92 protein-coding genes, 1 pseudogene and 1 riboswitch (1 of these 94 running past the window's edge) are annotated in these 115,343 nt (G+C 67.0%); of the genes and pseudogenes, 56 read left to right on the top strand and 37 right to left on the bottom strand.

Going from position 1 to position 115,343, the window contains the following annotated elements:
- On the top strand, positions 1-84 hold the 3' portion of the coding sequence (locus tag J2X52_RS08410; RefSeq protein WP_310151497.1) for a prolyl oligopeptidase family serine peptidase. It extends 2,412 nt beyond the left edge of the window; 84 of the gene's 2,496 nt are visible here — the last part of the coding sequence; the start codon falls outside the window, past its left edge; the stop codon is at positions 82-84.
- Between the two features lie 298 nt (positions 85-382).
- On the opposite strand, the gene J2X52_RS08405 is transcribed toward J2X52_RS08410, so the two are convergent.
- From J2X52_RS08405 to metK, 4 genes are all read right to left on the bottom strand, one after another.
- A complete protein-coding gene (locus J2X52_RS08405; protein ID WP_310151494.1) occupies positions 383-1,114 on the bottom strand; it encodes a peptidase in 732 nt (243 codons plus the stop codon).
- A 58-nt stretch (positions 1,115-1,172) separates the two neighbouring features.
- Positions 1,173-2,180, bottom strand: a complete 1,008-nt coding sequence (locus J2X52_RS08400) for an alpha-E domain-containing protein (protein ID WP_310151491.1) — start codon at positions 2,178-2,180, stop codon at positions 1,173-1,175.
- A gap of 107 nt (positions 2,181-2,287) precedes the next feature.
- On the bottom strand, positions 2,288-3,700 hold the full coding sequence (locus tag J2X52_RS08395; RefSeq protein WP_310151488.1) for a circularly permuted type 2 ATP-grasp protein: 1,413 nt from the start codon (positions 3,698-3,700) through the stop codon (positions 2,288-2,290).
- 178 nt (positions 3,701-3,878) lie between these two features.
- A complete protein-coding gene (gene metK / locus J2X52_RS08390; RefSeq protein ID WP_310151485.1) occupies positions 3,879-5,090 on the bottom strand; it encodes a methionine adenosyltransferase in 1,212 nt (403 codons plus the stop codon).
- A gap of 208 nt (positions 5,091-5,298) precedes the next feature.
- Here metK and J2X52_RS08385 point away from each other — a divergent pair, with 208 nt between their 5' ends.
- The 3 genes from J2X52_RS08385 to J2X52_RS08375 are packed head-to-tail and all read left to right on the top strand — an operon-like array spanning position 5,299 to position 8,908.
- A complete protein-coding gene (locus J2X52_RS08385; RefSeq protein WP_310151481.1) occupies positions 5,299-6,993 on the top strand; it encodes a GNAT family N-acyltransferase in 1,695 nt (564 codons plus the stop codon).
- Complete coding sequence (locus tag J2X52_RS08380; RefSeq protein ID WP_310151477.1) at positions 6,990-7,820, top strand: UDP-2,3-diacylglucosamine diphosphatase; 831 nt, start codon at positions 6,990-6,992, stop codon at positions 7,818-7,820. Before J2X52_RS08385 ends, J2X52_RS08380 begins: the two co-directional genes overlap by 4 nt.
- Before the next feature lie 38 nt (positions 7,821-7,858).
- The gene (locus J2X52_RS08375) at positions 7,859-8,908 is read left to right on the top strand and encodes a metal-dependent hydrolase (protein ID WP_310151474.1); all 1,050 of its coding nucleotides are present in this window, start codon (positions 7,859-7,861) and stop codon (positions 8,906-8,908) included.
- A gap of 140 nt (positions 8,909-9,048) precedes the next feature.
- On the opposite strand, the gene J2X52_RS08370 is transcribed toward J2X52_RS08375, so the two are convergent.
- The 5 genes from J2X52_RS08370 to J2X52_RS08350 form a co-directional block, all read right to left on the bottom strand.
- Positions 9,049-10,461, bottom strand: a complete 1,413-nt coding sequence (locus J2X52_RS08370) for a TonB-dependent receptor (protein ID WP_310151471.1) — start codon at positions 10,459-10,461, stop codon at positions 9,049-9,051.
- 362 nt (positions 10,462-10,823) lie between these two features.
- Entirely contained in the window at positions 10,824-11,819 is a 996-nt protein-coding gene (gene dusB / locus J2X52_RS08365) for a tRNA dihydrouridine synthase DusB (protein WP_310151469.1), read from the bottom strand.
- A 53-nt stretch (positions 11,820-11,872) separates the two neighbouring features.
- Positions 11,873-12,829 carry a ribokinase gene (locus tag J2X52_RS08360; protein WP_310151466.1) on the bottom strand — a complete coding sequence of 319 codons (957 nt, stop codon included), beginning with the start codon at positions 12,827-12,829 and terminating at the stop codon, positions 11,873-11,875.
- Positions 12,830-12,877: 48 nt separating this feature from the next.
- The gene (locus J2X52_RS08355) at positions 12,878-14,173 is read right to left on the bottom strand and encodes a nucleoside transporter C-terminal domain-containing protein (RefSeq protein ID WP_310151463.1); all 1,296 of its coding nucleotides are present in this window, start codon (positions 14,171-14,173) and stop codon (positions 12,878-12,880) included.
- A gap of 92 nt (positions 14,174-14,265) precedes the next feature.
- Positions 14,266-15,399, bottom strand: a complete 1,134-nt coding sequence (locus tag J2X52_RS08350) for a GGDEF domain-containing protein (RefSeq protein WP_310151460.1) — start codon at positions 15,397-15,399, stop codon at positions 14,266-14,268.
- A 98-nt stretch (positions 15,400-15,497) separates the two neighbouring features.
- Between J2X52_RS08350 and J2X52_RS08345 the strand changes: the two genes are divergently transcribed.
- The 10 genes from J2X52_RS08345 to J2X52_RS08300 all read left to right on the top strand — a co-directional run bounded on the left by J2X52_RS08345 (position 15,498) and on the right by J2X52_RS08300 (position 25,658).
- A complete protein-coding gene (locus J2X52_RS08345) occupies positions 15,498-16,469 on the top strand; it encodes an aldo/keto reductase (RefSeq protein ID WP_310151457.1) in 972 nt (323 codons plus the stop codon).
- Positions 16,470-16,822: 353 nt separating this feature from the next.
- Positions 16,823-17,029, top strand: coding sequence for a hemin uptake protein HemP (locus J2X52_RS08340; protein ID WP_310151455.1), 207 nt, complete (start codon positions 16,823-16,825; stop codon positions 17,027-17,029).
- A gap of 140 nt (positions 17,030-17,169) precedes the next feature.
- Positions 17,170-19,419: a TonB-dependent hemoglobin/transferrin/lactoferrin family receptor gene (locus J2X52_RS08335; protein ID WP_310151452.1), complete on the top strand. Its 2,250-nt coding sequence runs from the start codon at positions 17,170-17,172 to the stop codon at positions 19,417-19,419.
- Between the two features lie 2 nt (positions 19,420-19,421).
- Positions 19,422-20,021, top strand: coding sequence for a Hemin transport protein (locus J2X52_RS08330; RefSeq protein WP_310151449.1), 600 nt, complete (start codon positions 19,422-19,424; stop codon positions 20,019-20,021).
- 28 nt (positions 20,022-20,049) lie between these two features.
- On the top strand, positions 20,050-21,000 hold the full coding sequence (locus J2X52_RS08325) for a DUF6607 family protein (protein WP_310151446.1): 951 nt from the start codon (positions 20,050-20,052) through the stop codon (positions 20,998-21,000).
- A gap of 127 nt (positions 21,001-21,127) precedes the next feature.
- Complete coding sequence (locus tag J2X52_RS08320) at positions 21,128-22,099, top strand: SPFH domain-containing protein (protein WP_310151444.1); 972 nt, start codon at positions 21,128-21,130, stop codon at positions 22,097-22,099.
- Positions 22,100-22,109: 10 nt separating this feature from the next.
- Positions 22,110-22,541, top strand: coding sequence for an NfeD family protein (locus J2X52_RS08315; RefSeq protein WP_310151859.1), 432 nt, complete (start codon positions 22,110-22,112; stop codon positions 22,539-22,541).
- Between the two features lie 178 nt (positions 22,542-22,719).
- Positions 22,720-23,817, top strand: coding sequence for a glycine cleavage system aminomethyltransferase GcvT (gene gcvT / locus J2X52_RS08310; RefSeq protein ID WP_310151441.1), 1,098 nt, complete (start codon positions 22,720-22,722; stop codon positions 23,815-23,817).
- Positions 23,818-23,887: 70 nt separating this feature from the next.
- Entirely contained in the window at positions 23,888-24,283 is a 396-nt protein-coding gene (gene gcvH / locus J2X52_RS08305; RefSeq protein ID WP_310151439.1) for a glycine cleavage system protein GcvH, read from the top strand.
- A gap of 847 nt (positions 24,284-25,130) precedes the next feature.
- Entirely contained in the window at positions 25,131-25,658 is a 528-nt protein-coding gene (locus tag J2X52_RS08300; protein WP_310151436.1) for a hypothetical protein, read from the top strand.
- 343 nt (positions 25,659-26,001) lie between these two features.
- On the opposite strand, the gene J2X52_RS08295 is transcribed toward J2X52_RS08300, so the two are convergent.
- Positions 26,002-27,426 carry a serine hydrolase domain-containing protein gene (locus J2X52_RS08295; RefSeq protein WP_310151434.1) on the bottom strand — a complete coding sequence of 475 codons (1,425 nt, stop codon included), beginning with the start codon at positions 27,424-27,426 and terminating at the stop codon, positions 26,002-26,004.
- An 82-nt stretch (positions 27,427-27,508) separates the two neighbouring features.
- On the opposite strand from J2X52_RS08295, the gene J2X52_RS08290 reads away from it, so the two are divergent.
- From J2X52_RS08290 to J2X52_RS08280, 3 genes are all read left to right on the top strand, one after another.
- Positions 27,509-28,114, top strand: coding sequence for a LemA family protein (locus tag J2X52_RS08290; protein ID WP_310151431.1), 606 nt, complete (start codon positions 27,509-27,511; stop codon positions 28,112-28,114).
- A gap of 174 nt (positions 28,115-28,288) precedes the next feature.
- The gene (locus J2X52_RS08285; protein ID WP_310151428.1) at positions 28,289-30,181 is read left to right on the top strand and encodes a M48 family metallopeptidase; all 1,893 of its coding nucleotides are present in this window, start codon (positions 28,289-28,291) and stop codon (positions 30,179-30,181) included.
- Between the two features lie 76 nt (positions 30,182-30,257).
- A complete protein-coding gene (locus tag J2X52_RS08280) occupies positions 30,258-31,145 on the top strand; it encodes a DMT family transporter (protein WP_310151425.1) in 888 nt (295 codons plus the stop codon).
- On the opposite strand, the gene J2X52_RS08275 is transcribed toward J2X52_RS08280, so the two are convergent.
- Positions 31,142-32,746, bottom strand: coding sequence for a choline dehydrogenase (locus tag J2X52_RS08275; RefSeq protein ID WP_310151421.1), 1,605 nt, complete (start codon positions 32,744-32,746; stop codon positions 31,142-31,144). The genes J2X52_RS08280 and J2X52_RS08275 overlap by 4 nt on opposite strands.
- A gap of 117 nt (positions 32,747-32,863) precedes the next feature.
- Between J2X52_RS08275 and J2X52_RS08270 the strand changes: the two genes are divergently transcribed.
- Positions 32,864-34,219 carry an MFS transporter gene (locus J2X52_RS08270; RefSeq protein ID WP_310151418.1) on the top strand — a complete coding sequence of 452 codons (1,356 nt, stop codon included), beginning with the start codon at positions 32,864-32,866 and terminating at the stop codon, positions 34,217-34,219.
- A 317-nt stretch (positions 34,220-34,536) separates the two neighbouring features.
- Here J2X52_RS08270 and J2X52_RS08265 read toward each other — a convergent pair whose 3' ends face one another.
- Complete coding sequence (locus tag J2X52_RS08265) at positions 34,537-37,014, bottom strand: acyl-CoA dehydrogenase (protein WP_310151414.1); 2,478 nt, start codon at positions 37,012-37,014, stop codon at positions 34,537-34,539.
- 187 nt (positions 37,015-37,201) lie between these two features.
- On the opposite strand from J2X52_RS08265, the gene J2X52_RS08260 reads away from it, so the two are divergent.
- The 6 genes and pseudogenes from J2X52_RS08260 (at position 37,202) to J2X52_RS08235 (ending at position 43,517) form a co-directional block, all read left to right on the top strand.
- Positions 37,202-37,822 (top strand): TetR/AcrR family transcriptional regulator, encoded by a 621-nt coding sequence (locus J2X52_RS08260; RefSeq protein ID WP_310151413.1) that lies wholly within the window; start codon positions 37,202-37,204, stop codon positions 37,820-37,822.
- A 240-nt stretch (positions 37,823-38,062) separates the two neighbouring features.
- Positions 38,063-39,346 carry an aspartyl/asparaginyl beta-hydroxylase domain-containing protein gene (locus tag J2X52_RS08255; RefSeq protein ID WP_310151410.1) on the top strand — a complete coding sequence of 428 codons (1,284 nt, stop codon included), beginning with the start codon at positions 38,063-38,065 and terminating at the stop codon, positions 39,344-39,346.
- 29 nt (positions 39,347-39,375) lie between these two features.
- Complete coding sequence (locus J2X52_RS08250) at positions 39,376-39,840, top strand: hypothetical protein (protein WP_310151408.1); 465 nt, start codon at positions 39,376-39,378, stop codon at positions 39,838-39,840.
- A 12-nt stretch (positions 39,841-39,852) separates the two neighbouring features.
- Positions 39,853-41,538 (top strand): putative 2OG-Fe(II) oxygenase, encoded by a 1,686-nt coding sequence (locus tag J2X52_RS08245; RefSeq protein WP_310151405.1) that lies wholly within the window; start codon positions 39,853-39,855, stop codon positions 41,536-41,538.
- Between the two features lie 271 nt (positions 41,539-41,809).
- Positions 41,810-42,968: pseudogene (locus J2X52_RS08240) on the top strand (IS3 family transposase); the annotation flags it as partial.
- A 96-nt stretch (positions 42,969-43,064) separates the two neighbouring features.
- The gene (locus J2X52_RS08235) at positions 43,065-43,517 is read left to right on the top strand and encodes a hypothetical protein (RefSeq protein WP_310151884.1); all 453 of its coding nucleotides are present in this window, start codon (positions 43,065-43,067) and stop codon (positions 43,515-43,517) included.
- Between the two features lie 153 nt (positions 43,518-43,670).
- On the opposite strand, the gene J2X52_RS08230 is transcribed toward J2X52_RS08235, so the two are convergent.
- The 3 genes from J2X52_RS08230 to J2X52_RS08220 all read right to left on the bottom strand — a co-directional run bounded on the left by J2X52_RS08230 (position 43,671) and on the right by J2X52_RS08220 (position 48,707).
- Positions 43,671-46,592: a TonB-dependent receptor gene (locus J2X52_RS08230; RefSeq protein WP_310151402.1), complete on the bottom strand. Its 2,922-nt coding sequence runs from the start codon at positions 46,590-46,592 to the stop codon at positions 43,671-43,673.
- A gap of 256 nt (positions 46,593-46,848) precedes the next feature.
- Positions 46,849-47,700 carry a hypothetical protein gene (locus tag J2X52_RS08225; protein ID WP_310151399.1) on the bottom strand — a complete coding sequence of 284 codons (852 nt, stop codon included), beginning with the start codon at positions 47,698-47,700 and terminating at the stop codon, positions 46,849-46,851.
- A gap of 104 nt (positions 47,701-47,804) precedes the next feature.
- Positions 47,805-48,707, bottom strand: coding sequence for an Hsp33 family molecular chaperone HslO (locus J2X52_RS08220; RefSeq protein WP_310151396.1), 903 nt, complete (start codon positions 48,705-48,707; stop codon positions 47,805-47,807).
- 59 nt (positions 48,708-48,766) lie between these two features.
- Here J2X52_RS08220 and mtgA point away from each other — a divergent pair, with 59 nt between their 5' ends.
- Positions 48,767-49,525 (top strand): monofunctional biosynthetic peptidoglycan transglycosylase, encoded by a 759-nt coding sequence (gene mtgA / locus J2X52_RS08215; RefSeq protein WP_310151394.1) that lies wholly within the window; start codon positions 48,767-48,769, stop codon positions 49,523-49,525.
- A complete protein-coding gene (locus tag J2X52_RS08210) occupies positions 49,522-50,502 on the top strand; it encodes a glycosyltransferase family 2 protein (protein ID WP_310151391.1) in 981 nt (326 codons plus the stop codon). The genes mtgA and J2X52_RS08210 overlap by 4 nt, the downstream gene beginning before the upstream one ends.
- 4 nt (positions 50,503-50,506) lie before the next feature.
- Here the strand turns inward: J2X52_RS08210 and J2X52_RS08205 are convergent, their stop codons facing one another.
- The 6 genes from J2X52_RS08205 to J2X52_RS08180 form a co-directional block, all read right to left on the bottom strand.
- Positions 50,507-52,477: an AsmA family protein gene (locus J2X52_RS08205; protein ID WP_310151388.1), complete on the bottom strand. Its 1,971-nt coding sequence runs from the start codon at positions 52,475-52,477 to the stop codon at positions 50,507-50,509.
- A gap of 71 nt (positions 52,478-52,548) precedes the next feature.
- A complete protein-coding gene (locus J2X52_RS08200; protein ID WP_310151385.1) occupies positions 52,549-52,941 on the bottom strand; it encodes a hypothetical protein in 393 nt (130 codons plus the stop codon).
- Between the two features lie 56 nt (positions 52,942-52,997).
- Positions 52,998-53,654, bottom strand: a complete 657-nt coding sequence (locus J2X52_RS08195) for a hemolysin III family protein (RefSeq protein ID WP_310151382.1) — start codon at positions 53,652-53,654, stop codon at positions 52,998-53,000.
- Between the two features lie 70 nt (positions 53,655-53,724).
- Positions 53,725-55,329: a peptide chain release factor 3 gene (locus J2X52_RS08190; RefSeq protein ID WP_310151380.1), complete on the bottom strand. Its 1,605-nt coding sequence runs from the start codon at positions 55,327-55,329 to the stop codon at positions 53,725-53,727.
- A gap of 71 nt (positions 55,330-55,400) precedes the next feature.
- A complete protein-coding gene (locus tag J2X52_RS08185) occupies positions 55,401-56,321 on the bottom strand; it encodes a M23 family metallopeptidase (RefSeq protein ID WP_310151377.1) in 921 nt (306 codons plus the stop codon).
- 8 nt (positions 56,322-56,329) lie between these two features.
- Entirely contained in the window at positions 56,330-57,427 is a 1,098-nt protein-coding gene (locus tag J2X52_RS08180) for a phytase (protein ID WP_310151374.1), read from the bottom strand.
- Positions 57,428-57,542: 115 nt separating this feature from the next.
- Positions 57,543-57,671, top strand: a riboswitch (SAM riboswitch).
- Between the two features lie 100 nt (positions 57,672-57,771).
- Between J2X52_RS08180 and J2X52_RS08175 the strand changes: the two genes are divergently transcribed.
- The 4 genes from J2X52_RS08175 to J2X52_RS08160 all read left to right on the top strand — a co-directional run bounded on the left by J2X52_RS08175 (position 57,772) and on the right by J2X52_RS08160 (position 62,031).
- Entirely contained in the window at positions 57,772-58,827 is a 1,056-nt protein-coding gene (locus J2X52_RS08175) for a homoserine O-succinyltransferase (protein WP_310151369.1), read from the top strand.
- Complete coding sequence (locus J2X52_RS08170) at positions 58,824-60,065, top strand: O-succinylhomoserine (thiol)-lyase (protein ID WP_310151366.1); 1,242 nt, start codon at positions 58,824-58,826, stop codon at positions 60,063-60,065. The genes J2X52_RS08175 and J2X52_RS08170 overlap by 4 nt, the downstream gene beginning before the upstream one ends.
- Positions 60,062-61,150: a homoserine dehydrogenase gene (locus tag J2X52_RS08165; protein WP_310151364.1), complete on the top strand. Its 1,089-nt coding sequence runs from the start codon at positions 60,062-60,064 to the stop codon at positions 61,148-61,150. Before J2X52_RS08170 ends, J2X52_RS08165 begins: the two co-directional genes overlap by 4 nt.
- 125 nt (positions 61,151-61,275) lie before the next feature.
- Positions 61,276-62,031: a DUF1521 domain-containing protein gene (locus J2X52_RS08160; RefSeq protein WP_310151362.1), complete on the top strand. Its 756-nt coding sequence runs from the start codon at positions 61,276-61,278 to the stop codon at positions 62,029-62,031.
- A gap of 149 nt (positions 62,032-62,180) precedes the next feature.
- Here the strand turns inward: J2X52_RS08160 and J2X52_RS08155 are convergent, their stop codons facing one another.
- Entirely contained in the window at positions 62,181-62,864 is a 684-nt protein-coding gene (locus J2X52_RS08155) for an alpha/beta fold hydrolase (protein ID WP_310151359.1), read from the bottom strand.
- 4 nt (positions 62,865-62,868) lie between these two features.
- Positions 62,869-64,251: an L-serine ammonia-lyase gene (locus J2X52_RS08150; RefSeq protein WP_310151356.1), complete on the bottom strand. Its 1,383-nt coding sequence runs from the start codon at positions 64,249-64,251 to the stop codon at positions 62,869-62,871.
- A gap of 49 nt (positions 64,252-64,300) precedes the next feature.
- On the opposite strand from J2X52_RS08150, the gene J2X52_RS08145 reads away from it, so the two are divergent.
- Positions 64,301-64,537: a glutaredoxin family protein gene (locus J2X52_RS08145; RefSeq protein ID WP_310151353.1), complete on the top strand. Its 237-nt coding sequence runs from the start codon at positions 64,301-64,303 to the stop codon at positions 64,535-64,537.
- A 15-nt stretch (positions 64,538-64,552) separates the two neighbouring features.
- Here J2X52_RS08145 and J2X52_RS08140 read toward each other — a convergent pair whose 3' ends face one another.
- From J2X52_RS08140 to J2X52_RS08130, 3 genes are read right to left on the bottom strand one after another with little or no spacing between them, the layout of a single operon-like run.
- Entirely contained in the window at positions 64,553-65,110 is a 558-nt protein-coding gene (locus J2X52_RS08140) for a YceI family protein (RefSeq protein ID WP_310151349.1), read from the bottom strand.
- A gap of 4 nt (positions 65,111-65,114) precedes the next feature.
- A complete protein-coding gene (locus J2X52_RS08135; RefSeq protein WP_310151346.1) occupies positions 65,115-65,696 on the bottom strand; it encodes a cytochrome b in 582 nt (193 codons plus the stop codon).
- A complete protein-coding gene (locus J2X52_RS08130) occupies positions 65,693-66,400 on the bottom strand; it encodes a YceI family protein (RefSeq protein ID WP_310151343.1) in 708 nt (235 codons plus the stop codon). Before J2X52_RS08130 ends, J2X52_RS08135 begins: the two co-directional genes overlap by 4 nt.
- Before the next feature lie 149 nt (positions 66,401-66,549).
- On the opposite strand from J2X52_RS08130, the gene J2X52_RS08125 reads away from it, so the two are divergent.
- From J2X52_RS08125 to J2X52_RS08070, 12 genes are all read left to right on the top strand, one after another.
- Positions 66,550-70,125, top strand: a complete 3,576-nt coding sequence (locus tag J2X52_RS08125; protein WP_310151340.1) for a two-component regulator propeller domain-containing protein — start codon at positions 66,550-66,552, stop codon at positions 70,123-70,125.
- Between the two features lie 123 nt (positions 70,126-70,248).
- A complete protein-coding gene (locus J2X52_RS08120; RefSeq protein WP_310151337.1) occupies positions 70,249-71,250 on the top strand; it encodes a ligase-associated DNA damage response exonuclease in 1,002 nt (333 codons plus the stop codon).
- Between the two features lie 868 nt (positions 71,251-72,118).
- A complete protein-coding gene (locus J2X52_RS08115) occupies positions 72,119-73,825 on the top strand; it encodes a cisplatin damage response ATP-dependent DNA ligase (protein WP_310151334.1) in 1,707 nt (568 codons plus the stop codon).
- A gap of 118 nt (positions 73,826-73,943) precedes the next feature.
- Positions 73,944-76,397 carry a ligase-associated DNA damage response DEXH box helicase gene (locus J2X52_RS08110; RefSeq protein WP_310151332.1) on the top strand — a complete coding sequence of 818 codons (2,454 nt, stop codon included), beginning with the start codon at positions 73,944-73,946 and terminating at the stop codon, positions 76,395-76,397.
- The gene (gene pdeM, locus J2X52_RS08105) at positions 76,390-77,070 is read left to right on the top strand and encodes a ligase-associated DNA damage response endonuclease PdeM (protein ID WP_310151329.1); all 681 of its coding nucleotides are present in this window, start codon (positions 76,390-76,392) and stop codon (positions 77,068-77,070) included. Before J2X52_RS08110 ends, pdeM begins: the two co-directional genes overlap by 8 nt.
- A gap of 49 nt (positions 77,071-77,119) precedes the next feature.
- On the top strand, positions 77,120-78,943 hold the full coding sequence (locus tag J2X52_RS08100; protein ID WP_310151326.1) for a DUF294 nucleotidyltransferase-like domain-containing protein: 1,824 nt from the start codon (positions 77,120-77,122) through the stop codon (positions 78,941-78,943).
- 6 nt (positions 78,944-78,949) lie between these two features.
- Entirely contained in the window at positions 78,950-79,555 is a 606-nt protein-coding gene (locus J2X52_RS08095; RefSeq protein WP_310151323.1) for an exonuclease domain-containing protein, read from the top strand.
- A 129-nt stretch (positions 79,556-79,684) separates the two neighbouring features.
- A complete protein-coding gene (locus tag J2X52_RS08090; RefSeq protein WP_310151321.1) occupies positions 79,685-80,311 on the top strand; it encodes an OB-fold-containig protein in 627 nt (208 codons plus the stop codon).
- A 43-nt stretch (positions 80,312-80,354) separates the two neighbouring features.
- Entirely contained in the window at positions 80,355-82,358 is a 2,004-nt protein-coding gene (locus J2X52_RS08085; RefSeq protein WP_310151318.1) for a hypothetical protein, read from the top strand.
- An 81-nt stretch (positions 82,359-82,439) separates the two neighbouring features.
- The gene (locus J2X52_RS08080) at positions 82,440-87,773 is read left to right on the top strand and encodes a DNA repair ATPase (RefSeq protein ID WP_310151316.1); all 5,334 of its coding nucleotides are present in this window, start codon (positions 82,440-82,442) and stop codon (positions 87,771-87,773) included.
- The gene (locus J2X52_RS08075) at positions 87,773-88,519 is read left to right on the top strand and encodes a hypothetical protein (protein ID WP_310151313.1); all 747 of its coding nucleotides are present in this window, start codon (positions 87,773-87,775) and stop codon (positions 88,517-88,519) included. The genes J2X52_RS08080 and J2X52_RS08075 overlap by 1 nt, the downstream gene beginning before the upstream one ends.
- A complete protein-coding gene (locus J2X52_RS08070) occupies positions 88,516-89,619 on the top strand; it encodes a toxic anion resistance protein (RefSeq protein ID WP_310151309.1) in 1,104 nt (367 codons plus the stop codon). The genes J2X52_RS08075 and J2X52_RS08070 overlap by 4 nt, the downstream gene beginning before the upstream one ends.
- A 480-nt stretch (positions 89,620-90,099) precedes the next feature.
- Here J2X52_RS08070 and hemE read toward each other — a convergent pair whose 3' ends face one another.
- Entirely contained in the window at positions 90,100-91,173 is a 1,074-nt protein-coding gene (gene hemE / locus J2X52_RS08065; RefSeq protein WP_310151307.1) for a uroporphyrinogen decarboxylase, read from the bottom strand.
- Between the two features lie 37 nt (positions 91,174-91,210).
- Positions 91,211-91,465 carry a WGR domain-containing protein gene (locus tag J2X52_RS08060; RefSeq protein ID WP_310151304.1) on the bottom strand — a complete coding sequence of 85 codons (255 nt, stop codon included), beginning with the start codon at positions 91,463-91,465 and terminating at the stop codon, positions 91,211-91,213.
- Positions 91,466-91,543: 78 nt separating this feature from the next.
- On the opposite strand from J2X52_RS08060, the gene J2X52_RS08055 reads away from it, so the two are divergent.
- Entirely contained in the window at positions 91,544-92,242 is a 699-nt protein-coding gene (locus J2X52_RS08055) for a hypothetical protein (RefSeq protein ID WP_310151855.1), read from the top strand.
- Between the two features lie 3 nt (positions 92,243-92,245).
- Here J2X52_RS08055 and aroB read toward each other — a convergent pair whose 3' ends face one another.
- Complete coding sequence (gene aroB, locus J2X52_RS08050; protein WP_310151302.1) at positions 92,246-93,337, bottom strand: 3-dehydroquinate synthase; 1,092 nt, start codon at positions 93,335-93,337, stop codon at positions 92,246-92,248.
- A gap of 52 nt (positions 93,338-93,389) precedes the next feature.
- Positions 93,390-93,983 (bottom strand): shikimate kinase, encoded by a 594-nt coding sequence (locus J2X52_RS08045; protein WP_310151299.1) that lies wholly within the window; start codon positions 93,981-93,983, stop codon positions 93,390-93,392.
- A 374-nt stretch (positions 93,984-94,357) separates the two neighbouring features.
- Between J2X52_RS08045 and J2X52_RS08040 the strand changes: the two genes are divergently transcribed.
- Complete coding sequence (locus tag J2X52_RS08040; protein ID WP_310151296.1) at positions 94,358-94,858, top strand: transcriptional repressor; 501 nt, start codon at positions 94,358-94,360, stop codon at positions 94,856-94,858.
- Positions 94,859-95,202: 344 nt separating this feature from the next.
- Here J2X52_RS08040 and J2X52_RS08035 read toward each other — a convergent pair whose 3' ends face one another.
- Positions 95,203-97,410: a TonB-dependent receptor gene (locus J2X52_RS08035; RefSeq protein WP_310151293.1), complete on the bottom strand. Its 2,208-nt coding sequence runs from the start codon at positions 97,408-97,410 to the stop codon at positions 95,203-95,205.
- Between the two features lie 74 nt (positions 97,411-97,484).
- Here J2X52_RS08035 and J2X52_RS08030 point away from each other — a divergent pair, with 74 nt between their 5' ends.
- Positions 97,485-97,880 (top strand): MerC domain-containing protein, encoded by a 396-nt coding sequence (locus J2X52_RS08030; RefSeq protein ID WP_310151291.1) that lies wholly within the window; start codon positions 97,485-97,487, stop codon positions 97,878-97,880.
- Positions 97,881-97,929: 49 nt separating this feature from the next.
- On the top strand, positions 97,930-98,169 hold the full coding sequence (locus J2X52_RS08025) for a 30S ribosomal protein THX (RefSeq protein WP_310151852.1): 240 nt from the start codon (positions 97,930-97,932) through the stop codon (positions 98,167-98,169).
- Positions 98,170-98,240: 71 nt separating this feature from the next.
- Here the strand turns inward: J2X52_RS08025 and hutI are convergent, their stop codons facing one another.
- Together hutI and J2X52_RS08015 are read right to left on the bottom strand one after the other, a co-directional pair.
- On the bottom strand, positions 98,241-99,461 hold the full coding sequence (gene hutI, locus J2X52_RS08020; RefSeq protein ID WP_310151288.1) for an imidazolonepropionase: 1,221 nt from the start codon (positions 99,459-99,461) through the stop codon (positions 98,241-98,243).
- Positions 99,451-99,666: a hypothetical protein gene (locus tag J2X52_RS08015; protein WP_310151286.1), complete on the bottom strand. Its 216-nt coding sequence runs from the start codon at positions 99,664-99,666 to the stop codon at positions 99,451-99,453. The genes hutI and J2X52_RS08015 overlap by 11 nt, the downstream gene beginning before the upstream one ends.
- Before the next feature lie 61 nt (positions 99,667-99,727).
- On the opposite strand from J2X52_RS08015, the gene J2X52_RS08010 reads away from it, so the two are divergent.
- From J2X52_RS08010 to ubiM, 5 genes are all read left to right on the top strand, one after another.
- Complete coding sequence (locus J2X52_RS08010) at positions 99,728-100,960, top strand: formimidoylglutamate deiminase (protein WP_310151283.1); 1,233 nt, start codon at positions 99,728-99,730, stop codon at positions 100,958-100,960.
- Between the two features lie 318 nt (positions 100,961-101,278).
- Complete coding sequence (locus J2X52_RS08005; protein ID WP_310151281.1) at positions 101,279-102,922, top strand: serine hydrolase; 1,644 nt, start codon at positions 101,279-101,281, stop codon at positions 102,920-102,922.
- Positions 102,915-104,162, top strand: coding sequence for a histidine kinase (locus tag J2X52_RS08000; protein WP_310151278.1), 1,248 nt, complete (start codon positions 102,915-102,917; stop codon positions 104,160-104,162). Before J2X52_RS08005 ends, J2X52_RS08000 begins: the two co-directional genes overlap by 8 nt.
- Positions 104,159-104,926, top strand: a complete 768-nt coding sequence (locus tag J2X52_RS07995; protein WP_310151275.1) for a LytTR family DNA-binding domain-containing protein — start codon at positions 104,159-104,161, stop codon at positions 104,924-104,926. Before J2X52_RS08000 ends, J2X52_RS07995 begins: the two co-directional genes overlap by 4 nt.
- 508 nt (positions 104,927-105,434) lie before the next feature.
- Positions 105,435-106,613 (top strand): 5-demethoxyubiquinol-8 5-hydroxylase UbiM, encoded by a 1,179-nt coding sequence (gene ubiM, locus J2X52_RS07990; RefSeq protein WP_310151272.1) that lies wholly within the window; start codon positions 105,435-105,437, stop codon positions 106,611-106,613.
- A gap of 51 nt (positions 106,614-106,664) precedes the next feature.
- On the opposite strand, the gene J2X52_RS07985 is transcribed toward ubiM, so the two are convergent.
- From J2X52_RS07985 to J2X52_RS07975, 3 genes are all read right to left on the bottom strand, one after another.
- Positions 106,665-107,180, bottom strand: a complete 516-nt coding sequence (locus J2X52_RS07985) for a methylated-DNA--[protein]-cysteine S-methyltransferase (RefSeq protein WP_310151269.1) — start codon at positions 107,178-107,180, stop codon at positions 106,665-106,667.
- A complete protein-coding gene (locus J2X52_RS07980) occupies positions 107,177-108,712 on the bottom strand; it encodes an AlkA N-terminal domain-containing protein (protein ID WP_310151266.1) in 1,536 nt (511 codons plus the stop codon). Before J2X52_RS07980 ends, J2X52_RS07985 begins: the two co-directional genes overlap by 4 nt.
- A 316-nt stretch (positions 108,713-109,028) precedes the next feature.
- On the bottom strand, positions 109,029-110,306 hold the full coding sequence (locus J2X52_RS07975) for an ectonucleotide pyrophosphatase/phosphodiesterase (RefSeq protein ID WP_310151264.1): 1,278 nt from the start codon (positions 110,304-110,306) through the stop codon (positions 109,029-109,031).
- Positions 110,307-110,466: 160 nt separating this feature from the next.
- Between J2X52_RS07975 and J2X52_RS07970 the strand changes: the two genes are divergently transcribed.
- Positions 110,467-110,787, top strand: coding sequence for a hypothetical protein (locus J2X52_RS07970; protein WP_310151261.1), 321 nt, complete (start codon positions 110,467-110,469; stop codon positions 110,785-110,787).
- A gap of 62 nt (positions 110,788-110,849) precedes the next feature.
- Here the strand turns inward: J2X52_RS07970 and J2X52_RS07965 are convergent, their stop codons facing one another.
- Entirely contained in the window at positions 110,850-111,620 is a 771-nt protein-coding gene (locus J2X52_RS07965) for a ThuA domain-containing protein (RefSeq protein WP_310151258.1), read from the bottom strand.
- Between the two features lie 109 nt (positions 111,621-111,729).
- Between J2X52_RS07965 and hutU the strand changes: the two genes are divergently transcribed.
- The 3 genes from hutU (at position 111,730) to J2X52_RS07950 (ending at position 114,980) form a co-directional block, all read left to right on the top strand.
- Complete coding sequence (hutU, locus tag J2X52_RS07960; RefSeq protein WP_310151255.1) at positions 111,730-113,409, top strand: urocanate hydratase; 1,680 nt, start codon at positions 111,730-111,732, stop codon at positions 113,407-113,409.
- 17 nt (positions 113,410-113,426) lie between these two features.
- Positions 113,427-114,089, top strand: coding sequence for a DsbA family oxidoreductase (locus tag J2X52_RS07955; RefSeq protein ID WP_310151252.1), 663 nt, complete (start codon positions 113,427-113,429; stop codon positions 114,087-114,089).
- A 261-nt stretch (positions 114,090-114,350) separates the two neighbouring features.
- Entirely contained in the window at positions 114,351-114,980 is a 630-nt protein-coding gene (locus J2X52_RS07950; RefSeq protein ID WP_310151249.1) for a hypothetical protein, read from the top strand.
- Positions 114,981-115,343 lie beyond the last annotated feature (363 nt).

Genomic DNA, 115,343 nt, shown 5'->3' with positions numbered 1-115,343 from the left:
TCGATCCTGCACATGCTCTATGAGACCAATGCCTGGCTCGACCAGTACGTGAAGAATCGGCCGGCGGAAGACGCGGCGCGCTGAGAGTCGAAACCTCTAACGTGCGCGCGGCGCCTGCGGGCGTCTCGCGCGCGTCATCTCAGCTTCGAGGCAATCCGCACCTCTCCCGCCGGGAGAGGTCGACGCGCAAAAGCGCGTCGGGTGAGGGCCGGAGCTTTACACGGAGGTTGCTGAAAGCACCACCCGCATCCGCCCCACGGGCACCTTCCACCCCATCGGGCATGACGCCCCGAAGGAGGCGGGAGAAACACCTGTCCCTTCACATCGACTTCGACTCAAATAAGCGCACGACGCACATCGGCGCGCGGCATCGGAGCTCGAATCAAGCCCACTCCGGCAACGGCAGGTCCGCCACCGCGCGACGCATCGCGTCGTTCCAGTGGTTGCGGATCGACTGCAGGTAGGCGTCGCCCTCTTCGAAGCGCTGCTGGATCTCGACCTTGAGGCTGTCGCGCTTGTAGACCAGCAGATCGATCGGCGGGCCGACGGACAGGTTGGAGCGGATTGTCGAATCGAACGACACCAGCGCGCATTTGGTCGCGGTGACCAGATCCGTGTGCTTGTTGATCACCCGGTCGAGGATCGGCTTGCCGAACTTGATTTCGCCGGTCTGGAAGAACGGCGTCTCGCCGGCGCTTTCGATGAAGTTGCCTTCCGAATACACCAGGAACAGGCGGGGCGCTTCGCCGCGGATCTGGCCGCCGACGATGAAGGAACCACTCGGATCAATGCCGCCGTCGCGCAGATAGGCTTCATCACGGCCGCGGATCTCGCGCATCGCATCGCCGACCACCTGCGCCACCTGGAACATCGACTGCGCATTGAGGATGCCGACGCGCTCGGGCTCATGGCGCGCGCGATGCTCGAGCAGGTTGAGCACGTTCTGCGTCAGCGACAGATTGCCCGACGACAGCGTCACCACGACACGTTCGCCGTCCTGGGTGAAGATCCGCATCTTGCCGGCCCGGCGGATGTGGTCCACGCCGGCGTTGGTACGCGAGTCGGAGGCCAGTACCAGGCCCTCTTCGAGGTTCAGTCCGATGCAGTAGGTCATGTCGTATCGCGGTACAGCGCAATCGCCATTGTGCCCCGCGGCGACGGGTAGTGACAGCTCAGGACGTGCGCTGCCATTGCGACTGCCGCAGGACCGGCGGGGGGACAGGCGCCGCGCCGGTGGTCATGAACTGCCGGTGGATCTCGCTGCCGAGCTTGGACAGTCGTGCCATGGTGTCCTGCAACCACGACTCCAGGCCCCCGGCGATGATCTCGTCGATGTGCGCGTAGCGCGCCTGCGCGGCCAGTGCACCGGCCTGGCGAGCCACTTCCAGCGATTCGCCGCCCGACAGCTGCTGCAGAATCTGGTGGATCGCGCCGACGCAGGTCTGCAGCGAGCGCGGGTTGTCGTCGTTGAGCAGCATCAGCGCCGCGACACCGGCCGGGCTGACCGATTCGCGGTACAGGCGGCGGTAGGTTTCGAACGCCGACAGCGCCTGCAGCAGCGCGCTCCACTGGAAATATTGGGTGGCGTCACGCGCTTCGCCGGTTTCCGGCAGCGTTTCGTCGCTGCTGATCATGTCGAGCAACCGGATCGACCAGTCCGCGCGTTCGATGAAGGCACCCATCTGTAGGAACTGGTAGCCCTCACCGCGGCCGAGCGTGCCGATAGTGATGCCGCGGAACGCGGCCGAGCGGGTCTTCACCCATTCCAGCGCGCTGCTCAGCCCGTCCTGGCGCAGGCGTGCGCTGTCGAAGCGGCGGATTTCCAGCCACGAACTGTTGAGGTCTTCGTACATCTCCGCGGTGATCGCGACGCGCTGCGCGCGGGCGTTCTCGCGCGCAGCGCGCAGGCAGCTGTAGATCGATCCAGGATTGGTCGGCGAGAGCAGCAGATGCTGGACCACACTTTCCGCATCGATCCGACCGTGCGCCTGCTCGAATTCCTGCGCCGAACCCAGCGAGTCGAGCGCGCGACGCCAGGGCGCGGCTTGGGCCTTGCCGCGGTCGAGCCGCTCGGGCAGCAACGCGATGCGCTGCGCCATGTCGAGCAGACGCGCGGTGTTCTCGGCGCGCTCCATGTTGCGGGCCACCCAGTAGAGATCGTTCGCGGTGCGGCAAAGCATGGCTCAGCGCCTGTTCGGATTGCCGGCGCGCGGTGCGCCGATGGACAAGGGAACGCGATCCCGGGCGTTCGGCGCGCGACGGCTACAGGAGACCGGCATCACGCGCCTCATGCCTCCATCACCCAGGTGTCCTTGGTGCCGCCGCCCTGCGACGAGTTCACGACCAGCGAGCCCTCGCGCAATGCGACGCGCGTCAGGCCACCCGGAATCACGTGGATGCGGCGCCCGGTGAGGATGTAGGGACGTAGATCAATGTGCCGCGGCGCGAGGCCACTCTCGACATAGGTCGGGCAGGTCGACAGCGACAACGTGGGTTGCGCGATGTAGTTGCTCGGATTGGCGAGGATGCGCGCGCGGAACTCCTCGATCTCGGCCTTCGTCGACGCGGGGCCCACGAGCATGCCGTAGCCGCCGGCGCCGTGGACTTCCTTGACCACGAGTTCGGGCAGGTGCTCGAGCGTGTACTTCAGATCGTCCGGATTGCGCAGCTGCCAGGTCGGCACGTTGTGCAGGATCGGCTCCTCGCTGAGGTAGTAGCGGATCATGTCGGGCACGTAGGGATAGACCGACTTGTCGTCGCCGACGCCGGTGCCCGGCGCGTTCGCCAGCGTGACGTTGCCGGCGCGATAGGCGCCGAACAGGCCCGGCACGCCGAGATGCGACTCGGGGCGGAACACCGTCGGGTCGAGAAAGTCGTCGTTGATACGGCGATAGATCACGTGCACGCGCTGCGCGCCGCGCGTGGTCTGGGCGTAGACCATGTCGTTCTGCACGAACAGATCCGCGCCCTCGACCAGCTCCACGCCCATCTGCTGGGCCAGGAACGCGTGTTCGAAGTACGCCGAGTTCGCGGCGCCCGGGGTCAGCACCGCGACCACCGGATTGTCGACGTTGGCCGGTGCGCACTCGCGCAGGATGTCGAACAGGGCATCGGGGTAGCGTTCGACCGGCGCGATCTGCTGGCGCGCGAACACCTCGGGCAGCAGGCGCGCCATCATCCGCCGGTTTTCCAGCATGTAGGACACGCCGGACGCCACGCGCAGATTGTCCTCGAGCACGTAGTACTCGCCGTCGCCGGCGCGCACCAAGTCGATGCCCGAGACGTGGGAATAGGTGTTGCAGGCGACCTTGAGGCCCTGCATCTCCTTGCGGTACTCGCTGTTGTCGAGCACCAGTTCGGTCGGAATGCGGCCGTCGCGGAGGATGCGCTGGTCGCCGTAGATGTCGCCGAGAAACAGGTTCAGTGCATGCACGCGCTGGCGCAGGCCGGCTTCGAGCATCTTCCATTCCTGCGCCGGCAGGATGCGCGGCACGATGTCGAAGGGGATCAGGCGTTCGTTGCCGGATTCCTCACCGTAGACCGAAAACGTGATGCCCACTCGGTGGAAGGAGATCTCCGCCTCGCGCCGCTTGTGCGCGACCTGCTCGTCGGAGGTGGCCTTGAGCCAGTCGTCGAAGCCGCGATAGTGCGGGCGGACATGCCCGTCGGCATCGTGCATCTCGTCATAGCTGGGCGGCATCGGGTGACAGGCTCCGTGGGCAGTACGCGGGCGGATCTGTGCTGCACTGCACAGATAGCATGCGAACTCCGCGATGCACAACGGGTGATGGGGCCGGCGCGCCCAACGAAAAACGGGCCGCATGTGCGGCCCGTTCCCCGAAGTGATGCAGTCGCGGCAGAGGCCGCGCCCGGATTCCTTACTTCAGCTTGGCGTCCGCGCGCAGCGCGTCGGCGCGATCGGTTTTCTCCCACGAGAACGACGTCGCACTCTGCGACTTGCCGGTAGCGTCGGTGTAGCTGAAGTCCTTCGGCTTGCGGCCGAAGTGGCCGTAGGCCGCTGTCTGCTGGTACATCGGGTGGATCAGATCCAGCATCTGGATGATGCCGTACGGGCGCAGGTCGAAATGCTTGCGGATCAGCTTTTCGATCTTCTCGTCCGGGATCTTGCCGGTGCCGAAGGTGGTGACCGAGATCGAGGTCGGCTCGGCGACGCCGATGGCATACGAGACCTGCACTTCGCAGCGATCGGCCAGGCCGGCGGCGACGACGTTCTTGGCGACATAACGCGCGGCATACGCGGCCGAGCGGTCGACCTTCGACGGATCCTTGCCCGAGAACGCACCGCCACCGTGGCGTGCCCAGCCGCCGTAGGTATCGACGATGATCTTGCGGCCGGTCAGGCCGCAGTCGCCCACGGGGCCGCCGATAATGAACTTGCCGGTCGGGTTGATGTGGAACTTGGTGCCCTTGTGCAGCCACTTGGCCGGCAGCACCGGCTTGATGATCTCCTCGCGGACGGCCTCGATCAGATCCTTCTGCTTGATGCCCGGATCGTGCTGGGTCGACAGCACCACGGCGTCGATCGCGGTGGCGACACCGTTCTCGTAGCGCAGCGTGACCTGGGACTTCGCATCGGGACGCAGCCACGACAGGTTTGAATTCTTCTTCTTGCGCACCTGCGCCTGGCGCTCGACCAGACGGTGCGACAGGTGGATCGCGGCCGGCATGAAGCTGTCGGTTTCATTGGTCGCATAGCCGAACATCAGGCCCTGGTCGCCGGCGCCCTGCTGCTCGGGATTCTTGCGGTCCACGCCCTGGTTGATGTCGGGCGACTGCTTGCCGATCAGGTTGAGCACGCCGCAGGTCTCGCCGTCGAAACCGACGTCGGAACTGTTGTAGCCGATGTCCAGGATCACCTTGCGGGTCAGCGCTTCGAGATCGATCCAGGCGCTGGTGGTCACCTCACCGGCGACGATCGCCACACCGGTTTTGACCATGGTTTCGCAGGCCACGCGCGCACGCTTGTCCTGCGCGAGGATCGCATCGAGCACGGCATCGGAAATCTGGTCGGCGATCTTGTCCGGGTGGCCTTCGGAGACCGACTCGGAGGTGAAGAGATAGCTGGACATCGGGGCTATATCCCTATATTCGGATGAAAAGATGGGCCGAAATGATACAGCGCCGGCCATGGAAATGCATTGTGCCCTGCGGCGGATTGCGCTGGGGTTAAGCACTGCCGCCCCGGGCGGCCGGCTGTCACGGCGCTGAAAGCGGGCTGCAACCGGGGCGACGCGGGGCGCGCGCAGCCTGCACCCAACCCGCCCGACCAGGCACCGCATGCTCCGGATCGAGGATCGTCTTCGGCAACGCTGGCCCGACTGGTTCCGCGGTCGCCGCGCCCGCATCGTCCGCCCGCTGCTGCGTGGCATCGCACAGTGGTCACGCTTCGAGGAACTCGACGCGTTTCTGGGACGCAGCGCGCACCTGTCCGGATTCGACTTCGTCGCCGCGTGCGGCGAACACCTCGGCCTGCGCTTCGACGTGTCCGATGCCGACGTCGCCCGCATTCCCGCACGCGGCCGGCTGCTGGTGGTCGCCAATCATCCCTCCGGCGCGCTCGATGCCCTGGCACTGCTGGCCTGCATCGGCCGGGTGCGTCGCGACGTGCGCATCGTTGCCAACGACCTGCTTTCGACGGTGCAACCGCTGGCGCCGCTGATGCTGGGCGTGCGGATCCTCGGTGGCCGGCCGACCGAAGCCAGCATCGCGGCGGTGGAAGCGGCGCTGCGCGAGGAGGCCTGCGTGGTGATTTTTCCGGCAGGCGAGGTTTCGCGGCTTGGCCCGGGCGGCGTGCGCGACTCGCGCTGGCGCCGCGGGATGCTGCGCTTCGTTCGCAACACGGGCGCACCTGTGTTGCCGGTGCGCATCGATGCGCGGAACTCGTCGCTGTTCTACGGGGTTTCGGCACTGTACCGGCCCGCCGGCACGGCGCTGCTGGCGCGCGAGATGTACGCGCGTCGCACGCGGCCGCTGCGCCTGCGCATCGGCCTGCCACTGGCGGTGCCGTGCGACGGCGATGACGACGCATTGCTGGCCTCGCTGCGTCGGCAGTTGTATGCGATCGGCACCCGACGCGAAGCCTGCGCCGACGGGCAGGCGCCGCTGGCCCGCGCGGCATCACTGGCTGCGCTGCGCGCCGCCGTCGCTTCCACCGACTGCCTGTGCGAACTCGGCAGTGGGCGGCAGGTGCGGCTGCTGCACGGCAATCTGCGCCATCCGCTGCTGCGCGAGATCGGCCGGCTGCGTGAACTGACCTTTCGCCGGGTGGGCGAGGGCACGGGACGGTCCCGCGATCTCGATGTCTTCGACGCGCACTACGATCACATCGTGCTGTGGGACGACGCGGCGGCGCGCGTGGTCGGCGCCTATCGCGTCGCCTGCGGCGCGGAGGTCCTCGCCACGCACGGCATCGATGGCTTCTACGCCGCGTCGCTGTTCCGCTATGCCGACGCGGCGCTGCCGCGCCTGCGGGCGGGCATGGAACTGGGCCGCAGCTTCGTGGTGCCCGAGTGCTGGGGCGGGCGTGGACTCGACGCCCTGTGGCAGGGCATCGGCGCGTATCTGCAGCGGCACCCGCAGGTGCGCTGGCTGTACGGACCGGCGTCGATCAGCGCGGCCCTGCCGCGCGATGCGCGCGAACAGCTGGTCGCCTACTTCCAGCGCTATCACGCCGGCGAGGGGCTCGCGGTCGCGCGCCGGCCGTTCGCTTTCGCAGGCGACGCGCCGTCGTTCAGTGATCTCGATGCCGCATCCGCGCTGACCCAACTCAAGGCCGGACTCGCTACCTTCGGTGCCGGCGTGCCCACCCTCTACCGCCAGTACGTCGAACTGTGCGAACCGGGCGGCGCCCGCTTTCTCGCCTTCGGCGTCGATCCCGACTTCAGCAATTCCGTCGACGGCCTGGTCGAACTGGACCTGCACCGCCTGCGTCCGCACAAGCGGCGCCGCTACCTGGGAGAGACCGACGCATGAGCCCGCCGATCCGATTGCCGCCGCCGCGCCCGCACCACCGTGCGGTCTTCGTCTCCGACGTGCATCTCGGCGCGAAACACTGCCATGCCGCGGAACTCGCCAGCTTCCTCGACGGCCTGCGCTGCGACCGGTTGTATCTGGTCGGCGACATCGTGGATCTGTGGTGGATGGCCCAGCGCCGCGCGCGCTGGGGCACGCCGCAGATCCGCGTGGTGGAAGCCTTGCATGCGCTGCGACGCGCCGGCACCACGATCGTCTACGTGCCCGGCAATCATGACCGCGCGCTTCGCCGCGTCTGCGGCCTCGCGCTGCCGGCGATGCAGGTACGCCGCCGCACCGTGCACGAGACCGCCGACGGCCGCCGTCTGCTGGTCACGCATGGCGACGACTATGACGCGATCACGCACTTCGGCGGCCTGCAGGAGCGCTTCGGTGACTGGCTCTACTACCGCATCCTCACCGGCAACCAGTGGCTCAATTTCGCCCGTCGCAAGTTCGGCATGCGCTACTGGTCGCTGTCGGAATTTCTCAAGCAGCGCAGCGGCGCGGCCGAGCGCTACATCGAACGTTTCGTGCAGGCAGGACTTGCCGATGCGCGACGGCGCGGTCTCGATGGCATCGTCTGCGGCCATATCCATCGCGCGTCCCTGGTCGAGCGCGACGGCCTGGTGTATGCCAACGATGGTGACTGGGTCGAAAGCCTGACCGCGCTGGCCGAAGCGCAGGACGGCAGCCTGCGCCTGTTGTCGCATCAGGGAGAAGTGCTCGCGATGTTGCCCGCGCGTGCTGCGACAGTGCCCGCAGCGCCGGTGTCACGCGCGGCCTGATACCTCGACGCCGTGGCGCCGGCTGCTAGCATCGGCGGATGGATTCCCTGACCCAGATCGTCCTCGGCGCATCGGTCGCTGCCGCCATCGTGCCCGCCGCCCATCGCCGTGCCGCGCTCGCGGCCGGTGCCGTGCTCGGCACCCTGCCGGACTTGGACGGCATTCCGATCGCGCTGATGACCGACGACCCGGTGCTGCGCATGACCCTGCACCGGGGGCTGACGCATTCCCTGCTGGTATTGCCGCTGATCGCCGCTGCCATCTGGTGGCTGTTCAAGCGCTTCGGCAAGGGCCGCGTCGCCGAAGCGCCGATGCGCTGGTTCTGGGCGATCGCGCTGGCGCTGATCACGCACCCGCTGCTCGATGCGTTCACCGTCTACGGGACACAGCTGTGGTGGCCGCTGACGCCGCCGCCGGCGATGTGGTCGAGCGTCTTCATCATCGATCCGCTCTATACCGTGTGGCTGCTGATCGGTGTGCTGGTCGCCGCGTTCGCCGGTCCGCGCCTGATCGCCGGTCGCCTGATCGCGGCAGGGCTCGTGCTGAGCACGGCGTATCTGGGTTGGTCACTGGTGGCCAAGACCCTGGTCGATCGCGAAGCCGATCGCGCGCTGGTCGCGATGGGCCTTGGCGATGCACCGCGGTTCTCGGTGCCGATGCCGGCCAACACCGTGTTGTGGCGCGTCGTCGCGATGTCCGACGACGGCTACGTCGAAGGGTTCCGCTCGCTGGCGGTTGATCGCGGCCCGATGCGCTTCGCCGCGTACCCGTCCGATGTCGACGCCTTGCGCGAGAACGCGGGTTTGCCTGCGGTGCAACGGCTTGCGTGGTTCAACCACGGCTTCATGGGCGCGGCGGTCGTCGACGACACCCTGCAGATCAGCGATCTGCGTATGGGCAATGAACCGGACTATTTCTTCCGTTTCGACGTGGCCCAGCGTGCAGGCGATGGCTGGCGATCGATACCGCCGGTGCAGGCAGAGATGACGCGCGACATCGCGGAGACCTGGAACGCGACTTGGGCGCGTATCTGGGAGCAGCCGGCGTCGGGTGGAGCGGACAAAGGAGCCGGGAACGCGCGCCACTGATCCATTTGATTGAAAGGCGGCGCAGGTAAGCGAGAGACTCTTGGTGTCGTGCGATGCCCGCGCCGATGCGACTCAAGTGCAGCCTTAAAAAAAACGGGCCGCCCGGATGGGCGGCCCGTCATGGCTCGATCTATATTGACTCAGAGATCCCAGCGAATGCTGAAGCGCGCATAGCGGGGCAGCGTGTAGCTGACGACCCGACCTGCCTGGTTGTACGGCACGCCGGGGCCGCCGTTCTCGCCGTACTCGATTCGGTTCTGCTCGGTCTGTGAATTGAAGACGTTGAAGATATCCACGCCGAACTCCAACCGGGATCCAGCAAACTCAGGACGATACGCGACGCCGACGTCCAGATTCTTGCTCCAGGGCAGGCGGCCGGCGCTACCGCGCGGAGTGGGCTGATTGTTGCAGTAGAAGTAGTAGGGTCCGCCGTACGCGTAGAGCGCGTTGAACTCTTCGTTCTCGGGCGTGTCGGGGTAGTAGCCCATGCAGTTCTTCGGGCGACCCGACGCAAGGCTTGCGGTAGCGGAGACGCGCCATTCGTCGGTGATCTGGTACGCGCCGAACGCCTTGATGTAATGCCGGCGGTCGTTCGGCAAGTAGCCGTTGGCATTCTCCATCAATTCGGGATGGTCCCAGTCCTGTGTCTGCGACACATCGGTCTGTCCGATGTCGGATTTGACCTGTCCCTCCGCGTTACCGTAGTTCTTGGACAGCGTGTAATCGATCCGACCGAACCAGGTGCCATCGAACGGCCGCTCGATGAACATGTCCAGACCCTGGTAGTTGCGCTTCAACTCCGGGAATCCGAGCTGTTCCTTGCTGAGTGCCACTTCGACGAGCGTGCCGGTGCCGTCATCCAACTGGAAGGTATTCGCTTCGCCGGGATTGAACAGCCGGCAATTGGCGAGCGCGTTGCCCAGATTGTCCGCGACCTCTTCCGAGTAGCCATTGTCGATGGCCCAATTGTAGGCGGGGCGGTAATCGCACATGTCATCGATCGCGCTCTGCAGGCGTCGATACACATAGCGTGCGCCGTAGGTGAACGTGTCGCCGATGGTGTTCTCGAATCCGACTACGATCTCATCCTGGTAATGTGACTCCAGCCCCTTTGCTGCAACGGAGGCGGGGTCAGGCGCCTGTCCATACTCGCGGTTCGTGGAGTACGGGCCGTCGCCCAGCGGTGTGATCCCAGTAGGCTCGCCACTGACCGGGTCGATTCCCGTGAACGCGAAGTACTCGTTCGTATAAAGCGATCCAGCGGCGCCACGCAATGCAACGTTGTTGGGCATCGCCAGGTGATATCGACCGGCGTTCGCGAACAGTTTGAATGAAGAATCACCCAGAACATCCCAACTCAGACCGAGGCGCGGTGCCCACTGGTCCTTCTGCTCGACGTAGAGCACGTTGTCGGCGTTGTAGTTCTCGAAGTTTTCGTTGCGCAGACCGAGCGACAACAGCACGTTGTCCGTGACCTGCCAGCGGTCTTCGAGGTAGTAGCCCCATTGTTTGACGCTGAAAGTGCCGCCGTTGGCGTACTTCAACTGGGACACGTAGTCGCCGCTGCCGCCCGGACAGACCGCTCCGCCGCCGCCGGGGATGGCTGTGCCGCCGCTACCGGTTCCGCAGGAATCGTAGACCCAGCGATAGCCGGGGCCGGATATTCATACAACTACCATCGGATTCATCAGTCCGCAATATTTTCATAGCGATTTATTTACATCACGCTGCAATTTCTCATGTTTAGACTTTTGACTTTGCCGTTTTTGGCATTTTGTTCGTAACGCGCACTTGTCACGTGGATGGCAACAGTCGAGTCACGACGACCGCGGGATACCGGGGACCGGGTGCATCGTTTGGGCGTGGAAGACAGGCACGGCGTGTCGCCTGATCAGGTGGGGGCAGAACGCCGGACTCAGGCCGCCATCATCGGCTTTGAATTCCCGGCGACCAGCGCGTCGAAATAATCGCGGGTCAACGCGAGTTGCGCGTCAGCGGTCTCGGCGCGATTGACCACGCTGCGGAAGGCGGCGTTCTCGGGGCGCTCCTTGGCGTACCAGCCCAGATGCTTGCGCGCGATGCGCACGCCGGATGTCTCACCGTAGAACGCGTGCAGGGCTTCGAGATGCCCGAGCAGAATGTCGCGGATTTCGGCCAGCGTTGGCGACGGCAGATGCGTGCCTGTGGCGAGGAAGTGCGCGATCTCGCGGAATATCCACGGTCGGCCCTGCGCGGCGCGGCCGACCATCACCGCGTCGACGCCGGTATGTCGCAGCACCGCCAGCGCCTTCTGTGGCGAATCGATGTCGCCGTTGGCGAGCACCGGGATCGTCAGCGCCGCCTTGATCGCGGCGATCGTGTCGTACTCGGCGGTGCCGGTGTAGTGCTGGTCGCGGGTACGGCCGTGCACTGCGAGTGCGGCGATGCCGGCGTCTTCTGCAATGCGCGCGATGGTCGGCGCGTTGCGGTGCTCGGCGCACCAGCCGGTGCGGATCTTCAGCGTCACCGGCACGTCGACCGCGCGCACCACGGCGTCGAGAATGCGCGCGACCAGCGCTTCGTCCTGCATCAGCGCCGAACCGGCCCAGGCATTGCAGACCTTCTTCGCCGGGCAGCCCATGTTGATGTCGATGATCTGCGCGCCGTGGTCGACGTTGTAGCGCGCGGCGTCGGCCAGCATCGCCGGCTCGGTGCCAGCGATCTGCACGCCGACCGGCGCGGGTTCGCCGTCGTGGTCCATGCGCCGCAGCGACTTCTCGGTCTGCCAGAAGCGCGGATCGCTGATCGTCATTTCCGACATCGCCAGACCCGCGCCCAGCCGTTTGCATAGTTGCCGGAACGGCTTGTCGGTGACCCCGGCCATCGGCGCGAGGACCACGTTCGGTTCGATGCGGTAGGGGCCGATCTGCATGGCGCCATTGTCGCCGATCGGCGGGACGCGGCCGTGGGGCCGTATCGGCGTGTTCAGCCGGCGGCGGTGAGCCGCGGCATCGCCAGGGCCGCGCCGACATGTTCGGTCGACAGGCCTGCGTAGCGGTTGGCGAAACGCACATGCTCGGCGAACGGGTGTGCGTGCACGTGGGCAGCTGCGTAGGCCGCGGCGAGGGCGCCGTTGAACGCATCGCCGGCGCCGGTCGTGTCCACCGGCGCCACCTTGTCTGCGGCGACGCGATAGAACGGCGCGTCGTCACCGCGCAGCTGGTCCTCGCGATGGGAGACGAACGCGCCGGCGGCGCCGAGGGTGATCACCACGGTGCCGCGCGGCAGCAGGGTGCGGCACAGGCGGTGCAACTGCGCATCGGACGTGGTGGCGATCGTCTCGCTTTCGATGCGATGGCTGGTGTGGCGTTCCAGCAAGGCAGCGAACTCGGTTTCATTCGGGGTGAGGATGTCGGCCGCTGCCAGCAGTTCGCGCAGGCACTGCGCGTTCGCCGGCGCCGGGTTGAGCATCGTGGTGGTGCCGGACGCGCGCGCCAGGCGCATCGCTTCGAGCACGCTGTCGAGCGGCGACTCGAGCTGCGACAACAGTATCCGCGCCCCGGTGAGCGCTTCCGCCTGTCGGCCCAGCCACGCGACGCTGAGGTCGGCGTTGGCGCCGGCGCCGATGACGATGGTGTTGTGACCGGCCTCGTCGACGTAGATGCCAGCGGTGCCGGTGGGCTGGCTGCTGTCATGCACGCGCAGATCGATGCCGTCGGCTTCCGCGAGCGCGCGCGCCTGGCGACCGCCGTCGTCGTCGCCCAGCGCGCAAAGAAAGCCGGTCTCGGCACCGGCGCGCGCGGCCGCGACCGCCTGGTTGAAACCCTTGCCGCCCGGACCGGTGTGGTAACGCCCGCTCAGCGTTTCGCCCAGGCGCGGCAGGGTGGCGCAGTTCCAGACATGGTCGACATTGAACGACCCCACGACAACGACATGGCTCACTTCACATCCCCTGGTGCATCGGTTCGAGGCGCTGGCACCGCGGCTGGATCACCATGCCGCCGACAGCACGCCGGCGATCGTCGCCGTCATCATCGTCGCGATGGATCCGCCCAGCACGGCGCGCAGGCCCAGGCGCGCGAGGTCGGCGCGGCGCTCGGGCGCGATACCGCCGATGCCGCCGATCTGGATCGCGATGGAACTGAAGTTGGCGAAGCCGCACAGCGCATAGGTCGCGATCAGCGCGCCCTGCGGCCCGAGCGTCACGCCCGCCACGTTGCCCTGCAGGATTTCACCGAGCTGCATGTAGGCGACGAATTCGTTGAGCACGACCTTGGTCCCGATCAGGCCGCCGACCGTGGCGGCATCTTCCCAGGGCACGCCGATCAGCCAGGCCAGCGGCGACAGCGTCCAGCCCAGCAGCGCCGAGAGATCGGTCGGGCGGCCGAGCAGCGTCTGCAGACCGGTCACCTCGCCCATCCACACCAGCGGTGCATTGAGCAGGGCGATCAGGGCGATGAAGGCCAGCAGCATCGCGCCGACGTTCAGGGCGAGCTTCAGGCCATCGGCCGCGCCTGCGGCGGCCGCGTCGATGACGTTGGCCGTGGTCTTCTCGACATGCACCCGCACTGCGCCGAGGGTCTGCGGCACGGCTGTTTCGGGCACCAGAATCTTGGCGATCACCAGCGTCGCCGGCGCGGCCATGACGCTGGCGGTGATCAAGTGCTTGGCGTAGACCGCCTGCTGCACCGGGTCGTTACCGCCCAACAGCAACACGTAGGCGCCGAGCACGCCGCCCGCGATCGTCGCCATGCCGCCGACCATCAGCGTCAATAGTTCAGACGTCGTCATGCCGGCGATGTAGGGACGCACCACCAGCGGTGCCTCGGTCTGGCCGATGAAGGCGTTCGCGCACACCGACAGCGTTTCCGCGCCGGAGACGCGCATGGCCTTGGTGATCACCCAGGCCATGCTCTGGACAATCTTCTGCATCACGCCCAGGTGATAGAGCACGCTCATGAAGCTGGCGAAGAAGATGATCGTCGGCAGCACCTGGAACGCGAACACGAAGCCAAACTTCCCGGCATCGCTGAAGTCGCCGAAGATGAAACGCGCGCCTTCGGTGGTGAAGCCGAGCAGTCGGACGAAGCCGCCTGACATCGTGTCAAACACACTCGCGCCCCAAGGCGTCAGCAGGACCACACACGCGATCACGACCTGCAGCAGCAGGCCCATGCCGACAAGGCGCCAGTCAACCAGGCGACGGTTGTTGGAGAACAGCCACGTGATGCCGAGCAGCACGGCAAGACCAAACAGGCCGAATCCGGCCCGCAGCAGGAAATCCATGGTCGCGTGGCCCCCGGGCCCTTCGTCGAGTCGCGCAGCCTAGTGCAGCGGGCCGGCCCCGGCAACCACAGCGCCGGTGAACACGCCGTCGTTCAGGCATCCCGCGCTTCCACGCGGTTGCGTCCGGCGCGCTTTGCCTGCTGCAGGCGCCGGTCGGCCACACCGAGCAGCGCCGACACGTCGCTGCCGTCGGCAGGGGACGCGGCGAGGCCGGCGCTGAAGCGCAGGGGCAGCGGACGGCCGTCGCGGTCGACCACCAGTGATTCGTTGGCCATGTCGCGTCGCAGCCGGTCCAGCCGTTCCCAGGCGCTGCCCACTGGGCAGCGCAGCAGCAACACGAACTCCTGGCCGCCGATCCGCGACAGCGATTCGTCGTCCTCGAGCATCGTCTGCAGACGCAGCGCGACGGCACGGATCGCGCGATCGCCGGCGCGCGGGCCGGCATCGGCATTGATCCGGCGGAAGCCGTCGAGGTCGAGCAGGCCCAGCGTCAGCGAACGTCCTTCGCGACGCGAGTCGGCGAGTTGCCGCGGGGCGTGCTGCAGCAGCCAGGCGCGGTTGGGCAGGCCGGTGAGCCCATCACGGCCGGACAGGTCCACCAGGCGCTGCATGCGATAGATGATGGCGCAGGCGATCACCGTCATCATCGCCAGCAGCAACAGGCGTTCGACCTGTCCGGTGACCGAGGCCACGCCGTAACCCAGCGATGCCGGATTCGCTTCACCGGTGCCGGTCATCAGCGCGATCACCAGCGCGGCATATTGCGCGATCGCCAGTCCACCGACATACAGCGCCAGTCGACCGTCGTTGCGCAGCGCGGTGAGCGCGATCGCCAGCATGTAGAAGTTCCACACCATCACACTGTTGAGCGCGGCGGCCGGCTCGCGGGTCGCCACCAGGACCAGCACCAGGGTGGTCATGCTGACGTCATAGCTGCCGGTGGCGTAGGGCAGCCAGGCATGCCGGCGCTGGCGACGGGCGAGTGCCAGCCACACCTGCGCCATGAGGTTGCCGAAGACCGCCAGCGCGAGCCCGACGACCACGGTGCGTGTGCCGTGGCCACCGCCCGCGGCGATCAGCGGCAGCAGCAGGATCAGCAGGGAGAGCAGCGCGCGGACGCGCGCGACCATCAATTCGCCGCCCGCACCGAGTTCGAGCATCACCTCGTCGGTGCGTCCGAGCAGCGTGGCAACAACGCCCTGCCGGGTGCGATGGGGTGCGCGCATCGAGACGGTCCCTGTGGCACAGCTGCGGCAGCATAGCGCGGGCGGTCGCCTGCGCGCGGCGGGCATACTTCTGCATTCCGACCGTTCCTGGAGTTGCCATGCAGTACCGCCGTCTCGGTTCGTCCGGCCTGCAGCTGTCCGCGTTGTCGTTCGGCGCCTGGGTCACGTTCGGCAGCCAGATCGGCCGCGGCGAAGCGCGCGATCTGGTCGCGGCCGCGTGGGACCACGGCGTCAACTTCTTCGACAACGCCGAAGGCTATGCGAACGGCGCGGCCGAACAGGTCATGGGTGACGTCATTGCCGATCTGCGCCTGCCGCGCGACGGCTACTGCGTGTCGAGCAAGGTGTTCTTCGGCGCCGCCGCCGATCCGCGGCCCACCCAGCGCGGCCTGTCGCGCAAGCACGTGCGTGATGCCTGCGACGCGGCGTTGAAGCGGCTGCGCGTCGAGCATCTCGATCTGTACTTCTGCCACCGGCCCGATCCGGACACTCCGGTCGCCGAAACCGTGTGGGCGATGGACGCGCTGATCCGCCAGGGCAAGGTGCTGTACTGGGGCACGTCGGAGTGGCCGGCGGCGCTGATCCGCGAAGCCACGCACATCGCGCGCACGCACCATCTGCACGGGCCGACGATGGAGCAGCCCGAATACAACCTGCTGCGACGCGAACGCGTGGAGCTGGAGTACGCACCGCTGTATGCCGAGCTCGGCCTCGGCACGACGGTCTGGTCGCCGTTGGCGTCCGGCCTGCTGACCGGCAAGTACGCCGACGGCGTGCCGCCCGGTAGCCGTCTGGCGCAACCGCAACTCGAATGGCTGCAGGGCAGTGTGCTCGGCGACGCAAACGCGGACCGCGTGGCGCGGGCAGGGCGCTTCACTGCGCTCGCCGCCGAACTCGGCGTTGCCCCGGCGCCGCTGGCGATCGCGTGGTGCCTGACCAATCCGCACGTCTCCACCGTGCTGCTGGGCGCGAGCCGGGTGTCGCAACTGCTCGAAAACCTGCAGGCGCTGGAATTGCTCCAGCGTTTCGACGAGAGCGTCTGGCGGCGGGTGGAGGCGGTGACGGCGTGAGGCCCCTCTGAAGCGTTCGCGGATTAGCGTGAGGATCGGGAGCCGCGGCCGTCTCGTGCGCGCGGAATTGGCTTAAGTCCTCCCCCGCGTGCGGGGGAGGGTTGGGTGGGGGGCAACCCGTCGGCCCACAGTGATGTCCAGTCATTGCATTGCTCTCTGAGCATCCCGCGTTAGGTCTGGGACCATTGTTCGACGTTGGCCTTTCTAGTCCGACCTGTCGCCTCCAGCCTCCCCCCGCAGCCTGGGGGAGAGCCGAACTTGGCGACGGTGGCGACTGCGGAGCAAATGACATCCACTCTTGACTGGCGAATGAGAATCACTATCATCGGAATTCCCTTCCGGAGGATCCCGACATGCGCGTGTCCCAGTTCCAGGATGTATCCGCTCCCCGCGACGCCCACGACGCCGGCAACGTCCATCCCTTGACCCGCGTCCCCGAGGTCATCGAGCTCGACAGCGTGCAGTTGCTCCGCGGCCAGCGTGAACTGCGCATCCGCCATGGCAACGAGATCTATCGCTTGCGCCACACCCGCAACGACAAGCTGATCCTCACCAAGTAAGCCGTCGTGCGCGTCGCCGCAGGGTCCCGACCTTGCGGGCGGCGCGGTCCGTACTGCCCTCCCTCTCTCTCCAGAGGCTGCCCGCCCGCGCGACCCGTTCGCGCCCGCCAGCTCGCCGATCTCCATTTTCGCGAGCGCCCATGCGTCCCAGTCTGCTGTCCGTTTCCCTGGCCCTGTGCCTGTCGTCCACCGCCGTCCTCGCCGCGCCCGAGGGCGAGGCCCGTGACTTCGATCAGATCGTCGTCACCGCCACCCGCACCGAGCGCGCCATCAGCGACGTGCCCAATACCGTCGACGTGATCGACCGCGCGCGCATGGACACGTTGCTGGTGCGCGACATCGCCGATCTGTTCCGCTTTGAACCCGGCATTACCGTCGGCAGCAGCTTCGGTCGCTTCGGCCTCAACGACATCCGCATCCGCGGCCTCGGCGGCAACCGCGTGCGCATCCAGACCGACGGCATCGCGGTGCCGGATGCGTTCGCGATCGGCAGCTTCTCCAGTGCAAACCGCAACTTCGTCGATCTGGAAACGCTCAAGCGCGTCGAGGTGGTGCGCGGTCCCACGAGCTCGCTGTACGGCTCCGACGCGCTCGGAGGCGTGGTCTCGTTCGTCACCAAGGACCCGTCGGACTATCTGGGTGCGGGTGACACCGCGCACTTCGGCACCAAGATCGGCTTCGACAGCGCGAACGAGGGCCTGTTCGCCGGCGCCACCGCCGCCTTCGGTGGCGAGCGCTGGTCGGGCCTGGTCGCGGTGAGCCATCGCCAGGGCAAGGAGACCGAGAACAGCGGCGAGGCCGGCGGCGAGGGCGATGCGCGCACGCAGGCCAACCCGCAGTCGTCCAGCGGCCGCAGCGTGCTCGGCAAGCTGGTGTTCGCGCCCTCAGAGGCGCAGCGCTTCAAGCTGACGGTCGAAGGCAACGAGGATGATGTCGAGACCGACCTGCTGAGCGCGTACGGCTTCCAGAGCCTGACGGGTGCGACCAACACCCAGGTGCTCGGCGACGATCACCAGTCGCGCGCGCGCATCACGTTCAGCCATGAGATCGATGGTCTGTCGTCGGCACTGGCCGACAGCGTCGACTGGCAGGTTTATCGCCAGGACAGCCGCACCCGTCAGGACAGCGTCGAGATGCGCATTGTGCCGTCGGGTGCCGCGACGATCCGCGACCGGCGCGAACGCGAGTTTTATTTCGACCAGCGCAGCTATGGCGTGCAGGCGAATGCGCGTAAGACATTCGAGACCGGCAGCGTCGCACACACGCTCGCCTATGGCCTGGATGTCGAGCGCACCGAGACGAAGCAGAAGCGCGACGGCCGCCGCATCTTTCTCGATAGCGGCGTCGTCACTAACGTGATGTTGCCCGATGTGTTCCCGGTCCGCGATTTCCCGATCAGTGACACCACCAAGGCGTCGGTGTACGTGCAGGACGAGATCACGTTCGCCGACGGCGCGTTCCGGCTCGTCCCTGCCGTGCGCGTGGATCACTACAGGCTCGAGCCCGAAGTCGACAACATCTTCCGCGAGGACAACCCCACCACGCAGCTCGCCGACCTCAGCGAAACCAGCGTGTCGCCCAAGCTCGGGTTCGTCTGGACGTTCGCCGATGCGTGGTCGCTGTACGGCGGCTACGCGCGTGGCTTCCGCGCGCCGCCGTACAACGACGTCAACATCGGCTTCACCAATTTCCAGTTCGGCTACACGGCGATTCCGAACCCCGACCTGAAGTCGGAAACCAGTGACGGGCTGGAACTGGGCCTGCGCTATTCGGGCGCTGCCGCCTACGCCAGCCTCAGCGCGTATTACACGGAGTACGACGACTTCATCGAGTCGACGCGGCAGGTGGGGTTTGACCCGGTCCAGCGGCTGGTGATCTTCCAGTCCCAGAACATTGACGACGCGCGCATCCGCGGCGTCGAGTTCAAGGGGGGCGTGTACTTCGACGCACTTGCGCCGGCGCTCGCAGGCTGGTCGTTGCGCGGCGCCGCGGCACTGTCGCGCGGTGAGGACCGGACGACCGGCGAAGATCTGTCGAGCGTGGATCCGCTGACGGCGACGCTGGGTCTCGCCTTCGAGCAGGACAGTTGGGGCGCCGAACTCGCGGGGCGTTTCGTCGGTCGCCGTGACCGCCTGCCCACGCCGCCGCCTGCGCAGAGCGGTGCGCCAGGCACGCCTTACTTCGAGAGCCCCGGCCATGCGCTGCTCGATCTATATGCCCACTGGACGTTCGCACCGGGCACTCGCCTCAACGCAGGCGTGTTCAACCTCGCCGACCGCAAGGTCTGGCAGGCGGGACTCGTGCCTTTGGCCGCGGAGACGAGCGCCACGCTCGACCGCTACACCGCGCCGGGCCGCAACGTGGCGGTCAGCCTGTCGGTCGACTTCTGACCATGGCGACCGCCCTGTCGCCGTCCACTGCGTGCGTCGTCCCCACGCCGTCGCAGCTGGCGGCGCTGGGCACGGTGTTGTGTCTGCACCGGCCGGGCGCTGCGCGCGAGCTCGGCGGCTGGTCGTCCGCGCGTCGCGCCGAAGCGCATGCCGGGCTCGACCTCGACGGCATGCACGAAAGCCTGCGTTTCTTCGATGCCGACGAGGCCTGCTGCTGGCAACTGCATCTGCTGCCCGACAGCGACTTCCTCGCCTGGGAACGCCTGGCCGGTCATCTGCCGCGTTGCAGTGAAATTGCACCCGGCGGTATCGGCGACCGTCTGTGGCGCAGCCTCGCACAGCGCATTCGCGGCGAGCTGTGGGAGGCCAGCGTGCTGCGTTTCCAGTCCGTGCCGGGAGCGCCGGAGGCGGGTGGCCCGATGCTCGTCGCCAGTCCCGGCACGCTGTCGCCGTTGGGCATCGCCTGTGCGCGTCGCATCGTGCGCGGCCACGGCATCGCCCCGTCGTCTTCGCTCGACGATTGCGGTTGCCCGCGCGCGGCCGCAGCCGCGGGCAGGCCCGCGCCGTCCGAGGCCCACCGCCACCCGATCCATCTCTCCTGACGATTCCCGACCAAGAGGCTCCACCGACATGACACCGCAAGCGACCGCGCTGGCATTCGCCGCCCTGCTGGCTGCCACCGCCGCATCGGCTGCCCCCGCCACGCCCGCCCCCACGCCGCCCGAGGCCGACCGCAGCGCCATCCTCGGCATGCAGGGCGAATACACCGTGCGTTTCCTGTTCGACGAAACCGTCGTCCTCGCGCCCGGCTACACCCGCAAGGACCCCAAGCGCAGCGGCGGCGATGAAGTCGTCATCGTCGTCGAGGACACGCCGACGAAGATCGTCCTGCAGCACCTGTTGCTCGACGTCAAAAGTGGCCATGTGATCAAGCACTGGCGGCAGGACTGGATGTTCGAGGCGCCGACGCGTTGGGAGTTCACCTCCGACCAGACCTGGCGCCAGCGCGACGTGCCTGCCGACCTGGTGCAGGGCGGCTGGACCCAGTGCGTGTTCGAAGTCAGCGACGCGCCGCGCTACTGCGGCAGCGGCCACTGGGTGCATGCCGACGGCACGTCGACGTGGACATCCGATGCCGGCTGGCGCCCCTTGCCGCGACGCGAATACACCACGCGCGAGGATTACAACGCACTCGCCGCGGTCAACCGCCACACCATCGTGCCCGGCGGCTGGACCCACGAGCAGGACAATCGCAAGGATGTCCGCGACGCCGCCGGCATTGTCACGTCGAGCATCGTCCGCGAGTCTGGCTTCAATGACTACGTCAAAACCGACGCGATCGATTTCACTCCGGCCTACGACTACTGGAAGGCGACGCAGGACTACTGGGCGCGCGTACGCGCGCGCTGGGACGCGCGACTCACCGCGCCTGCCGGCGTGCGCCTGAAGACCAAAGTCGACGGCATGGCGCTGATCGTCCCGTTCTTCGAACAGGCGCAGACCGTGCAGGACGGCGGCAGCGTCAGCGACGCGCAGATCGACGCGGTGTTCACGCAGTGGGTAGAGACGCCGCGCGACTGAGCGTAGCGATGGCGTGCTGCAGAAGGCGGGCAATGCCCGCCTTCCGCATGTCTGCCCGGGGCCGTGACGGGCCTGCGCCTATACTCGGAATACGCGGCATCGGCCGCCCGCAAAGAGGGAGCGACCCATGGGAACCGGACTGTTTCTCGCCGTGGTGCTGGCATTCGCTGGCGTCATCGTGCTGTTCAAGACTGTGCGCATGGTGCCGCAGGGATTCGAGTGGACGGTCGAACGCTTCGGCAAATACACCCACTCGATGACCCCGGGCCTGCATTTCCTGGTGCCGATCGTCTACGGCGTCGGCCGCAAGATCAACATGATGGAGCAGGTGCTCGACGTGCCCAGCCAGGACGTCATCACCCGCGACAACGCGGTCGTGCGCGTCGACGGCGTGGTGTTCTTCCAGGTGCTCGACGCGGCCAAGGCCGCCTATGAAGTGTCGAACCTCGAGATCGCGACGATCGCCCTGGTGCAGACCAATATCCGCACCGTAATCGGCTCGATGGATCTCGACGAGTCGCTGAGCAACCGCGAGACCATCAACGCCCAGCTGCTCAACGTCGTCGACCAGGCCACCAACCCCTGGGGCATCAAGGTCACCCGCATCGAGATCCGTGACATCCAGCCGCCGCGCGACCTGATCGATTCGATGGCCCGGCAGATGAAGGCCGAGCGTGAGCGCCGCGCGGTGATCCTCGAGGCCGAGGGCCACCGCAGTTCCGCGATCCTGCGCGCCGAAGGCGAGAAGCAGGCCGCGATCCTCGAGGCCGAAGGCGAGAAGGAAGCCGCGTTCCGCGAAGCGGAAGCGCGTGAGCGCCTGGCCGAGGCGGAAGCCAAGGCGACCGAGATGGTGTCCAATGCGATCGCCCAGGGCGATGTGCAGGCGATCAACTACTTCGTCGCGCAGAAGTATGTCGAGGCGTTCAAGGAACTGGCGACCGCGCCGAACCAGAAGTTCGTGCTGATGCCGATGGAAACCAGCGGCCTGATCGGGTCGATCGCCGGCATCGGCGAACTCGCCAAGGAAGCGCTGAGCAACCAGAAGGCAGCGCCCGCACGCGTGGTGCCACCGCCGCCGCCTTCGCGCGCAGGCCTCTGACATGGAGTGGCTGCGCTGGGACGTCGTGAGCTGGGGCGCGGTCGCGCTGTTGCTGATGGCGGCCGAGACCCTGGTGCCGGGCGCGTTCCTGCTGTGGATGGGATTCGCCGCCGCGGCGGTGTTCCTGGTCACGCTGTTCGTGCCAGGCCTGACGGTGCTGGTCCAGGTCGCGCTGTTCGTCGTGCTGAGCTTCGTATCGGTGCTGGTCTACCGCACCTGGTTCCGCGGCCGCGAGCGCCAGAGCGACCATCCCACGCTCAACCGCCGCGCGTCGCAGCACATCGGTCGCGTGCTGCCGCTCGAGCAGGCCATCGTCGCCGGCCGTGGTCGGGTGCGGATCGGCGATGCGTTCTGGGTGGTCGAAGGTCCGGACCTGCCGACGGGCGCATCGGTGCGCATCGTCGGCACCGACGGCGTGAACCTGCACGTCGAGACGGCCTGAGAGGCCGCGCGTCCTTTCCCGGCTACGGGGGAAGGGGCTTGTCGGGGGCGCACCAGGGGCACGGGGCATGCCATGACGCGCTGCGCGATCAGTCGGCAACACGATCCAGCGAAAGCGTCCCCTCGGTCGAGATGACCAACCTGCGATAATCCCGGTTTTCCGCTTGCGAGCCGGCCAGATGACGCAGAAGACGATCCTCAACGATGCCCACCGTGCGCTCGGCGCACGCATGGTCGATTTCGGCGGCTGGGACATGCCGCTCAACTACGGCTCGCAGATCGAGGAGCACCACCACGTTCGCCGCGACGCCGGCATGTTCGACGTCAGCCACATGACCGTGGTCGACCTGCGCGGCGCGGGTACGCGCGATTTCCTGCGCCGGCTTGTCGCCAATTCGGTCGACAAGTTGAAGGCGCCGGGCAAGGCGCTTTACACCTGCATGCTCACGCTGGACGGCGGCATCGTCGACGACCTGATTGTCTACTTCATGGCCGACGACTGGTTCCGTCTCGTGGTCAACGCGGCCACGCGCGAGAAGGACCTGGCGTGGATCGCCGCGCAGGCCGCCGATTTCGATGTCGCCGTGACCGAGCGGCCCGAGCTGGCGATGATCGCCGTGCAGGGGCCGCAGGCACGCGACAAGGTCGCCGCGTTGCTCGGCGACGTGGCGGGCAAGACCGTCGCCAAGCTCGGTCGCTTCGCCGCCGCCGCGCTTATCGGCACCGCGTTCGGCGACCTGTTCGTCGCCCGCACCGGTTACACCGGCGAGGACGGCTTCGAGATCGTGGTCGGCGAGTCGCACGCGGTCGCGCTGTGGACGTCGTTGCACGAAGCGGGTGTCGCACCGGCTGGCCTCGGCGCGCGCGACACGCTGCGCCTCGAGGCCGGCCTCGCGCTTTACGGCCAGGACATGGACGAGACCGTGTCGCCGTTCGAAGCCGCGCTCGGCTGGACCGTCGCCCTCGACGAGGGCCGCGCGTTCAACGGCCGCGCGCTGCTCGAGTCGCAGGCGGGCGGCGCACCGCGGCAGATGATCGGCCTGGTGATGGACGACAAGGGCGTGCTGCGTCACGGCCAGACGGTGGCGACGGCGAACGGTGCCGGCGAGATCCTCTCGGGTACGTTCTCGCCGACGATCGGCAAGGCGATCGCCTTCGCACGCGTGCCGGCCGGCGAACCCGGCGAGGTGACCGTCGACATCCGTGGCAGGCAGGTGCCGGTGCGCGTGGTCAAGTTTCCGTTCGTCAAGAACGGCCAGCCGGCCGACGGCGTCTGATGCGCGCGGCTGCACATCGTCGTTACACTAGCGCCACCTTCCCGATCGCACGTTTTCCCCGGAGCCGACCATGAGCGAAATCCCTGGCGACCTGAAATTCCTGAAGTCCCACGAGTGGGTCCGTATCGAAGGTGACGGCAAGGTCACCATCGGTATTTCCGACCACGCCCAGGGCCTGCTTGGCGACCTGGTCTATGTCGAACTGCCTGCCGTCGGCGACGACATCCAGGCCGGCACCGGCGTCGCCGTGGTCGAGTCGGTCAAGGCCGCGTCCGATGTCTACGCCCCGGTGTCGGGCACGATCACCGCAGTCAACGAAGCGCTGGCCGACAAACCGGAAACGATCAACGAGGACGCGTATGGCGAAGGCTGGTTGTTCGTCGTCGAGATGAGCGAGCCGGAACAGCTCAATGAACTGCTCGCGCCCGACGACTACGCCGAACAGCTCGAGGGCGAAGAAGACTGACGTCTTCGCGCCAACCGTCTTGCACATCGACCGGTGCGTTCCGAAAGGAACGCGCCGGTTTTCGTTTCCGCCGTTCCGATTCTTCGACGTGACGGCGGCGTCGCGCGAGCGCGCCACGGTATGACCCGCCGTGTACTTCGAAGCGCGGCGCACGCATCGTTCGACGCGTTCGAAGGCCGCGCATTTTTCGCGCAAACCGATCCCGCAACCGCGCAAATGCGTCGTACGCGACGCGGCGGGATTTACGTTGCGGTGGGGTGGGTGATCTTTTTTTCACCATGTCGAAAATGCGCTTGCGCGCATCGCCGAAACACACGCTCCGGAAGTGCCTCGATGTGTTGGTGCCTTTTTTTATGATGTTTTGCGAATGCGGTTCGCGCGCGCTGTTGGCAGGCGCCGGCGCTATCGCCTTACGCGCTGGGCGTCATGGCGACGCTTTGCGCGGCACGCATGCGGACGCGGCTTGAAAAAAAATGCGGCGACCTGTTGACAGTGGAAAAAACCGTGATTAGGTTTCGCCGCAACACACGTCCGCAACGAAACGAGTGAGTCGAACCACGACACCAGCGCGCAGCACAACTCGAACCTCTGCCTTGAACATCACACGGTGGATGCGGGCGTCGTCTCCGCTGCGAAATCTCCCCACCCTTTTTCAGACCTCCGCGACAGTATTGGCGCGTGCAGGTTTTCGCTTTGCCGGGGCGACGTCGTGCAGTCGACGACCCACCCTTCGAATCCGGTCCGATGCGCGGTGCGCGTCGGCGGTTGTGCGCGGGTCCAACTCCCGCGTGCCGTTTGAGAACTGGGCCGCTGTACCTGCAAGTCCACTGACGAGGAGAGCCATTCCATGGCCACGAAGAAAGCTGTAAAGAAAGCGCCTGCCAAGAAGGCGGCCAAAAAGACCGCGAAGAAATCCACCGCCAAGAAGGTGGTGAGCAAGGTCAAGAAGGCTGTGAAGAAGGTCGCGAAGAAGGTCGCCAAGGTCGCCAAGAAGAAGCCGGCGGCGAAGAAGACCACTAAGAAGGTCGCGAAGAAGTCCGCAGCCAAGAAGGCGACCAAGAAGACTGCCAAGAAGGCTGCGAAGAAGACCACCAAGAAGGTCGCGAAGAAGTCCGTAGCCAAGAAGGCGACCAAGAAGACCGCCAAGAAGTCGACTGCCAAGAAGACTGCGAAGAAGGCGACCAAGAAGTCTGCAACCAAGAAGACTGCCAAGAAGTCGACTGCCAAGAAGGCCACGAAGAAGGCCGCTCCGAAGAAGGCTGCGAGCAAGAAGTCTGCAACCAAGAAGGCCGCGACCAAGAAGCGTGCCCCGGCCAAGCGCGCCAAGAAGTCCGCGCCGGTCGTGATCCCGCAGATGCCGACCCCGCTGATCTGACGTAGCCACACTTCGTCATCGAAAGCGCTTCCTCCGCGTGCCCAGGCGGAGGAGGCGTTTTTTTTGCCTGTCGCAGGGGCCAGAGTGTGCAGTCCGAGGCGAACAAGTGTCCGGTGGTTTACCGGGGGGCCGCGTCGACGGATCGCCGCATGACGCAGGTGGACAGAGTGAAGCGACACCCATCGCCCCGTTCCGAGCGACGTACATTGCAGGCATCCGGGGTCCAGCGAACCGGGAGGGCTCACACGGTCCCGGATGTACTGCGGACACGCGAAAGCGCAGACGTAGAAACGAACAAGGCCGCCCAAAGGCGGCCCCGTCATTTCTGGAATTCCGACAGCGTTTACTCCGGCGTCGCCGCCGCGCGCTGGGTGGTGCTGCCGGCCGACTGCGTCGACGGCGGGGCATGCGGACGCTGGGCGTGCAGGGTTTCGAGGTTCGGATCCACATCCAGCCAGCGCTGCGGCGGCAGGCCGATCGCACGGTCGAGGATCGTCGGCAGCAGGCCCGAGGGCAGGCTGCTCTCGCTGTTCCACAACACGACCATGCCGAAATCGCGGTCGGGAATCATCGCCATCAGGCCGCGATAGCCCTGCACGGCGCCGCCGTGGAAGACCACGCGCTGACCAGCGTAGTCGTAGACGCGCCAACCCAGGCCGTAACCAGCAGCGTCGAGACGGTCGCGCCGCCATGACGAATTGCGCATCTCAGGCGGCGTACCGACGATGGGTGCCTGCAGCGTCGCCAGCAGCGGCGCGGGCAGCACGTCGGGGCGATGTCCGGTCTGCGCGACCAGCCACTGCGCCATGTCGCTGATGCTGGCATTGACGCCCGCCGCTGGCGCAAGCCTGTAGTAGGTCGGCTTAGGCATCAGCGATGTCCAGCCGCCACCGGCGCGCACATGCGGCTTGGCCCAGCGCGTGCTCGCCTGGATGCCCTCAAGCCCGTAGCTGGCATCGTTCATGCCGAGCGGTTTGAAGATGCGGCGCGAGACGGCTTCACTGAAGAACTGCCCGGACGTTGCGAACACGACATCGCCGACCAGACTGAAAGCGACGTTCTGGTAGGCGTAGCAGTTGCCCGGCTGACAGCTCATCGGCGCGGCGGCGAGGCGCTGCACGAGGTCGTGGTAGTCGGCGTTGCGTTCGATGTCGCGATCGTAGGTGTTGCGGCCCAGGCCGACGCGATGGCTCAACACGTCGGCGACGGTGAGTTGCTGCGCGGCCAGCGGATCGGAGAACCGCAGCGACGGCAGGTAGTCGACGATGTGACTGTCCCAGCGCAGCGCGCCTTCGGACACGAGCATGCCGGTCACGGTGCCGGCGAACGACTTCGACAGCGAGGCCAGCCGAAACACGGTGTGTGCGTCGACCGGTTCGGCCGCCTTGACGTCGGTGATGCCGTAGCCACGAGCGCTGAGGACCTGACCCTTGTGCACGATCGCCATCGCGAGACCCGGCACGCGCTGGTTGGCGACAAGATCCTGCGCCATCGCTTCGAGCAGGGTCACATCGAATGTGGGCGCCAGCGGCTTGCCCTGGCCGGGAACTCGCGGTTGCGGCTTGACCGCATCCTCCCGGCTGACGATGGCGGACCGTTGGGTCTGCTCGTCGAGCGGCACGATGGCGGTGATTTCATCCTCGCCTTCGCTGTCGATGACGTCGGTGGATGTCGGGGCCTGCGCGGCAGAACCCAGCGCGGCAGGCAGCAGCAGACCGATGAGACCCAGCCGGACGAGCGGCCGGTGGGATGGATATCGCCTTTTCATCGGGCCTGCCCCCTGCGTATGCTCTGGTGCTGCGGCGATGATAGCGCCTGTGTAATGGATTGCATGAACAAGGGGAAGTTTGATGGGTAGTGCATTGATCCTGCTGGTATTGCTCGTAGCGCTGGCCGCGGGTCTGGCGCTTTGGGGCGTCGGTATCTACAACGGGCTGATCACCGCCCGCAACGCTTACAAGAATGCGTTCGCCCAGATCGACGTCCAGTTGCAGCGTCGTTTCGACCTGATTCCGAACCTGGTCGAGACGGTCAAGGGCTACATGAGCCACGAGCGCGAGACGCTCGAAGCCGTCACCCAGGCGCGCAATCTGGCGCAGGCGGGCCTGTCAGCGGCGAAGGCCGACCCCGGCGATCCCGCGGCGATGGCGCAGCTCGCGCAGTCGCAGGGCATGCTCAACAGTGCGCTCGGCCGTCTGCTCGCGGTGTCGGAGGCCTATCCGGACCTCAAGGCCAGCCAGAACATGATGCAGCTCACCGAAGAGCTGACCAGCACCGAGAACAAGGTCGCGTTCGCACGTCAGGCCTACAACGACTCGGTGATGGCCTACAACAACAAACGCGAGGTGTTTCCCTCGAGCGTCCTCGCCGGCATGTTCAATTTCAAGGAAGCGGCCTTGCTCGATATTCCGGCCGATCGCGCGGAAGTGCGCGAAGTGCCGAAGGTGTCGTTCTAAAGCCGTGATTGGTGATTCGGGATCGGTGATTCGAAAGCGCAGAGGCAGGTGGGCGCCACCGGCACGTCGGGTGGCGCGTGGCGGGCACGTGTTCTGCCGGCCTTCGCTTCTTTCAGTCACGGCTTTCAACGGACGAATGTCCGGTCATCACCCATTACCAATCTCGGCCTCTGCATGAACTTCTTCGAACGCCAGGCCCAGGCGCGGCGCAACAGCACGCGATTGATTGCACTGTTCTCGCTCGCGGTGCTGGGCATCGTGGTGATGGTCGGCGTGCTGGTGGTGCTGATCGTCGGCCCGCGCCCCGGGCCGCTGCTGGCGGCCGCGGTGGCGACACTCGCGGTGATCGGTCTGGGGTCGCTGTTCCGCATCTCGTCCTTGCGCAGCGGCGGCGAGACGGTGGCCCAGCAGCTTGGCGGCGTGCCGGTGTCGGAAGACACGCGTGATCCGCAGCTGCGCCGCCTGCGCAACGTGGTCGAGGAGATGTCGATCGCGTCCGGTGTGCCGGTGCCGAAGATCTACGTGCTCGAGCAGGAGGCCGCCATCAACGCGTTCGCGGCCGGTTACTCGACATCGGATGCCGTGGTCGCGGTGACCCGGGGCGCGCTCGACCGGCTCAACCGCGACGAGCTGCAGGGCGTGGTGGCGCACGAATACAGCCATATCCTCAATGGCGACATGCGGCTCAACATCCGTCTGATCGGTGTGCTGTTCGGCATCCTGATGATCGGCATCATCGGCCGCAAGATCCTGATCCACGGCCGCGGCTTCCGGAACAGCGCGACGATCGTGGTGATCGTGGGCGCGCTTGCGGCCATGGCGGTCGGCAGCCTCGGCTTGTTGTTCGGCCGCATGATCAAGGCCGGCGTCAGCCGTTCGCGCGAAGTGCTGGCCGATGCATCGGCGGTGCAGTTCACCCGGCAGACGGCCGGCATCGCCGGGGCATTGAAGAAGATCGGCGGCCTCGACAGCGGCTCGCGCCTCGCGCACCGCGAGGACGCCGAGGAAGTGAGCCACATGCTGTTCGGCGACGGCGTGGGCCTGAGCGGGCTGTTTGCCACGCACCCGCCGCTGATCAAGCGCATCCAGGCGCTGGAGCCGGGGTTCCGCCCGGACCACCTGACGCGCCTGCAGCAGCAATGGATGACGCATCCCCCTGACGGCCTGCAGGAAGACCTGGCGCTGGGTCTGGTGGCACCGGGTGAAGCACTGCCGCAGAAGGATCGTGCGCTGGCGGTAACGCCGCCGATGGTCGCCGCGCAGGTCGCGCATCCGCACGACGACGACTACGCGCGCGCGCATACGCTGGTCATGGCGATCAGTGATCCGCTGCACGATGTCGCCACGCATCGCGAGGCGGCGATGCCGCTGGTGCTCGCGCTGCTGTTCGACGACAACGAGGGCGTGCGCGGGCGCCAGCACGCCGAGATCGTCGCCCGGATGGGCGCCTCGGTCGCGACAGAGGCCGGCCATCTGCGCGAGACGCATCTGCTCGAGTTGCATCCCATGCTCCGTATGCCGCTGGCGTCGCTGGCGTTCCCGGTGCTGCGTCGGCGGCCGCGTCCGGAGCTGGCGACATTCCTCGACACCGTGCACGCGGTGGTGCATGCCGACCAGAAGGTCTCGCTGTTCGAGTACTGCCTGGGCCGGTTGCTGGAAGTCCAGCTGCGCGAAGCACTCGACCCCGGGCGCAACATCCGTTTCGGCCGGCGCAAGCCCGGCAATGTGAAACAGGAGTTCGCGACGCTGCTGGCCGTCGTCGCGCAGGCCGGCAACCCCGGTGACAAGGCCGCCGCGCAACGTGCGTACCTCGCCGGCATGCAACGCGTGCTGCCGCGCGACCATGTGCCGTACGCACCGCCAGCGGGCGGCGTGCAGGCGCTCGACGATGTCTGGGAGCCGCTCGACGCGCTCGATCCTTTGGCCAAGCAGGTCATGGTCGAGGCGATCACCGCGGCGGTCAGTCACGACGGCCGGGTCAGCGTGGCCGAGTCCGAACTGCTGCGGACGATCTGCGGCGTGCTGCATTGCCCGCTGCCGCCCACACTGGAACAGCTTCCGCATTGAGCCGCCTCGCCGAAGGTCGCAGTGACGCGCGCGCGCCTGCAACCGAGGATGGCGGTATGGCCCGCCCGGACGACGCATGACCGACTCACGCCCAGCGGCGTCGCACACGACCCTCGGGACGGCGTTCGTCCTGTTGTGGTGTACGGGCTACATCGCCGGCAAGCTGATGGTGGCGCACGCGGCGCCGATGACCGCGCTGGTCTGGCGCTTCGGCGTGGCAGGGCTGGTGTTCGCTGGGCTCGCGCTCATCGCACGAGCGCCCTGGGGGAGTGCGCGGTCGGTCCTGCACAGCGCCGTGACCGGCGTGTTGATGCTCGCGCTGCAGTTCGGCGGCGTGTATCTGGCCTTGTCTTGGGATGCGAGCGCCGGCGTGGCGGCGCTGGTCATCGGCACGATGCCGATGGTGGTGGCGGTGTTGGCGGTGGCAGGCGGAGACGAGCGCTTGGCACCGGTGCAATGGGCGGGCTTGGTGCTCGGCATGGCAGGCGTTGCGCTGGTGGTCGCCGACCGGATCGACGGCACGACCGGATGGGCCGCATGGCTTGCGCTGCTCGCCGGCTTGGCGGGCATCAGCTTTGGCACGGTCTATCAGAAGCGGCATGCCTCGCAGGGCGATCTGCGGGCGGGCCTGGCGGTACAGAATCTTGCGGCGACTGCGGTCTTGCTGCCCGGTGCACTGTGGCTCGAAGGGTTCCGCTTCGCGCACGCATCCGGCTTCTACCTGCCGATGCTGTGGACCGTCGTCGTCAACTCGCTGGGCGGGTTCGCGCTGTTGTTCGTGCTGATCCGGCGCGGCGCAGCCACGCGGGTCGCCGCATTGTTCTTCCTGATGCCGCCGGTGACCGCACTGTTCGGCAGCTGGACCCTCGGCGAGCATCTCACCGCGCTCAAGCTCGGCGGCTTCGCACTCGCTGCAGTCGGCGTGTGGCTGGTGACGCGACCCACTCCCCACGCAGTGCGTTAGCCCGCGCGGACACCTGCGGCGGCGCGTTCCGCGATCATGATCACCACTGCATTGGTATTGCCGCCGGGGAGCGTCGGCATCACCGACGCGTCGATGACGCGCAGCCCCTCGACGCCGCGTACGCGCAGTTGCGGATCGACCACCGCAGCGTCATCGACGCCCATGCGGCAGGTGCCGATCGGGTGGTAGACCGACTCGGCTTTCGCGCGGACGAAGTCGGCCAGTTCGGTATCGGTCAGATCGGTGCGCGCGGGGAAGATCGGCGCGCCGCGGATGCCGTCGAATGCGGCCTGCGACAGGATCGTGCGCGAGATCCGCGCGCACTCGACCATCATCTTCAGATCGAAGCCGTCCGCATCGCTGAGATAGTTCGCCTCGATGCGCGCCTTGTCGCTGATGCGGTTGCTCACCAGGGTCACACGGCCGCGGCTGCGCGGGCGCAGGAAACAGGCATGCAGGGTATAGCCGTCGCCGGCCAGGCGGTTGCGGCCGTGGTCGTCGAGCATCGCCGGGACGAAATGGAACTGGATGTCGGCTCGATCGTCGGGCGCGAGCGGCGAACGGTAGAAGCCGCCGGCTTCGGCAATGTTGCTGGTGCCGGGACCGCGACGGCCGCGGGCGAAGTAGTCCCACGCGATCGCGATATCGCTGGCGCGGTCGTAGGTGATGCGCTGGGTCGCATGGAACAGGGTGCAGATGTCGAGATGGTCCTGCAGATTGCCGCCGACGCCGGGCGCATCGTGCACGACCTTCAGACCCTGTCGACGCAGATCGTTCGCCGGGCCGATGCCCGAGAGCATCAGCAACTGCGGCGTATTGATCGCGCCGCCACACAGCAGCACCTCGCGCGTCGCCGGCTGGTGGAACGCGCCGCGAGCGGTGGAGTAGACCACGCCGGTCGCGCGGCCGTGTTCGAACGTCACCCGGCTGGCAAGCGCGCCGGTCTGGATCGTCAGGTTCGGGCGCGCCCGGGTGTCGCGATCGAGATACGCGGTCGCGGCAGAGCACCGCGCGCCATCGCGCTGGGTGACCTGGTACAGACCGACGCCCTGCTGCCGCGGGCCGTTGAAGTCGTCGTTCGCCGGCAAGCCCGCCTGCTGCGCGGCCTCGACGAACATGCGCGAGACCGGATTGACGTAGCGCAGGTCGGACACCGTCAGCGGCCCGTCACTGCCGTGCAGCGCATCGCTGCCGCGCGTGTTGCCTTCGCTGCTGCGGAACCACGGCAGCACCGCGTCCCACGACCAGCCTTCGGCACCCTGCTTGGCCCAGTCGTCGTAATCCGCCGGGACGCCGCGGATGTAGCACATGGCGTTGATCGAACTCGACCCGCCGAGCACCTTGCCGCGCGGCCACCACAGGGTGCGCCCGTCGAGCTGCGGCTCCGGTGCGGTGTCGTAGTCCCAGTTCACACCCTTGCGGTTGACCAGCTTCGCCAGCCCGGCCGGCATGTGGATGAAGGGGTGCGTGTCGTTCGGACCCGCTTCGAGCAGCAGTACACGCACGTCGGGATCGGCGCTGAGCCGATGGGCGAGCACGCAGCCGGCGGAGCCGGCGCCGACGATGATGTAGTCGTAGACGGGAGCAGGTCGGGGAGGCATCGCGGCACGTGAGGCAAGGGGGGTAGAGCATATGCTCCGCGCATCGGACCGTGCTGGCCATGTGCTGGTCGCCGTCATGGCGTTGCGTTACCGTGCCGCGTCCGCCAGGAGCCCGCCATGCGCCCCCCCGTCATGACGCCGCCACGCCCGCGGCTGCGCGCCGCGCTGGCGGAGTCGCCGCCGCTGTGGTGGGCGCTTCTCTATTTCTTTTGCCTGCTCTGCGGCTACTACGTGCTGCGTCCGGTGCGCGATGCGATGGGGGCATCGTCGGATGCGTCGACGGTGTTCCCGATCTTTCTGCTGGACTGGGCCGCAACGCGCGGTATTGCGCTGGGCGAGTTCACGCTGCAGGTGCTCTTCAGCGCCACCTTCGTGGTGATGCTGCTGCTGCAGCCGCTGTACGGCGCGCTGGTATCGCGCTTTCCGCGGCGGGTGTTCCTGCCGGTGGTCTATCTGATCTTCATCGTCTGCCTGCTCGGATTCCGCTGGGCATTCGAGACGAACCTGTCTGGGCGCGGCGCGCTGTTCTTCATCTGGATCGCGGTCTTCAACCTGTTCGCGGTCACGGTGTTTTGGAGCTTCATGGCCGATGTCTTCGACAACGAACACGCCAAGCGCTACTACGGCTACATCGGCGCCGGCGGCACAATCGGCGCCTTCGTCGGGCCGTTCATTACCACGATGCTGGTCGGCCGGATCGGCGTGGCGAACCTGACGCTGGTGTCGGTCGGCTTTCTGTGCGTGTGCCTGCTGTGCATCCTCAAGCTGCGCAGCTGGGCGCGGCGCAACGAGGCGACGCGCGCCGAGCAGGGCGAGCAGGCGATCGGTGGCTCGATCTGGGCGGGCCTGAAGCTCATCGCCGTCGATCCCCTGCTGCGCGGCCTGGCGATGCTGATGTTCTTCGGCGTCGGTGTCGGCACGCTGCTCTACAACGAGCAGGCCGCGATCGTCCGCCAGTACTACCCGACCGCCGAAGCGGCGACGCGCTACTACTCGATCATCGACTGGGCGGTCGCCAGCCTGACGATCCTGGTGCAGTTGCTGCTGACGCGCTGGCTGCTGCGCCGTTATGGGGTGGCGCCGCTGTTGCTGTTGCCGGCGGTGGCGATCCTGGTCGGCTTCGCGCTGTTGTCGGCATCGCCGCTGCCGCTGCTGATCGCGACGGTCCAGGTGATGACCCGCGCCAGCGAGTTCTCGCTGGCCAAGCCGGCCCGCGAGACGCTCTACACTCGGGTAAATCGTGAATCACGCTACAAGGCCAAGGCGGTGATCGACACCGCCGTGTATCGCGGCGGCGACGTGACCTTCGTCTGGGTGCACAAGGCACTCTCGGCGCTGGGTTCGCAGGTGGTGTTCTTGGCCGGTATCGGCATCGCCCTAGGCATGACCTTCGGCGCATGGCGGGTGATCCGCGCCGAGCGCAGGCTGCCGGAACAGCCGGTGCCAGGCGACACCCACGGCAAGCAGTCTTGAACGCCACGCACTCCGCCTGACTGCTGCAAGACGCGTGGCCCATCCGCCGCCGCGTCCGACCGGCGTGACAGGCGTCCGATGACGCTGTTCCTGTCCAGCAGGCCCGGTCTTTATCGCGCCGCACCTCAGGGCGTCCACGCCTGCAGGTGGCACATGCTGCCGCGGTTCACTCGCGGTGACCGTGAGTCAGAGTGTGTCGACGGCGTATCGCACTCTGGTTGCCATGACCCCCTTTCCGCGCAGCATGAAACGCCGAGAGTCGGATACGACAACGGCGGGATAACCCGCCGTTGTCGGTGTCGCGTGGCGTGACGGACTCAGGCCGCTTCGCGGGACTCGTCGGACGGCTGCGTCGGCGCGCGGTAGCCTGCCGAACGCAGTTCCTCGGTGTCGAAATCGTCGACGGTGATCGCATCGAGCGTGATCTCTCGCAGCTCGACCAGCAGCGCACGCTCCTCAGCGGTGATGTGGCCTTCGCGCACGGCCTCTTCCAGCTGCGCGTCGTAGTCCAGCGCCTCGATGCCCTTGCTCTTCATTGCCTTGAGAAACTTGCGCTCGACCGGCTCGGCCGCAATCGCCTTCGCCAGATAGCTGTTGATACGGCCACCCGGATTGTTCTCGCAGGGCGTCATGAACACACCCTCCGCCAGACGCGAACGCGCCTCGTTCGGTGCCATCAGCAGCGCGGCGACGCGGCGCGACAGGCGATCGCCAGGCGCCTCGGCGCGACGGCCCCACGGGAAGATCAGCAGCCACATCAGCCAGCCGACCGGACGGATCGGGAAGTTGCGAAGGGCAGCCGACAACGCGAGTTCGATCTTGTGCACGCTGTCGTGGAAGGCCCATGCCAGCAGCGGCTGATCGGCCTGCGGAGCACCTTCATCGTGGTAGCGCTTGAGCATCGCGCTGGTCATGTAGACATGGCTCAGCACGTCGCCCAGACGACCCGACAGCGATTCCTTGAACTTCAGCTTGCCGCCGAGCGTCAGCATCGACACGTCGGCCATCAGTGCGAGGTTCGCGGAATAGCGATCAAGCTTGCGGAAATAGCGGCGGGTGTAATCGTCGCCGGGCGCCGAACCGATTTTTGCGCCGGTGAGGCCGAACCAGAACGAACGCACGGCATTGGAGATCGCAAAGCCGATGTGGCCGAACAGGTTGCGGTCGAATTCCTCGAGACCGCGCTGCGCGTCCGGATCCTGCGCCGCCTTCATTTCCTTCATGACCCACGGGTGGCACAGGATCGCGCCCTGGCCGAAGATCAGCAGGCTGCGCGTCATGATGTTCGCGCCTTCGACCGTGATCGCGATCGGCGCCGCCTGCCAGCTGCGGCCGGCGAAGTTCTTCGGGCCGAGGATGATGCCCTTGCCGCCGACGACATCCATGACGTCGCTGATCACTTCACGGCTCATCGAGGTGCAGTGGTATTTGGCGATCGCCGACGGCACCGACGGCACATCGCCGCGATCAACAGCGGCCGCAGTCGCCTGCGACAGCGCGCTGATCATGTAGGCCTTGCCGCCGATACGCGCGAGTGCTTCCTCGACGCCCTCGAAACGACCGACCGACAGGCCGAACTGCTTGCGGATGCGCGCATACGCACCGGTCACGACCGCGCCAGCCTTCGCGCCGCCCGAGGCGGTGGAGGGCAGGGTGATCGAACGGCCCACGGCGAGGCATTCGTTGAGCATGTTCCAGCCCTTGCCGGCCATTTCGGCACCGCCGATCAATTGGCTCAACGGGATGAAGACATCCTTGCCGTGGATCGGGCCGTTCTGGAACGGCGAGTTGAGCGGGAAATGGCGACGGCCGATTTCCACGCCAGGGGTGTCGCGCGGCAGCAGCGCCAGCGTGATGCCGATGTCGTTGGTGTCGCCGATCAGACCGTCCGGGTCGTACATGCGGAACGCGAGGCCCACCAGCGTCGCTACCGGGGCCAGCGTGATGTAGCGCTTGTCGAAGTTCAGGCGCACGCCGAGCACGTTCGCGCCGTTCCACTCGCCCTTGCAGACGATGCCGTAGTCAGGGATCGAGGTCGCGTCGGAACCGGCGAACGGACCGGTCAGGCCGAAGCAGGGGACTTCCTGGCCGATCGCGAGGCGCGGCAGGTAGTAGTCCTTCTGTTCTTTGGTGCCGTAATGGTTGAGCAGTTCGCCCGGACCAAGCGAGTTCGGCACGCCGACTGTCGAGCTGACCACACTCGACATCGAGGCCAGCTTCTGGATCACCTTGTGGTGCGCCAGCGCTGAAAAACCGAGGCCGCCGTACTCTTTCGGAATGATCATGCCGAAGAATTTGTTGACCTTGATGTAGTCCCACAGCTCCGGCGGCAGATCGGCGTGGACGTGGGTGATCTCCCAGTCGTTAATCATGCTGCAGAGTTCCTCGACCGGACCGTCGAGGAATGCCTGCTCCTCGGCGGTGAGCTGCGGCTTGGGATAGTCGAGCAGCTTCTGCCAATCGGGATCGCCGGTGAACAGCTCACCCTCAAAACCGACCGAACCGGTTTCAAGCGCGATGCGTTCGGTCTGCGACAACGGCGGCAGCACCTTGCGGAAGAACTTCAGCAGCGGCGTGGTGATCAGAGATTTGCGGACCGGCGGAATCAGCAATGGCACCGCGATCGCGGCGACCAGCAGTGCGGCGATCAGCGTGGCGACGCCGTTGGCTCCGAACAGCCGGCAGGCGAGCAACACGGTGAACGTGAGCGCCGCCCAGTAAACGAGGCGAAGACGGTGGTAGGCGGCGAAGGCACCCACCAGCAGAAAGGCGAGGAAAGGGATCGCGACGCTCATCATCAACTCCGGCAATCGACACTACAGAGAACGGGGCCGGCGCGAGGCCGGCTGCACGGGCGGGATCCCGATGCTGACCGTACGGTCGAGTATGGTGACGGTTCCCAGTGGTGTCAATGCTGCCAGTCGCCCTGTGTCGGGGGCGTCGATACTGTTGCGGATGGATGCGTATGGATAGACTGTCGCGATGAGCAGACCTGCCCCGAAACTTGCGGTGACCGCCCAGCCGGCCGACGCTTCCCCCCCCGAACGTCCGAGCCGTCTGAGCGCCGACGACTGGGCCCAAGCCGCCCTCGATCTGATCGCCGAAACAGGGGTCCAGGCAGTCGCCGTCGAACCGCTTGCGCGCCGGCTCGGCGTGACCAAAGGCAGCTTCTACTGGCACTTCCCCTCGCGCGATGCGTTGCTGCAGGCCGCGCTCGAGCGTTGGGAAAACGTCGAACAGGAAGCGCTGTTCGGTGCGCTCGAGAAAGTGCCAGACGCACGCGAGCGTCTGCGCGCGCTGTTCCACATGGTCGCGCGCGAGTACAAGTCGCACGTCATCTACAGCGCGCTGCTCAAGGCGCAGGATCATCCGACCGTGCATCCGGTGATAGAGCGTGTCTCCAAACGCCGCCTCGATTACCTGACCGCCTCGTTCCGCCAGGCCGGCCTCGGCCGCGAAGACGCGCAGCATCGCGCGCGGTTGACCTACGCTGCATACGTCGGCTTTCTGCAACTCAACCTGCAGCTGCATCAAGCGCGGATGCAGCAGGACGAGTTTGACGCTTACGTCGAGCATCTGGCGCAGACGCTGGTGCCGGCTTGAGTCGCTCTGGGATCTCCATGCGTCCCGGCTGTTAAGTTATGGCGAGGTGCAACCCTGAGGCGGGCACGCACATCGGGTACGCTGGCGTGCGGTTGTGATCAAAAGTGCGCGTCAACGGTTCTGGCCCGGCCGCCACCTTTGTGTTTCATGTTGTTGTGTCGGATGTTTATGGCCCTCTCTGATGATTCTCAAGGCCAGACGGCATGTCCTCTTCCCGGTGCACATATGAGGATCGCGAACGTGGCCACATCTTTGTCTGAGCTGGTGGGAGCGGCGGCGGCGGCGGCGGCGGCTGGGCGCTGGCAGGAGGCCGAGCGCATATGGGAGCAGGTCAAGCAACTCGACGGCGGCAACGTGCAGGCCTTATTTAGCCTCGGCGTACACGCCTTTCAACGTGGAGACGCGACGGCCGCGCTGGAATTGCTTCAGGCCGCACGCGCGCAAGCGCCCAAGGATCCAATGCTTGCTGTGACCCTGTCTCGTGTTTTCCGGGAACTCGCTCAACCGGAACGGGAGTGGGAAGCAATTGTCGATGCGTTGAGGATCGATGCTTACTTTTTACCAGGCCTGCTTGGCAAGGCGGAATTTCTTGAGCGCCGAGGCCGCACCCGGATGGCTGCAGCGGCCTTCCGAGATGCGTTGACGGTCGCTTCCGACGAATCGCAATGGCCACCTGCATTGCGACGTCGACTCGAACACGCGCGAGCGCTGGTGCAAGCTGATACTGACGGGCTGACCGCTTATCTCGCGCACCGTGTCGCGGCAACACGCGCCACGGTCCATGCGACCTTGGCCGACCGCTGGGACGAAGCAGTCTCGATCCTTGCCGGCAGGACCCGTCCTTATCGCTCCGAATGTAATCAGCTGCACGTGCCTCGGCTGCCGGCTATCACATTTTACGATGATGCGCTGTTTCCTTGGATGCGCGAACTCGAGTCACGCACCGAAGCGATTAAATCGGAACTGCAGAGCATGCTTGAGAGTAGTGGTGACGCATTTGTACCCTACATCCAGTACAGGCCAGGTGACCCGGTCAATCAGTGGGACAAGCTCAATCATTCGCGCAACTGGAGCGGTTTTCATCTGTATGCCCATGGCGAGCCGGTGCAGGCGCATCTGTCACAGTGCCCGCGTACTGCGGAAGCACTGGCATTGGTAGATGCAGCGGAAATTGCCGGCCTGTGTCCGAACGCGATGTTTTCCGCACTTTCGCCCGGCGCGCACATTCCGCCGCACACGGGCGAAACCAATGTGCGTCTGGTGGCCCATCTGCCCTTGGTCGTGCCTGACAAATGCATGTATCGAGTGGGCTACGATCGGCGGAAATGGCGCGAGGGAAAGTGCTGGGTTTTTGACGATACGATCGAGCATGAGGCCCGCAATGAAAGCGATCAGATGCGGGTGATTCTAATGTTCGACGTTTGGAATCCGCTGCTGAGCCACGCCGAGCGGGAGATGGCAGCGGCGCTGGCGGGTGCAATGCGCGAATGGCGCAGCGCGGGCGAAGTGGAGCGAATGCTGTGAGGTACTTTCAAGCCCCCACCAGAGGTGCAATGACGATGCGTTGCGTGGCGCTCCTCCTCATGTGGTTGCTCATCTCTCCTCTGGCTGCCCAAGAGCCTGCCCATCCTTGCGCCAGGCTGGCCGGGCCCGCCGCGCGACTGGCCTGTTACGACGCAGCGTTTCCCCTTTCCGCTGAAGTTGTCGAAACGGAAGCGCGGCAAGTACAGGCCGCTTTTGGTTTGAACGGACCGCAAGCGCCATTGCGCAGTACCGACGACGGGGCCGACGGTTCGGCTTCCGATGGTTTCGAAGGTCGGGTCGTCAAGGTGGATTACGGGCCAGGTGGGCTGCGCAGTTTCAGGTTCGAGAATGGACAGGTCTGGATACAGACCGAGGCGCGCGGCAGTGGTCATGTGCAGGACGGACAGATCGTGCAGTTGCGCAAGGGAATTCTGGGCAGCTACCAGCTGGTCACCCCGGCCGGCGTGGTGCTGCGCGTACGTCGCTCGCGCTGAGCAGAGAGCGTGATGGTACTTCCCGCGCGTCCCTTGAGTTCTGCGCAGGCGGTGCGCTTCACACAGGCGGTCGCGTTGCTGCAATCCGGGCAGCACCCGCAGGCACTTTCTATTGCCGAAACGCTGGTCCGCGAGGCGCCCCAGGCAGCAGACGCCTGGCAATTGCTCGGCATGTGTCTGGCCGATGGCGGACACGCGACGCAGTCCGATGCGGCGTTCGAGCACGCACTCGATCTGCTGCCGGGCAATGCCTCGGTCTCCAGCAATTACGCGATGTGCCTCGCGCGCCGCGGAAAGTTATTGCGGGCGCGAGACCAGTTCGAAGCGGCGGCACCTGTGCTGCGTAAGGCGCTCGCCCTGTCAGACCAACTGGTTTCTGCCTGGGTGGATCTGGGTGTGGTGCTGCGTCGTCTGGGGCGCATTGACGAAGCGCTCACTGTGCTCCGGCGCGCAGAGCGCATGCTGGAACAACGCGGCGCCGACGTGTTTGAAGTGCGTGACGCGATCAACGGTGTACTGGCGGATGCCGGGCGACCGGCGGAGGCGTTGGCAGGTGCGCGCGCTCTTGTGGCCTCGCATCCGGATCGTGCGCCGGCCCATGAAACGCTGAGCACGCTGCTCTGGGAGCACGGCGCGGCGCACGCGCCAGACGAGGATCCGATGCGTGTGTTCGGCGCTGCGGCGCAGGCTCAGTCGGGCAACCTTCCTTTGCAGTTGTCGTTCGCACGCATGTTGCTGGCAGCCCGGCGCCCGGATGAAGCCCTCGCGGTACTTCACCCGTTACGCAAGCGTGAGCCCGAAAATGCATTGCTGGCGTGGTTCGCCGCGGACGCCCTCGATGCACTGCACGAGCGCGGGCAGGCGACGCGGCTGTATGACGCTGCCTCGCGTGGCGCGCTGGCAGAACTGCCGGAATTTCTCAATGCGCGCGCGCGGCATGCGTTTCGCACGCAGCGATTCGATCTGGCCGCGAGTTGCGCAGAGAATGCGGTGAAACGAGATCCAGGCAATCAGGAAGGCTGGTGCCATCTGGGCACGGCATGGCGGTTGATCGGCGATGCGCGGGAGCACTGGTTGTGCGACTACGAAGCGCTGGTTGGCGATGTCGAAGTCGCGCCTCCGCCGGGGTACGCCGATATGGCCAGCTTCCTGGTGTCCCTTGGCACCACGCTCGAGGGCATGCACACTGCTAGCCGCGAGCCGGTGAACCAGAGTGTGCGTGGTGGCTCGCAGACGGCCGGTCAATTGTTCGGCCGCGACGACCCGGTCATTCGGGCGGCGGAAGACGCGCTGCGGACCGCTGTAGAGCGCTGGCTGATGACCTTGCCGGCCAGCGCGACCCACCCGTTTCTAGCGCGAAAACAGTACAGTGTGCAGTTCGTCGGGTCGTGGTCGGTGCGGCTCAATGCGTCGGGGCGTCACGCCAACCATCTGCATCCGAGGGGCTGGGCGAGCTCCGCTTTCTATGTTGCGCTGCCGAACGAGATATTCGCGCCGCCCGCCCCGTCGCACGCCGGATGGCTCCAGCTTGGACAGCCACTGGAAGACCTAGAGCTCGACCTGCTACCGCGCCGCATCATTCAACCGCGACCCGGTCATCTCGCACTGTTTCCGTCCTACATGTGGCATGGAACAGTTCCGTTCGAATCGGCGGAATCGCGACTGACCGTCGCATTCGATATGCAGCCCAAAATTTAAGTGAATTCGTTAGCAGACCTGACCAGATCTGAGAGGATCTGGCCATGAAGCGATGTCCGAGTGTGGTGGCTGCCGGCACTAACAGTTGAGCAACGGACGGCTGAAGTCTCGCGCCTATGGTTGGCGTTTCAGCTGGAGATCGGTGTGGGATTCGGTACGCGTACCGGCTGCCACGAAGCTGCGCCGGCTGGAGTTGTTCGTGCTCGGCAGGGTTCTACCCCGATTTCGCGGACACATCCACCAAGGCTCACACTGAGCAAAAGGAGTGTCCATGTCGAAGCGCATGCGTCACAGCCCCTGAGTAAAAGCGGGAGCTCGTGGATCTGGCCCGGCGATCGAAGTCGAGTTGCCGCCAGATCGCCCTGGAGGTCGGCGTCGCCCCGGCCCTGTTAACCCGTTGGGTGCGGGAAGCTGATGCCGGTGGAACCAAGGCCTTTCCTGGCGGCGCAACCCCGCGCGACGAGGAGCTTGCCCGCACCAAACGGGAGTTGACGCGGGTCACGAAGGTGCGTGATTTTTTTAAAGACGCGGCGGCGTATTTCGCGAAGCAATCACCGAACGGTACACGGTGATTGAGTACTGCCGCAGCAGATTTCCTATTGGAAATGATGTGCCGTTGCCTTGAAGTGTCGACCAGCGGTTTCTACGCCTGGTCGGGGCGCAAACCGGGGCATCGGGCGCAGGCCAGTGCACGTCTGCTGATCCGGATGCGGGAGATGCACGCCGACAGCAAGGGTGTTCTCAGCGTTCCGCGCATGCGTGATGAGTTGGGCGATGAGGGCGGAAGCGCCAGCCTCAATCGGGTGGCGCGACTGATAGCAGCGAACGGGCTTTGTGGCTGGCCGCAGCGCAAGAAGCGTCGGCTCGGTCAGAAGCCGGTCAGTCGCCCGGTCGGAGTCGAGAATCTGCTGGAGCGCGATTTCGGCGCCTTCGAGCCCGAAACCAAGTGGGTGACGGACATCACCGAGATCTCGACGACCGAGGAAAAGCTGTTCTTGTGCGTGGTGCTGGATCTGTACTGCAAGCGAATTATGGGCTGGTCGATGCACCATCGCCAGGATCGTCGGCACATGGTCGTGCGGGCCGTGCAGATGGCGTTGTGGCAGCGGGAAGGCGAACGCGACGTGATCTAGCACTCCGATCGCGGCGGACAGTTCATCGGCGGTACCTGCCAGACGTTCTTGGGCGGCAACGCCTTGGTCTGCGGCATGAGCGCGGTCGGCCATTGCGGCGAAAACGCGGCGTGCGAAAGGTTCTTCGGGGTGCTCAAGCGAGAGCGCGTGCACCGCAACCACTACCGGACCCGGGACGAGGCGCGTGCCGATCTGTTCGACTACCTGTAACGGTTCCACAATGCGCGAATGCGGCGTGAAGTTGCCCGGCGTGATCGGGAGCTTCAGGCCTTAATCAAACGATCCGTGGGAGCGGGGTACCCCCCCCCATCTTGGTCCGGAAAGGTGGGGGTTCGCCACGTGCGCTACGCGCCTTTTGCCCCGGGTATCGCGTCGTGTAATCCTCTGTGCGGCATGGTCCGTCTGCTGTGCGCAAGTGTGCGGGCCCATGAAGTTTCCCGCCTCATTTGCGGCGGGCTCTCTTTAATATTCGAGGCATACGCGATGCACGTTGATTCCGATGATTCGATCCATCTGTTCAAGCATTCCACAATCTGCGCCTCATGGCAGCGTTGTGGGTGTCATCTGACATTCTTCGCCACTTTGGTCGCCGGCCTGTCGTTTGTCGGGCCTGCAGTGGCCCAGGACGTTCAAGTGAGTCCTGAGAACACGAACGTGCAAGCCGCCGCACCAGTGCCATCCAGCACGAGTGCTAAGGTGTGCCGGTTCGAGGATGTCACAGGCAGCCGGATGAGAAAGCGGGTCTGTCATACGCCTGAGCAGTGGGACGCGCGCGAAAGAGCGGCGCAGGCCGCCGTCCGTGAGCTGGATGGGAAATCAGTAGCTGGGAGCGAGGACGGCAACTAGACGGCCGGATGGATGCAGCCGGGCTGTGTGACGGTTGCACAGGCGTCTGTTGTCTTCTATCCGAAATGCGATTCGGCGCGCGTCTAGGCCGGAAACACCATAAAAAAAGCGGCGGGTCGAAGCCCGCCGCTTTTTAATGGCACTTGTCGGGGGTCAGAACTTCAGCGAGACGCTGCCGAAGATGTACCGACCGACCTGGTCATAACCACCGACTGCGTTTGCATTGGCGGCGAAGCTAGCAGAACCTACAAAAGGCGGTTCTTTGTCGAGCACATTGTTGACGCCCAGGGACACGACAGCCTGTCCAACGCTCACGCTGCCATTCAGGTCGAGATAGTTGTAAGAGGGAACGCCATCACCAACCCAAATGTTGCTGCTCAACGCGTTGCCGTTCACATCCTTGTAGTCAGTACCGCTGATGTAGCGCCAGCGCAGACCCGCGGAGTAGCGATCCCAAGCATAGTTCGCCGAGGCGATGTGACGCCACCTGGGTGAGTTGCCGCAATCGTTGTTGATCAAGCCCTGGCACTCGTAAGCGGTGCTTGGTTCCGACTCCAGCGGCTGAGTAAACTCCTTCAGCACATAGTTGCCTGCGAGGCTGGTGCTCAAGCGGCCCGGCCCAACGCTGAAAGAGTAACTCGCGCTGAGGTCGAGGCCAGAACGCTTATACACGCCGATGTTGTCAGGCAGGTTGATGATGTGGCCCGCCAGAGGATCCGACGCTTGTCCGATCCACAGGTCATATTGGCCAGCGCGTGCATCTCGCCGGATCAGGTCGCAATACTGGTTGGACTCCAGGCAGAGCCTCTGGATGGTCTCGTTGCCGATACCGTCGATCGCGCCCTCGATCTTCACGCTGTACCAGTCTAGAGCCAGGTTCAGGTTCTCGATCGGTTCGATAGCGAAACCCACGGTGTAGGTGTCGGCCACTTCCGGTTCAAGGTTAGGGTTGCCGCCGACCAGGCCGAAGTACTGCTCTGCCGGGTTGACGGGTACGTTGCCATAGGCCGAAATCGGTACCCCTGTCCGCGCGCACTGCTCTGCCGTGTAGTCCAGGCTCGCTACGGGGCCGGCGCAGTAATCCACTTCACCGTCCAGCGCGATGCGCTGCGTGTAATACAGGTCGTTCAGGCTGGGCGCACGCACGGCGCGGTTGTATCCGGCGCGAACCAGCAGCTTGTTGTCCCAAAACGTGCTGCTCAGGCCTGCCTTGTAGGTCTCGTAGTTCCCGGAGGTGTCGTCGTCCGAATAACGGAAGCCGAGCGACGCATCCAGACGGTTGAACGCACCTTGACCTACGAACATCGGTAGGGCGGCTTCCAGAAAGAAGTCGTTCACAGTATTGGATGCATTCACCGGCAGATTCGCCGCACCTGCACCGGCAAAGTTACCTGCGGCAGAATCGCCGTCGTACTCGGTGTTATACGAGTAGTCGCGCCGCTCCATGCCGAGGGCTAGGCCGATCTCCTCACCATCCGCGCTCGGGAAGCCCCAACCGATGTAGCCGTTCGCTTCCGCGGACAATGAGCGGTAACTTGTCTTGTAGATGCTGAAGCTCGTGCCGGCCATCGCGGCGGCAGCTTCAGGAGAGATGTTGTCGTTCCAGATGTCGTACAGCGTGCAACCCGCGAAAGTGCCATAGGTGGGGTCAATGCAACCCAATGCGGCTGCGGCAATGCTGGTGTTCAGGAAGTCGTTTTTGCCGATATCGATGGTCTTGGTCTTGCCAGACAGCACTGACACGTCGTAAGTCCAGGACGAGTCGAAGAGGGAGCCCCTCACGCCGGCAGTAATGCGGTGGGTGGTGTCATCGCTGAGATGGATGCGCGGGCCACCTTCCACGTTGCGCTTCCACAGCGTCACCTGCGCCTGATCCGTTGTGACGCCGGCGTCGGCGCACAGGCTGCCGATCAGCGGGTTGTCGCAACCCACGATGACCGGCACGCCGAAAGCTCCCGATTCCGCAATTTGCTGATCAGAACTGCGCTCAAGGAAAAGCGCCTCGATATAGGGCTCGAAGTACTGGTTGACCTCATAGCTCGCCATGAAGCCTGCAGTCGTACGTTTGTCAGGGCGCTGGTAGAAGTTCACCGGCGCGTAGTTGTACAGATAGCTGCCGTTTTCGTAGCCGCTACCGTTGTAGACGTAATTGGCATTTGTGCCGGTCGGCCATGGAATCACACCGTTTTCAAACTCGCCGGTTTCCGGATTGAGCACCGGTCCATACCGGTTGACCGTGAATCGGCCGGGGTTTGCAGTGCCGGAGCCGCCGCAGGCGCGAGAGGTCGCAGATACGGCGCAGGTCGAGTAGTCACGTTGGGCCTGGTACAGCGGGTCATTTTCGCGCCACGTCAACCAGCCCACCGCATGACCCCTGTTGTCGGCAAAGCTGCCGCCCACAATGAGGTCCGCATTGCGGCTGATGCCGTCAAAGCCGGAACCTCCTGTTGGATAGTCAAAGCCGGCCGCCTCGTTGAGCGCCTGTATCTCCCGATTGTCATTGTTGTGCTGGTAGGCGGAGTAGCCGAGGTTGAGGCTGACGCCTTCAAACTTGTCGTCCAGAACGAAGTTGACCACGCCAGCCACAGCGTCCGCGCCGTAAATGGCCGAAGCACCGCCGGACAGGATGTCGACGCGCCTGATGAGGGCTGCCGGGACGATGGACGGGTCAGTGACTTCATTACGGCTGGCAGGCAGGCGACGCCCGTTGACCAAGGTCAGCGTGCGCTCGGGGCCCAGGTTGCGCATCGAAATGGTGGCATGGCCGTAGGAACCGTTGTTCTCGAAGTTGTCGAAGCTCAGATCGACTTGTGGTGACTGGTTGACCAGATCCTCGACCGTCGTTGCGCCGTACTGGGTGAAGTCTTCTCCGCTGATCTCTGTAATTGGGCTAGAGGCGGTGAACGTCTGGCTTTTGATGCGTGAGCCGGTAACCGTGATCGTGTCGAGCTCGGTGGCGCTCGTCGACGCTGGCGCATCCTGGGCAAGAGCAACCCCGGTGCCGGCGATGCTGGTCATCCCCGCGATGAGTGCGAACGTGATCGCATCCCGCAGCTTGTTAGTCTTCAAAATCATCTCTCTCTCCAGTGAGTCGTAGGAAATCCCCGGCGAGATCTACCGTGTCGTCAAGCTAGACGCCAAAAACGGCAAACCACTCTTCGATACTAGCGAGGCGCAGAGAAAAATTAAAGAGGCGTTAAGAAAAGATCCGAGCCGCGTGAAGTCGATGTAGGAGGGCGCGATTCGCTAACGCGCTGCGCCTGGCATTGCGGATCACGCGATGCCAGAGTGCGAGTAACGGAGGGAGTGACGCGAGAGTGAGCAGACCGGATCAGAGATCCTGCTGGTACCGGATATACGGCACCGCACCCTCGTCGTCCGCGTTCTCAGCCATCTTCGAGAACGGGTTCTTGCCGCGCGTGATCACGTTGTCGGCGCCGACCGTGAGCTGGCCGCTCCACGGGGTGCGCCAGCTGACACCGAGGCCCACGCCCTCCCATTTCGGGAGGCCGGGGGTGTCGACGACCTGGCCGACAATGTTGGCACTGAAGCGGCCGATGCCGCCGCCGACGCTGAGGCTGCGGCTGGTCCAGTGGTCGCTGAGCGTGGCAGGCGCTGCCGAGGTCGGGATCAGCGTCGCCTTGGCCAGCGTGCCGGCCAGTGACACGTAGGCATCGTCACCGATGTCCTTTTTCGCGAAGACGGTCAGATCGTTGAGATCCACCTGTCCTGCCGATCCGGCGCGCGAGGGGCTGAGGAAACCGGGCAGCGTGTCGCGGCCTTCGCCAAGTGTCAGGCCGATGCCGCTGCCGGGGCGCGTCATGCTCGCCGTGGCGCTGGCGCGTCGGGCGCCTGGCGTGTTGTCGCCGACCGAAGCCAGCTGACAGTTGCGCGCCAGGCTGCTGACCGCACCGTTGAAGCTGCTTCCCGGACTGCAGAGCAAAGCCAGGGAACTGCCGGATTCGAGTCCGAATGCGGCGTCGAACTGGCTTTCACCGAAGCGCCAGCGGCGGCTCGACTGGCTGGCTGTGGTGGGTTCGAGGACCAGGAAGGCCTCGACCTTGCCGGACGTGTCGAGCACCGGCAACACGGTCTGGTTGCGTTTTTCCTGCGCGGCCGCGCCCGCGGCCGCCGTGAGGGCGAGGCCGAGGGCAAGTACAAGGCGTGTGACAGGCAATCGCATGGCGGTTGTGACCCGGGCTCCGCCCGGAAGTTCCCCTATCGTCGAGCCAGAACTCTAGAACATTTATATTTCTTTAACAATCAGCCTTCGAGGCCTGGATCGCGTTACTGCAACCGATCCGACACTTCTACATCGGCCTCGGGCGTTTCGAGCAACCGATCGATCTCCTCGGCGCTGAATCGGTAGTTCTGCCCACAGAACTCGCAGATCACTTGGGCCTCCCCGTCGACGACCGACGCGCGGGCCTCTTCGGCCCCGAGCGACACCAGCATTTCTTCCACGCGTCCCCGTGAGCAGGAGCAGCCGAACGCCAGTGGCCGTTCCCCGAGCAACTGCGGCGCGTCTTCCGGAAACAGTCGCGAAAGCAGCGTCTCGGTGGGCCATCGAAGCAGTTCCGCCGTCGACAAAGTGTCAAACAGTAGGCTGGCGCGATTCCAGCCGTCGCCGTCACCTTCGTCGCCCGGCAGCTTCTGCAGCATCAGGCCGGCGGCTTCGTCGCCGTCGACCGTCAACAACACGCGCGTGGGCAACTGTTCGGACTGGCGGAAATAGTCCTCGAACGCGCCTGATAGCGACTCGGCCGTCAGCGCCACCAGACCCTGATAGCGGTTGGGCTCGCGATGCGGCGAGGGGTTTTCGATCGTGATCGCCAGCAGCGCGTCGTCACCGAGCACGCGCAGATCGCGGGAGACGTCCGCGCCGTCTCCGTCGAACCGGGCGATGCCGCGGATCGTACCGGCGGCCGTGCATTCGGCGAACAGAGTGCGCATCGGGCCCGGCGCGCGCAGTTGCACCGACAGGCGGCCGTCGACCTTGGCGTGACCGGTAAACAGTGCCGACGCCACGCAGGCTTCGCCCAGCATCTCTTCGATCGCCGGCGGGTAGGGCCCGTTCGCGCGCACGGCCTGCCAGGCCTCGCGCAGATGGACGCGCACGCCGCGTACGCCGGCGGTCTTCAGCAGGAAGCGGGACAGGCGGTCGCTGTCGGGCTGAGCGGTGTCGGTCATATCGGCTCGCGATGGGATTTCGATTGGCGGCGTCGAGGGCGACCGATAGAGTGGCCGCCATGGAACAACCGGCTCTCCGACATGGGGACGGCACTGCCGTCCCGCAAGCACGCCCTTCGTTCGCCCGTCGCTGGCTGCGCCGGCTGTTGTGGCTGGGCGTCCTGCTCGCCGTGCTGCCGGTGTTGCAGGTGCTGGCGCTGCGTTTCATCGATCCGCCGTTTTCGAGCTTCATGGCGATCCGGCAGGCCGAGGCCTGGATCGGCGGAGAGCGCGATTTTTTCCTGTATTACCAATGGCGTGATCTGGATCGCATCGCGTCTTCGCTGCCGGTCTCGGTGATCGCGGCCGAGGACCAGAATTTCGCCAAGCACCGCGGATTCGATCTGGACGCGATCGAGCAGGCGCGCGCACACAACGCGAGCGGCGGACGCATGCGCGGCGCCAGCACGATCAGCCAGCAGACCGCGAAGAACCTGTTTCTGTGGGGCGGACGCAGCTGGGTGCGCAAGGGACTGGAGGCTTACTACACACTGCTGATGGAAACGCTGTGGCCGAAGACGCGGATCCTCGAGGTCTACGTCAACGTGGCCGAGTTCGGCGATGGCATCTACGGCGCGCAGGCCGCGGCGAAACGCCATTTCGGCAAGGATGCGGGCCAGTTGAACGCAGGTGAGAGCGCGCGACTGGCGGCGGTGCTGCCGAGTCCGCAGCGTTACAGCGCCTCACGCCCCGGGCCTTACGTGCAGAGACGGGCGCAGTGGATCCAGCGTAACGCGCGCCAGATCGGCGGCGAGTCGTATCTGGAGACGCTCAAGTGAGCGCGCACGATCGACTGACCATCGTCATCGCCGCGTTCGACGAGGCCCATGCGCTACCGGTCCTGCATCCGCGCATCGCCGCGGTGATGGAGACGCTCGCCGCAGATGGCATCGAAACACGTGTGCTGTATGTCGACGACGGCAGTGGTGATGCGACCTGGCAGGTGCTGCAGGGCATCGCGGCAGGCGACGCGCGCGTGGCGCTGCTGCGGCTGTCGCGCAATTTCGGCAAGGAAGTCGCGCTGACCGCAGGGCTGGATATGGTGACCGAGGGCGCGGCGATGATCCTCGATGCCGATGGGCAGGATCCACCGGAACTGATTCCGCAGTTCGTTGCGCACTGGCGCGACGGCTATGACGACGTGCACGGTACGCGCATGAGCCGCGAGGGCGAAAGCTGGCTCAAGCGATCGACCGCGCATCTGTTCTACCGGGTGATCCAGCGTCTGGCGAAGACGCCGGTGCCGACTGACACGGGCGACTACCGCCTGCTGTCGCCGCGCGCGCTCGATGCGCTGCGCCAGTTGCGCGAGCGGCATCGTTTCATGAAGGGACTCTTCGGCTGGATCGGATTCAACCGCATCGCCGTACCGTATGCGCGCGAGCGGCGTATCGCGGGAGACACGAAGTTCGGGTTCTGGCGCCTGTGGAATTTCGCGCTGGACGGCGTGACGAGCTTTTCGACCGCGCCCTTGCGCCTGGCGACTTATGTCGGCGTGTTCACCGCGTGCGGGGCGATCGCATTCGCGCTCTACGTGATCGGAAAGGCCTGGATGTATGGAGACCGCGTTGCGGGTTGGCCGACGATGATGGCGGTGATCCTGTTCCTGGGCGCGGTGCAGCTGGTCGCGCTGGGCGTGATCGGCGAATACCTGGGGCGGCTGTACGAGGAATCCAAACAGCGTCCGCTCTATCTCGTCAGTGCCTGGCAGCCCGCGCCGGGGCCTGGCGCAATGCAGACACCGGCAGACGTTTGATCGCCTATTTCGCGTAGGCCCCGCCGCAGCCGCTGTCTTCGCCCCCGCCGAGTTCAAGCGTGGCCAGCAGCGCCGCTGGCGGTGCGATCGAGCCGAGGGCCAGTGCAATCGCGCCACGCAGGCCGAGTCTGGCGAGGTCCGGGCGGAAACTCGGCGAAGCGAACGTGCCGCCGATCGTCAACGGCGTACGCAGCGCAAGAATGCTGCGGTCCTTGGGGCGCGGTCGCAGCAGCAGGTCCAGTTGCTCTTCGCGCAGATTGATCGTGCCTTCGCCGAGGATGATGGTGTCGGTGGTGTCGAACGCAAACGCACGCGTTTCCATCACACCACGCTGCACGCCGAAGTCCGCAAACGCACAACGCACCGGAATCTGCTTGTCCTTGCCGATCAGGTACTTCAGCGTCTCGTAGATGTCGATACCGGCCAGTTCCACCAGCAGATTACTGACGCGCCCGGCGCCCATGCCGATGGCGACGTCACCGTTCGCGCTGCCGAGCATCGCAGCGACCGAGTTGCCGGTGCCCACGAGAGTGAAGTCGCCGCCGATCCGTCCGACCGCATCGCCGGCCAGCGTGTCGGGTGGGAACAGCCCGCCCAGACTGATGCGACGCACGGAGGCCTGAAGACGGGTCTGGATGACGTCCTGGCGCGCATCGAGCCGGACGGTGGACCGGATGTTGCCGCCGGCCATGCCGAAGTTCAGCGGATCGAGCTGCAGCAGGCCGGCGTCGAGCTTCAGATGCGCATCCATGTCGTCGATCGGCAGCTTCGGCGCATTGATGCGCTGCGCGCGCAGGCGCACGTCGGCATCCATCGAGCGCAGCTTCGCGAGATCGTAGGGCGTGTCCGGCAGCACGCGTCCCTTCGCCGCGAGCGCGCGTTCGCGTTCGACGAGTTCGGGATCCAGGGCGTCACCTTCCGCGTCCGGCGTGCCGCCGATGAAGCCTGCAAGATCGTCGAAGTCGAGACGTTTGGAGACCAGGTCGGCCTTCAGGAACGGGCGTTCGCCGCCGAGCGTGATCGCGGCAGAACCGCCGAGATCGCTCTGGCCGACCTTGCCGGTGAAGCCGTCGTAGTGCCAGGTCGTGGCGTCGCGTGTGAGGCGGCCATCGAGTGCGTAGGGCGGCGTGTCAGGCAGTGCGACGCCGACGAGTGGAAACAGGTCGGCGAGGTTACGGCCAGATAATGCGAACTGCAGGTCGAAGTCGCGCAGCTGGAACGGGGCGATGAGGGAGCCGCGGACGTGCGCGCGGGTTGCGCCGGCGCGCGCACGCAGATCGATGCGGTAAGGCTTGTCGGTGTCCTGCAGCGCCAGCGGCGATTCGGCCACGCCTTCGAGCGTGAACGGATTCTGCGTCCAGGTGCCGCCACCTTCGATTCCGATCGCGGGGGCGGCATCCGCGTCGCGTCGCGATTCGCGACTCGCCAGCCGCACATCGATGTCGGTTCCACCAGGTGCATCGAGATAGCGCAGTCGTCCGTCTTCGACCCACAGCCGTCGGATCTGCGGCGAAGGTCCCTCGCCCCCATCGCCGAACGCGATGTCCCAGTTGCCGCTGCCGCCTTCGGGGTTGGTCTCCAGACGCAGGATCGGCTTCACGAGCCGGATTTCAGGCAGTCGCACCTGCCGCTTGAACAGCAGCGGGAACACCTCGACCTGGATCTCCAGCCGCTCGACCGAGGCCATGGTCTGCGAGTCGGACCAGTCCGCATTCGAGAACCGCAATGCGTCGGCGCGGACAGTCGTGGTGCGGCCCAGATCGACGTCGAGATCGCCGCCGATCACCAGCGTGCGCCCGGTGCGTGCTTCGACGATGCGTTCGACCGGGCCCTTGAACCAGTTCCAGTCCCAGAGCAGCACCAGCAATACGATCGCGACCAGCAGCACGAGGGCGACCACGCGCAGCGGGCGTGACGATGTCAGTCGCTGGAAGCGCGAACGCGGCGATGCGGAAGGTGGGGGCGTGGTCGTCATAGGAGGCCTGTGCTTCGGCACCATCGACGCGCTGCGGTCAACTGCGGGTGAATGTCCCCTGGCGTGGTGGGCTAGCGTGCGGCCCCAGCATCCGCGGCGGGCGGGGCCACTTCGCTGCAGACCACGGTACGACCATTGTCCTGCGCGAGTTCTGCGCCGTCGTCAGTGGTGACAAAACGCAGGCCGACTTCGGACCACACCGGTGGCTGGCTGCCACGGATCACGCCGAGATTGACGATGCGGCCATCGGTCATGCGCAGGCGGGCGAAGCGCCCCTCGCGAATGATCTCGACGACACCGGCGCTCGGGCAGTCGTAGGTCGAGGTCACGGTTTCAGGTGTTGGCGCGGGCACGGCGGGCGGCGGGCTGGGCGCGGCGGCCGGCGCGGGCTGTGCCGGCGGCTCTGCGGAACAGGCCGCCAGCGTGACGGCGGCGAGTGCGGACAGCATCTGGACGGATCGCATGCGGGGCTCCGGCGTAGACAACGAAGGTTCGATTGTCGAGAAGCGCGCCTCGGGGATCAACGTGCCGGCACGACCTGGGCCAGCACCGCGACGTAGTGGCAGACGCTGCCGCCAATGCAGAACAGGTGCCAGATCGCATGCGCATACGGAATCGAATCACGCATGTAGAAGAAGGTGCCGAGCGTGTAGAACACGCCGCCGGCGATGATCCAGCTCAGGGTCCAGCTGTCGAGCGCGGCGGCGACGGGGCCGATCGCGATCACCACCAGCCAGCCCATCGCGACGTAGATCGCGGTCGACAGGCCGCGGAAGCGGCCGGTGTAGAACAGCTTGAACACCACGCCGGCGAGCGCCAGCGTCCAGATGATGCCGAACAGCCACCACCCCAGCGTGCCGCGCAGGCCGATCAGCGTGAAAGGCGTGTAGGTGCCGGCGATCAGCAGGTAGATCGCGCAATGGTCGAACACCTTCAGGCGGCCCTTGACCACCGGATGTTCGACTGCGTGATACAGCGTGGACGCCAGATACAGCAGCAGCAGCGAGACACCGAACACGATCGAGGCGCCCAGCTGCCAGCCGTTGCCGTACAGCGCCGCAAGGGTGATCAGGACGGCGCCGCCGGCCAGCGCGGCGGTCGCGCCGAGACCGTGGGTCAGGGCGCTGGCGAATTCTTCACGCTTCGCGCGCAGCGAGCGGGGCGGGGCGGTGGTCATCGACGTCCGGATGGGGGGGTGGACTGCGGCGAAGTATGACCGCGCGCCTGTGAACTGTCAGAGGTGGGGATCAGTCGACCGACACCGCATGCGCATGCTCACGCGTGGCAAGGAAGTCGACGCCCTCCGCGCGCTCCTGGGCCAGTTGCAGGTTCACCCGCGTCGGCGCCAGATAGACCAGCTGGTCGGCGGCGTCGAGGGCCAGGTTCATCGCGTGCTTGTCGCGGAATGCCTCGAGCGTTTTCGCGTCCTTGCAGCGGATCCAGCGCGCGGTGTTGACCTGCACCGGCTCGAAACTCGCATCCACACCATATTCGTCCTTCAGCCGGTAAGCGACGACGTCGAACTGCAGCACGCCGACCGCGCCGAGGATCAGATCGTTGCTCATCAGTGGCTTGAAGAACTGCGTCGCGCCTTCTTCCGACAGCTGCGCCAGACCTTTCTGCAGCTGCTTGAGCTTCAGCGGATCGCGCAGGCGCGCGCGGCGGAACAGTTCCGGCGCGAAATTCGGGATGCCGGTGAAGGCGATGTTCTCACCCTCGGTGAAGGTGTCACCGATCGAGATCGTGCCGTGGTTGTGGATGCCGATCACATCCCCCGGATACGCCTCGGCGGCGATCTCGCGATCACTGGCCATGAAGGTCAGCGCATTGGCGAGCTTGAGTGGTTTGCCGGTGCGCGGGTGGAAGGTCTTCATGCCCGCTTCGAAGCGACCTGAGCACACCCGCATGAACGCCACGCGGTCGCGGTGCATCGGGTCCATGTTCGCCTGGATCTTGAACACGAAGCCGGTGAGCTTGTCTTCCTGCGGCGCGACCTTGCGCGTCGTGGTCTCGCGCACCTGCGGCGGCGGCGCGTGTTCGACGAAGAAATCCAGCAGCGGCTGCACGCCGAAGTTGTTGACGCCCGAGCCGAAGAACACCGGCGTCTGCTTGCCGGCGCGGTAGGCCTCGAGATCGAAGGGATGGCTGGCGCCCTGGACGAGTTCGAGTTCGTCGCGCAGGTCGGCCAGCATCTTCTCGCCGATCTTCGCGGCCAGGCCTGGCGCATCGATCGACGGGAAGATCGTCGAATCCTGGCGGGTGAAGTTGCGGCCCGGCTCGTAGAGATGCACTTCGCCGGTCACCAGGTGCACCACGCCCTTCAGGCGCTGGCCCATGCCGATCGGCCAGGTCACCGGCGCGCACTGGATGCCGAGCACTGTCTCGACCTCGTCGAGCAGGTCGATCGGGTCCTTGCCCTCGCGGTCGAGCTTGTTGATGAAGGTCATGATCGGCGTGTCACGCAGCCGGCAGACTTCCATCAGTTTGATCGTGCGTTCCTCGACGCCCTTGGCCACGTCGATGACCATCAGCGCACTGTCGACCGCGGTCAGCACCCGATAGGTGTCCTCGCCGAAGTCGGCGTGGCCGGGCGTGTCGAGCAGGTTGACGACGCGCCCCTCGTAGGGGAACTGCATCACGGAGCTGGTCACCGAGATGCCGCGCTCCTTCTCCAGCGCCATCCAGTCGGACGTCGCGTGACGCGCGGCCTTGCGGCCCTTGACCGAGCCGGCCATCTGGATCGCACCGCCGAACAACAGCAGCTTTTCGGTCAGCGTGGTCTTGCCGGCATCGGGATGCGAAATGATCGCGAACGTACGGCGGCGGGAGCTTTCGGAGGCGATATCGGACATGCGGTCGGCCGCGCGGGTGTGCGCAGTCTGGAAACGGGAAGCCGGCGATTATACGCCGCCGTAGCGCAGGCTCAGGGCGCCGCTGGCGCCGGGTCTGTCTGCACCTGTCCGAAGCGCAGCGGGCCGTCGGGTCCAAGCATCCGGAACGGCAACGATTCAAGCCGCATGCCGCGGTTGGCCTGAACGACGAAATGCAGATGCGGCGCGGCGCTCAGGCCGGTGTTGCCGGAGAAGCCGATGATCGTGCCGCGCAGCACGCGCGCGCCGGGCGCGACGACCACGCCGCCCTGTTGCAGGTGGGCATAGAGCGCCATCGTGCCGTCGTCATGGAGCAGGCGGATGAAGTTGCCGCGGACGCGGTCGTCGGCAGGGTCGAACGCAGTACGCGGGTCCAGGCGCGCGGTCGCGTCGGATTCGACCTGCATCACCACACCATCGCGCGCGGCCAGCACCGGCGTGCCGGGCGTGACCGCGAAATCCACGGCGTGGCGGTTCTCCGCATCCGCATGGCTGAATCCGCCGCCGTAGCCCTGGGCGATCTGTAGCGGTGCATCGCGCAGGGGATAGAGGTATTCGACATTGCGGACGCGCGCGACGGGCAGGCCCGGAACCGCGACCAGCGATAGGCGTGTGCCTGCAGCGCCATCGCGCAGCTGCGCAACGACCACGCGGCCGCCGGCGGGCACGGTCGCGCGGGCGGGCAGCGGGGGCATTGCAACCGGTGGAGCGCCTTCTGCCAGCAAGGTCACTTCGACAGGTCCGGCAAGCTGGTTCACTGCGATCGCCTCGGCACTGCCGAAGCGCGCACGCAGTTCGAGCGCGACGCGCGGGGCGGACTTCCAGATGGCCGTCGGGACAGGCGCAGCTGCGGACTGCGCTGTGGCCGCGTCCGTCCAGGGGCCGCTCGATGGCGTCTGCGCCTGGACCTGCACGGCGCCCGCTGCCCACATCGCCGACAGCGCCAGCGTCACATGCCATCGCGCCCGGCGCATCTGCTGGTTCAGCGGCAATCGGGATCGAGCTGCAGCGCGGTCACCACGTCGCGCAGATCGAATGCGACCACGGCAGCATCGTCGTCGACTGCGAACAAGGCGCCGGCGGGGAAGCGCGCGGTGGGGGATGCATGCAGGGTGATGCCATCGGTCGCGGCGACGCGGGCGCCGACGAAGCTCCCGGCCGGCGTCAGCTGGCCCCGATCGAATACCCGGAACACGGTGCGCGGCCGCAACTGGTCCGAAACGATCCAGTAGCCGCTGTCGACCCCGCATGACCACAGCGCGATGCCCTCCGGCTCGGCTTTGAACGTGCCCGCCGGCGGTGCGCGACCGGTGTAGGCACCGTCGAGCGTGTAGACGTGCACGGTCGCGTTGTGGCGCAGGTCTTCGTCGGCGATCAGCAACTGGTCGTAGGCCGCATCCCCGGCGATGGACTCGACGATGCGCAGCGCGGTCTGCGGATCCGTGGCGCCGAAGGCGCCGAGTGCGGTGACCTTCGGCGAGGCGCCATCGTGCGCCTCGAATCTGAAACGGCGCACGCGCTGGTCGAGGCTGGCGAAGTCGGGCACCTGTCTGTGGTCGGCGCCCTCCATGAAGCTGTCGGTGACGTAGACCTCCACGATGTCCGGCGCGGTCTCATGCACCCATAGCCCGTATGGACTGCGGAGTTCGCCGGCACCGAACGCGGCGAGCGGCCTGAAATCCGGAAGCGAGAACACCTGCACACGGTGGTTGTCGCGCTCGACGACGAACACCAGATCGCCGTGCACGGCGATGCCATTGGGCCGGTCGAACTTGCCGGGCATGGCCCCGTGGGCACCGACGGTGCGCAGCATCGCGCCAGTGTCGGCATCGAAGATCCGCAACTGGTGCGCGCGCTTGGCCGTCGCGATCAGCCAGGTACCGCCATCCGGCGTCGGCCAGGTGGCCAGCGAATCGAACTCGTCATCGGCGTGCGCGGACGATCGCCAGGCCTCGGCAATGACGGCCTGCTCGGCGGTTGCGCCTTCGGACGTGGCGTCGCCAGACGGGTGTGTGGGCCGCTGGGGAGCCGCGGTGCAGCCGGCCAGCAGGGCGGCCGCGAACAGGAAGGCAATGCGCATTGCGGAATTATGCCGAAGCGCAGCCGCACTGCATCGCAAGTTACAGCCGAAATTATTCATCGCTGCATCCGGATGAAGAGATTGACTTTCTGGAAAGCGGCTGGCAACCTGCGCCCATCCATCGAGACCGGCGGAGGGGCAGGCCCTTTGATGCCGGGGCAACCTGATGGGATCCGCGCATCGCGCGGCGTCCATCGCGGTGCCAAGTCCTGCGGGGACCTGAGTGTCCACCGGAAGATGGTGATGCCGTATCGGCGTTCGCGCCGGTGTTGTGTTCCGCCGAGAGGCGACTTCCGGTGATTCCCGCAAGACGCGATGGCCCAGCCCATCCGGAATCCCGTGCCATGAGTCTCGTCGACACCACCGCTTACCGCCCCGACCCCACGCCCGATGCGGCGTACGTGCACGCGTTTGCTGCCGATGCGCCGATCGCGCACGCCGTCACCCGCGGCAGCCTCGATGTGCAGCTCGCCACCCGGCATGCCGGCATGCGTCAGGTCACGCTGCGGTATCAGCTGCAGGGACCGGCATCGGCGCCGGTGGTGTTCGTCGCCGGCGGGATCTCCGCGCATCGCCATCTGGCCGCGAACGCCGCACATGCCGAAGCCGGCTGGCTCGACAGTCTGGTCGCACCGGGGCGCACGCTCGATCCATCGCAGCTGCGTCTGCTGGCCTTCGATTTCGTCGGCGCCGATGGCGCACTCGATGCGCCGATCGACACCACCGACCAGGCCGATGCAATCGCCGCGCTGCTCGACGCGCTGGGCATCGCACGTCTGCATGCGTTCGTCGGCTATTCCTACGGCGCGCTGGTGGGCCTGCAGTTCGCGGCGCGCCACGCGAGCCGTGTGCAGCGACTGGTCGCGGTCAGTGGTGCGCATCGCGCGCATCCGTATGCGGCCGCCTGGCGCGCGCTGCAGCGGCAGGTCGTTGCGCTGGGCCAGTTGCAGTGCGCCGATGCACAGAGCCTGTCGCTGGCGCGCCAGTTTGCGATGCTCAGCTACCGCACGCCGGAAGAATTCGCCGAGCGCTTCGACGCCGCGCCCGAAATCGTCAATGGCCGCGTACGTGTCGCCGCCGAGGACTATCTCGACGCCGCCGGCGCGCGCTACGTCTCACGCACGCCGCTCACCGCTTGGCTGCGCCTGTCCGAATCCATCGACCTGCACCGCGTCGATCCGCGTGACATCCGCGTGCCGACCACGGTGATCGCCGTCGAAGGCGACCGCCTGGTCCCGCTCGCCGATGCAGTGGCCCTACTCGAAGGGCTGGGCCCGAGCGGCCAGCTGCGCGTGCTGCGTTCGCCCTATGGCCACGACGCCTTCCTCAAAGAAACCGACCGCATCGATGCGCTGCTCGCCACCGCGCTGCGTGCCCCCACATCCGGAGACCAAGCATGAGCATCCACGCCACGACCGACGCCGCCTGTCAGCCCGCAACCCGTGCCGTGCGCGCCGGCATCGATCGCGATCCGGCCTATGGCGCGGTGACACCGCCGATCGTGCTGTCGAGCAACTTCAGCTTCGCCGGCTTCGGCGAGAAGCGGCAGTACGACTACACCCGCAGCGGCAATCCCACGCGTGATCTGCTCGGCGAAGCGCTGGCCGAACTCGAAGGCGGTGCGGGCGGCGTGGTCACGTCCACCGGCATGGCCGCGATCACGCTGGTGCTCAATGCGCTGCTCGAGCCGGGCGATCGGCTGGTCGTGCCACATGATGCTTACGGTGGCAGCTGGCGCCTGTTCGACGCACTGGCACGCAAGGGCCACTTCGAGCTGGTGACCGCCGATCTCACCGATCCACGCGCACTGGCCGACGCGCTGGCCACGCAGCCGAAGCTGGTGCTGGTGGAGACGCCATCGAACCCGCTGCTGCGCATCACCGACCTGCGCTTCGTCATCGACGCCGCGCACCGCGCCGGCGCGCTGGTGGTGGTCGACAACACCTTCCTGTCGCCGGCGCTGCAGCGGCCGATCGAATTCGGCGCCGATGTCGTGCTGCATTCGACGACCAAGTACATCAACGGCCACAGCGACGTGGTCGGCGGCGCGGTCATCGCGCGCGACGCCGAGCTGCACGCGCAGCTCGCGTGGTGGGCGAATGCGCTGGGTATCACCGGCTCGCCGTTCGACAGCTTCCTGACCCTGCGCGGCCTGCGCACGCTGGATGCGCGCCTGCGCGTGCATCAGGAGAACACCGCCGGCGTGGTCGCGCTGCTCGACGCGCATCCGGCGGTCGCGCGCGTCCACTATCCGGGTCTGGTCGATCATCCGGGGCACGCGATCGCCGCGCGTCAGCAGACCGGCTTCGGCGCAATGCTGTCCTTCGAACTTGCCGGTGCGCCCGGCGTTGCGCAGGACGACGTGGTGCGCGCATTCGTCGACGGCCTGCGCCAGTTCACGCTGGCCGAATCGCTCGGCGGCGTGGAAAGCCTGATCGCGCATCCGGCGACGATGACGCATGCGGCGATGACGCCGGCGGCGCGCGCTGCGGCCGGCATCTCCGACGGCCTGCTGCGACTGTCGGTCGGCATCGAGGCGCTGGATGATCTGCTGATCGACATCGAGGCCGGGCTCGCCCGTGCCGCGACCGTACTGGACGCAGCCACGCGCCCGTCCCGCGCAGGCATCGAAGCATGAGTACCGTCGTGCAACTTCGGCAGGGGCGTCGCGCGCAGCCACGGCCCGCGCGTCTGGCGCTGCTCGGTACCGGCACCGTCGGTTCGGCGTTCGTTGAACGCTACGCGCGACTCGCCACGCAGGGCGTCACGCTTCCGGAGGTCGCGTGGCTGTGCAATTCGCGCACCCAGGTGCTCGGCGGCGACGATCTGCCCGCCGCGCTCGCGCAGGCCCGCGCCGCGGCGCGCCGACGCGGTGGATTTCCCCCGTGGGCCGAAGGCGAAAGCCCGAAGCCGGGCGACATCATCGTCGACGCCACCGCCAGCGAAACCGTCGCCGACTGGCATCCCGAATGGCTGGCCCGTGGCGTGCACGTGGTCACTGCGAACAAGCTCGGTACCGGCGGCGATCTGGGGCGGGCCTTGTCGATCGGCGATGCGCGCGCGAACGGTGGCCGCTACGGCGACAGCGCCACGGTCGGCGCGGGCCTGCCGCTGCTGCGTAGCCTGCGCGCGCTGATCGACGGCGGCGACCGCATCCATGCAATCGAAGGCGTGCTATCGGGTTCGCTGGCTTGGTTGTTCTCGCATTACGACGGCAGCCGTCCGTTCTCTGCGCTGGTGCGCGCGGCGAGCGCGGCGGGCTACACCGAACCCGACCCGCGCGTCGACCTGTCGGGCGAGGACGTGCGCCGCAAGCTGCTGATTCTCGCGCGGGCGGCGGGCATCGCGTTGCCGGCGCATGAGGTCGTCGTGGAATCGCTGGTGCCAGAAGTGCTCGCACGCGCTGCGGATATGGACGTCGATCAGGCGCTGGGCGCGCTGGACGGGCCACTCGACGCACGTCGCGGAGAGGCGGCCGCGAACGGAGAGCGGCTCTGTTTCGTCGGACGTTTCGATGCCGACGGCGCGCGCGTGGGCCTGCGGGCATTGCCGATCGGGCATCCGCTCTGCGCGGGCAGCGGCACCGACAACCGGGTGGCGATCCATAGCGATCGCTACAGCGCGCAGCCGCTGGTGATCCAGGGCCCGGGCGCAGGCGCGGAGGTTACGGCTGCGGCGCTGCTGGACGACGTGCTGGCAATCACCCACGCGCAGGTGGGGTGACCGGAGACGCAGGATCGGACCTTGCGACTGGGGCAAACCCTAGATCGGGTGCGCCCCGGTGTTGTCCCCAAGGCCCACGCGCTGGAATAGCGTCATTCAGTTTTCATCCAGCCAGGGGCCATTCCATGACCGACAACCTCAGCATCTCCGTCTCGCTCAGCATCAGCGGCCAGTTGCCCAGCGTGCAGAGCGCCGCCAGCACCCAGCGCACTGCCGACGGCCGCGTCCAGTTCGAAAACGACAATTACCGCATCACCGCCGGCGACAACGACGAGGTCATCGTCTTCAACAAGGGCACCGGCGAGAACTACCGCATCTGGGGCGATCCCCATGTCGAGATCGACGGCAAGCATGCGTTCGACTTCTGGGGCCAGACCACCTTCCAGCTCGACGACGGCACCAAGGTGACGATCGAGACCACGCCCTGGGCCAAGGGCGGCGACGGTGCCACGGTGGCATCCGTGGTCACGATCACCGACGGCGACTACGGCGTGCAGATCAGCGGCGTGGACAGCAACACCTACGGCGACCTGTCGTTCCAGGAATTTGCCGGCGGCGGCCGCGTGCTCGACGCCGCGGTGCGCGACGGCAACGTGTTGCTTGAGAACGAAAACGGCAGCGGGTTCATCGCCGTCGACCAGAACGGCAACATCCAGAACGTCGACCAGGCCTTCATTCTCGCAACTGACGAACTGAAGAACGGTGGCCCCGACTTCCTCGCCCACTTCTCCGAGATCTTCTCGTTCTTCACCGGACTGATGGCGATCAGCTTCAACGGTGGGCTGGCGCTGGGCAGTGACAATCCGCATCGCGATCCAGAGCCGGTTGCCCAGCCCGCGGTGCCCTGGCAGTTCAGCCTCACGATGTCGATCAGGGCCTGATCCGGCTGCAGTTCCCCGCCGTGCGAATCCGGCTGCAGCCGGTTTCGCCGGTGTCGGCACCACATCGCGACGGGGCATGGGCCTACCCGCACCGGGATCACCCGGATGTGGGTCGCCCTCGGGTTCGGTCGCGCGACAACCCGGGCGTGTCAGACGGCTGCGGGGAAGTGCCGCTGTACAGCGCGTGCGGCAAGTGCCGGCTGATGTTGCAGCAGGAAATGCGGACCGCGCAGTCGAACCCGTGTGGCGCGCGGCAGGTGGGCGTGGATCTCGTGCCAGCAGCGTCGCGGCACCAGCCGGTCGTGACTGGCCTGAAGATAGAGGACCGGGTCGCGGATGCGAGCCAGCTCGGCAGTGGCATCGACCTTCAGGACCTCCGAGAGACGGGCGCGGGCGACTGCGGCGGGCAGGTCGGCGAGTGCGCGCTGCTCACGTCGGGTCCAGTCGCGCGTGGTCCAGCGGTCCATCATCGCGGGCATCAGCATGCGGGTCGGCGGCTTGGGCAAAGGCAACCCGAGCAGCGGCTGCAGGTGACGCAGCCACGGGCGCGGCGAGGCGGCGAAGCTCGCGCACAGCACGAGTCCGATCAGGCTTGGCGGCCGCGCCGCCGCGATCCGGATCGCAATCGGTCCGGAAAAGGACTCGCCGATCAACAGGAACGGTGCGTCGCCGGGCAGACGATCGACGACGAACGCCTGGAGTTGCGCGTAGCTGAGGATCCGGTCGGGCGGATACGCCACGGTCTCTACCTGGAACCGGGGCGCCATCGCGGCAACAAATTCGCCGTGCAACGTGCCCGATCCATCCATGCCGGGCAGCAGTACGGCGCGCACGTGATCAACACTCGATGACGTTGACCGCCAGACCGCCGCGCGAGGTTTCCTTGTATTTGTCGCGCATGTCGCGGCCGGTGTCGCGCATGGTCTTGATGACCTTGTCGAGGCTGACCTTGTGCTTGCCGTCGCCGCGGAAAGCCATGCGCGAGGCATTGATCGCCTTGACCGCGCCCATCGCGTTGCGCTCGATGCAGGGAATCTGCACCAGCCCGCCGATCGGGTCGCAGGTCAGGCCGAGGTTGTGCTCCATGCCGATCTCGGCCGCGTTCTCGATCTGGCTCGGCGTGCCGCCGAGCGCGGCGGTCAGGCCGGCGGCGGCCATCGAACAGGCCACGCCCACTTCGCCTTGGCAACCGACCTCTGCACCTGAAATGCTGGCATTTTCCTTGTAGAGGATGCCGACGGCCGACGCGGTGAGCAGGAAGTCGAAGATGCCCTGCTCGGTGGAATTCGGGCAGAAGCGGTCGTAGTAATGCAGCACCGCAGGCAGGATGCCGGCCGCGCCATTGGTCGGCGCGGTGACGACGCGGCCGCCCGCTGCATTCTCTTCGTTGACTGCAAGTGCGTAGAGGTTGACCCAGTCGAGCACGGTCAGCGGATCGCGCATGCCGGCTTCGGGCTTGGATGAGAGTTCGGCATGCAGCGCCGGCGCGCGCCGGGTGACGTGCAGACCGCCGGGCAGGGTGCCGGTCTGGCGGATGCCGCGCGCGACGCAGGACTGCATCGCCGCCCACAGTTCGCGCAGGCCGTCGCGGATCTCGTCCTCGCTGCGCCACACCTTCTCGTTCTCGAGCATCAATGTCGCGATGCTGATGCCGTGGGTGTTCGCCTGGGCGATCAGCTCGTCGCCGCTCGAAAATGGGTAGGGCACGTCGGTGGTGTCGGCGACGATGCGGTCTTCGGCGGCCTCGTCCTCGTTGACGACGAAACCGCCGCCCACCGAGTAGTAGTCGCGCGTCGCGATCACCACGCCGTCGGCGTCGTAGGCGGTGAAGCGCATGCCATTGGTGTGGAAGGGCAGCTTCTGGCGCTTGTTCATCACCAGATCGGATTTTTCGTCGAAGCCGATCTCACGCGTGCCGCCGAGCCGGATGCGCTTCTCGCCCCGGATGCGGATCAACGCATCGGGAATGATGTCCGGGTCGATCTGGTTCGGCATATGACCTTCGAGGCCCATCATCACGGCCTTGTCGGTGCCGTGGCCGCGACCGGTCAGCGCCAGCGAGCCGAAGACCTCGGCGCGCACCCGTGCGACATCGTCCAGCCGCCCCGGCACTTCCAGCCAGCGGCGCACGAAACGCGCGCCCGCGCGCATCGGCCCGACGGTATGCGAGGAACTCGGCCCGATGCCGATCTTGTAGAGGTCGAAAGTGCTGACTGCCATCGGGCTATTCTACGGCCCGCGCCTGCATCCAGGCCTGCCGCGACGCGACATGACCGCTCCGACGTTGATCCTGTACCAGCGCGACGACTGCCACCTGTGTGATCTGGCACTGGATGTGCTCGCCCACGCCGGCGTGCCGGCGTTCGACAGCGTCTTCATCGACGACGAGCCGACCCTCGAAGCGCGCTATGGCGAGCGCGTGCCGGTGCTTCGCGACGCGCTCGACGGCCACGAACTCGACTGGCCCTTCGATGTCGATGCGGCGCGGCGCTGGTTGCGCCGCTGACCGCGTCGCGCGGATTCACTTCGCCGGTTGCAGATAGACCCGGGTGCTGACCGCAATCTCGTTCGGAATCGTGCCGGTATCGCTCCAGTCGCCGCCGCCCACGCCGAAGTCCAGCCGGCGCACGGTGGCCCGGCCCGACAGCAGCGGGCGCGCGCCGTCGGTCCAGGTGAACGTCAGGGTGACCGGCTTGCGCACGCCGCGCAGTTCCAGCGTGCCGTCGGCGGCGTACTGGCCATTGCCCAGATCGCGGAAGCCGCTCGCGGTATAGGTCGCCTGCGCAAATTTCGAGGCATCGAAGAACGCGCTGCCGCGCATCTCGCCGTCGTAGTCGGGATTCTGCGTGGTCGCGCTGGCGACCGGAATGGTCACTGCCAGCCTGCCGGCGGCGAGATTCGCCGGATCGAAGCTGACCGTGGTGCGGAAACCTGGAAAGGTGCCGGAGAACGTCTCGCCCTGGTACTTGCCGGCGAAGGCCAGCGAGGAGCCGGGCGCCTGCACGTAGTCGGCGGCGAGGGCAGGCAGGGCGAGTGCGGTGGTCAGGGCGCCGAGGGCGAGGGAGCGGCACATGCGCATGGCATCAGTCCTGTAGAGAGGAATTCGGGGTGCGGGGGCGCAGCCAGCCACGCGGCAGCATGCGCGCCAACGTGTCGTCGCGCTGGAAGACATGGTGATACAGCGCGGCCGCCGCGTGCAGCAGGGCCAGGCTGACCAGCGTCCAGAACAGCAACTCGTGCACGTTGCCGGCCAGTTCGCGCAGATCCGCATCACGCGACACCAGCGCCGGCAGGTTGAACAGCTTGAACCACTGCAACGGATAGCCGGCGGCGGAATTGAACGTCCAACCGCTGAGCGGGATCGCGAACAGCAGGCCGTACAGCAACCCGTGCGTGAGCACGGCGAGCCGGTCCTGCCAGCGCGGGCCGGGCACCGGGCGCGGCGCGCCGGCGTACAGGCGCCACAGCAGTCGCAGCGTGGCGAGCGCGAGAATCGTCAGGCCAAGCGACTTGTGCAGGGCATAGAGCTCGATCTTGGTCGGGCTGTTGCGCATGTCGCCCATCACCAGCCCCAGAGTGCCGGTGGTCAGGATCAGCGCTACGACCAGCCAGTGCAGCAGCTGGCTGATGCCGCCCCAGCGATCGGGCGGGTTGCGGAGGGTCATGGGCGCTGCTCCGAGGGCGGCATTGCGGGTGTCTGTTCAGTGGGGGTATCCGGTGCGGACGCGTCGATATCGGGCGCGTCGTCCGGCGCATCCGAATCATCCCCGGCATCCGCACTGCCACGACTGCGTGTGGCTTCCACCTCGAGCCGCAGTTCGACCGCGTCGCCGATCACCGACTTCCAGGCATCAATGCCGAAGTCCGCGCGCGACAGCGCTGCAGTGGCGGAAAATCCCACGGTGCGACGGAATGGCGGCAGCGGGTGACGCTTCAGGCCATTGAGCACGACCTGCAGCGCAACCTCGCGGGTTTCCCCGCGCAGGGTCAGATCTCCATGCACGATCGCGTGTTGCGCATCGACCGGCTCGATCCGGGTGGAGATGAAGGTCGCGACCGGATGCCGCTCTGCGTCGAGCAGGTTGCGCGCCAGCGTCGCCTGGTTCCACTTCGCATCGCCCAGATCGATACGCGCGATCGGGATCGACACCTCCACGCGCGCGGAGTTCCAGTCGTCGGGATCGAACACGATCGTGCCGGTGCTGCCCGACACCGTGCCGATCGCCTTCGAAAAGCCGGCATGGTCGATCGCGAACTGCACGCGGGTATGGACCGGGTCCAGCGCGTACTGGGAAGGTGCGGCCCAGGCGGGCGCGCACGTGCCGAGCAGCAGGAAGGATATGAGGACGAGCTGGCACCGCAGTCGCATCGGAGGGTCCGGATCGCCGCCGAACGGGCGGGCTTGCCGATTCTAGGCGCGAGCCGTCGGTACGGCGCAACTTGCGGTGGCAACGCAGCGTTGCGAGGATGCCGGTCGGGACGCGCGGCCAACGCGCGGCAGCGGGTTCGGGGAGTGGGATGCGTTTTGCAGGGATGATGCTAGTGGGGTGGCTGTGCAGCCTGTGGGCCGGCGCCGTGTGGGCGCAGGACACTGCGGTCACCGCAAGCATTCCACAGCCGCGGCAGATCGGCGTGCTCGACGGACTGCCGTCCAATCGTGTGAACGCCCTAGCTGAAGATCGGCAGGGTTACTTGTGGATCGCAACGCGTGATGGTTTGGCACGTTACGACGGCTTGGGATTCCGCGTTTGGCGGGTCGAGGACGGATTGCGCGACAACTACGTGTGGACCGTGCGCGTAGACGCGCATGACAGGGTCTGGGTGGGCACAAGTCGGGGCGGTCTGTCTGTACTTGATGCAGATCGATCAAACTTTACCCACTACAACACTCAGACCCACCCGGAGATACGCGGTGACGAGATATGGTCGGTGTTGCCCACTCCCGATGGCGCGGTCTGGTTCGGCACCGCCGACTCCGGCCTTTATCGGCTATCAGAGGATGGCGAGTTACAGGTATTCTCTGCCGACCCGTCCGACACGCGGAGTATTCCGTCAGATTCGGTCGGATATCTGACGCTCGATCCAAATGGAACGCTGTGGATCGGCACGAGGAATGGGTACGCCCACTGGACAGGGCACGATTTCGAGCGAGCAACCTCACCGAAGTCTATCGGTGCAATCGTAAATGGCCTCGTGTTCGATTCCCAAGGCGATCTGTGGATCAGTGCATCGAGCGGCGGCCTGATACACCGTTCAAATGGAGAAATCGATCGAATCTCTGCAGTCGACCCGGTCACTGGACGACCGATCATTCACATGTTGGTAGAAGACCGCGAAGGAGGACGCTGGTTCGACAGTCCTGCTGGGCTCGCGCGTGAAGTCCGGGGCGTGATCGAGGACGTACCCCTTTTCAGTCTTACGAGTCGCGGTACGGTGCGTCCTTCATGGACGACAGCATATGAAGATCGTGAGGGTGGGCTGTGGTTTGCAAGCAGCGATTCCGGGTTGTGGTACCTGCCGGCAAACTGGCGCAACTTCACGATCATGCAGAGGCGGCTGACGGATCCAGGATCGTCCGCCAACGCATTCGTTCGTGCCGTTGCATCCGCCACGGATGGCGGGCTCTGGCTGGTCGGTACGGGGGGTGTGCTTGATCATCTCGATCCCGCAACAGGGATCATCCAGCATCGATTGACATCCGTATGTGGCCAGCGCTTCGCAGCAAGTGTCCACGAGGCCAGCGACGGCGCTGTCTGGATTGGCTGTTCACGTCAACTCACGCGTTTCGATCCTAGAAACGGATCAGTAGAGCGTTGGTACCAGGAGGGTGATGTAGATCCGGCGCTGGCTGGCGAAGTCGGGTCGATCGTCGAACAGGCGGACGGGACGCTGTGGTTCGTAAATGAATTCGGCATCCAGACGCGGACCTTGAGAGGCAAGGTGATCGACTGGTTCATGCCGGGCGACGGCCGCGGTCTCCCTCTGTCGGTGCGTCCCCTGCACGTAGACCGCGCACCCGATGGCGGAATCTGGATCGGTACGACGGGTGGCGTCTACCGCTGGAATCCTCTTGCTGATGCCTTCGAGCTGGTGCCCGGATCTCCGCGGCAGGCAGTCCACGCGATTGCGCGGCAAGATGGAAATACATTCTGGTTTGCAGGGACAGGAACCCTCGAAGCCTATCGTTGGACCACAACGGGATTCAGTCTATTGCGCGCTTTCGGCACGGACGCTGGAATTCCGCTGGCAACGCCGGGCGGTGTAGCTGTCGATAAGAACGGCGTGCTCTGGGTCACCACCTTGCGTGGGCTGATGCGGTTCGAGCCTGGAACCAATCGTGTTCGTCTCTACGGACTGCGGGATGGACTGCCTAGCCAAGAGTTCAGCGAGCAGCAGATCGGCGTATCGCGAGCAGGACATTTTGCGGTCGGAACCGCGGAGGGTCTGCTTCTGTTTCACCCAGAGCTGGTGCATCAACGCGATCACACCGTCTCGCTTGTTGTCGAAACACTGGAGATACGTCGCGAAGACGACAATGTCGAATTGTCCGCTGACGCTCCGATCGAGCTGCGCCACGGGGACCGCGATCTTCGCGTTGTCGCCCGTCTGCTCTCCTTCACCGATGCGCATACCCATCACTATCGCTTCCGCCTCGACGGTTACGAGTCGGAGTGGGTGAACGGAGATGCGACAGCGGAGCGTGTCTTCCCACGCCTTGAGTCCGGTCGCTACACCCTGTATGTGGAGGCGCGTACGGAAGATGGCGAATGGACTGCGCTGCCGCCCTTGAGCATTCGCCAGGCGCCGCCGTGGTGGCGCACGGTCTGGGCGTTGGTGACATTGCTGCTGCTGGTGGCGTTCGTGCTGTGGTGGATGGCCCTTGCCTATCGTACCCGCCTCAAGCGACGTCATGCCTGGCAGCTCGCGGAGGACAAGCGCACCCTCGCCGAGCAGGCATCGCTCGCGAAAACCCGGTTTCTCGCCACGTTGGGCCACGAGGTCCGAACGCCGATGACCGGCGTGCTCGGCATGAGCGAACTGCTGCTCCATACGGATCTGGATGCGCGCCAGCGCGGCTATGCCGAATCGATCCGCCGCGCAGGCGATCACCTGATGCGGCTGGTCAACGATGCGCTCGATCTGGCGCGGATCGAGGCGGGCAGGCTCGATCTCGATCCGCAGCCTTTTGAGGTCGCGCGGCTGGTGCAGGACGTCGTCGCGATGTGCGCACCGATGGCACGTCAGAAGTCGCTTGGCTTCGACCTGGTCGTCGATCCTGCCGTCCCCGCATGGGTACTCGGCGATTCGGGGCGCGTGCGTCAGATCCTGCTCAACCTGCTCGGCAACGCGGTCAAGTTCACCGAGATAGGCAAGCTCGGTCTACGCGTGGAAGTCGATCCATCCGGCGCGCTGTGTTTTGTCGTCACCGACACGGGCCCCGGCCTCAGCAGCGAGCAGCGCGAGCGCCTGTTCCGCCGGTTCGAACAGGCTGAAGGCGCGCGCACCGCATCGCGTTATGGCGGCAGCGGGCTGGGGCTCGCCATCAGCCAGGAACTGTCGGCCACGATGGGTGGCCAGATCGATGTCGAGAGCACGCTTGGCGAGGGGACGCGGTTCCGCGTGGTGCTGCCATTACCGGTCGTCAACGATCCGCCGCCTCCGCAGTCCGATTGCGGGCTCGAACGCATCACGTCCGCCGTGGGTCTGGAGATTCTGCTGGTCGAAGATGACCAGACCATTTCCGAAGTGATTGCAGGGCTTCTGCAGTCACAGGGGCACGAAGTCGTCCACGTGATGCATGGCCTCGGTGCGTTGTCTGAGATCGCCACGCGAAGCTTCGATCTGGCTTTGCTCGATCTCGATCTGCCCGGCATCGACGGCCTGGCATTGGCCGGCATGATGCGCGCGCACGGCTTCGTCCAGCCTATGGTGGCCGTCACCGCGCGCGCGGATGCCGAGGCGGAAGCGGCAGCGCGCGCTGCCGGGTTCGACGGCTTCCTGCGCAAGCCGCTGACTGGCGAAATGTTGTCCGACATCCTCGCCTGGAGCTGGCGCCCCAGGCGCGACGACGACGAGCCGGAGGCCGGGCTCTGAGGGTGCACGCCGGCGCACGCCACTGAACGGCGCGTGCGACGCGGCTCTGGCGTCTCAGCAAGCGCGACGCAGCGATTGCAGGCTTGGCGCCTCGTGCACAAGCCCGCCACCAGACTGCGTTCCATGTCCGCCGCGTCCGACGATCTGATCCAACTGCGCCCGGAAGGGCTGTACTGCCCCGCGGGCGATTTCCATATCGACCCGTGGCGGCCGGTGGCGCGCGCGGTGATCACGCATGGTCACGGCGATCATGCGCGGACCGGCATGGGCGCCTATCACACCACCCGCATCGGGCTGCCGATTCTGGAATGGCGGCTTGGCGAGCAGATCTACGCGGCGCACGAATACGGCGCGCCGTTCCAGATGGGCGCGGCGACGGTCTCGCTGCACCCGGCCGGACACGTGCTGGGGTCGGCCCAGGTGCGGGTGGAGGTCGACGGCGAAGTCTGGGTCGCCTCGGGCGACTACAAGCGCCAGCATGATCCGACCTGCGATCCCTTCGAGGTCGTGCGCTGCGACACCTTCATTACCGAGGCCACGTTCGGCCTGCCCGTCTATCGCTGGCCCGAAACGTCGGAGGTCGCGCGCGACATCGTCGCCTGGCGCGATCACTGCGCCGAACGCGGCGAGGCGGCAATTCTTTACTGCTACGCGCTCGGCAAGGCTCAGCGCGTGCTCGCCGAACTCGCCGCGCACACGGATGCGCCGGTGCTGCTGCATGGCGCTGTCGCCAACGGCGTCGACGTCTACCGCCGCGCCGGCGTGCCGATGATCGACACGCTGCCGGTAGCCGATACCGACAAGGCCGCCGACTTCGCCGGCAAGCTGGTGCTCGCGCCGCCGTCCGCGGCAGGCAGTTCCTGGATCCGCCGTTTCCGCCGTGCGCAGCAGGGCTTCGCGTCTGGCTGGATGCAGATCCGCGGCAACCGGCGCCGTCGCAACTACGATCGCGGGTTCGTTGTGTCCGACCATGCAGACTGGCCGGACCTGATGCGCACCGTGCGCGAAACCGGCGCCTCGCGGGTGATCGCCACGCACGGCAACACCGACGCGATCATTCGTGCGCTCAATGAGGATGGCGTTGCGGCCGAGGCGTTACGGACGGATTTCGGGGGTGAGGAGTGACGGCCTGTAGCTCGGCTTCGGCTCGGCTCGGGCTTTGCTCTGGCTTCTGCTCTTCGCTTCTGGTTTCAAATCGAGCCGTAGAGCGAGCCGAGCGTCGCAGGGCGACGGGGTCGAAGAGCAGCCCATGTCTGAGCGCAGCGAGTTTGGGCTGCGTGCCCCGTCGTCTGAGAAGCGCAGGGAACCGCCGCGGTTGCATCGCGGCGGCTCGCGTCCGGCGAAGGGGGTTTTTGGTTCCTTTTTGGCCCGTCAAAAAGGGACTCGCGCGCGAAGCGTGCGAAAGCCGTGCACCTGATGTGGTTTTTGTTTATGCGTCTCTCTTCGCGGGTTCAACGGATCGTCTGCGTGCTGTACACAAGCGCTTAAATCAAGAACAGGGCTTCCGCGCTGTCGCGCGGCTTACTTTTGTCGTGGCAAAAGTAAGCAAAACCGTCTTCGCCGGACGCGATCCGGCACGGCTACGCCGCACCGGTTCCCTGTGCTTCTCGGTCCACGAGGCACGCAGCCCAAACTCGCTGCGCTCAGACATGGGCTGCTCTCCGGCCTCGCGGCCCTGCGATGCTCGGCTCGCTTTACGGCTCGATAGATCGAAAGCGAGAGCAACCGCAACCGCAACTGCAAAAACAACAGCAAGAGCAAGAGCAAGAGCTAGAACTAGAGCAACCGCAAGAGCAGCCGCAGAAGCGACGTCCATGGCCCGTCATTCCCGCGAAAGCGGGGCGCTTCTTAGCCACCGAATGGCGGGTCATCCAGCGACTTCGGGCGTCACGACGTCAACGTCCATCGAGTCCCGCCTTCGCGGGAATGACGGATCGAGAGACTCGCGTCGCAGCCCAACAGGGCTTGGCAGTTCGACAGGGCAGACACGCGCATGAAGCGCTTCGCTCAGCTCTACCGCGAGCTCGATCAGAGCACCGCCACCCTCGACAAGCGCGCTGCGCTGATCCGCTATTTCCGCGAGGCGCCGCCGCGCGATGCGGCCTGGGCGCTGTACCTGCTGTCCGGCGGAAAAGTCGCCAGCGCCCGCAAGAAAATCGCCAATACCCGCGAACTGCGCGAGTGGATCGCGGTCGAGTCGGGCACGCCCGACTGGCTGGTCGACGGCAGCTACGATCAGGTCGGCGATCTGGGCGAGACGCTGGCCTTGCTGCTCGACGATCCCGTCGAGGCGTCGCCCGATATCGCTTTGGCAGACTGGATCGAGACGCGCCTGCTGCCGATCGCCAACCAGGATGTCGAATTGCGGCGCGCGGTGATCGTCAATGCCTGGCGCACGCTGCGCTTCGACGAGCGGCTGCTGTTCAACAAGCTGCTGACCGGCGCGCTGCGCGTCGGTGTGTCGCAGCGGCTCGTGCAGCAGGCGCTCGCCGAACTGACCGGCATCGATATCGCTAGGCTTGCGCAGCGGATGCTCGGCAGCTGGGCGCCGACGCCCGAGTTCCTGCGCGATCTGTTGACGGCCGAGGAACTGCCCGGCGATCGCCAGCAGCCGTATCCATTCTTTCTCGCCTCGCCGCTGGAATCGGCGCTGCGTGCCGAGGCGGGACTGCCGGAAGCCGCGCCAGCCGAAGACGATGCACCACTGATCGCGCCGGATATCATCGCGCTCGCCAACGATCCCCAAGCGGTCGAGCGCGCGCTCGGGCCGATCGACGACTGGTTGCTGGAATGGAAGTGGGACGGCATCCGCCTGCAGCTGCTGCGCCGCGACGGTGAAGTGGCGCTGTGGTCGCGGGGCGAGGAGCGGCTCGACGGGCGCTTTCCCGAGATCGAAGCGGCTGCACTGTCGCTGCCCGACGGCGTGGTCCTCGACGGCGAACTGCTCGCGTGGCGCGCCGACGACGATGCGCCGCTGCCGTTCACTGCGCTGCAGACGCGTATCCAGCGCCTCAAACCCGGCCCCAAGACCCTCGCCGACACGCCAGTGCGCCTGCAGGTCTACGATCTGCTCGAACGCGATGGCGACGACTGGCGCGCGCGGCCGCAGCACGAACGGCGTGCGGCGCTCGAGGCCCTGATCGCTGCGCATGGCGATCCGCGCATCGTGGTCTCGCCGCGTGTCGAGGTTGCGGGCTGGGCGGCGGCCGCGACAGTGCGCGAGGAGGCGCGCGATCGCGGCGTCGAAGGTCTGATGCTCAAGCGCGCCGACGCGCCGTACCAGACCGGCCGGCGACGCGGCGATTGGTGGAAGTGGAAAATCGATCCGCTGACCATCGACGCGGTGCTGCTCTACGCGCAGGCGGGCCACGGGCGACGCAGCACGCTCTACACCGACTACACCTTCGGCCTGTGGGACGGCGACACCCTGGTGCCGGTTGCCAAAGCGTACTCGGGTCTCGACGACAGCGAGATCCTCGCGCTCGACAAGTGGATCCGCAGCCACACGCTGGAACGCTTCGGACCGGTGCGTTCGGTGAAGGCGCATCACGTGTTCGAGCTGGGCTTCGAAGCCGTCAACGTGTCGAAGCGACACAAGTCAGGCATCGCGGTGCGTTTTCCGCGGATCCTGCGCTGGCGCCAGGACAAGCCGATGGCCGAGGCCGACCGGCTTGAAACGCTGAAGGCGCTGGCGCGGTGAACTTCAAATGTAGGAGCGCGCTTGCGCGCGAACGGGCATTGCCGGGCAAGCTCGATCGCGCGCAAGCGCGCTCCTACAGGGCGGGGCGTTGAAGCGCCTGCGCGGCCCCGATGCGCCGATGCGTGCGTGGTTCGAGGCGCAGGGCTGGACCGCCGCGCCGTTCCAGCGCGAGGTCTGGAAGCGCTACCTCGCCGGCGAGTCCGGCCTGCTGCAGACGCCGACCGGTAGTGGCAAGACCCTGGCTGCGATCGGCGGCCCGCTGCTTGAAGCACTCGCCTCCGCGCCAAGCCCGAGCGCACCATCAACGCCGGGCAAGCGACCGACCACGCGTCCGCCCGGCAGCCTCAAGGTGCTGTGGATCACGCCGCTGCGTGCGCTCGCCGTCGATACGACCCGCGCGCTGCGTGCGCCGATCGCAGCGCTGGGTCTGGACTGGATCGTCGCGATGCGCACCGGCGATGCCACTGCGCGCGACCGGCGGCTCGCGCGCAGTGGGCAGGCCGACGTGCTGGTCACCACGCCCGAGTCGCTGTCGCTGCTGCAGTCCTATGCCGACACCGCCCCGCAGCTGTCGCAGTTGCAGTGCGTGGTCGTCGACGAATGGCACGAACTGCTCGGCAACAAGCGCGGCGTGCTGCTGCAGCTCGCGCTCGCGCGTCTGCGCCGTCTGAATCCGGCGTTGCGGATCTGGGGCGTGTCGGCGACGCTCGGCAATCTGGACGAGGCGCGCGATGCACTGTTGCCGCATCTGCCCGATGCCCCGCTGGTCGCCGGCGTTGCGCCGAAGCGCTTCACGCTCGACACCCTGCTGCCGGGCGAAGACGAACGCTTCCCGTGGGGCGGTCATCTGGGCCTGGCGCAATTGCCGCGCGTACTCGAACGACTGATGGCCGAGCGCACGAGCCTGCTGTTCTGCAACACCCGCTCGCAGGCCGAGCTGTGGCATCGCGCCTTGAATGCGGTGTGGCCGGAAGCGCCGGAAACCCTGGCGCTGCACCACGGTTCGCTGGATCCGAAACTGCGCGCTGCGGCCGAAGAAGGCCTGCGCGCCGGCAGTATCCGCTGCGTGGTCGCGACCTCCAGTCTCGATCTTGGCGTGGATTTTCCCGCCGTCGACCAGGTGCTGCAGATCGGCAGCCCGAAAGGGGTCTCACGCCTGCTGCAGCGTGCCGGTCGCGCGCGGCATCGTCCCGGCGAGGCGGGGCACGTGGTCTGCGTGCCCACGCATGCGCTCGAACTCGTGGAATACGCCGCCGCGCGCGCCGCGGTCGCGGCCGGCACCATCGAATCGCGGTCGCCACCGGTGCTCAGCCTCGATGTGCTGGCCCAGCACTGCGTGACGCTGGCGCTGGGCGGCGGCTTCGAGGCCGATGCATTGCGGGACGAAGTGCGCGATACACATGCCTTCCGCGCGCTCGACGAGACGGCCTGGCGGGCGGTGCTCGACTTCATCGTGCAGGGTGGCGCCGCGCTCGCGCACTATCCGGACTTCCGCCGCGTCATGCGCGGCGATGATGGGATCTATCGCGTCGAGGACCGGCGCCTCGCACTGCGTCATCGCCTGTCGATCGGCACCATCGCCAGCGACGGCTCGGTGCGGGTGAAGCTGATGCGCGGCGGCGGTCTGGGCTCGGTGGAAGAGAGTTTCATCGGCCGGTTGCGGCCACGCGACAGGTTCCAGTTCGCCGGGCGCACGCTTGAACTCGTACGGCTGGAGGACATGACCGCCTATGTGCGCGTGGCGAAGTCGGGCAGCGGCACGGTGCCGAAATGGTCGGGCGGGCGCATGGCGCTGTCGGGCACGCTGGCGCACGAAGTGGAGCGACTGTTCGAGGCGCCACGCGACGTGCCGGAGCTGCAGTCGATCGGGCGCCTGCTCGATCTTCAGCAGCGCCTCTCGGCCTTGCCCGCACCCGGCCGCCTGCTGGTGGAATGGATCCATGTGCGCGGTGGGTGGCACCTGTTTCTGTATCCCTTCGCCGGCCGCCAGGTCCACGAAGGTCTCGCCGCGTTGTGGTCGCTGCGCTGGGGGCGACTGCATCCCAACAGTTTTTCGTTCGCGGCCAACGACTACGGACTGGTGCTGTCACCTGCGCAGGATGTCGAGCTCGATGTCGACGACATTGCCGCGTTGCTGACGCCCGATTCACTGCTCGAGGATCTGCGCGAAAGCCTCAACCTTGCCGAGCTCGCGCGGCGCCAGTTCCGCGACATCGCGCGCGTTTCCGGTCTGCTGCCACCCTCGCTGCCCGGGCGCGCGCCGCGTTCGATGCGTCAGCTGCAGGCGTCCAGCGGGCTGCTGTTCGACGTGCTGCGCCGCCACGACCCCGACCACATGCTGCTGGCGCTGGCCGAGCGTGAGGTGTTCGCCGCGCAGCTGGAAGTGGTACGCCTGCGCGAGACGCTGGAGGATTGCAGCGGGCGCACCCTGTCCCTGCATGCATTGAAGACATTCACGCCGATGTCGTTTCCGCTATGGGCCGAGTCGCTGCGCGGCCAGCTCAGCACCGAGGACTGGCGCACGCGCGTGCAGCGCGCCGCCGCGCAGCTGGAGAAGCGCAACCGTGGTTGAGACGTCGGTCCCGGGCAGCCTCGTCATCGAGGTGGCGGGCGAATCGCTGGTGCTGCTTCCCGGGCGCGCGCTGTGGTGGCCGCGCAGGTCGCTGCTCGCGATCGCGGATCTGCATCTGGGCAAGGGCGATCATTTCCGTCGCGCCGGTATCGCGCTGCCCAGCGGCGGGACTGCGCATGACCTGCAGCAACTCGATGGCCTGCTGGCCTCGACCCGTGCCGCCCGCCTGCTGGTGCTCGGCGATCTGCTGCATGCAGCGGTGACCGATGCGCCCTGGCGTGACGCCTGGATCGACTGGCGCAGCGGTCGCGCCGCGCTGTCGGTGGAACTCGTCAGCGGCAATCACGACCGCGCGCTGCGCGCTCGCGCCGGGCTGGCAGGAGAGCTGGGCATCCATGTCCACGGCGCGGCGCTGGCATTCGCACCCTTCCTGTTCGTGCACGACCCGGCCGACATCAGCGACGCGGCCGCGGGCTACCGGCTCGGTGGCCACCTGCACCCGGTGGTCCGGCTGCCCGGCGTGCCCCGATTGCCGGCGTTCCGCTTCGATGCCACGTCGGGCGTGCTGCCGGCGTTCACCGCCTTCGCCGGTGGCTGGCGCGTCGATCCCGAGCCCGGCACGCGGCTGTTCGCATGTGCGCCGGACGTCGTGGTGGACTTGTCGTCGGCTTGAGTGATCGCGGCGGGCGCGGGCAGGGCGTCGATCGGTCCACAATGCCCGCATGGATACCGTGCCCGGCCTCGATCTCGACCACCCGCCCTTCGACCTGCTCGATGCACCCGGTCGCGCGCGTCTGCAGGCCAGCGTGGACATCGGCTTCCATCCTGCCGACACCACGCTCATCGAGGCCGGTCAGGCGTCGCCGCATGTCTACGTGATCCTCAAGGGCCTCGTGCATGCGTACGCACGTGATGTCGACGGTGTCGAGCAACGCTTCGCCGACTACGGCCCGGGCGACGTGTTCGGGGCCTGGGCGGTGCTGGCCGGTCGCGCGCGGCTGCGTTACCGCACGGCCGGCGAGTGCCTGTGTTTCCTGATCCCGGCCGAGGTGTTCCGCGCGCTGATCGCCGGCAATTCGCGGTTCGCGGCGTATTTCAACGAGGGGCTGGCGACCAAGGGTCAGCTGTCGGTATCCGGCGATGCCAGGCGCGAGTCCGCCGAGCTGATGCTCACCCGTGTCGACGAGGCACAGCTGGCGCCGGCGGTCCATGTGACCGGGACGACGTCGATCGCCGACGCCGCTGCGCAACTGCGCGATGCCGGGGTGGACTGCCTGCTGGTCGACACGTCGGGCATGCCCGAGCCCGGCATCGTGACCCGCACCGATCTGCTCGACGCCATCGCCCTGCAGCGGTTGCCGCTGGACGCCCCGGTGGGGCCGCTGGCGAACCGGCCGCTGGTCTGCGTGGACGCGCACGATGTGCTGTTCCAGGCGCTGATCGGCATGACCGAGCGTCGCATCGAGCGCGTCGTGGTGCGGACCGGCGACGGCGGCATCGCCGGCACGCTGGGCATCGCCGAGGTGCTGTCGCATTTCGCCAGCCACTCGCACCTGATCAGCCTGCGTCTGGCCCGGGCGCGCAGCCTGGACGAGATCACCGCCGCCGCCAGTGGCATGACCGGCTTGGTGCGCAGCCTGGCCGCGCACGGTGCCCGCATGCCGTATCTGATGGGCCTGGTCAGCGCGCTCAACGAACGGGTCATGGCGCAGGTGTTCGAGCACGTCGTGCCGGCGGAATATCGCAATCGTGTCTGCCTGCTGGTCATGGGCAGCGAAGGCCGCCGGGAGCAGTTGCTCAAGACCGACCAGGACAATGCGCTGGTGCTCGCCGACGATCTCGACTGGCCGGAACTCGACGCCGCGATGGACCGCTTCAGTGCCGCGCTCGCGACGATCGGCTACCCACCTTGCCCCGGCCGAGTGATGGTCGACAACCCGCACTGGCGCATGACCGCGCGCCAGTGGCAGGCGCGCGTCGCGCACTGGCGCAGTCATTACGGGGGCGAGGCTGCGCTCGATCTGTCGATCGCCCTCGATGCACGACCGATCGCCGGCAACGCCGCCTTGTTCGCCCCGGTCAAGACCGCGCTGATGACACTGGGACAGGATGAGATCCTGATGCACCACTTGGCTGCCGGCGCGCTGGGGTTCGGTGCACCGCTGACGTTCTTCGGGCGGATGCGCAGCGATGCGCAGGGCATCGATCTCAAGAAGGGCGGCATCTTCCCGGTCGTGCACGGCCTGCGCTGTCTGGCGTTGCGCCATGGCGTCGCCGCCACCGCCAGCATCGAGCGCTGCGAAGCGCTGGCGGCGCTGGGCGCCTTGCCCGGGGATCTGCAGCGCGATCTGCCGCAGGCCCTCAACGTGTTCCAGCGGATGCGACTGGATGCGCAACTCGCGGCGCTGGCCGACGGCCGCGTGGCCGACAACCACGTCGATACCGCAGGCCTGCGACGCCTCGACCGCGAACTGCTGCGGGATGCGCTGCACGTGGTCAAGGCGTTCCGCGAGCACGTGCGGCGCGTGTTCCACGTGCCGGGCTGAGCGCGCATGACGCCGCTGCAGCGGTGGTGGTTGCGGCGCCGGCACGGCGAGGGCGCCTGGGGCGGCCTGTTGCAGCGCCCGCCCGCCAATGAGTGGGTCAGTCTGGATCTGGAGACGACCGGACTCGATCCACGCCGCGACCACATCCTGAGCCTCGCCGCAGTGCCGGTGCGCAACGGCCGCGTGGTGTTGTCGGAACGCTTCGAGCAGCGTGTGCGTCCCGATCGCGGGTTCGACATCGCGTCCATTCGCCACCATCGCATCACGCCGGAGGAAGCCGCCGACGGCGCGTCGGTCACGCCGGTCGTGGCGGCGTTCCTGCAGTGGCTCGGCAGCCGCGCGCTGCTCGGCTACAACCTGCGCTTCGATCTCGCGATGCTGGCCCCGCACGTCCACGGCCTGACCGGTTTCGCGCTGCCCAACCCGCGCGTGGATCTGGCCGATGCCTACGCCACGCGCGCACGCCGCGCGCGTCCGGATGTGCCACCCGATCTCGATTTCGCCCACATCGCCGAAGCACTGGGTGTGCCGGTGCTCGGTCGCCACAGCGCACTCGGCGATGCCACCACGGTGGCCCTGTGCTGGCTCGCATTGCGTGGCGAAGGCGGCTGATCCGACGTGCATCGATGCGCATCGGCGCCGTTGCCGCGTTGGCGCATTGCCATGCGGCGCTGGCATGATAGGACGGATGGATCAGGGAGCGGACGCAGCCACGCGCTGCAACAGGGAGCGGAACGGGGCATGACGGAATTCATGAGTATTGCGCTCGGCTACCCCACGCTCGTCTACAGCATCGTGCTGGCCTTCTGCACGGTCTACTGGCTGCTTGCGGCCACCGGCCTCGTGGATCTGGATCTCGACGGCCTCGATGCCGTCGAACTCGGCGACACCTCGGGCCTGGCCGGCATGCTCGGTCGCATCGGCCTGGACCGGCTGCCGCTGATGCTGGTCGTCACCCTGGTCGCCTTCATCGCCTGGTTCCTGACTTATTTCACGCAGCTGTTCGTGCTCGGACAGTTCGCCGGCTGGCTGCGCTGGCTGGTCGGCAGCGTTGTCGCGTTGGTCGCGTTCGTCGCGGCCGTGTTCGTCGCCTCGGCCGTGCTGCGCCCGCTGCGCCGCTGGCTGCTGTCGCGGCGCACGCCGGCGCAGCAGTCGCTGCTCGGGCAGGTCGCGGTGGTGCGCACGGCGCAGGTGTCGGAGCGTGCCGGCATGGCCGATGTCGACGATGGCGGCGCCGGCCTGATCCTGCAGGTGCGCGCCGACGCTGGCGTCGAGCTGCATCGTGGTGACCGCGTCGTGCTGGTGGCGTTCGATGCCGCCGCGCACGCCTGGCGCGTGCTGCCTGAAACCCAGTACCGAACCCTTTGATTCCACGGCCCGCGCCCGCGGGTCCTATGTGCAAGGAGCTGCAATGAGCGTTGCCACGATCGCCCCCTTCCTGATCGGCCTGGGGGTGCTGCTGGTCGCCCTGCTGGGCATCGCCGGCCTGTTCAAGGCCTTCTACAAGAAGGTCGACCAGGGCACCGCGCTGATCGTCAATGACATGAGCGCGCAGCCCAAGGTGCATTTCACCGGCGCGCTGATCGTGCCGGTGCTCTACCGCGCCGAGCTGATGAAGATCAGCCTGATCACGCTGCAGATCGACCGCCGCGGCAAGGAGGGCCTGATCTGCCGCGACAATATGCGCGCCGACATCGCGGTCGCGTTCTACCTGCGCGTCAACGAAACCCAGGCCGACGTGCTGCGCGTGGCGAAGTCGCTCGGCGCCGATCGCGCGTCCGACAAGCACGCCGTCGACGAACTGTTCAACGCCAAGTTCTCCGAAGCGCTGAAGACGGTCGGCAAGAAGTTCGAGTTCACCGACCTGTTCGAGAAGCGCCAGGAATTCCGCGAGGAGATCATCGCGGTCATCGGCAACGACCTCAACGGCTACGTGCTCGAGGACGTCGCGATCGACTACCTGGAGCAGACGCCCAAGCACGTGCTCGATCCGCACAACATCCTCGACGCCGAGGGCATCCGCAAGATCACCGAGCTCACCGCGACCCAGAACGTGGTCACCAACGAGCTTGAGCAGAACGAGCGGCTGGCGATCACCAAGAAGAACGTCGAGACGCGCGAGGCGACGCTCGCGCTCGAGCGCCAGCAGGCCGAGGCCGAGGCGCGGCAGAAGCGCGAGATCGAGACCATCCAGGCGCGCGAGACCGCGGAAACGCAGAAGGTGCAGGAAGAGCAGCGCCAGATGTCGGAGAACGCGCGCATCGAGGCGCAGCAGCTGATCGACATCCGCGAGGAGAACCGCCTGCGCGAGGTCGAGGTGGCCACCCAGAACCGCCAGCGCGCCGTCGCCATCGAGGCCGAGCGCGTCGAGCGCGCGCGCAAGCTCGAGCAGGTCACGACCGATCGCGAAGTGCAGCTGCAGGGTGTGGAACGCGACAAGGTGGTCGAGCAGGGCCGCATGGACGTGGCCAACATCACTCGCGAGCGCATCTCGATCGACCGCACCGTCGCGGCCGAGGAAGAACGCATCAAGGAGCTGCGCGAGGTCTCCGAGGCCGATCGCCTGAAGCAGATCACCATCCTCGATGCCGAAGCCAAGGCCCAGGAATCGATGGTGCGCCAGGTCAAGGAAGCCGAGGCGCGCGAAACCGCCGCCCGTCACCGCGCGGTCGAGATCACCACGCTGGCGCAGGCCGAGTTCGACGCGTCCGGCAAGCAGGCCGAGGCCAAGAAGCTGCTGGCCGAGGGCGTGCGGGCCGAGCGCGCCGCGCCGGGCCTGGCCGAGGCGCAGGTCAAGGAAGCCGGTGCGTCGGCGATCGAGAAGGTCGGCATCGCCGAGGCACGTGTCGTCGACGCGATGGCCGATGCCAACCTCAAGCAGGGCTCGGCCGAGGCGAAAGTGCTGGCCGAGCAGCTGGCTGCGCGTGCGCAGGGCGAGGAGCAGATGGGCCGTGCCAAGGCGACGGCGACCGAGTCGCTGGGCCTGGCGGAAGCCAGCGTGATCGAGAAGAAGCTCTTCGCCGAGGCGGAAGGCCTGACGAAGAAGTTCGGCGCGATCGACGCGCTCAGCGACACCGCGCGCGGCCACGAGGAATTCCGCATGACCCTCGACACCAGCCTCAAGCAGGCGCTGGCGGCGTTCGAGGCCGGCAAGGAAGTGTCGAAGGAGAACGCCGAGGTCATCGCCACCGCGCTGCGCAATGCCGACATCGATCTGATCGGCGGCGACGGCGGCATGTTCGAGAACGTCGTCAAGGCGGTCTCGCTGGGCCGCTCGATCGAAGGCCTGACCGAGAAGAGCCCGATCCTGCAGGACCTGCTGCAGCGCTATCTCGGTGTCTCGAGCTCGGCCCTGCCGGCAGCGGCCGGCGGCAGCACGCCGGCGCGACCCGTCGTCGAGGGCGATCCCGCCTGAACCCGCATGCGGCCCAGGTCGCCATCTCGAACGCAGGCGTCGCCGTGACGGCACGCCCGCGCCAGCCCGGATCGTGAGCCGATGACCGAACAACCCCAGGACGCCGCAACGGCGTCCACCGAAGATGCCCATATCGACCAGGCCGTTGCCCGCGGCGGCGCCTACGAGGTGCTGCGCCGGCGCCTGGTGGAACAGGGCGCGCGCCTGCGCGCGCTCGCCGAATCGCTCAACACGCGGCGCCTGGCCGAGTTCGGCGACAGCCGCATGGAGGTGGTCGGGCGCTTCCGCATCCGCACCGAGAACAACTGCGTCGGCCGCGACGTCGTGCAGATTCCCGGCGACCAGGTGTTGTTCGGCTACAACGTCTACATCGGGCTCAAGAGCAAGACCCGGATCGAGGACGTGTTCGGCCTCTATCGCCTGGTCGAGGCCGACGGCGGCTACGACGTGGTGCCGGTGGACCCCGCCGACACGTTCCTGGCGGAGCCGGGATTCGTCCACGATTTCACCGAGCTCTACGCCTACTACAAGCATGCGCGCCTGCTGCAGCTGATCGTCCGCGAAGGCCGCCTGCTGGCAACGTTCCAGATCGGCGAGCGCAGCACCGACGTGCGCGTGTTCCGCTGGTCGATCGCCAACACCGGTGAGTTGAGCTATGTCGACTCCCGCGGTGAGCGCGACATCGCGCTGCCGCCGCCGTTCGATTTCGAATGGACCCGCGCCACCCGCGAACTCGCGGTCGATGGCCGCCATCCGCATTTCAATATCCTAGACACGCTGTTCGTCGACACCACCGGCGGCGATCTCACCGTCAAGGTCGAGAACAACACCGAAACCGGCGCCGGCATCTTTGATGAGCCGGTCGAGGACCGCACCCAGTCGATCGACGATGCCACTTTCGATTTCGCGCGCGTCGGCACGCTGATCCTGCTGAAAGTCCTGCCTTACCGCGAACAGCAGTGGCGTGGACTGATCTACAACACGATCACCGGCAAGATCGTCCGCAACGATGCCATTGTGCAGGCCTGCGTCCAGCTGCCCGAAGACCACGGCATCATCTTCCCCGGCGGCTACTACCTGCAGAACGGCGACCATCGCGCGTTCGACGCGCAGATGGACGGCATGCAGTTCAAGCGCGCCATCCGCTCGCCCAACGGCGAGGACGTGATGTACGTGTTCTACGACCGCGCCGCAGGGCGGTCGGCGCTGTTCGTCTACAACACCATCCAGCGTGCGCTGCAGAACCCGGTCTTCGGCCACGGCTACGCCCTGCTGCACGACGGCCGCATGGTGCTGTTCCATGCCGAGGGCGACGCGCCGACCCGCGTGCATCCGATGCAGGTCTGGCAGACGCCGTTCACCAGCGACGAATTCGCAGCCCATGCCCCGGTGGGCAGCGGGTTCATGGGGCGCATCGGCAATCCGGAACTGGTACGCGGCATCTCGAACCTGCTCGACCTGGCGCGCACGATCGACGGCCGCGACGTGTCGCTGCAGCGCTATCAGCTGCTGGTGCACGACACCCGTCGCATGTTCGACGCCCACCACTGGCTGGACGACGCCGACAGCGAGGGCGCGGGTGCGCTGCTGCACGAGATCGCCGCCACCGGCGAATCGGTGCTCGACGAGTACGAGAAGGTCGAGGGCATCCGCCGCCAGTCCGATGCGGCGATGCGCGAGGCCGAAGCCGCGCATCGCGCGCTGCTGGGGCGGCTGCAACCCGAAGGCTGGAACCGGATCGAGGATTTCGTCGAAGCGCTCAACGAGATCTCCAGCCAGCGCGGACACCTGCTGACCATCCGCGAGCTGCGCTATGTCGATACCGACGCCATCGACGCGATGGGCGAGGCGCTGCAGGCCGCGCAGGACACTGTCGGCGCGGCGACCGGCGCCTTCCTCGCCGGTGAGCGCGCGCTGCAGCCGGTGTCGGAACGGTTGCAGGTACTGGACACCGAAGCGCAGGCCGCGACGACCGCGAAAGCGCTCGCCGCGTCGATCGCCGAGATGCAGGCGCTGTCCGGCGATCTGGACATGCTGTCGGAACTGATGGCGACGCTGAAGGTCGACGATGCGACCGAGCGGACGCGCGTGGTCGATGCGATCTCCGCTCTGTACGCCCGGCTCAACCAGACCCGCGCGCGCGCTGACCAGCGCCGCCGCACGCTCGGCTCCGCCGAAGCAGTGGCGCAGTTCGGGGCCCAGTTCGCATTGTTCAGCCAGGCGATCGCCGGCGCGCTGGCGCTGGCGACCGATCCCGAACGCGCCGACGAGCAGCTGTCGCGGTTGATGGTCCAGCTCGAGGAAATCGAAGGCCAGTTCGGCGAACACGAGCAGTTCCTCGGCGACATCCTCGCCAAGCGCGAGGAATTGCTCGAGACCTTCGAATCGCACAAGCAGTCGCTGCTCGACGCGCGCCAGCGCAAGGCCCAGGCAGTGTTCGACGCCGCCGCGCGCATCCTCGACGGCCTGCCGCGGCGCACCGAGCGCTTCGAGACCGCCGACGAGCTCAATGCCTTCTTCGCCGGCGACGCACTGATCCTCAAGCTGCGCGAACTCGCCACCCGCCTGCGCGACTACCGCGACACGGTGAAGGCCGACGAGGTCGAAGCGCGGCTGAAGGCCGTGCGCGACCAGTCGGTGCGCAGCCTGCGCGACCGCAGCGATCTGTTCGAAGGCGGCGGCCAAGTGATCCGGCTCGGGCCGCGGCATCGTTTCAGCGTGAACACGCAGCCGCTGGACCTGACGATCCTGCCGCGCGGCGATGGCCTGTCGATCCATCTGACCGGCACAGATTTCTACGCGCCGATCGACGATCCCGAACTCGAAGCGCTGCGCCCCTACTGGCAGGTGACGCTGGATTCCGAATCACCGGACATTGCCCGCGCCGAATACCTCGCCGGGCTCGTGTTGCAGGCCGCGGTCGAAGGCCTCGAGGGCCTCGACCTCGAGCGGCTGCAGCGTGAACTGTCGGAACCCGACGTGCTGGAGCGCAGCGTCCGCGCGTTCGCCGCACCGCGCTACCGCGAAGGCTACGAGAAGGGCATCCACGACCATGACGCGGCGCTGATCCTGCGCGCGCTGCTGCCGCTGCACGCCAAGGCCGGTCCGCTGGCGAAGCCGCCTGCCGCGCGGGCGCTCGCGATGGCGTTCTGGGCCTTCGGCCGCGAGGGCACCGCCGCCGGGCAGTGGCCCGAGCGCAGCGCCGGGGCGCGCGCGATCCGCCAGCTGTTCGCGTCCGATGCCGGCGTGGATGCGCTGCGCTCGGAGATTGCCGATGCGGTATCGGCCTTCGTCGAAGCGCAGACCCTGCCGTTCGATGCCGCGCTCGCGCCGGTCGCAGCCGATTACCTGTTCGAGGAAATGCGCGAGGGTGCGCCGACGTTCGGCATCAGCCACTACGCACGCGATCTGCGTGAAGCGCTGCGCAAGGCACTGGACGGCGCGGGCCTGACCGCGGATGTCGAGCGCGCACTGGGCGATGCGGACGCCCCGCTGGTGCGGCGCTGGTCGCTGGCGGCGCAGTGGCTCGGCGCGCTCGGCGGCAGTGAGACGCATGCCGCGCTGGCCGGTTACGTGCCCGAGGCGATCGTGCTGCTGCTCGCCGCCGACGCGCTGCCGCACGCGGTGCGCGAAGTCACGCTGATCACCGATGTCGACGGCCTGCTCGGCGAGCACCCGCGCGTGCACGAGGGGCGCCTGCGCCTGTCGCTCGACGGCTTCCTGCAGCGCTTCGACGACCATCGCCTGCATTTCGTGCCGGCCTTCCACCGTTACCAGGCGGTGCGCCAGCGCATTGCCGCGCGCGAACGCGAGGCGCTGCGGCTGTCTGAGTTCAAGGCCCAGCCGTTGACCTCGTTCGTGCGCAACAAGCTGATCAACGAGGTCTACCTGCCGTTGATCGGCGACAACCTCGCCAAGCAGATGGGCACCGTCGGCGAGAGCAAGCGCAGCGACCTGATGGGCCTGCTGATGCTGATCAGCCCGCCGGGCTACGGCAAGACGACGCTGATGGAATACGTCGCCAGTCGCCTGGGCCTGGTCTTCATGAAGATCAACGGCCCGGCGCTCGGCCACGAAGTGCGCTCGATCGATCCGGCGCAGGCACCCGATGCGACCTCGCGCCAGGAACTGGAGAAGCTCAACCTCGCGCTGGAGATGGGCAGCAACACGATGCTGTATGTCGACGACATCCAGCACACGCACCCGGAATTCCTGCAGAAGTTCATCTCGCTGTGCGACGGCACGCGCCGCATCGAGGGCGTCTGGAAAGGCCGCACCCGGACCTACGACATGCGCGGCAAGAAGTTCTGCGTGGTCATGGCCGGCAATCCGTACACCGAGTCCGGCGAGGTGTTCAAGATTCCGGACATGCTTGCCAACCGCGCCGACATCTACAACCTCGGCGACGTGCTCGGCGGCATGGAGGATGCGTTCAAGCTCAGCTACATCGAGAACAGCCTGACCTCCAACCCGGTGCTCGCGCCACTGGCGACGCGCGACATGGCCGATCTCTATCTGCTGGCCGAACGCGCCGCCGGCAAGGAGGTCTCGACCAACGATCTCTCGCACGCCTACAGCGGCGCCGAGGTCAACGAACTCACCGCGACCTTGCAGCGACTGTTGCAGGTCAGCGAGATCGTCTACCGCGTCAACCAGCAGTACATCGCCAGCGCCGCGCAGGCCGATCGTTACCGCACCGAGCCGGCGTTCCGCCTGCAGGGCAGCTACCGCAACATGAACAAGCTGGCCGAGAAGATCTCGCCGGTGATGAATGCCGCTGAGCTCGAACAGTTGCTCGACGACCACTACATGGGCGAGTCGCAACTGCTGACCACCGGCGCCGAAGAGAACCTGCTCAAGCTGGCCGAGCTGCGCGGCACACTCGACGAGACGGCAGCCGCGCGCTGGACGCAGATCAAACGCGACTTCATGCGCGACAAGGCGATGGGCGGCGAAGACGCCGACACCGGCGCGCGCGTGGTCGCGCAGCTGGCCGACATCGCCGCCGGCCTGCAGGTCATGGGGCAAGGCAGCGACACACCGGCGAGCGCTGCGCCCTGGGACCAGCTGCTGGCCGCGCTGCACGCCCTGCGCCCGCCGACTGCACCGTCGCCTGTCGAGGCGGCGCCCGTGGCCGGGCCCGACGACACGGCGAAGGCGGTCGCAGGCGAACTGCAGACGGTGTTGCGCGAAACCGCAGGACCGCTGCTCGCGCAGCTGGGCCAGTCGGTCGCGGGACAGGCTGCACTCAATGCCGCGCTCGCGGAACTGGCGCAGTGGCTGCGCACGCGCGGCACGACGCTCGACAGCAGCACGCCCGCCCGCCGACGCGAACGCACGCCGGCCGAACGTCGCCTCGATGCCGCGCTCGATCGTCTCGGTGCCGCCGAACCCCGCCCGGGAACGCCGGACTGATGTCGCCCGGCGACGACGCCATCGACACCGTGCCCGCCGATGCCACCGGCATCGCGGCCTATGGGGATGCGATCGTCGCCGAGCTGGCGGCCGTCGATGTCGCGGACACGCTCGACGCCGCGCCGGCTGCCGCGCTCGTCGCGCGGCTACGCGATCTGCACAGCGCGATGCGCGCGGTCCTGCCGGCGCGTGCGCGGCCGCGTGCCGGCCTGTTTGCGCGCCTGACCGGTCGCGATGTCGTCGATCAGCACGAGGCCGAGACACTCGGCGCACGCATGGGCGTGCTGCTGATCGAGGCCGACCGCGCCGCTGCCGCGCTGCGCGCCGACATCGCCGCCCATCGCGCACGTCTCGCTGCATCGACGCCTGCGCTCCACCGTCTCGACCAGGCCGCTGCCGCGCTGCGCGAGACGATCGCCGACGACGATGCCCACCACGATCTGCGGCTGCGCCGCGCCCAGCACCTCGACACGGTGCGCGCCACGCACGCGCTGTCGGCGCGGCAACTGCAGCTGATCGCCGAGCAGCACGAGGCCGTGCTCGCGCATTACCGCAACGTCCGCGACGTGCTGCTGCCGCTGTGGCGGCAACGCGCCGCCGGCGAGCAGGCCGCGCAGGGCGCCGCGCACGCCGTGACCGCTGCCGACATCGAGGCCGATGTCGCCCATGAACTCGACGCCATGACCGCTACACTCGCCCGACGCGCGCCTGATCGCGCCGACAGGCCCAAGGAGACCGACACATGACCCAGGACACCGCCTATCCCACGCACGTGCCGTCGGCGACGCCGGTGACCGACGATGCCGCGTTGCAGTCGCTGGGCCTGGTGCCCGCCGACCGCGCCGACATCGAGGTCGTCGGCCGCAGTCTGGAGGACATCACCCCCGGCAACCTGCACGTGTTCGGCCGCGACGCCGCGAGCAAGACCGCCGCGTTCTCCAGCCAGCTGCTCGACCAGGTGCGCAACAGTGATCTCGACGCGACCGGCGAGAAGCTGGGCGAAGTCGTGCGGATCGCGCGTTCGCTCGATCTGGGCAGCTTCGCCGGCCGCTCCAAGGTGCCGCTGCTCGGACGCCTGATCGACAAGATGCGCGCCGGTCGCGACGAGCTGGTGCAGACCTTCAGCAACACCAACCAGCAGATCGAACGGCTGATGGGCGATGTCGGCCGCCAGCAGGATCTGCTGACCCGGCGGATCACCGATTTCGACCGCATGCACGATGTGGTGCTCGAGGAGCGTCGCGCGCTGGGTGTGCATGTGGTCGCCGGTCGCGAGCGGCTGGCCCGTCTCGCCGCCGAACAGGCGACGCTCGCCGGCGCGGAAGACCCGCAGTCGCGCACCCGCCGCGCCGACATCGAGAACGCCGTTCGCCTGCTCGACAAGCGTGTCGGCGATCTGCTGGTGATGCAGCACGCCGCCGACCAGTCGCTGCCGATGATCCGGCTGATCCAGGCCAATGCGATCCAGCTGGTGGAAAAGTTCAACACCGTCCGCAACATCACGATTCCGTCGTGGAAGCGGCAGTTCGCGATCCAGCTGTCGCTGGGCGAGCAGAAGAATGCGGTGGAACTGTCGAACGCGATCGACGACGCGACCAACGAACTGATGCGCAGCAATGCCGACCTGCTGCGTCAGACCTCGGTCGAGACCGCGAAGGCCAACCAGCGCGCCGTCATCGACATCGGCACGCTGCGCCATGTGCACGAACAGCTGATCCAGACCGTCGAGGAAGTCCGCAGCATCCATCGCGACGGCATGCAGCAGCGCCGTGAGGCCGAAGGCGAACTCGCGCGCCTGCGCGACGACGTGCAGAAGCGGCTGGCGGCACCGACGGACGGCGTCTGAAACAGCCGCCGGACTGACGACGCAGACGTTTGTCCCGTATCCCGGGACAAAATCTGCCCACCCGGGTTCGACCCGTGGGCGTCATTCGCGGCATCGGAGGCGGTCGGCCGGGCTGGATATCCGGAACGGATGCCGGTTCCGCGTCGATCGGGCCCGCGGCGGGTGCAACGCCTGCGGGTCCCTACGTCTACGCCACATCCCCTGTAGGAGCGCGCTCGCGCGCGAAGCGCATTCCCGTGAACCCTCGTTCGCGCGCAAGCGCGCTCCTACGGACGCGATGTGGGTCAGCGCGCGCCACGGGGGTGGGGGTCGTCCAACAGGGCACCAACGCGTTCGGCATTCGTGCCCCGCGACACGCTACGGCCGGGTCATACAGGGCGCATCCGGTCACATCCCCTGTAGGAGCGCGCTTGCGCGCGATGAAGCAGTCCCGAGCAAGCCCGTTCGCGCGCGAGCGCGCTCCTACGGAGCCAGTGCGGGTCAGCGTGCGCTGTAGGCGTGCACTTCGTTGACCAGCACGCCCACGTGGTCGGGATTCATGTCCGGCGACATGCCGTGGCCGAGGTTGAAGATATGGCCGTCGCGCGAGCCGCCGTTGCCGTCGCGGTAGCTGTCGAGGGCGTGACGCACCTGCGTGCGGATCGCGTCGGGTGAGCCGTACAGCGTGGTCGGGTCGAGATTGCCCTGCAGCGCGACCCGGCCTTCGGTGCGACGCGCGGCATCGCCCAGTTCGATCAGCCAGTCGACGCCGACACCTTCGGCGCCCGAGCGCGAGAGCTCGTCGAGATACGCGGCATTGCCCTTGCCGAACAGGATCAAGGGCGTGCGATCCGCGCCGTCGCCGCGCGGCAGCTCCTGCGCGATGCGGGTGAGGTACGGCAACGAGAATTCGCGGTACATCGCCGGGCTGAGCACGCCGCCCCAGGTGTCGAACACCTGCAGCGCCTGCGCGCCGGCGGCGCGCTGCGCGGCCAGATACGCGATCACCGCATCGGTGTTGACCGACAGCAGCGCGTGCAATGCCTTCGGATCGTTGAGCGCCATCGCCTTGATGCGGGCGAAATCCTTGCTGCCGCCGCCTTCGACCATGTAGCAGGCCAGCGTCCACGGGCTGCCGGAGAAGCCAATCAGCGGCACCTTGCCGTCCAGCTCGCGGCGGATCACCCGCACCGCGTCCATCACGTAGCGCAGTTCCGTTTCCATGTCCGGCACGCCGAGCTTGGCGATGCTGGCCGCGTCGCGCACCGGGTGGCGGAACTTCGGGCCTTCGCCTTCGACGAAGTACAGCTCCAGGCCCATCGCATCGGGGATGGTCAGGATGTCGGAGAACAGGATCGCGGCATCGAGGTCGAAACGCGCCAGCGGCTGCAGCGTGACTTCGCAGGCGAGATCGGGATTCTTGGCCATCGCCAGAAAGCTGCCGGCGGCCTTGCGCGATGCGCGATACTCCGGCAGATAGCGGCCGGCCTGGCGCATCAGCCAGACGGGCGTGCGGTCGACGGGTTCGCGGCGGAGGGCGCGGAGGAAGCGGTCGTTCTTCAGGACGGCGGACATCGGGACTGGAATTCCTGGTGGGGCGGTGGTCGCGCGCTCAGGCCGGCGCGTCGCTGCCGCGGGCGAACATCAACTGGAAGCCGCGTTTGAGCTGGGCATCGCGTGCGGCTTCGAACGCCTTGAGCGCGCTGGGCTGGTCGAGAAACTGGTCGCGCCGCAACGTGCTGCGGCCGCCGACCTGTCCGGTCTCGCGCAACAGCACCCAGCCACCGAGCAGATCGGGCTGCAGGGTCAGCTGCACGAAGCGCGGAGACTCGTGACCGTCGGGGTGTTGCTGCAGGAAGAGGCGCATGACGCACGATTGTACGGCCCGTCCCGTTGCGGCGGCGCACGTATCATGGCGCTCCCGCTGCCGACGACGGGTTCGACGATGCGCATGCTCGATTTCAGCTCCCTGGGCGCCACGGCCTCGACCCTGCTCGGGCTGGTGCTGTTCACGCTGATCGCGGTCGGCATCCGCCTGGTGTTCATGCAGCGGATGCAACGCCGGCGCGAGCGCGAGAACCGGCAGATCAATGAGCGACTGAAGACGCTCATCGCCGCGTACAAGACCCTGGGCGGTTCGTTTACCGGCGAACTCGACGTCGATCCGCGGCATCTGCGCGATCTGCGCCAGAGCGCACGCGAGGCGGAAACCGGCACGGACCTGCAGGCCGGCACGCCCGAGACCGACTTCGATTCGGATGCCGCGGTGCGGCGGCGTCGGGTCCGGGACGCGGTCGAAGCGGCCTTGTCGGACGTGATCCTGCTCGGCACCGAGGACCAGGTGCGGCTGGCGGCGCAGGCGGCCGGCGACATGGTCGCGCGGCGGCCGGTGCGGGTCTCGGCGCTGGTCGTATCGCTGCGCGCCTTCATCCGCCAGGCGCTGGACCTCGATCCCGTGCCCACGGATCTCGCCGTGCCCGATCAGGGGCCGGTGCGCGGCGACGCCGGCGCCAAGAAGGGCGCGGCGCAGGGCGGACGCGGAGGCGGAGGCGGTGGTGGTGGTGGTGGGGGCGGCGGCATGGCTGGCGGCGGCGCCGGACCAGGCATGGGCCAGCCGGGGCGCGGCACGAGCGAGACGCCCTGAAACTCAGCCGCGCAGTACGTCCAGCACTGCGGATTCGGGCACCCCGGCCAGCACCCGCGCGCGGCCGACGCCGTCCCAGACGATGAAGCGCAGGCCGTCGGCCTGGGCCTTCTTGTCCAGGCGCATGTGCGCCAGCAGGCGGTCGGGATCGAGTCCGCCGGGCAGCTTCACCGGCAGGCCGAGGCGCTGCAGCAGATCGCGCAGACGCGCGGTGTCGGCCGCCGGCGCCAGTCCGAGTACTTCCGACAGCTGCGCCGCCAGCACCATGCCCACCGCGACCGCTTCGCCGTGGTTGAGGCCGCCGTAGCCCTGCTCGGTCTCGATCGCGTGGCCGAAGGTGTGGCCGAAATTGAGCAGGGCGCGCTCGCCGTGCTCGAAGGGATCGCGCGCGACGATCGCCGCCTTGTGCGTGCAGCTGCGCGCGATGGCCTCGCCGAGCGCCGCATCGTCCATCGCCAGCAATGCGTCGGCGTGCGCGTCGAGCCAGTCGAGGAAGGCCGCGTCGCCGAGCGCGCCGTACTTCACCACCTCGGCCAGGCCGGCGCGCAGCTCGCGCTCGGGCAGCGTGCGCAGTACGGCGGTATCGGCGATCACCGCGCGCGGCGGATGGAAGGCGCCGACCAGGTTCTTGCCCTGCGGTAGATCGACTGCGGTCTTGCCGCCGACCGAGGAATCCACCATCGCCAGCAGCGTGGTCGGCAGCTGCACGCAGTCGATGCCGCGCATCCAGCAGGCCGCGGCGAAGCCGGCGAGATCACCGATCACCCCGCCGCCGAGTGCGAACAGCGTCGCGTCGCGGCGCATACGGGCATCGGCGAGCGCCGTCGTGACCTCGGCGAAATGCGCGAGCGTCTTTGCGGCCTCGCCCGGCGGCAGCACATGGCGATGGATCCGCAAGTCCGGCCGCGCAGCCTGCAGCGCGGCAGTCACGCGATCGGCATACAGCGGCGCGACGTGCGCATCGCTGACCAGCATCGCGTCGCGTCCGCGGACGCTGCGCGCCAGCAGTGCGCCGTCGTCGAGCAGATGGGGGCCGATGTGGATGGTGTAGGGCGTGTCGCCGGCGACGGCGACCTCTCGGGCACTGGTGGTCATGCGATCCGGATGCAGGTGGGGAAGTTGGCCGACGCGGTGTCTGCGGTGCGGCTCATGAGGCGTGCGTCGACGCCACGTCGGCAGCGGCGTCGGAAATGGACGTTTCGATGCTGCCCGCCGGTGGCCGCCAGTGCACCTCGACCAGATGACCAAGCTGGGCGGCCGCTTCGTTGCAGGCATGCGGCCCCGTGTCGAAACGCAGATGCGCGGCGTCGGCATACAGCGGCGCACGTTCGAGGGCGAGACGCTGCAGCACTTCCGTGCGGTCATCGCCCGCCAGCAACGGGCGCGTGCGGTCGCGCGCCAGCCGCGCAAGCTGCGCGTCGACATCGGCATGCATGTGCACGACGAAACCGCGCGCCCGCATCAGCGCCCGGTTCCCGGGATCGAGCACCGCGCCGCCGCCGGTCGCGATCAACTGGCCTTCGCCGGCGAGGATGTCGAGCAGCGTCGCCCGCTCGCGCGCGCGGAATCCGGCCTCGCCCTCGCACTCGAAGATCGTCGCGATCCGCGCGCCTGTGCGCAGCTCGATCTCGTGGTCGACATCGACGAAGACCACGCCGAATCGCGCCGCCAGGCGGCGGCCGATCGAGGACTTGCCGGCGCCCATCGGACCGACGAGCACGAGGTTGGGGGCGGGGTGCATGACTGCATGCTAGCAGCGGGGGCGTAGTGCGCCGAACGTTGCAGGCGCAAGTTTTGCTTTGTTTTGATTTGGCCTTCGGCTCTGCGCTGGTGGTCGTGCATTGGAGGCTTGTCTTTATCTCTTTTTGTTCCTGCGAACGGAACGTCCTGCCGAGTGCACGTTCGGAGAGCGCCGCACATCATCTGCGGCGCTTTTCGGGTCTGCGGACGTCAGCGTGTCGTCCTGCAGGAACCAAGAAGCCGAAGCGCCTGGATGAGTTCCCATGCTCGATCTGCGGCCAGAGTCAGACAAAGGCCTGAAGCCGCCACATCGAACCAGCCCGCGCGAAGGCGGCCACGCTTGAGTCAGTGCCCCCTCGCGCCCATCATGGGCGCATGGCCAAGCACGACCACACCTGCACGGATCCCCACCATCACGTCGATGACGCCGCAAGCTTCATCCGCGCGGTGGAGCACGCCTCCAGCGAACGCGGGCTGCGGCTGACACCGATCCGCGCGTACGTGCTCGGCCTGATCGCCAAGGCCGGCAAGCCGCTCAAGGCCTACGATCTGCTTGATCAGGTACGCGAAGGCGATGGGCCAGGCGCGGCGGCGCCGCCGACGGTGTATCGCGCGCTCGATTTCCTGCTGGCCAACGGCTTCATCCACAAGCTCCAGTCGGTGAACGCCTTCGTGGCCTGCCACCACCCGAGCACCGCGCAGCACTCGGTGCCGTTCCTGATCTGCGACCGCTGCCACAGCGCCGTCGAGCTGGAAGACGAGGCGGTCGTCGCCTCGCTCGACGAGCGCGCCCGCGCGCTGGGGTTCGTGCCCCAGGCGCAGACGCTGGAAGTGCACGGCCTCTGCGCGCAGTGCGCGGACACTGCCGCAGCCTGAGCGAGGCGGCTCGCACGGCGGGGCGTCGCCCGCTTAAGGTGTACGGCCTCGCGTTTCGGCAGTTTTCGCTTCGGTTGCGCCTGAGGGCGGTATCGGACAGACGCGAGCACGCAAGTGGCTTGCGGACGATGGAACCCGGCCTGGCAGCGCACAAGCGCGCTTCCCCGCTTTCTGAATCCATGGGCTCTGCAGCGGCCTCGGGTCGATCGGGCGATGCGCGTTCACCCATGAGCCCAAGCCCAGGCAAAAAAAGCCCCGCACCGGAGACCGGGGCGGGGCGGTGACGCACGCGTCACTGGAGAGAACGGAAAACGGTCAGCGCATGCCGGTCAGGGCATGCACGGTCAGAAGTACACGCGGATACCACCGGCGACGGTGCGGCCCGGCAGCGGGGCGTAGTCGCGCAGCAGCGAGGTGTGCGGGCGGGCTTCCTGGTCGGTCAGGTTGCGGCCGTCGAGGAACAGCTCCCACTGGGTACCGTCCGCTTCGCCGACACGCCAGGCGACACCGGCGTTGACCAGCGTGTAGCCCGGGCTCGGCTCTTCGAGCGCGGCCACGCGGTCCTGCTTCTGATAGCGCACCGCGCCGATGTTCGCGCGCCAGCCACCGAGGCTCCAGTTGATGTCGGCGCCGATGCGCGACGGTGCGATGCGCGGCAGGTCGCCGCCCAGCGCGATGTCCGTCTCGTAGTTGTGCGCATGGTCGCCGTGCGGCACCGCGAACTGCACCGTGCGCGTGCCGCTGCCGTCGAGCTCGGCGCGGACGACATCGCCGAACACGCGCAGGTCGAAGTCGCCGGCATCGGATTCGAGCAGGTGGAACTTCGCTTCTGCTTCGGCGCCGCGGAACGTCGCATCGGCCTGGGTCCACAGGCGCACCGGCAGATCGTCTTCGACGACGCCGGTATCGGCCAGGTAGGTGAAGCGCTTGAACTGGGTCTGATAGACGGCGGCCTTGAACTCCACACGGTCGGTGTGCGCGTGCAGGCCGACTTCCAGGCGCTGGCCGCGCTCGGTGTCGAGGTCCGCATCGCCGATCTCGATCGAACGCGTGGCGATATGTGGGCCGGCGGCGAACAGTTCCTCGTTCGTCGGCGCGCGTCCGGAGACGTCGGCGCCGAAGCGCAGGTCGAACACCTCCGACAGGTGCCAGATCGCCGCGCCCGACAGGCTGCTGGCGTCGAACTTGCGCGATTCGCCGGCAACCGGGTCGATCTCCACGCGCTCGTGGCGACCGCCCAACTCGAGCTTCACCGGACCGAATTCCTTTTCCTGCACGACGAACAGGCCGAGGGTGTCGGTGACACTCGGCGGCACAAATGCCTCTTCACCGATCGCGCTGAAATCGACATGCCCGACCTGCAGGCCGAACGCGCCGTTCCAGCCGTTGAAGGTGTTCTGCACGGCCTCGAAGCGCGCTTCGGTGCCCTTGTTGGTGAAGCGGGTCGCCGGCATGCCACCTTCGAGTTCGACGTGCTCGTAATCGTTGTAGGCCGCGCGCACGTTCAAGGCACTGAGGAACGGCAGGGGGTTGTAGATGCCACCCTTCAGGTCGACGCGGTTCTGCACCAAGTCGATGCGCACCGAGCCGTGCTCGTCGTGCCCTTCTTCTTCGTGGTCATGGTCATGGTCGTGATCGTGGTCATGACCACCTTCTTCGGCATGCACATGCGCGCCGTCCGGCAGGCCGTAATTGGTGCGATAGGTGCTGAGGGCGACGCCGAGATGGCCGCGTTCGCCGAAATACGTGGCACCGACCGCGCCGGCGCGCGTGCGGATCGAGCTGTTGGGCAGCGTGCCGTAGGCGTTCTCTTCTGCTTCGTCGCCATGGTCGTGGTCGTGATCATGGTCGTGATCGTGATCCTCCGGCACCTGGGCGAAGCCCGGAATATCGAAGTCACCGGTGTTGCGGATCAGGCCATCGACATGCAGCACCAAGTTGTCGCCGCTGACGCCGTCGAGGCGGAACATGCCGCTGCGCTCGTCGTTGCCACTGCCGGCGCGCAGTTCGGCGCGGCCGCTGATCGGGCGATTCGGTACTTCGCGCGCGATGCGCCCGTCGACCACGTTGACCGCGCCGCCGATCGCGCCGCTGCCGTAGAGCAGGTTGGCCGGACCCTTGAGCACTTCGATCTGGTCGGCGAGGAAGGGTTCGATGCTCACCGCATGGTCGGCGCTGACTGTCGAGGCGTCCATGCTGCCGATGCCGCCCGAGAGCACCTGCACGCGCGGGCCTTCCTGGCCGCGGATGATCGGCCGGCCGACACCGGTGCCGAAGAAGCCGCTCTGGACGCCCGGCAGCGAGGACACAGTGTCACCGAGGGTGCCGGCCTTGCGATCTTCCAGCGCATCGCCATACAGCACCTCCACCGGATGGGCGAGATTCTCGGCGTCGCCGCCGAGCGGCGTGGCGGTGACCTGCACGCGGTCGAGCGTGGTCGGATGCGCGTGGGTCTGACTGGTCGTCTGGGCGAACGCGGCAGCCGGCAGCAGCAGGGCGACGGCCACGGCGAGGCGGGTAGGGAGGGGGGTGGTGCGGAGGCGTGTGGTCATTACGGATGCAGTACACTGGTGGACGAAGAGGGAATGTTATAATGTTACGCAGATCCCCGCACCCCCCAAAAGACATGCCTGCACACAATTCCACCCTGCAACGCGCAGATCGCGTCGGCTTCGCCGCGTCGTTCCTGTGTGCGGTTCACTGCGCGCTGCTGCCGGTGGCGCTGGCGCTGCTGCCGGCCTTCGGTCTGAACGTGGGCGGCTGGGTCGATATCGACCAGGCCTTCGTCGTATTCGCCACGCTGCTCGGCGCGACCACCCTGACCCTGGGCTGGCGCCGTCATCGTGCGTTCCACGCCTGGGCGATGCTCATTCCGGGGCTGGTGCTGGTCTGGGCGGGCGCGTTCACGCACCTGCACGACCACACCACGACCCACGCAGTGGTGATGACCATCGGTGGTCTGCTGCTGGCAGGCGCGCATCTGCTGAACCTGCGCCTGACCCACACCCGCGCCGGGCGCTGAGCGCCTTCGGACATCGGGCCGCGTGCTAGAATCCGCGATCCTGTGCGCCCTGGCGGCGCACTTCGCGTCAGACGAATTCAACACGCAGCACACCAGGAGCACAGTAATGGGTAAGGGCGACCGCAAGACCCTCAAGGGCAAGCGCTACAACTCGAGCTACGGCAACAGCCGCTCGAAGGGCCTGATCAAGGCCACCGGCACCGCGACCGCGCCGGTCGTGAAGAAGGCCGCCGGCAGCAAGACCGTCGCCAAAGCACCGGCGAAGAAGGCCGTCGCGAAGAAGGCCTGAGTTTCAGGTCCCGCCGCGCGTCGAAAGCCCCGCCTGCGCGGGGCTTTCGCGTTTCAGGGCATCGGTCGGTTTCAGGTCAGACGTATGCCGCCGGCGAACGACATCGCAAGCAACGGCCCGCCCAGCCAGTAGACGAGTTCCGCCGGCTGCGAGACCCGCCAGCAGGCGAAATCCGCGCGCTGGCCCACGGCCAGGCGGCCGCGGTCGGACAGGCCGAGCGCACGCGCGGCATGCACGGTCGCGCCGCGCAGGGCTTCTTCCGGGGTCAGCCGGAAGTGCGTGCACGACAACTGCATCGCCTGGCGCAGCGACAACAAGGGTGAAGTGCCCGGATTGCAGTCGGTCGCGACCGCCATCGGCACCCCGGCGCTGCGGAATGCATCGAGCGGCGGTAGCGTGGTTTCGCGCAAGACGTGGAACGCGCCCGGCAGCAGCACCGCGACGGTGCCGGCGGCGGCCATCGCGGCGACGCCGGCCGCCGAGGTGTGTTCGACATGATCCGCGGACAAACCACCGAATTCGGCCACCAGCGCAGCACCCGCGCCGTCGCTGAGCTGGTCGGCGTGCAGCTTCACCGGCAGCCCGAGCGTGCGCGCAACCTCGAACACCCGTCGCGTCTGATCGATGCTGAAGGCGATGCGCTCGGCGAAGGCGTCGACAGCATCGACCAGGCCTTCGTCGTGCAGGCGCGGCAGCCAGTCGCAGACCGCGTCGATATAGGCCTCACCGCGGCCGGCAAACTCGGGCGGCAGTGCGTGCGCGCCGAGGAAGGTCGTGCGCACGGTGATGCCGAGCACCTCGCCGATGCGCCGCGCGACGCGCAGCATCTTGCGTTCGTTGTCGAAGTCGAGGCCGTAGCCGGACTTGATCTCCAGCGTGGTCGCGCCGTCGGCGACCAGCGCACGCACGCGCTGCAACGACTGTGCGAGCAGCGCGTCTTCATCGGCCTCACGCACCGCGCGGACTGTCGAGACGATACCGCCACCGGCGCGCGCGATGTCCTCGTAGCTCGCACCCTGCAGGCGCTGCTCGAACTCGGCCGCGCGGTTGCCCGCGAACACCGCATGGGTGTGGCAGTCGATGAGGCCGGGCGTCACCAGCCCGTCGGCCTCGATCACCAGATCGGCGCCGGCCTCGGCGCCCGAAGGCAAACCGCTGCGCGGGCCGGCGTAGACGATCACGCCATCGCACCAGCCGAGCGCCCCGTCCTCGATCAAGCCGTAGCCCGCGTCGTCGGCCAACGTGGCGAGCGTCGCGCCCAGCAGCAGGCCATCCCAGGATTCAGTCGCCACCGCCACCACCGCCATCGCTGCCCCCACCGGCGTCAGTAACCGAGTCGTGGCCGTCGTGGCGCTCCGACTTCGCGCTGCCCCCTGCCACGACGCCGCCGTCCGCAGATCGACGCTTGCGCGTCGACGATCGGCTGGCGAACACCGCCACCAGACCGCCGAAGACGGCGACCAGTGCACACAGTATGACGATCGAACTTGGGTTCATCGGATGTTCCCGGCGGTCAGAACGGCTAGCCTACCGCACACGTTTTCGAGGAGCCGGACCGATGCATGATGTTCCCGCGAGCACGCCTGCGGGCTGGCGCCTGCCCGGTGTCGCGAACCTGCATTCGCATGCGTTCCAACGGGCGATGGCAGGGCTGGCCGAAGTGCAGACCGATCCCGCCGATTCGTTCTGGACCTGGCGCGAGACGATGTACCGCATGGCGGGGCGCTTCGATCCCGACAGCCTGCGCGCCGTCGCCACGCAGCTCTACGTCGAGATGCTGGAAGCGGGTTACACGACCGTCTGCGAATTCCATTACGTCCACCACGCACCCAACGGTGCGCCGTACGCACCTGCCAGTGCAATGGCCGATGCATTGATCGACGCTGCGCGCGCGACCGGCATCCGTCTAACACTGCTGCCGGTGCTGTACATGAGCGGCGGTTTCGACGGCCGGCCATTGGGCGAACGCCAGCGTCGCTTCGGCCATGATGTCGATGGATATCTGCGGCTGTTCGCCGATCTGCATGCCCGCCAGGACGACACCCTGCGTGTGGGCTGCGCGCTGCACAGCCTGCGCGCGGTGCCCCCCGACGCGATGCACGCCGTGCTGGCCGCGTTGCCGGGTGATGCGCGCATGCACATCCATATCGCCGAACAGGTGCCGGAAGTCGACGAGTGCGTTGCGCTGCGCGGTGCGCGCCCGGTCGCCTGGCTGCTCGACAACGCATCGGTCGACGCGCGCTGGACGCTGGTGCACGCGACCCATCTCGACGATGCGGAAGTGGCCGGCATCGCGCGCAGCGGCGCGACCGTCGCGCTGTGCCCGACGACAGAAGCCAATCTCGGCGATGGACTGTTCCCATTGCGCGATTATCTCGACGCCGGCGGCGCCTGGGGCATCGGTTCGGATTCGCACATCTCGGTCTCGCCGGTCGAAGAACTGCGCTGGCTCGAATACGGCCAGCGTCTGGTCACGCGCCGCCGCAACATCGCCGTGGCGACGGGCACGCCCAGCGTCGGTGCGACGTTGTTCGCGGGCGTGCAGGCGAGCGCTGCAGCGTCAACGGGGTTCGACGCGCATGACGACGCGGTCGTGCTCGACGCCGATGCACCGCTGCTCGCCGGCGCGACGGAACGCGACGTGCTCGACCGCTGGCTGTTCGCGGGCAACCGCCCATTGGTGCGCGAAGTGCACGTAGCCGGCCGGCAGGTCGTGGCGGATGGACGTCATGCATTGCATGAGGACGTCGCGCGCGGGTACGCGAACGCGATGCTGGGGTTGCTGGCGTAGTCACGTGCCTATGGCGTGGGGGCGCGCTTGTGCGCGATGCGATCGCAGGGAATGCCCATCGCGCGCAAGCGCGCTCCTACAAAAAACGTTCGTCTCCGGATTGAGCGAGGCGGTCGCAATAACGGTCGACTGGGCAGCCATGCTGTCCCGGTTCGCGGTGGAGCTGGGCGCCTGCAGCCAGGCCGCGTGTGTCCCGGCTTCGGCGAAGAGCCACAAACCAGGGCGTTCATCCGCTCGATCGGGCGTTCCGTCGCAAACCCCGGCGCGGACAGCCACACGCGCGCAGCATGACACCATGCCCATGGACAGGAGATCCGCATGTTGCCCAATGCATTGATGCTCGCCGCGCTGCTCGCCGTCAGCGGCAGCGCATCCTCGATGACCGATGCCGAACTGGCCGGCATCGTCGACCAGCGACTCATGGGGGACCGCACCGGCGCGTGCCTCGCGGTCGCCGTCGTCGATGGCGGTGCGGTCGCGCGCACGTATCGCTGCGCGGACGGCACCGCCAACCCGCGCATCGGTGCGGACAGCGCGTTCGAGATCGGCTCGGTCAGCAAGACGATGACCGCCGCGTTGCTCGCGCAGCTGATCGCCGAGGGCAAGGCGTCGCTCGACGACCCGCTGTCGGCCTGGCTACCCGCAGGCACCGCGGTGCCTACATTCGAAGGCCAGCCGATCCTGCTGCGACACGTGGTCACCCATACCTCCGGCCTGCCCGCACTGCCGGCGCGGATGCAGATGACCGATCCCGCCGATCCCTACGCCACGCTGACGCCCGAGGCGCTGCTGACGTCGCTGGACGACGTGGTGCTGACACGCGCGCCGGGTGCGCAGTTCGAGTACTCCAACTTCGCGTCGATGCTGCTGTCGTATGCGGTCGCGCAGCGCGCCGGCCAGCCGTTCGAGGCCCTGATCGACGCGCAGCTGTTCGCGCCGCTCGGCATGGACGACGCCTACATCGCGCAGCGTCCCGTTGGCGTGCGCGCGGCTGCGGGGCATTTGCCCAATGGCAGCGAGACGTCGGCCTGGACGATTCCCGGTGACATGGCCGGCGTCGGCGGCGTGCGCGCCACGCTCGACGACATGGTCCGCTACGTGCAGGCCCAGCTCGGTCATGCGGAAGGCGCGACGGCCGCGCCCGTATTCGCCGCGTTGCAGCGCACGCATCAACCGGTGTCGCAGCAGCCACCGGTGGCGATGCACTGGATGATCGTGCCGCTGGCAGGCCGCAACGTGTTGATGCACGAGGGTGGCACCGGCGGCTTCTCGTCACTGGTCGGGTTCGATCCGGCGCAGGGCCGCGGCGTGGTGATCCTGTCGGACACGGCGGTGAGCGCGCTCGGTGGTCTCGGCAGTCTGGGCGCACATCTGCTCGACCCGTCGGTGCCGCCCGGCAAGCCGCGCAAACTGGCGACGCCACCGTCGGAACTCATCGCCGGGCTGGTCGGCACCTGGCGTTTCGATACCGGCATGCAGGCCGAGCTGGCGCGCAGCGGCGATACGCTGACGATCCACCCACCAGACCAGCCGGTGTTCGAACTCGCGTACGACGATGCCGGCGATTTCTTTCCGACGCAGTTCGACGCCGTGCTGACGCCGCAGCGCGCGGCGGATGGCAGTTACAGCATCGTCTGGCGCCAGGGCGGCGGGACGAGCGTGGCGACACGTGTGACCAACCTGGCGCCTGTCGCGGCCTCGGTCGTTGATGTACCGCTCGCCGACTACGCGGGTGACTACACCCTGATGCCGGGCTTCGTGCTGAAGGTCGACAGCGCCGAGGGACGCCTGCGCGCACAGGCGACCGGGCAGGGCGCGTTCCCGCTCGACGCGACGGGCCCCGACAGCTTCGCCGCGCCGGCCTTCGGCATCGAACTGCGCTTCCAGCGCGGCGCCGATGGCGAGGTGACCTCGCTCGAACTGCATCAGGGCGGACAGGTGCTGCGTGGCGCGCGTGGCTGAGGGTCTGCGCATGCGCAGCGATTCGGTGGCGCTGCGCCAGCCGCTGCCCGATGACGTGGTGGTCGGCGGCGATTTCCTGTGGACGCGCTATCGCCGCTATCCGGTCTTCAGCGCGCCCTGGCTTGCCGGTCGCACGCTGCTGTTCGGCAGTGTGATCCTGGGGTTCTCGCTGCTGACGCTGCTCGGCACCCTGATCGGTCCGGTCAGCCTGGCCGGCGCGTTCGCCGCGTCGGCTTACATGTTCGGCGCGTTTCTGCTGATGACCACCGCCGGCCCGCTGCTGGCGACCTGCGCGCGACATCTGCGCCTGCCCTTGCGGCGCGAACGGACCTGCGTGGTGCTGTCGCTGTGCATCGGGATCGCCTGGTCCTACCTCGCCGACCGCTGGGCGAGTACCCGGATCGACGCGTTCATGGTGGCCGAGATGGGCAAGGCGCCCTACGACCTGGAGGCGGTGCGTGCGCACTACGCATCCGGCGCGGCGCGCTCCGGCGCAATCGCCATCCAGTTGCTGACCGCGGTCTGCATCTACGGCCTGCTGGGCGGCGGCACGGCGCTGCGCGCGTACTTCGGCGAGCAACGGCGTCTGGCCGAAAGCCGGCATCGCCTCGAACTCGCGACGGTGCAGGCGCACAAGCGCGAATCGGACCTGCGGCTCGGCGCGCTGCAGGCGCAGGTCGAGCCGCACTTCCTGTTCAATACGCTGGCCTCGGTCCGTGCCCTGGTGCGCCAGGACCCGCTGCGCGCCGAGGCCACCCTCGACGCACTGGTCGATTACCTGCGCGCGACGATTCCGCGGTTGCGCGATGGCGAAGCGGCGTTGCGCTCCACGCTCGGCGAACAGCTGGATCTGTGCACGCGCTATCTCGAGCTGATGCGTCTGCGCACGGCGGATCGACTGCGGTATACGGTCGAGTCCGATGCCGAGTTGCGCGCGCTGCCCTATCCACCGCTGCTGCTGATTACCCTGGTCGAGAATGCGGTGAAGCACGGCATCGAGCCCAAGCCAGGCGCAGGCCGCATCGCGATCCGCGCATGGCGCGCCGACGCATCGCTGCACGTCAGCGTGAGCGACGATGGCGCCGGCCTGCAGCCGGGTGTCGGCAGTGGCATGGGTCTGGCGAACGTCCGGGATCAACTGGCGACACGGTTCGGTCCGCGCGCTTCGTTGCGTCTGACCGGCGCGGCAGGCGGCGGCGCGCACGCAGAAATCCGCACGCCACTTGAGGTGTCCGCATGAGCGATGCCCCGGTCACTGCGTTGATTGCCGAAGATGAGGCGCCGCAGCGTGCGGCCCTTCTGGACATGCTCGAGTCCGTCTGGCCCGCGCTGCAGGTCATCGCCGCGTGCGAGGACGGCATCAGCGCGCTGCAGGCCGCAGCCGAACACCGCCCGCGTGTCGCGTTTCTCGACATCCGCATGCCCGGTGTCGGCGGACTCGATGTCGCACGTGCCGTCGTGGCCGGCGGTGGCCTGGTGGTGTTCACCACGGCCTACGACGAGTACGCGATCCGCGCGTTCGAGGCGGGCGCGGTCGACTACTTGCTCAAGCCGGTGACCGAAGCACGGTTGCATGTCGCGGTGGAGCGCCTGCAGGCGCGGTTGCGGCAGCCGGCGGGCGGGAATCTGCAGGCGCTGGTCAACGATCTCGAAGCGCGACTGCGGCCGGCGGGCGAACGTCAGATCCGCTGGATTAGCGCGAGCATCGGCGACCATGTCCGCATGATCGGCATCGACGAAGTGCTGTTCTTCCAGGCCCAGGACAAATACGTGCGCGTGGTCACCGCGGACGGCGAGGCGCTGATCCGCACGCCGGTGAAGGAGCTGCTGGCGGGGCTCGACCCGGACGTGTTCTGGCAGGTGCATCGCGGCACCGTGGTGCGGGTCTCGACGATCGACCGCGTGCGCCGCGACGAGCTGGGCAAGGCGCGGATCGAACTGCGCGGACATCGCGAATCGCTGCCGGTGAGTGCGGCGTTCGTGCACCGGTTTCGGGGGATGTAGGAATCTCAGGATGCGATGAGCTTTTCAACCGTCATTCCGGCGAAAGCCGGAATCCAGTGACGTTGCGATGGATGTATGACGGCAGCGCTATCCAAGTCACTGGATTCCGGCCTACGCCGGAATGACGGGTGCCCGCGATCCTGCGTAATTCCACAATGGGAGTCGCGCATGCAGGTCGACGTCACCATCGTCGGACCTGAGATTCAGGAACATCGGGATGCGATGCGCTTTCTAACCGTCATTCCGGCCTACGCCGGAATGACGGGTGCCCGCGATCCTGCGTAATTCCACATGGGAGTCGCGCATGCAGGTCGACGTCACCACCGCCGGGCCGGAGATTCAGGACCCTCGGAATGCGATGCGCTTTCTAGCCGTCATTCCGGCGAAAGCCGGAATCCAGTGACGTTGCGATGGATGTATGACGGCAACGAGATCCAGGTCACCGGATTCTGTCGTACTCCGGAATGACATGCCCGCTATCCTGCGTCATTCCACGCAGGAGTCGCGCATGCAGATCGACATCGCCATCGTCGGGGCCGGGCCGGTCGGACTCTGCTTCGCACGCGCGCTGGCGGGCAGCGGGCTGAAGGTCGCGCTGTTCGACCGCCAGGCGCACGCGGCTATTGCGCAGCCGGCGTTCGACGGCCGCGAGATCGCATTGACCCATGCATCGCGCCATATCCTCGAACAGCTGGGCCTGTGGGTACGGTTCGATCCGGCCGAGATCTCCGAACTGCGCGATGCCCGCATCCTCGACGGCGAACGCACCGACGGGCTCACGATCACCGCGCGTGACGGACGCAGCGCGCAGCTCGGTTGGCTGGTGCCCAACCAGCGCATCCGCCAGGCCGCATTCGACGTGGTGGCGGACGCGGCCGACATCACCGTGCACGGTGATGCCGCGGTGCGCGATGTCGTCCAGCGCGCCGATGGCGTCACCCTCGCGCTCGAGGATGGCAGGCGCATCGATGCGCGACTGCTGGTCGCGGCCGACAGCCGGTTCTCCGCCGTGCGGCGCCTGCTCGGCATCGGCGCGCGCACGCGGGATTTCGGCATGCGCATGCTCGTGTGCCGCGTCGCGCATACGCGGTCGCACCACCACGCGGCCTGGGAGTGGTTCGACCAGGGGCAGACGCTGGCGTTGCTGCCGCTCAACGGCCAGCGCGCCTCGGTGGTGCTGACGTTGCCCCCGCAGCAGATGGCCGAGGTCGAAGCGCTCGACGATGCCGCGTTCGCCGCTGACATGCAGCGCCGTTTCCGCGATCGGCTCGGCACGATGACGACGATCGGCACGCGGCATGTCTATCCGCTGGTGGGTGTCTATGCCGACCGCTTCTGCGCCCCGCGTGCGGCGCTGATCGGCGACGCGGCGGTCGGCATGCATCCGGTCACCGCGCACGGTTTCAATCTGGGTCTGCAGGGCGCGGACCGGCTGGCGCAGGCGATTCGCGAAGCCCATGCGGCCGGACGCCACATCGCCGGCGCCGGCCTGCTGGAGCGCTGGGCGCGCGGGCACCGCGCCGCGAGCTGGCCGCTGTATACCGCAACCGGCCTTGTCGCCAGTCTCTACACCGACGACCGCGCGCCCGCACGCCTGCTGCGGGGCGTCACGCTGCGCATCGCCCAGCACATCGCGCCGTTCCGGCGGCTGATCGCCGCGCATCTGACCCAGGCGCCGACGCGCTGACGTCCTGGCGTGCGCAGTCACACAGGCGGCGTTTTGCATACGAGCGCGCGCCTACAGGAGGCGGTCAGTGCGCGGCCATGCGCCTTCGAGCGTCAGCAGGAATTCTTTGGTCGGCAGGCCGCCGCCGAAGCCGGTGAGCGCGCCACTGGCGCCGATGACGCGGTGGCAGGGCACGACGATCGACAACGGATTGCGGCCGTTCGCTGCGCCCACCGCGCGACTGGCGCCGGGCTTGCCGACCATGCGGGCGAGTTCGACGTAACTGGCGGTCGCGCCGTAGGGAATGCGCGTCAGCGCAGCCCACACCTGTTGCTGGAACGGCGTGCCATGCGCGGCGAACGGCAGATCGAAGGTCTGGCGTGTACCGGCGAAATAGTCGTCCAGTTGCTGCGCGGCGGCATCGAGCACCGGATGCGCGCCGTCGCGCCAGTCATCACCGCGGGGCACCGGATGCCGGTGCTCGGCGAACTCCACCGCGTGCAGGCCGGCGTCGGATGCGGCGAGAAACAGCGGGCCGACCGGGCTGTTGATGGTGCGGGTCAACACCCGGGGTGTGATGGGGCTCATGGCGATGGACTCCGGTTGGAACGGCCGCGCGGGCGGATTGATGGCGCCGCGGGCGCGGACGCTGCGGCTTCGCGCCACAGATGGAAGACCGCGTAGCCACGCCATGGGCGCCAGGCCTCCGCGTGCGCGCGCAATGCTCTGGCGGTCATGCGCGTTTCGTCTGTTGGCAAGGTTTTTTGCAGCACCAGATCCTCGGCGGGAAACGCATCGGGATGGCCGAGCGCGCGCAACGCGATGTACTGCGCAGTCCACGGGCCGATGCCGGGCAGGGCGACCCAGCGGGTGACGAAGTCGTCGAGCGTGCGCGCGCGGTCGAAATCCACGCGACCATCGAGCAACGCCGCGGCGATGCCGCGGATCGTCGCGATGCGGCTGCCGATCAGGCCGAGGCCGTCGAAGTCGGCATCGACCAGAGCCTCCGGCGTGGGGAACAGATGCGCGAAGCCCTGCGCGACGAACGCCTCCGGCAACGGCGTGCCGAAGCGCTTCGAGAGCCGTGCGGTCAGCGTGCGCGCGGCGGCCACGCTGACCTGCTGGCCGATCACCGCGCGCACCGCGATTTCGAACCCGTCCCAGCCGCTGGGCAGGCGCAGCCCCGGCCGCTTGCGCAGCAGCGGCGCCAGCCGGGCGTCGCTGCCGAGATGCATGGCGATCGTGTGCGGGTCTGCATCGAGATCGAACATCCGCCGCACGCGCTGCACGGTGTCCTGCAGCCGCAACGGCGCACAGCCGTGCAGTTCCAGACGCAGCGCGTCCGGTGCAGGCTCGCCGCGCTTGCCGGGCCATGCGCGCACGCGCAGCCAGCCGGGTGCGTCCGCAGTGCCGATCACGCGGGTGTAGGCGACATCGTCGACAACTTCGATGCCCGGCAAGGCGCGTCCGCGCAGGAAGTCGAGCATCGCCGGCAGGTCATAGGGCGGGCGATAGGCGAGCCGCAGCGTCAGCGCGTCGCCGGTCGATTCGCGCGGTGCCTTGCGCAGGTCGCGCGGCGGCATGCGGTAGGCCTGCTGGAACACCGCGTTGAAACGCCGCACGCTGTTGAAGCCGGCCGCGAGCGCAACCTCGGTGATCGGCAATGCAGTTTCGGTCAGCAGCTGCTTGGCGAACAGCAGGCGCCGGGTGCCGTGCACGCCGACCGGTGCCGCGCCGAGGCGCTCGACGAACAGCCGCCGCAACTGGCGCTCGCCGATGTGCAGCCGCTGCGCGAGGTCCGCCAGCGGCGCCTCGTTCAGCGCACCCTGGTCGATCAGCGCCAGCGCCCGCGCAACGAGATCGTCGCCGCGATGCCAATGCCCGTCCGAAGGCGACAGTTCCGGCCGGCAACGCAGGCACGGGCGGAAACCCGCGGCTTCGGCTGCGGCGGCGTTCGGGTAGTAGACGACGTTCGTCGCCTTCGGCGCGGGCGCCGGACACACCGGCCGGCAGTAGATCCCGGTCGTGCGCACCGCAGTAAAGAACAGCCCGTCGAAGCGTGCATCCCGGCTCAGGCGCGCCTGTTCGCAGATGTCGGGGGCGGGGAGAGGCGGGGACATGCGATGCAGGCTAGCACCGGCGCTGGATGCTGACTGGCCGGATTCGGACATGGATGTTGTGGGGATGCCGCGAGCGTCTGCCCTCACCCCAACCCCTCTCCCAGAGGGAGAGGGGCTTCAAGCGCGCCGCACTCGATCACCAATCTGCGGGCAGCCGCGGATGCGTGACGCCGCAGACATCCGAGCCCCTCTCCTCCTGGGAGAGGGGTTGGGGTGAGGGCCGCCGTTCGCATCAAACCCGAGCCCGCAATTCCGAACCGCCGCCCAAATGCAGCGGCGCTCTCAACCAATCCAACGCAGCGCACGCAATCCCGCGTTACCGCACCCCATCCCGCAACGCCGGCAGCAACGTCTCCGCATTGCCATCGTTCTCCGCCGGCGTCACCCCGATCAGCCGCGCGAGCAACGGATACACGTCGACATTGTCGAAGCCCTCCAGCGTCACGCCACGACGGAACGCCGGCCCCTGCGCGATGAACACCGCGCGCATCTCCGGCAGTGCGGGGTCATAGCCATGCGAACCGCGCGCATGCGCCGGGCGCCGGGCCAGCGAGTCACGCGGCACGGCGTCCCAGCCCATGTGCATCTGGCAGACGATCGGCGGCACGCGCGGATGGGTGCCGAACTTCCAGCGCGCCGGCATCTCGCCCTTGCGCCAGCAGTCGTACTGCGGATGCGCGCCGATCAGCTTGCGCGCCACCTGCGCCTCGAAGCCGGGATTGGGCACGATGCCGATCACCTGACCGGTCGACGTCACGCGCGCTTCCTCCAGCGTGACCATGTCCTCGACCGCGATCGCCTGGCCCGGCGGCACTTCGGCCATGCCGTGGTCGGACACCACGACCAGATTCACGCGGTCCTGCAGCCCGCGCGTGCGCAGGCCCTCGACCAGTCGCCCCATAGCGGCGTCCACGGCCTGTAGCGCCTCATGCAATTGCGGCGAATCGGGACCGTAGTGGTGGCCGGCCGAATCGGTGTGCTCGAAATACAGCGTCGCGAAGGCCGGGCGCGTGCCCGCAGGTTCGGACAGCCAGTCGAGCACCATGTCCACGCGCGTCTCGATCGGGCGTGCGTAATCGAACGGAAGCCAGCGTGTCGGGCGCACGCCGTGCACCGGCGCCTCGCTGCCCGGCCACGACAACGTTGCAGTGCGCAGGCCGGCGTTCTCCGCCGTCACCCACAACGGTTCGCCGTCGCCATACCAGGCGCCGTTGCCGACCGCGTCGCGGTCCGACAGCCGGAAGTCGCCGAGCGTCGAATCGACCATCGAGTTGTGGATCAGTCCATGGCGATCGGGGCGCAGCCCGGTCACCAGCGTGTAGTGGTTCGGAAACGTCAGCGAGGGATACGACGGCCGCATCCAGGCCTGCACGCCCTCGCGCGCCAGCGCATCGAGATGCGGCGTCTCGCCACGTCCGAGATAGTCGGGCCGCAGGCCATCGAGTGACACCAGCAGCAGCGTCGGGCGCGCCTCGGCATCGGCCGCCGGGGCAACTGCAGTGGTGGATTGGAACGGAGGCTCGACCGTGGTGCAGGCAGTCAGCAACAACAACGGGAGCAGCGCAAAGGCGCGCAGACAGACAGATCGGGGCATCCGCATAGGATAGCGGCGCGACATGACGCTTCGCAGTCAGCGGCATGAAGCGACGCACAACGCGTCGACACGCAGGCTGAACATTCATCCTGCCCAGACCACGCCACCGCCCATCGCGCGTATCGTGTGGCCACCGATGGTCTGCACCGGGAGGTGCGCAATGAAGCATGCATGGTGGACGGCGGCGATCTTCGCCAGCCTCGCGTTCGGTGCGGTTTCCCAGGTGGCGCACGCGCAGCAGCAGGAAGAAGAGGAAGAGGAATCCGCGCGCGACCGCGGCCAACGCGCCAGTGCCTCGGATCGATTCTGCATCCGCGAAACCGGCTCGCGCGTCACCGCGGCCCGTAACGCGCGCTCCAGGCGCGCCGATCAGGAATGCACCACGGGCGGCGGTCGGGTCTATACGCGTGAGGACATCGAACGCACCGGTTCGGTCGACATCAAGGACGCGCTGCGCAGGCTCGATCCTTCGATCAACTGAAGTCCGCTTCCACGCGACACTGCAAGCGCCCGGCTCCGGCCGGGCGTTTGCATGTCCGGCCGTCAGCAGGTGTCGCTGCGTCCGGTCGTCCACAGCAGGCCGCGCAGCAGCTGCGCGCGGAATACCGGGTCGGCGTACAGCGCCACATCGTGGCCCAGGCCGGTGTACCAGGCGCGGCCGCCGGCGTTCGTGTGGCACCAGGCGATCGGATGGTCGTCGCCCATGCCGCCATCCGGGTGCGAGGCCGGGTCGACCGACGCGGTCACGCGCACATGGGGCCGCGGATTGCGCCGGTAATCGTAGATCTCGTCGGTAACGCGCCATTCGCGTAGGCCATCCGGCCCGGCGTCGTCCTCGAACACCACGCGCACCGACTGCAGGCCTTCGGGATGCCGCGCGAACCACGCGCCGACCAGCTCGCCGTACCACGGCCAGGTGTAGCCGCTGTCGGCCGCCGCATGCACGCCCATGAAGCCGCCGCCGCTCGCGACATAGCGTTCGAACGCCGCCTGCTGCGCCGGGTCTAGTACCTCGCGAGTGGTGTGGGCGAAGACGACGGCGCGATAGCCGGCCAGCGTTGCGTCGTCGAAACGCATCGGATCTTCGGTCGTCTCGATCGTCAGGCCGGCGGTGGTGCCGAGCGCGCGCAGCGTCTCGATCGTCACCGGGATCGAATCGTGGCGAAACCCCGCCGTGCGCGTGAACACCAGCACGCGCGGCGGCGCGCCGTCGGCATCGGATGCCGCATGCGCCGTGGGCGCGGGCGAGGTGGACGTGCACGCGCCGAGTGCGGCGGGCAGGGTGAGGGCAAACGCGCAGGGGATCAGCTTCATGCGTCGCAGCTTAGCCGTCGTGCCCGGTCCGGCTCACGCCGCGGCGCGTCAGGCCGCGGCGCGGCGCGGTGCGATAATCGCCGCATCGTCATTGCAGGAACGCGCCGCCATGTCCGACACCTCTTCGCGCCACGACCCCTCGCGCGTCATCCGCGCGCCGCGCGGCACCGAACTCAGCTGCCGCTCCTGGCTCTCCGAAGCGCCGCTGCGCATGCTGATGAACAACCTCGATCCCGAGGTGGCCGAGCGTCCGGAAGACCTCGTCGTCTACGGCGGCATCGGCCGCGCCGCGCGCGACTGGGCCTGCTTTGATGCCATCGTCGAATCGCTGAAGGCCCTGGGCGAAGACGAGACCCTGCTGGTGCAGTCCGGCAAGCCGGTCGGCGTGTTCCGCACGCACAGTGATGCGCCACGCGTGCTGATCGCCAATTCCAACTTCGTGCCGCACTGGGCCACCTGGGAGCACTTCCACGAACTCGATCGCAAGGGCCTGATGATGTACGGCCAGATGACCGCCGGTTCGTGGATCTACATCGGCAGCCAGGGCATCGTGCAGGGCACCTACGAAACCTTCGTCGAGATGGGCCGCCAACACTACGGCGGCGATCTCACCGGCAAGTGGATCCTCACCGCCGGCCTCGGTGGCATGGGCGGCGCGCAGCCGCTGGCCGCGAGTCTCGCCGGCGCCTGCAGCCTCAACATCGAATGCCAGCAGTCGCGCATCGACATGCGCCTGAAGACCCGCTACGTCGACGAACAGGCGACCGATCTCGACGACGCGCTCGCCCGCATCGAAAAGTACACCCAGGCCGGCGAAGCGAAATCGATCGCGCTGCTCGGTAACGCCGCCGAGATCCTGCCGCAGCTGGTCGAGCGCGGCGTGCGCCCCGACGCCGTCACCGACCAGACCAGCGCCCACGACCCGGTGCACGGCTACCTCCCGATCGGCTGGACCGTAGAACAGTGGCTGGCCGAGCAGGCCGCCAATCCCGACAAGGTGCGCGACGCCGCCAAGCAGTCGATGCGTGTGCACGTCGAGGCGATGCTGGCGTTCGAGGCGATGGACGTGCCCACGTTCGACTACGGCAACAACATCCGCCAGATGGCCAAGGATGTCGGCTGCGCCCGCGCGTTCGATTTCCCCGGGTTCGTGCCGGCCTACGTACGCCCGCTGTTCTGCCGCGGCATCGGCCCGTTCCGCTGGGTCGCGCTGAGCGGGGATCCCGAGGACATCGCCAAGACCGATGCCAAGGTCAAGGAACTGATTCCGGATGATCCGCACCTGCACCGCTGGCTCGACATGGCCAGTGAGCGCATCGCCTTCCAGGGCCTGCCCGCACGCATCTGCTGGGTGGGCCTGGGACTGCGCGACAAGCTGGGCCTCGCCTTCAACGAGATGGTGCGCAATGGCGAGCTCAAGGCGCCGATCGTCATCGGCCGCGACCATCTCGATTCCGGTTCCGTCGCCTCGCCGAACCGCGAAACCGAAGCCATGCGCGACGGCAGTGATGCCGTCAGCGACTGGCCGCTGCTCAACGCGATGCTCAACGTCGCCGGCGGCGCCACCTGGGTGAGCCTGCATCACGGCGGCGGCGTGGGCATGGGTTACTCGCAGCACTCGGGCGTGGTCATCGTCTGCGATGGCACTGCGGAAGCCGACAAACGCATCGCCCGCGTGCTGTGGAACGACCCCGGCACCGGCGTCATGCGCCACGCCGATGCCGGTTACGCCATCGCCGAAGACTGCGCGAAAGAGAAAGGCCTGAAGCTGCCGATGGTGCAGGCATGAGCGCTGCCACCGACCGCGTGCCGCTGCGCATCGATTTCGTCTCCGACATCGTCTGCCCCTGGTGCGCGATCGGCCTGGCCGCGCTCGAACAGGCACTCGCGCGCCTGCCCGAGAATGTCGATGTCGAATTCCACGTGCGCCCCTTCGAACTCAACCCGCAGATGACGCCTGAAGGCGAGGACATCGCTGAACACCTGACCCGCAAGTACGGTATGTCGCCCGAGCAACTGACCGCCGCCCGCGCCAATATCAAAGGCCGCGGTGCCGAGGTCGGGTTTGCTTTCGGCGACCGCCTGCGCACCTGGAATACCTTCGACGCCCATCGCCTGCTGCACTGGGCCGGGATCGCACGCCGGCAACGCGACCTCAAGCGCGCGCTGCTGCAGGCGTATCACGGCGACGGCGAGAACGTCAGCGACCACGCGACGCTGGTGCGCATCGCGGGCAGCGTGGGGCTGGATGCCGAGCGTGCCGCTGCACTTCTCGCCTCCAGCGAATATGCCGATGAGGTGCGCGCGGAAGAGCAGTTCTTCATCCGCGGCGGCATCAACAGCGTGCCGGCCGTGATCATCGACCAGAAGCACCTGATTTCGGGTGGGCAGCCGGTGGAGGTGTTCGAGCGGGCGTTGGGGGAGATTTTGGCGGGAAAGGTGGGTCGAGACGCTGCTGGCGCGAGCTAGGCGGTACGGCCGCTACGGTCGCCGGCACCAGCGAGGATCCGCGGATTGTTTGATATGCGCAGAATCGGCGCGAATTGTTCGATGTGCGACGGTACTCACTTTGTGCGACAAACACAGATCGTGAGGTCCGGGCTGGGAAGCCCAAAAGGGGGATGCAAGGTGTTGGTCTTGTTGTCAGACCCCACCGGGCGGACGCCAACATCGCACTTCCGTGCTGCGTGCATATCGCCTCTTTGGGGCTTTACTTAGAGTTAGCTTGCTATGGAAGTTTGGCAGACAGTTCTGGTTGCTATCACGGGAAACACGCTCGCAGTGGCCGCGATTGCTTGGCTCGCCAAAGCCATCATCGGCAACTCACTACAGCGCGAGCTTGAAACTCACAGAGCTGCGCTTGAGCGGGATAATCAAATAGCTACCGATCGGTTGCGTCACGACCTCAGCATTGCTGCGCAAGAGCGTAGTGTGGTTTTTTCAAAGCTTCATGAACGGCGCGCAGAAGTAATAGCGAGCGTCTACTCATTAATCGTAGAGGTGTCGCGCAAGGGCAATAGCTTCTCATCTCCAATCGAGATGGGCGGCGAGCCAACCAAGCAAGAGAAGTACTCTCAATTTGCAGATGCCTTCAATGCACTTCTGGAGTTCTTTGAGAAAAATAAGATCTACCTGCCCAAAGATACATGCACCAGAGTTGACGCGCTCATTGACGGAATCCGTTTGCACACTGTACGGCTCAACATAGGATTTAGACGAGCGGACGACAGGTCGGACACTAGCGGTTATCGCGAAATGCTCGAACAATGGGGCAAAACTTGGGAATTCTTTAAAGACAAGTTGCCTGAAGTCCGGGGTGCGCTGGAGGATGATCTTAGGACGCTTGTAGGTAGCGGCTAGCAACGAGCTAACAATTCATTCAAGCCGATACCGCTTCGCGGCACGGCTTAACTTAGGCATTAGGCATGCAGAGAAAGAATCCCATGCTCCCAGCCCTCGAGAAGAACATCCTCAAGTTCAGGGCGCTACAGACAGTTCTTCTTATCCATCATGTTGAGGCACTGAAGTCGTATGTATTTGGATCTATTTCAGCAAGTGAGCGCATCCTCAACAAGGAGAGTGCGCAACAGATGAACAAGCCTGTGAGCAAGCGCGCTTGGGGTCAGTTTGGAGTGCCCCGGGTTTCTCGGACAAGGAACCTAGGGCACATACCCTAGGCGATTGAACTGCTTTTCGTATTGATCAGGCGATTTGTAACCCAGC

Source organism: Luteimonas sp. 3794, from assembly GCF_031456825.1.
Lineage (GTDB): Bacteria > Pseudomonadota > Gammaproteobacteria > Xanthomonadales > Xanthomonadaceae > Luteimonas.
Note: the sequence above shows the minus strand (reverse complement) of the source record. Positions and strands in the feature narration are given on the sequence as shown.

Coding starts and splice junctions, on each gene's coding strand:
- J2X52_RS08350 (WP_310151460.1), bottom strand. CDS start 15,399: ATGCGCGCACCCCATCGCACCCGGCAGGGCGTTGTTGCCACGCTGCTC.
- J2X52_RS08275 (WP_310151421.1), bottom strand. CDS start 32,746: ATGCCTCCCCGACCTGCTCCCGTCTACGACTACATCATCGTCGGCGCC.
- J2X52_RS08290 (WP_310151431.1), top strand. CDS start 27,509: ATGGGTAGTGCATTGATCCTGCTGGTATTGCTCGTAGCGCTGGCCGCG.
- gcvH (WP_310151439.1), top strand. CDS start 23,888: ATGAGCGAAATCCCTGGCGACCTGAAATTCCTGAAGTCCCACGAGTGG.
- J2X52_RS08250 (WP_310151408.1), top strand. CDS start 39,376: ATGACGATGCGTTGCGTGGCGCTCCTCCTCATGTGGTTGCTCATCTCT.
- J2X52_RS08405 (WP_310151494.1), bottom strand. CDS start 1,114: ATGACCTACTGCATCGGACTGAACCTCGAAGAGGGCCTGGTACTGGCC.
- J2X52_RS08145 (WP_310151353.1), top strand. CDS start 64,301: ATGACCGCTCCGACGTTGATCCTGTACCAGCGCGACGACTGCCACCTG.
- J2X52_RS08085 (WP_310151318.1), top strand. CDS start 80,355: ATGAGCGTTGCCACGATCGCCCCCTTCCTGATCGGCCTGGGGGTGCTG.
- J2X52_RS08225 (WP_310151399.1), bottom strand. CDS start 47,700: ATGCGATTGCCTGTCACACGCCTTGTACTTGCCCTCGGCCTCGCCCTC.
- J2X52_RS07980 (WP_310151266.1), bottom strand. CDS start 108,712: ATGTCCCCGCCTCTCCCCGCCCCCGACATCTGCGAACAGGCGCGCCTG.
- J2X52_RS08110 (WP_310151332.1), top strand. CDS start 73,944: ATGCGTGCGTGGTTCGAGGCGCAGGGCTGGACCGCCGCGCCGTTCCAG.
- J2X52_RS07995 (WP_310151275.1), top strand. CDS start 104,159: ATGAGCGATGCCCCGGTCACTGCGTTGATTGCCGAAGATGAGGCGCCG.
- J2X52_RS08400 (WP_310151491.1), bottom strand. CDS start 2,180: ATGCTTTGCCGCACCGCGAACGATCTCTACTGGGTGGCCCGCAACATG.
- J2X52_RS08195 (WP_310151382.1), bottom strand. CDS start 53,654: ATGACCACCGCCCCGCCCCGCTCGCTGCGCGCGAAGCGTGAAGAATTC.
- J2X52_RS08055 (WP_310151855.1), top strand. CDS start 91,544: ATGCGCATGCTCGATTTCAGCTCCCTGGGCGCCACGGCCTCGACCCTG.
- J2X52_RS08395 (WP_310151488.1), bottom strand. CDS start 3,700: ATGCCGCCCAGCTATGACGAGATGCACGATGCCGACGGGCATGTCCGC.
- J2X52_RS07975 (WP_310151264.1), bottom strand. CDS start 110,306: ATGCCCCGATCTGTCTGTCTGCGCGCCTTTGCGCTGCTCCCGTTGTTG.
- J2X52_RS07985 (WP_310151269.1), bottom strand. CDS start 107,180: ATGAGCCCCATCACACCCCGGGTGTTGACCCGCACCATCAACAGCCCG.
- J2X52_RS08100 (WP_310151326.1), top strand. CDS start 77,120: ATGGATACCGTGCCCGGCCTCGATCTCGACCACCCGCCCTTCGACCTG.
- J2X52_RS08045 (WP_310151299.1), bottom strand. CDS start 93,983: ATGCACCCCGCCCCCAACCTCGTGCTCGTCGGTCCGATGGGCGCCGGC.
- J2X52_RS08345 (WP_310151457.1), top strand. CDS start 15,498: ATGCAGTACCGCCGTCTCGGTTCGTCCGGCCTGCAGCTGTCCGCGTTG.
- J2X52_RS08070 (WP_310151309.1), top strand. CDS start 88,516: ATGACCCAGGACACCGCCTATCCCACGCACGTGCCGTCGGCGACGCCG.
- J2X52_RS08180 (WP_310151374.1), bottom strand. CDS start 57,427: ATGCGCATTGCCTTCCTGTTCGCGGCCGCCCTGCTGGCCGGCTGCACC.
- J2X52_RS08190 (WP_310151380.1), bottom strand. CDS start 55,329: ATGTCCGATATCGCCTCCGAAAGCTCCCGCCGCCGTACGTTCGCGATC.
- J2X52_RS08205 (WP_310151388.1), bottom strand. CDS start 52,477: ATGACGACCACGCCCCCACCTTCCGCATCGCCGCGTTCGCGCTTCCAG.
- J2X52_RS08080 (WP_310151316.1), top strand. CDS start 82,440: ATGACCGAACAACCCCAGGACGCCGCAACGGCGTCCACCGAAGATGCC.
- J2X52_RS08060 (WP_310151304.1), bottom strand. CDS start 91,465: ATGCGCCTCTTCCTGCAGCAACACCCCGACGGTCACGAGTCTCCGCGC.
- J2X52_RS08220 (WP_310151396.1), bottom strand. CDS start 48,707: ATGACCGACACCGCTCAGCCCGACAGCGACCGCCTGTCCCGCTTCCTG.
- J2X52_RS07965 (WP_310151258.1), bottom strand. CDS start 111,620: ATGAAGCTGATCCCCTGCGCGTTTGCCCTCACCCTGCCCGCCGCACTC.
- J2X52_RS08095 (WP_310151323.1), top strand. CDS start 78,950: ATGACGCCGCTGCAGCGGTGGTGGTTGCGGCGCCGGCACGGCGAGGGC.
- aroB (WP_310151302.1), bottom strand. CDS start 93,337: ATGACCACCAGTGCCCGAGAGGTCGCCGTCGCCGGCGACACGCCCTAC.
- J2X52_RS08115 (WP_310151334.1), top strand. CDS start 72,119: ATGAAGCGCTTCGCTCAGCTCTACCGCGAGCTCGATCAGAGCACCGCC.
- J2X52_RS08030 (WP_310151291.1), top strand. CDS start 97,485: ATGCCTGCACACAATTCCACCCTGCAACGCGCAGATCGCGTCGGCTTC.
- J2X52_RS08380 (WP_310151477.1), top strand. CDS start 6,990: ATGAGCCCGCCGATCCGATTGCCGCCGCCGCGCCCGCACCACCGTGCG.
- J2X52_RS08375 (WP_310151474.1), top strand. CDS start 7,859: ATGGATTCCCTGACCCAGATCGTCCTCGGCGCATCGGTCGCTGCCGCC.
- J2X52_RS08015 (WP_310151286.1), bottom strand. CDS start 99,666: ATGAACCCAAGTTCGATCGTCATACTGTGTGCACTGGTCGCCGTCTTC.
- J2X52_RS08325 (WP_310151446.1), top strand. CDS start 20,050: ATGACACCGCAAGCGACCGCGCTGGCATTCGCCGCCCTGCTGGCTGCC.
- J2X52_RS08385 (WP_310151481.1), top strand. CDS start 5,299: ATGCTCCGGATCGAGGATCGTCTTCGGCAACGCTGGCCCGACTGGTTC.
- J2X52_RS08245 (WP_310151405.1), top strand. CDS start 39,853: ATGGTACTTCCCGCGCGTCCCTTGAGTTCTGCGCAGGCGGTGCGCTTC.
- ubiM (WP_310151272.1), top strand. CDS start 105,435: ATGCAGATCGACATCGCCATCGTCGGGGCCGGGCCGGTCGGACTCTGC.
- J2X52_RS08320 (WP_310151444.1), top strand. CDS start 21,128: ATGGGAACCGGACTGTTTCTCGCCGTGGTGCTGGCATTCGCTGGCGTC.
- J2X52_RS08165 (WP_310151364.1), top strand. CDS start 60,062: ATGAGTACCGTCGTGCAACTTCGGCAGGGGCGTCGCGCGCAGCCACGG.
- J2X52_RS08330 (WP_310151449.1), top strand. CDS start 19,422: ATGGCGACCGCCCTGTCGCCGTCCACTGCGTGCGTCGTCCCCACGCCG.
- mtgA (WP_310151394.1), top strand. CDS start 48,767: ATGGAACAACCGGCTCTCCGACATGGGGACGGCACTGCCGTCCCGCAA.
- J2X52_RS08270 (WP_310151418.1), top strand. CDS start 32,864: ATGCGCCCCCCCGTCATGACGCCGCCACGCCCGCGGCTGCGCGCCGCG.
- J2X52_RS08265 (WP_310151414.1), bottom strand. CDS start 37,014: ATGAGCGTCGCGATCCCTTTCCTCGCCTTTCTGCTGGTGGGTGCCTTC.
- J2X52_RS08135 (WP_310151346.1), bottom strand. CDS start 65,696: ATGACCCTCCGCAACCCGCCCGATCGCTGGGGCGGCATCAGCCAGCTG.
- J2X52_RS08300 (WP_310151436.1), top strand. CDS start 25,131: ATGGCCACGAAGAAAGCTGTAAAGAAAGCGCCTGCCAAGAAGGCGGCC.
- J2X52_RS08010 (WP_310151283.1), top strand. CDS start 99,728: ATGCATGATGTTCCCGCGAGCACGCCTGCGGGCTGGCGCCTGCCCGGT.
- J2X52_RS08075 (WP_310151313.1), top strand. CDS start 87,773: ATGTCGCCCGGCGACGACGCCATCGACACCGTGCCCGCCGATGCCACC.
- J2X52_RS08280 (WP_310151425.1), top strand. CDS start 30,258: ATGACCGACTCACGCCCAGCGGCGTCGCACACGACCCTCGGGACGGCG.
- gcvT (WP_310151441.1), top strand. CDS start 22,720: ATGACGCAGAAGACGATCCTCAACGATGCCCACCGTGCGCTCGGCGCA.
- hutU (WP_310151255.1), top strand. CDS start 111,730: ATGTCCGACACCTCTTCGCGCCACGACCCCTCGCGCGTCATCCGCGCG.
- dusB (WP_310151469.1), bottom strand. CDS start 11,819: ATGCAGATCGGCCCCTACCGCATCGAACCGAACGTGGTCCTCGCGCCG.
- J2X52_RS08230 (WP_310151402.1), bottom strand. CDS start 46,592: ATGATTTTGAAGACTAACAAGCTGCGGGATGCGATCACGTTCGCACTC.
- J2X52_RS08130 (WP_310151343.1), bottom strand. CDS start 66,400: ATGCGACTGCGGTGCCAGCTCGTCCTCATATCCTTCCTGCTGCTCGGC.
- J2X52_RS08140 (WP_310151349.1), bottom strand. CDS start 65,110: ATGCGCATGTGCCGCTCCCTCGCCCTCGGCGCCCTGACCACCGCACTC.
- J2X52_RS08175 (WP_310151369.1), top strand. CDS start 57,772: ATGAGTCTCGTCGACACCACCGCTTACCGCCCCGACCCCACGCCCGAT.
- hemE (WP_310151307.1), bottom strand. CDS start 91,173: ATGTCCGCCGTCCTGAAGAACGACCGCTTCCTCCGCGCCCTCCGCCGC.
- J2X52_RS08185 (WP_310151377.1), bottom strand. CDS start 56,321: ATGCGCCGGGCGCGATGGCATGTGACGCTGGCGCTGTCGGCGATGTGG.
- J2X52_RS08200 (WP_310151385.1), bottom strand. CDS start 52,941: ATGCGATCCGTCCAGATGCTGTCCGCACTCGCCGCCGTCACGCTGGCG.
- J2X52_RS07970 (WP_310151261.1), top strand. CDS start 110,467: ATGAAGCATGCATGGTGGACGGCGGCGATCTTCGCCAGCCTCGCGTTC.
- J2X52_RS07950 (WP_310151249.1), top strand. CDS start 114,351: ATGGAAGTTTGGCAGACAGTTCTGGTTGCTATCACGGGAAACACGCTC.
- J2X52_RS08340 (WP_310151455.1), top strand. CDS start 16,823: ATGCGCGTGTCCCAGTTCCAGGATGTATCCGCTCCCCGCGACGCCCAC.
- J2X52_RS08125 (WP_310151340.1), top strand. CDS start 66,550: ATGCGTTTTGCAGGGATGATGCTAGTGGGGTGGCTGTGCAGCCTGTGG.
- J2X52_RS08160 (WP_310151362.1), top strand. CDS start 61,276: ATGACCGACAACCTCAGCATCTCCGTCTCGCTCAGCATCAGCGGCCAG.
- J2X52_RS08170 (WP_310151366.1), top strand. CDS start 58,824: ATGAGCATCCACGCCACGACCGACGCCGCCTGTCAGCCCGCAACCCGT.
- J2X52_RS08150 (WP_310151356.1), bottom strand. CDS start 64,251: ATGGCAGTCAGCACTTTCGACCTCTACAAGATCGGCATCGGGCCGAGT.
- J2X52_RS08090 (WP_310151321.1), top strand. CDS start 79,685: ATGACGGAATTCATGAGTATTGCGCTCGGCTACCCCACGCTCGTCTAC.
- J2X52_RS08005 (WP_310151281.1), top strand. CDS start 101,279: ATGTTGCCCAATGCATTGATGCTCGCCGCGCTGCTCGCCGTCAGCGGC.
- J2X52_RS08295 (WP_310151434.1), bottom strand. CDS start 27,426: ATGAAAAGGCGATATCCATCCCACCGGCCGCTCGTCCGGCTGGGTCTC.
- J2X52_RS08335 (WP_310151452.1), top strand. CDS start 17,170: ATGCGTCCCAGTCTGCTGTCCGTTTCCCTGGCCCTGTGCCTGTCGTCC.
- J2X52_RS08040 (WP_310151296.1), top strand. CDS start 94,358: ATGGCCAAGCACGACCACACCTGCACGGATCCCCACCATCACGTCGAT.
- J2X52_RS08285 (WP_310151428.1), top strand. CDS start 28,289: ATGAACTTCTTCGAACGCCAGGCCCAGGCGCGGCGCAACAGCACGCGA.
- J2X52_RS08035 (WP_310151293.1), bottom strand. CDS start 97,410: ATGACCACACGCCTCCGCACCACCCCCCTCCCTACCCGCCTCGCCGTG.
- J2X52_RS08260 (WP_310151413.1), top strand. CDS start 37,202: ATGAGCAGACCTGCCCCGAAACTTGCGGTGACCGCCCAGCCGGCCGAC.
- J2X52_RS08120 (WP_310151337.1), top strand. CDS start 70,249: ATGTCCGCCGCGTCCGACGATCTGATCCAACTGCGCCCGGAAGGGCTG.
- J2X52_RS08235 (WP_310151884.1), top strand. CDS start 43,065: ATGGTCCGTCTGCTGTGCGCAAGTGTGCGGGCCCATGAAGTTTCCCGC.
- J2X52_RS08355 (WP_310151463.1), bottom strand. CDS start 14,173: ATGGATTTCCTGCTGCGGGCCGGATTCGGCCTGTTTGGTCTTGCCGTG.
- metK (WP_310151485.1), bottom strand. CDS start 5,090: ATGTCCAGCTATCTCTTCACCTCCGAGTCGGTCTCCGAAGGCCACCCG.